Annotated in this window: 112 protein-coding genes, 4 tRNA genes and 1 pseudogene (1 of these 117 running past the window's edge); 93 read left to right on the top strand and 24 right to left on the bottom strand. The window is 69.6% G+C overall.

Annotation, left to right across the window (positions count from 1 at the left end; genetic code table 11):
* Positions 1–637: the 5' portion of a sensor domain-containing protein gene (locus tag ABZ707_RS23785; RefSeq protein ID WP_360178458.1), read on the bottom strand. It extends 542 nt beyond the left edge of the window; only the first 637 of its 1179 coding nucleotides appear in the window; the start codon lies at positions 635–637; the stop codon falls past the left edge of the window.
* A gap of 174 nt (positions 638–811) precedes the next feature.
* On the opposite strand from ABZ707_RS23785, the gene ABZ707_RS23790 reads away from it, so the two are divergent.
* The 13 genes from ABZ707_RS23790 to ABZ707_RS23850 all read left to right on the top strand — a co-directional run bounded on the left by ABZ707_RS23790 (position 812) and on the right by ABZ707_RS23850 (position 12637).
* On the top strand, positions 812–1204 hold the full coding sequence (locus ABZ707_RS23790) for an NADH-quinone oxidoreductase subunit A (RefSeq protein ID WP_360178461.1): 393 nt from the start codon (positions 812–814) through the stop codon (positions 1202–1204).
* Positions 1195–1806 carry an NADH-quinone oxidoreductase subunit B family protein gene (locus tag ABZ707_RS23795; protein ID WP_360178464.1) on the top strand — a complete coding sequence of 204 codons (612 nt, stop codon included), beginning with the start codon at positions 1195–1197 and terminating at the stop codon, positions 1804–1806. Before ABZ707_RS23790 ends, ABZ707_RS23795 begins: the two co-directional genes overlap by 10 nt.
* Positions 1803–2990 carry an NADH-quinone oxidoreductase subunit C gene (locus ABZ707_RS23800; RefSeq protein WP_360178467.1) on the top strand — a complete coding sequence of 396 codons (1188 nt, stop codon included), beginning with the start codon at positions 1803–1805 and terminating at the stop codon, positions 2988–2990. Before ABZ707_RS23795 ends, ABZ707_RS23800 begins: the two co-directional genes overlap by 4 nt.
* On the top strand, positions 2987–3955 hold the full coding sequence (locus ABZ707_RS23805) for a complex I subunit 1 family protein (protein ID WP_360178470.1): 969 nt from the start codon (positions 2987–2989) through the stop codon (positions 3953–3955). The genes ABZ707_RS23800 and ABZ707_RS23805 overlap by 4 nt, the downstream gene beginning before the upstream one ends.
* Positions 3955–4518, top strand: a complete 564-nt coding sequence (locus ABZ707_RS23810; protein ID WP_360178473.1) for an NADH-quinone oxidoreductase subunit I — start codon at positions 3955–3957, stop codon at positions 4516–4518. Before ABZ707_RS23805 ends, ABZ707_RS23810 begins: the two co-directional genes overlap by 1 nt.
* A complete protein-coding gene (locus ABZ707_RS23815) occupies positions 4515–5141 on the top strand; it encodes an NADH-quinone oxidoreductase subunit J (protein WP_360178476.1) in 627 nt (208 codons plus the stop codon). The genes ABZ707_RS23810 and ABZ707_RS23815 overlap by 4 nt, the downstream gene beginning before the upstream one ends.
* Positions 5141–5548, top strand: coding sequence for an NADH-quinone oxidoreductase subunit NuoK (nuoK, locus tag ABZ707_RS23820; RefSeq protein ID WP_360178479.1), 408 nt, complete (start codon positions 5141–5143; stop codon positions 5546–5548). The genes ABZ707_RS23815 and nuoK overlap by 1 nt, the downstream gene beginning before the upstream one ends.
* Positions 5545–7551 (top strand): NADH-quinone oxidoreductase subunit L, encoded by a 2007-nt coding sequence (locus tag ABZ707_RS23825; RefSeq protein ID WP_360178482.1) that lies wholly within the window; start codon positions 5545–5547, stop codon positions 7549–7551. The genes nuoK and ABZ707_RS23825 overlap by 4 nt, the downstream gene beginning before the upstream one ends.
* Before the next feature lie 3 nt (positions 7552–7554).
* Positions 7555–9159 carry an NADH-quinone oxidoreductase subunit M gene (locus ABZ707_RS23830; RefSeq protein ID WP_360178485.1) on the top strand — a complete coding sequence of 535 codons (1605 nt, stop codon included), beginning with the start codon at positions 7555–7557 and terminating at the stop codon, positions 9157–9159.
* A complete protein-coding gene (locus ABZ707_RS23835; protein WP_360178488.1) occupies positions 9156–10700 on the top strand; it encodes an NADH-quinone oxidoreductase subunit N in 1545 nt (514 codons plus the stop codon). Before ABZ707_RS23830 ends, ABZ707_RS23835 begins: the two co-directional genes overlap by 4 nt.
* A gap of 242 nt (positions 10701–10942) precedes the next feature.
* A complete protein-coding gene (gene htpX / locus ABZ707_RS23840; RefSeq protein ID WP_360178491.1) occupies positions 10943–11806 on the top strand; it encodes a zinc metalloprotease HtpX in 864 nt (287 codons plus the stop codon).
* Positions 11803–12195, top strand: a complete 393-nt coding sequence (locus ABZ707_RS23845; RefSeq protein WP_360178494.1) for a YccF domain-containing protein — start codon at positions 11803–11805, stop codon at positions 12193–12195. Before htpX ends, ABZ707_RS23845 begins: the two co-directional genes overlap by 4 nt.
* 166 nt (positions 12196–12361) lie before the next feature.
* Complete coding sequence (locus tag ABZ707_RS23850; protein WP_360178496.1) at positions 12362–12637, top strand: GlsB/YeaQ/YmgE family stress response membrane protein; 276 nt, start codon at positions 12362–12364, stop codon at positions 12635–12637.
* 38 nt (positions 12638–12675) lie between these two features.
* On the opposite strand, the gene ABZ707_RS23855 is transcribed toward ABZ707_RS23850, so the two are convergent.
* Both ABZ707_RS23855 and ABZ707_RS23860 read right to left on the bottom strand, forming a co-directional pair.
* Positions 12676–13335 (bottom strand): alpha-ketoglutarate-dependent dioxygenase AlkB, encoded by a 660-nt coding sequence (locus tag ABZ707_RS23855; RefSeq protein ID WP_360178499.1) that lies wholly within the window; start codon positions 13333–13335, stop codon positions 12676–12678.
* Positions 13336–13599: 264 nt separating this feature from the next.
* Entirely contained in the window at positions 13600–14088 is a 489-nt protein-coding gene (locus ABZ707_RS23860; RefSeq protein ID WP_360178502.1) for a YajQ family cyclic di-GMP-binding protein, read from the bottom strand.
* Between the two features lie 219 nt (positions 14089–14307).
* Between ABZ707_RS23860 and ABZ707_RS23865 the strand changes: the two genes are divergently transcribed.
* Positions 14308–14389: transfer RNA gene (locus ABZ707_RS23865), tRNA-Tyr, on the top strand.
* Positions 14390–14597: 208 nt separating this feature from the next.
* Here ABZ707_RS23865 and ABZ707_RS23870 read toward each other — a convergent pair.
* The gene (locus ABZ707_RS23870; protein ID WP_360178505.1) at positions 14598–15254 is read right to left on the bottom strand and encodes an SDR family oxidoreductase; all 657 of its coding nucleotides are present in this window, start codon (positions 15252–15254) and stop codon (positions 14598–14600) included.
* Between the two features lie 34 nt (positions 15255–15288).
* Positions 15289–16551: an amidohydrolase family protein gene (locus ABZ707_RS23875; protein WP_360178508.1), complete on the bottom strand. Its 1263-nt coding sequence runs from the start codon at positions 16549–16551 to the stop codon at positions 15289–15291.
* 385 nt (positions 16552–16936) lie between these two features.
* Here ABZ707_RS23875 and ABZ707_RS23880 point away from each other — a divergent pair.
* From ABZ707_RS23880 to ABZ707_RS23905, 6 genes are all read left to right on the top strand, one after another.
* Positions 16937–17009: transfer RNA gene (locus tag ABZ707_RS23880), tRNA-Thr, on the top strand.
* 47 nt (positions 17010–17056) lie between these two features.
* Positions 17057–17129, top strand: a tRNA-Met gene (locus ABZ707_RS23885).
* 92 nt (positions 17130–17221) lie between these two features.
* Entirely contained in the window at positions 17222–17386 is a 165-nt protein-coding gene (rpmG, locus tag ABZ707_RS23890) for a 50S ribosomal protein L33 (RefSeq protein ID WP_003956487.1), read from the top strand.
* A gap of 85 nt (positions 17387–17471) precedes the next feature.
* Positions 17472–17924 carry a MaoC family dehydratase N-terminal domain-containing protein gene (locus ABZ707_RS23895; protein ID WP_360178511.1) on the top strand — a complete coding sequence of 151 codons (453 nt, stop codon included), beginning with the start codon at positions 17472–17474 and terminating at the stop codon, positions 17922–17924.
* A 5-nt stretch (positions 17925–17929) separates the two neighbouring features.
* Positions 17930–18358 (top strand): MaoC family dehydratase, encoded by a 429-nt coding sequence (locus ABZ707_RS23900; protein WP_360178514.1) that lies wholly within the window; start codon positions 17930–17932, stop codon positions 18356–18358.
* 96 nt (positions 18359–18454) lie between these two features.
* On the top strand, positions 18455–19522 hold the full coding sequence (locus ABZ707_RS23905) for a UDP-N-acetylmuramate dehydrogenase (protein WP_360178517.1): 1068 nt from the start codon (positions 18455–18457) through the stop codon (positions 19520–19522).
* Here the strand turns inward: ABZ707_RS23905 and ABZ707_RS23910 are convergent.
* Both ABZ707_RS23910 and ABZ707_RS23915 read right to left on the bottom strand, forming a co-directional pair.
* Positions 19500–20543, bottom strand: coding sequence for an adenosine deaminase (locus ABZ707_RS23910; protein WP_360178520.1), 1044 nt, complete (start codon positions 20541–20543; stop codon positions 19500–19502). The genes ABZ707_RS23905 and ABZ707_RS23910 overlap by 23 nt on opposite strands.
* A 133-nt stretch (positions 20544–20676) precedes the next feature.
* Entirely contained in the window at positions 20677–21903 is a 1227-nt protein-coding gene (locus ABZ707_RS23915) for a pyridoxal phosphate-dependent aminotransferase (protein ID WP_360178523.1), read from the bottom strand.
* Positions 21904–22161: 258 nt separating this feature from the next.
* Between ABZ707_RS23915 and ABZ707_RS23920 the strand changes: the two genes are divergently transcribed.
* The 45 genes from ABZ707_RS23920 (at position 22162) to truA (ending at position 58186) form a co-directional block, all read left to right on the top strand.
* Positions 22162–22234: transfer RNA gene (locus ABZ707_RS23920), tRNA-Trp, on the top strand.
* A gap of 108 nt (positions 22235–22342) precedes the next feature.
* Positions 22343–22627: a preprotein translocase subunit SecE gene (secE, locus tag ABZ707_RS23925; protein WP_319680003.1), complete on the top strand. Its 285-nt coding sequence runs from the start codon at positions 22343–22345 to the stop codon at positions 22625–22627.
* 71 nt (positions 22628–22698) lie between these two features.
* Positions 22699–23604, top strand: a complete 906-nt coding sequence (nusG, locus tag ABZ707_RS23930; RefSeq protein ID WP_360178526.1) for a transcription termination/antitermination protein NusG — start codon at positions 22699–22701, stop codon at positions 23602–23604.
* Between the two features lie 175 nt (positions 23605–23779).
* A complete protein-coding gene (rplK, locus tag ABZ707_RS23935) occupies positions 23780–24214 on the top strand; it encodes a 50S ribosomal protein L11 (protein WP_360178529.1) in 435 nt (144 codons plus the stop codon).
* A gap of 85 nt (positions 24215–24299) precedes the next feature.
* Positions 24300–25022, top strand: a complete 723-nt coding sequence (gene rplA, locus ABZ707_RS23940) for a 50S ribosomal protein L1 (RefSeq protein ID WP_360178532.1) — start codon at positions 24300–24302, stop codon at positions 25020–25022.
* A gap of 157 nt (positions 25023–25179) precedes the next feature.
* Entirely contained in the window at positions 25180–26046 is an 867-nt protein-coding gene (locus ABZ707_RS23945; RefSeq protein WP_360178535.1) for a DUF1396 domain-containing protein, read from the top strand.
* A gap of 260 nt (positions 26047–26306) precedes the next feature.
* A complete protein-coding gene (gene rplJ / locus ABZ707_RS23950) occupies positions 26307–26867 on the top strand; it encodes a 50S ribosomal protein L10 (RefSeq protein WP_360178538.1) in 561 nt (186 codons plus the stop codon).
* Positions 26868–26975: 108 nt separating this feature from the next.
* Positions 26976–27359: a 50S ribosomal protein L7/L12 gene (gene rplL, locus ABZ707_RS23955; protein WP_319680008.1), complete on the top strand. Its 384-nt coding sequence runs from the start codon at positions 26976–26978 to the stop codon at positions 27357–27359.
* A gap of 577 nt (positions 27360–27936) precedes the next feature.
* On the top strand, positions 27937–31419 hold the full coding sequence (gene rpoB, locus ABZ707_RS23960) for a DNA-directed RNA polymerase subunit beta (RefSeq protein ID WP_360178542.1): 3483 nt from the start codon (positions 27937–27939) through the stop codon (positions 31417–31419).
* A gap of 127 nt (positions 31420–31546) precedes the next feature.
* On the top strand, positions 31547–35461 hold the full coding sequence (locus ABZ707_RS23965) for a DNA-directed RNA polymerase subunit beta' (protein ID WP_360178545.1): 3915 nt from the start codon (positions 31547–31549) through the stop codon (positions 35459–35461).
* Positions 35462–35934: 473 nt separating this feature from the next.
* A complete protein-coding gene (gene rpsL, locus ABZ707_RS23970; RefSeq protein ID WP_003948652.1) occupies positions 35935–36306 on the top strand; it encodes a 30S ribosomal protein S12 in 372 nt (123 codons plus the stop codon).
* A 2-nt stretch (positions 36307–36308) separates the two neighbouring features.
* The gene (rpsG, locus tag ABZ707_RS23975; protein ID WP_030742163.1) at positions 36309–36779 is read left to right on the top strand and encodes a 30S ribosomal protein S7; all 471 of its coding nucleotides are present in this window, start codon (positions 36309–36311) and stop codon (positions 36777–36779) included.
* A 38-nt stretch (positions 36780–36817) separates the two neighbouring features.
* Positions 36818–38944, top strand: coding sequence for an elongation factor G (gene fusA, locus ABZ707_RS23980; RefSeq protein WP_360178550.1), 2127 nt, complete (start codon positions 36818–36820; stop codon positions 38942–38944).
* Between the two features lie 153 nt (positions 38945–39097).
* On the top strand, positions 39098–40291 hold the full coding sequence (tuf, locus tag ABZ707_RS23985) for an elongation factor Tu (RefSeq protein WP_319680012.1): 1194 nt from the start codon (positions 39098–39100) through the stop codon (positions 40289–40291).
* 615 nt (positions 40292–40906) lie between these two features.
* The gene (gene rpsJ, locus ABZ707_RS23990) at positions 40907–41215 is read left to right on the top strand and encodes a 30S ribosomal protein S10 (protein ID WP_003948644.1); all 309 of its coding nucleotides are present in this window, start codon (positions 40907–40909) and stop codon (positions 41213–41215) included.
* A gap of 14 nt (positions 41216–41229) precedes the next feature.
* On the top strand, positions 41230–41874 hold the full coding sequence (gene rplC / locus ABZ707_RS23995; protein WP_319680013.1) for a 50S ribosomal protein L3: 645 nt from the start codon (positions 41230–41232) through the stop codon (positions 41872–41874).
* Positions 41875–41881: 7 nt separating this feature from the next.
* Positions 41882–42538: a 50S ribosomal protein L4 gene (gene rplD, locus ABZ707_RS24000; protein WP_360178554.1), complete on the top strand. Its 657-nt coding sequence runs from the start codon at positions 41882–41884 to the stop codon at positions 42536–42538.
* Complete coding sequence (rplW, locus tag ABZ707_RS24005) at positions 42538–42855, top strand: 50S ribosomal protein L23 (RefSeq protein WP_161308664.1); 318 nt, start codon at positions 42538–42540, stop codon at positions 42853–42855. Before rplD ends, rplW begins: the two co-directional genes overlap by 1 nt.
* A gap of 47 nt (positions 42856–42902) precedes the next feature.
* Positions 42903–43739 (top strand): 50S ribosomal protein L2, encoded by an 837-nt coding sequence (gene rplB / locus ABZ707_RS24010; protein WP_114659660.1) that lies wholly within the window; start codon positions 42903–42905, stop codon positions 43737–43739.
* 12 nt (positions 43740–43751) lie between these two features.
* Positions 43752–44033, top strand: coding sequence for a 30S ribosomal protein S19 (gene rpsS / locus ABZ707_RS24015; protein ID WP_030351437.1), 282 nt, complete (start codon positions 43752–43754; stop codon positions 44031–44033).
* Positions 44034–44075: 42 nt separating this feature from the next.
* Positions 44076–44423, top strand: coding sequence for a 50S ribosomal protein L22 (rplV, locus tag ABZ707_RS24020; protein WP_026249422.1), 348 nt, complete (start codon positions 44076–44078; stop codon positions 44421–44423).
* Entirely contained in the window at positions 44423–45274 is an 852-nt protein-coding gene (rpsC, locus tag ABZ707_RS24025) for a 30S ribosomal protein S3 (RefSeq protein ID WP_360178559.1), read from the top strand. Before rplV ends, rpsC begins: the two co-directional genes overlap by 1 nt.
* A 5-nt stretch (positions 45275–45279) precedes the next feature.
* The gene (rplP, locus tag ABZ707_RS24030) at positions 45280–45699 is read left to right on the top strand and encodes a 50S ribosomal protein L16 (RefSeq protein ID WP_014047785.1); all 420 of its coding nucleotides are present in this window, start codon (positions 45280–45282) and stop codon (positions 45697–45699) included.
* Entirely contained in the window at positions 45699–45923 is a 225-nt protein-coding gene (gene rpmC / locus ABZ707_RS24035; protein WP_319680016.1) for a 50S ribosomal protein L29, read from the top strand. Before rplP ends, rpmC begins: the two co-directional genes overlap by 1 nt.
* Positions 45923–46231 (top strand): 30S ribosomal protein S17, encoded by a 309-nt coding sequence (gene rpsQ / locus ABZ707_RS24040; RefSeq protein ID WP_360178564.1) that lies wholly within the window; start codon positions 45923–45925, stop codon positions 46229–46231. Before rpmC ends, rpsQ begins: the two co-directional genes overlap by 1 nt.
* Before the next feature lie 106 nt (positions 46232–46337).
* Complete coding sequence (gene rplN / locus ABZ707_RS24045) at positions 46338–46706, top strand: 50S ribosomal protein L14 (protein WP_023539336.1); 369 nt, start codon at positions 46338–46340, stop codon at positions 46704–46706.
* Positions 46707–46708: 2 nt separating this feature from the next.
* Positions 46709–47032 (top strand): 50S ribosomal protein L24, encoded by a 324-nt coding sequence (gene rplX / locus ABZ707_RS24050; RefSeq protein WP_030351442.1) that lies wholly within the window; start codon positions 46709–46711, stop codon positions 47030–47032.
* Complete coding sequence (gene rplE / locus ABZ707_RS24055; protein WP_319680018.1) at positions 47032–47589, top strand: 50S ribosomal protein L5; 558 nt, start codon at positions 47032–47034, stop codon at positions 47587–47589. Before rplX ends, rplE begins: the two co-directional genes overlap by 1 nt.
* 2 nt (positions 47590–47591) lie before the next feature.
* Complete coding sequence (locus tag ABZ707_RS24060; protein ID WP_003948630.1) at positions 47592–47777, top strand: type Z 30S ribosomal protein S14; 186 nt, start codon at positions 47592–47594, stop codon at positions 47775–47777.
* A 237-nt stretch (positions 47778–48014) separates the two neighbouring features.
* Positions 48015–48413 (top strand): 30S ribosomal protein S8, encoded by a 399-nt coding sequence (gene rpsH, locus ABZ707_RS24065; protein WP_319680019.1) that lies wholly within the window; start codon positions 48015–48017, stop codon positions 48411–48413.
* 21 nt (positions 48414–48434) lie between these two features.
* Positions 48435–48974, top strand: a complete 540-nt coding sequence (gene rplF, locus ABZ707_RS24070) for a 50S ribosomal protein L6 (RefSeq protein WP_360178570.1) — start codon at positions 48435–48437, stop codon at positions 48972–48974.
* 3 nt (positions 48975–48977) lie between these two features.
* The gene (gene rplR, locus ABZ707_RS24075; protein WP_360178573.1) at positions 48978–49361 is read left to right on the top strand and encodes a 50S ribosomal protein L18; all 384 of its coding nucleotides are present in this window, start codon (positions 48978–48980) and stop codon (positions 49359–49361) included.
* Between the two features lie 46 nt (positions 49362–49407).
* Positions 49408–50013 (top strand): 30S ribosomal protein S5, encoded by a 606-nt coding sequence (rpsE, locus tag ABZ707_RS24080; protein WP_128554712.1) that lies wholly within the window; start codon positions 49408–49410, stop codon positions 50011–50013.
* Positions 50013–50195 (top strand): 50S ribosomal protein L30, encoded by a 183-nt coding sequence (gene rpmD / locus ABZ707_RS24085; protein WP_319680022.1) that lies wholly within the window; start codon positions 50013–50015, stop codon positions 50193–50195. The genes rpsE and rpmD overlap by 1 nt, the downstream gene beginning before the upstream one ends.
* A 1-nt stretch (position 50196) precedes the next feature.
* Positions 50197–50652 (top strand): 50S ribosomal protein L15, encoded by a 456-nt coding sequence (gene rplO, locus ABZ707_RS24090; protein ID WP_319680023.1) that lies wholly within the window; start codon positions 50197–50199, stop codon positions 50650–50652.
* 255 nt (positions 50653–50907) lie between these two features.
* Positions 50908–52227, top strand: a complete 1320-nt coding sequence (secY, locus tag ABZ707_RS24095; protein WP_360178578.1) for a preprotein translocase subunit SecY — start codon at positions 50908–50910, stop codon at positions 52225–52227.
* Positions 52227–52895 (top strand): adenylate kinase, encoded by a 669-nt coding sequence (locus ABZ707_RS24100; protein ID WP_360178581.1) that lies wholly within the window; start codon positions 52227–52229, stop codon positions 52893–52895. Before secY ends, ABZ707_RS24100 begins: the two co-directional genes overlap by 1 nt.
* Positions 52896–53034: 139 nt before the next feature.
* Positions 53035–53871, top strand: a complete 837-nt coding sequence (gene map / locus ABZ707_RS24105; RefSeq protein ID WP_360178584.1) for a type I methionyl aminopeptidase — start codon at positions 53035–53037, stop codon at positions 53869–53871.
* A gap of 158 nt (positions 53872–54029) precedes the next feature.
* Positions 54030–54251 (top strand): translation initiation factor IF-1, encoded by a 222-nt coding sequence (infA, locus tag ABZ707_RS24110; protein ID WP_003956442.1) that lies wholly within the window; start codon positions 54030–54032, stop codon positions 54249–54251.
* Between the two features lie 54 nt (positions 54252–54305).
* Entirely contained in the window at positions 54306–54419 is a 114-nt protein-coding gene (gene rpmJ, locus ABZ707_RS24115; RefSeq protein WP_003956441.1) for a 50S ribosomal protein L36, read from the top strand.
* Positions 54420–54614: 195 nt separating this feature from the next.
* On the top strand, positions 54615–54995 hold the full coding sequence (gene rpsM / locus ABZ707_RS24120; protein WP_319680027.1) for a 30S ribosomal protein S13: 381 nt from the start codon (positions 54615–54617) through the stop codon (positions 54993–54995).
* A gap of 66 nt (positions 54996–55061) precedes the next feature.
* Positions 55062–55466, top strand: a complete 405-nt coding sequence (gene rpsK, locus ABZ707_RS24125; RefSeq protein ID WP_003956432.1) for a 30S ribosomal protein S11 — start codon at positions 55062–55064, stop codon at positions 55464–55466.
* Positions 55467–55594: 128 nt separating this feature from the next.
* Positions 55595–56617, top strand: a complete 1023-nt coding sequence (locus tag ABZ707_RS24130) for a DNA-directed RNA polymerase subunit alpha (protein ID WP_319680028.1) — start codon at positions 55595–55597, stop codon at positions 56615–56617.
* Positions 56618–56751: 134 nt separating this feature from the next.
* Entirely contained in the window at positions 56752–57249 is a 498-nt protein-coding gene (rplQ, locus tag ABZ707_RS24135) for a 50S ribosomal protein L17 (protein ID WP_319680029.1), read from the top strand.
* Between the two features lie 73 nt (positions 57250–57322).
* A complete protein-coding gene (gene truA, locus ABZ707_RS24140) occupies positions 57323–58186 on the top strand; it encodes a tRNA pseudouridine(38-40) synthase TruA (protein ID WP_360178589.1) in 864 nt (287 codons plus the stop codon).
* 53 nt (positions 58187–58239) lie between these two features.
* Here truA and ABZ707_RS24145 read toward each other — a convergent pair whose 3' ends face one another.
* Positions 58240–59208 carry a hypothetical protein gene (locus ABZ707_RS24145; protein WP_360178592.1) on the bottom strand — a complete coding sequence of 323 codons (969 nt, stop codon included), beginning with the start codon at positions 59206–59208 and terminating at the stop codon, positions 58240–58242.
* Positions 59209–59305: 97 nt separating this feature from the next.
* Here ABZ707_RS24145 and ABZ707_RS24150 point away from each other — a divergent pair, with 97 nt between their 5' ends.
* The 4 genes from ABZ707_RS24150 to glmM all read left to right on the top strand — a co-directional run bounded on the left by ABZ707_RS24150 (position 59306) and on the right by glmM (position 63799).
* Complete coding sequence (locus ABZ707_RS24150; RefSeq protein WP_360178595.1) at positions 59306–60934, top strand: ATP-binding cassette domain-containing protein; 1629 nt, start codon at positions 59306–59308, stop codon at positions 60932–60934.
* 287 nt (positions 60935–61221) lie between these two features.
* Positions 61222–61665, top strand: coding sequence for a 50S ribosomal protein L13 (gene rplM / locus ABZ707_RS24155; protein ID WP_319680034.1), 444 nt, complete (start codon positions 61222–61224; stop codon positions 61663–61665).
* Between the two features lie 42 nt (positions 61666–61707).
* A complete protein-coding gene (gene rpsI / locus ABZ707_RS24160) occupies positions 61708–62226 on the top strand; it encodes a 30S ribosomal protein S9 (protein ID WP_360178598.1) in 519 nt (172 codons plus the stop codon).
* Between the two features lie 193 nt (positions 62227–62419).
* Positions 62420–63799 (top strand): phosphoglucosamine mutase, encoded by a 1380-nt coding sequence (gene glmM, locus ABZ707_RS24165; RefSeq protein ID WP_360178601.1) that lies wholly within the window; start codon positions 62420–62422, stop codon positions 63797–63799.
* 48 nt (positions 63800–63847) lie between these two features.
* On the opposite strand, the gene coaA is transcribed toward glmM, so the two are convergent.
* On the bottom strand, positions 63848–64843 hold the full coding sequence (coaA, locus tag ABZ707_RS24170) for a type I pantothenate kinase (protein ID WP_360178604.1): 996 nt from the start codon (positions 64841–64843) through the stop codon (positions 63848–63850).
* Between the two features lie 86 nt (positions 64844–64929).
* Positions 64930–66849, bottom strand: a complete 1920-nt coding sequence (locus ABZ707_RS24175) for a hypothetical protein (protein ID WP_360178607.1) — start codon at positions 66847–66849, stop codon at positions 64930–64932.
* 147 nt (positions 66850–66996) lie between these two features.
* On the opposite strand from ABZ707_RS24175, the gene glmS reads away from it, so the two are divergent.
* The 7 genes from glmS to ABZ707_RS24210 all read left to right on the top strand — a co-directional run bounded on the left by glmS (position 66997) and on the right by ABZ707_RS24210 (position 74185).
* Positions 66997–68844 (top strand): glutamine--fructose-6-phosphate transaminase (isomerizing), encoded by a 1848-nt coding sequence (gene glmS, locus ABZ707_RS24180; protein ID WP_360178610.1) that lies wholly within the window; start codon positions 66997–66999, stop codon positions 68842–68844.
* A gap of 13 nt (positions 68845–68857) precedes the next feature.
* On the top strand, positions 68858–69226 hold the full coding sequence (locus ABZ707_RS24185; protein WP_360178613.1) for a holo-ACP synthase: 369 nt from the start codon (positions 68858–68860) through the stop codon (positions 69224–69226).
* 4 nt (positions 69227–69230) lie between these two features.
* Positions 69231–70661, top strand: a complete 1431-nt coding sequence (locus tag ABZ707_RS24190) for an NAD(P)H-hydrate dehydratase (RefSeq protein WP_360178616.1) — start codon at positions 69231–69233, stop codon at positions 70659–70661.
* Positions 70662–70737: 76 nt separating this feature from the next.
* Complete coding sequence (gene alr, locus ABZ707_RS24195; RefSeq protein WP_360178729.1) at positions 70738–71922, top strand: alanine racemase; 1185 nt, start codon at positions 70738–70740, stop codon at positions 71920–71922.
* A 160-nt stretch (positions 71923–72082) separates the two neighbouring features.
* Positions 72083–73306 carry an alpha/beta hydrolase gene (locus ABZ707_RS24200; RefSeq protein ID WP_360178732.1) on the top strand — a complete coding sequence of 408 codons (1224 nt, stop codon included), beginning with the start codon at positions 72083–72085 and terminating at the stop codon, positions 73304–73306.
* Positions 73278–73838 carry a tRNA (adenosine(37)-N6)-threonylcarbamoyltransferase complex ATPase subunit type 1 TsaE gene (tsaE, locus tag ABZ707_RS24205; protein WP_360178619.1) on the top strand — a complete coding sequence of 187 codons (561 nt, stop codon included), beginning with the start codon at positions 73278–73280 and terminating at the stop codon, positions 73836–73838. The genes ABZ707_RS24200 and tsaE overlap by 29 nt, the downstream gene beginning before the upstream one ends.
* Before the next feature lie 137 nt (positions 73839–73975).
* Complete coding sequence (locus ABZ707_RS24210) at positions 73976–74185, top strand: hypothetical protein (RefSeq protein WP_360178622.1); 210 nt, start codon at positions 73976–73978, stop codon at positions 74183–74185.
* 41 nt (positions 74186–74226) lie between these two features.
* Here ABZ707_RS24210 and ABZ707_RS24215 read toward each other — a convergent pair whose 3' ends face one another.
* Positions 74227–74778, bottom strand: a complete 552-nt coding sequence (locus tag ABZ707_RS24215; protein WP_360178625.1) for a L,D-transpeptidase — start codon at positions 74776–74778, stop codon at positions 74227–74229.
* Positions 74779–74881: 103 nt separating this feature from the next.
* Between ABZ707_RS24215 and tsaB the strand changes: the two genes are divergently transcribed.
* Genes tsaB through ABZ707_RS24235 form a run of 4 tightly spaced genes read left to right on the top strand, consistent with a single transcriptional unit; the run spans position 74882 to position 77433 of the window.
* Entirely contained in the window at positions 74882–75535 is a 654-nt protein-coding gene (gene tsaB, locus ABZ707_RS24220; RefSeq protein ID WP_360178628.1) for a tRNA (adenosine(37)-N6)-threonylcarbamoyltransferase complex dimerization subunit type 1 TsaB, read from the top strand.
* A gap of 53 nt (positions 75536–75588) precedes the next feature.
* Positions 75589–76062: a ribosomal protein S18-alanine N-acetyltransferase gene (rimI, locus tag ABZ707_RS24225; RefSeq protein WP_360178735.1), complete on the top strand. Its 474-nt coding sequence runs from the start codon at positions 75589–75591 to the stop codon at positions 76060–76062.
* Positions 76055–77182, top strand: coding sequence for a tRNA (adenosine(37)-N6)-threonylcarbamoyltransferase complex transferase subunit TsaD (gene tsaD, locus ABZ707_RS24230; protein WP_360178631.1), 1128 nt, complete (start codon positions 76055–76057; stop codon positions 77180–77182). Before rimI ends, tsaD begins: the two co-directional genes overlap by 8 nt.
* On the top strand, positions 77179–77433 hold the full coding sequence (locus ABZ707_RS24235) for a hypothetical protein (protein WP_360178634.1): 255 nt from the start codon (positions 77179–77181) through the stop codon (positions 77431–77433). Before tsaD ends, ABZ707_RS24235 begins: the two co-directional genes overlap by 4 nt.
* Positions 77434–77624: 191 nt before the next feature.
* Here ABZ707_RS24235 and ABZ707_RS24240 read toward each other — a convergent pair whose 3' ends face one another.
* The gene (locus ABZ707_RS24240) at positions 77625–79085 is read right to left on the bottom strand and encodes an aldehyde dehydrogenase family protein (protein ID WP_360178637.1); all 1461 of its coding nucleotides are present in this window, start codon (positions 79083–79085) and stop codon (positions 77625–77627) included.
* Positions 79086–79471: 386 nt separating this feature from the next.
* On the opposite strand from ABZ707_RS24240, the gene ABZ707_RS24245 reads away from it, so the two are divergent.
* Complete coding sequence (locus ABZ707_RS24245) at positions 79472–80350, top strand: hypothetical protein (RefSeq protein WP_360178640.1); 879 nt, start codon at positions 79472–79474, stop codon at positions 80348–80350.
* A 47-nt stretch (positions 80351–80397) separates the two neighbouring features.
* On the opposite strand, the gene ABZ707_RS24250 is transcribed toward ABZ707_RS24245, so the two are convergent.
* Positions 80398–80898 (bottom strand): potassium channel family protein, encoded by a 501-nt coding sequence (locus ABZ707_RS24250; protein ID WP_360178643.1) that lies wholly within the window; start codon positions 80896–80898, stop codon positions 80398–80400.
* Positions 80899–81161: 263 nt separating this feature from the next.
* Here ABZ707_RS24250 and ABZ707_RS24255 point away from each other — a divergent pair, with 263 nt between their 5' ends.
* The gene (locus tag ABZ707_RS24255; RefSeq protein WP_360178646.1) at positions 81162–81812 is read left to right on the top strand and encodes a hypothetical protein; all 651 of its coding nucleotides are present in this window, start codon (positions 81162–81164) and stop codon (positions 81810–81812) included.
* A 70-nt stretch (positions 81813–81882) separates the two neighbouring features.
* Positions 81883–82243 (top strand): annotated as a pseudogene (locus ABZ707_RS24260) (hypothetical protein).
* 40 nt (positions 82244–82283) lie between these two features.
* On the opposite strand, the gene ABZ707_RS24265 reads toward ABZ707_RS24260, so the two are convergent.
* A complete protein-coding gene (locus ABZ707_RS24265; RefSeq protein WP_360178649.1) occupies positions 82284–83501 on the bottom strand; it encodes a class I SAM-dependent methyltransferase in 1218 nt (405 codons plus the stop codon).
* 125 nt (positions 83502–83626) lie between these two features.
* Between ABZ707_RS24265 and ABZ707_RS24270 the strand changes: the two genes are divergently transcribed.
* The 4 genes from ABZ707_RS24270 to groL all read left to right on the top strand — a co-directional run bounded on the left by ABZ707_RS24270 (position 83627) and on the right by groL (position 87261).
* A complete protein-coding gene (locus ABZ707_RS24270; protein WP_360178652.1) occupies positions 83627–84580 on the top strand; it encodes a polysaccharide deacetylase family protein in 954 nt (317 codons plus the stop codon).
* Positions 84577–84897 carry a hypothetical protein gene (locus ABZ707_RS24275; RefSeq protein ID WP_360178738.1) on the top strand — a complete coding sequence of 107 codons (321 nt, stop codon included), beginning with the start codon at positions 84577–84579 and terminating at the stop codon, positions 84895–84897. Before ABZ707_RS24270 ends, ABZ707_RS24275 begins: the two co-directional genes overlap by 4 nt.
* Before the next feature lie 334 nt (positions 84898–85231).
* A complete protein-coding gene (gene groES, locus ABZ707_RS24280; RefSeq protein ID WP_023539274.1) occupies positions 85232–85540 on the top strand; it encodes a co-chaperone GroES in 309 nt (102 codons plus the stop codon).
* Positions 85541–85635: 95 nt separating this feature from the next.
* Positions 85636–87261, top strand: coding sequence for a chaperonin GroEL (groL, locus tag ABZ707_RS24285; RefSeq protein WP_360178655.1), 1626 nt, complete (start codon positions 85636–85638; stop codon positions 87259–87261).
* Between the two features lie 148 nt (positions 87262–87409).
* On the opposite strand, the gene ABZ707_RS24290 is transcribed toward groL, so the two are convergent.
* The 8 genes from ABZ707_RS24290 to ABZ707_RS24325 form a co-directional block, all read right to left on the bottom strand.
* A complete protein-coding gene (locus tag ABZ707_RS24290; RefSeq protein ID WP_360178658.1) occupies positions 87410–88471 on the bottom strand; it encodes a hydroxyacid dehydrogenase in 1062 nt (353 codons plus the stop codon).
* A 38-nt stretch (positions 88472–88509) separates the two neighbouring features.
* Positions 88510–89442: a carbohydrate ABC transporter permease gene (locus ABZ707_RS24295; RefSeq protein ID WP_360178661.1), complete on the bottom strand. Its 933-nt coding sequence runs from the start codon at positions 89440–89442 to the stop codon at positions 88510–88512.
* A complete protein-coding gene (locus ABZ707_RS24300; RefSeq protein WP_360178664.1) occupies positions 89439–90416 on the bottom strand; it encodes a sugar ABC transporter permease in 978 nt (325 codons plus the stop codon). The genes ABZ707_RS24295 and ABZ707_RS24300 overlap by 4 nt, the downstream gene beginning before the upstream one ends.
* Positions 90413–91747: a sugar ABC transporter substrate-binding protein gene (locus tag ABZ707_RS24305; RefSeq protein WP_360178667.1), complete on the bottom strand. Its 1335-nt coding sequence runs from the start codon at positions 91745–91747 to the stop codon at positions 90413–90415. The genes ABZ707_RS24300 and ABZ707_RS24305 overlap by 4 nt, the downstream gene beginning before the upstream one ends.
* 157 nt (positions 91748–91904) lie before the next feature.
* On the bottom strand, positions 91905–93014 hold the full coding sequence (locus ABZ707_RS24310; RefSeq protein ID WP_360178670.1) for a substrate-binding domain-containing protein: 1110 nt from the start codon (positions 93012–93014) through the stop codon (positions 91905–91907).
* A gap of 175 nt (positions 93015–93189) precedes the next feature.
* Complete coding sequence (locus ABZ707_RS24315) at positions 93190–94752, bottom strand: alpha-1,2-mannosidase (protein ID WP_360178673.1); 1563 nt, start codon at positions 94750–94752, stop codon at positions 93190–93192.
* 206 nt (positions 94753–94958) lie between these two features.
* Positions 94959–95729: an SDR family oxidoreductase gene (locus tag ABZ707_RS24320; RefSeq protein WP_360178676.1), complete on the bottom strand. Its 771-nt coding sequence runs from the start codon at positions 95727–95729 to the stop codon at positions 94959–94961.
* Positions 95730–95966: 237 nt separating this feature from the next.
* Entirely contained in the window at positions 95967–96659 is a 693-nt protein-coding gene (locus tag ABZ707_RS24325; protein ID WP_360178679.1) for an MOSC domain-containing protein, read from the bottom strand.
* 79 nt (positions 96660–96738) lie between these two features.
* On the opposite strand from ABZ707_RS24325, the gene ABZ707_RS24330 reads away from it, so the two are divergent.
* Positions 96739–97629: a LysR family transcriptional regulator gene (locus tag ABZ707_RS24330; RefSeq protein WP_360178682.1), complete on the top strand. Its 891-nt coding sequence runs from the start codon at positions 96739–96741 to the stop codon at positions 97627–97629.
* A 106-nt stretch (positions 97630–97735) separates the two neighbouring features.
* Here ABZ707_RS24330 and ABZ707_RS24335 read toward each other — a convergent pair whose 3' ends face one another.
* Positions 97736–98077, bottom strand: a complete 342-nt coding sequence (locus ABZ707_RS24335) for a WhiB family transcriptional regulator (protein WP_360178685.1) — start codon at positions 98075–98077, stop codon at positions 97736–97738.
* 425 nt (positions 98078–98502) lie between these two features.
* Here ABZ707_RS24335 and ABZ707_RS24340 point away from each other — a divergent pair, with 425 nt between their 5' ends.
* From ABZ707_RS24340 to ABZ707_RS24355, 4 genes are all read left to right on the top strand, one after another.
* Positions 98503–99114 carry a response regulator transcription factor gene (locus tag ABZ707_RS24340; RefSeq protein ID WP_003948568.1) on the top strand — a complete coding sequence of 204 codons (612 nt, stop codon included), beginning with the start codon at positions 98503–98505 and terminating at the stop codon, positions 99112–99114.
* Positions 99115–99348: 234 nt separating this feature from the next.
* The gene (locus ABZ707_RS24345; RefSeq protein WP_030351487.1) at positions 99349–99924 is read left to right on the top strand and encodes a sigma-70 family RNA polymerase sigma factor; all 576 of its coding nucleotides are present in this window, start codon (positions 99349–99351) and stop codon (positions 99922–99924) included.
* A gap of 172 nt (positions 99925–100096) precedes the next feature.
* Positions 100097–101599 carry an IMP dehydrogenase gene (guaB, locus tag ABZ707_RS24350; protein ID WP_360178689.1) on the top strand — a complete coding sequence of 501 codons (1503 nt, stop codon included), beginning with the start codon at positions 100097–100099 and terminating at the stop codon, positions 101597–101599.
* Between the two features lie 159 nt (positions 101600–101758).
* Positions 101759–102883 (top strand): GuaB3 family IMP dehydrogenase-related protein, encoded by a 1125-nt coding sequence (locus tag ABZ707_RS24355; RefSeq protein WP_360178692.1) that lies wholly within the window; start codon positions 101759–101761, stop codon positions 102881–102883.
* 77 nt (positions 102884–102960) lie between these two features.
* On the opposite strand, the gene ABZ707_RS24360 is transcribed toward ABZ707_RS24355, so the two are convergent.
* Positions 102961–104223, bottom strand: coding sequence for a nucleotide sugar dehydrogenase (locus ABZ707_RS24360; protein ID WP_360178695.1), 1263 nt, complete (start codon positions 104221–104223; stop codon positions 102961–102963).
* Between the two features lie 278 nt (positions 104224–104501).
* Here ABZ707_RS24360 and ABZ707_RS24365 point away from each other — a divergent pair, with 278 nt between their 5' ends.
* A complete protein-coding gene (locus ABZ707_RS24365; protein WP_360178698.1) occupies positions 104502–106208 on the top strand; it encodes a glycerol-3-phosphate dehydrogenase/oxidase in 1707 nt (568 codons plus the stop codon).
* Positions 106209–106304 lie beyond the last annotated feature (96 nt).

The raw sequence follows: 106304 nt of genomic DNA on the forward strand, positions 1-106304 counted from the left end.
GGGCCTGTGCGCCGTCGTGGAGGTCGCGCTCGATCCGGCGCAGGTCGGCCGCCGCCGTGTCCACGACCACACCCCGGTCCGACTCCAGCTCGGCGATCCGCCGCTCCAGCTCGTCCGACGGGGAGAGCAGCCCCCGCACCATCGCCCGGTCGGCATTGGTCAGAGCGCGTGCCACAAACGGCAGGACCGGCCAGAGAACGAACAGTCCCACCAGGGTGACACTGAACGTCACCACGGCCCAGGGCAGCCGGATGAATTCGTACAGCACCGTCCGCCAGGCCACCGGATCCTTCAGCCCCGCCCACACCCAGCCCAGGACGCCCTCGGGACGGCGCCCGCGCGCGTGCAGCGGACTCGGTTCGTCGATTCGCACGCCCAGCAGCGCGCGCGCCCGCGCGCGCTCCGCCCGGCCGAGCAGCCGTGCGCCCGTGAGCCCGCCGACGAGCCAGGGCAGCCCGATCACCGTCACCGACAGCCCGACACCGGTGGAGATCGTGAACACCACATAGACAAAACCGATCAGTGCGACCGGCAGATTCGCGAGGAGATGGGCGATCTCCTTCCAGGTGTGCCGGTCGTAGGCGAAGCGCACGGGTGGCGGCCGGTCATGGTCGGGAAGGCTGCTGATCGCGGTCATAGCCACCAAGCCTGCCGGGCCCGGACGCCGGACGCCATGGGGTTGCTGGGGGGCCTGGAGTAGGGGTAACCCCCCTGTGCGAGACGCACCTGCTTACCGTCTCTTTAACAGGGCCTAGACTCCCGTCCGTACAGATCGTCGAAGACGCTACGGGTCAGGGAGCGAGGGACGGACGTGCCGGAACCGACCGTTCTCGCGTCGGACTACTTCCAGAGCTATTCGGTGGTCGGACTGCTCGCGGTCGTCGGCGCGCTGTTCGTCGCCGTGGCCTTCGGAGCGGGCCGGCTGCTGCGGCCGGTGGTGCCGACGCCGGAGAAGCTGCTCACCTACGAATGCGGTGTCGACCCCGTCGGCGAGGGCTGGGCGCACACCCAGGTCCGCTACTACGTCTACGCGTTCCTGTATGTGATCTTCGCGGTCGACTCGATCTTTCTGTTCCCGTGGGCGACCGTCTTCGCCGCTCCCGGCTACGGCGCCACGACACTGGTCGAGATGTTCATCTTCCTCGGCTTCCTGGCCGTGGGACTGCTCTACGCATGGAAGAAGGGCGTCCTCGAATGGACGTGACCCCGCAGTCGCTGCCGGTGCTGCCCGAGAGCGGCCCCGCGGTGAAACGTCTCGGCGTGCTCTCCCGCCTGGCCCCCGAGCCGATGAAGGTGGTCCTCAACTGGGGCCGCCGCTACAGCCTCTGGGTCTTCAACTTCGGGCTGGCCTGCTGCGCGATCGAGTTCATCGCCGCCTCCATGGCCCGGCACGACTTCATCCGGCTCGGTGTGATCCCCTTCGCACCGGGACCGCGCCAGGCCGACCTGATGGTGGTGTCCGGCACGGTCACGGACAAGATGGCGCCCGCGGTGAAGCGGCTGTACGAGCAGATGCCCGAGCCCAAGTACGTGATCTCCTTCGGCGCCTGCTCCAACTGCGGCGGCCCGTACTGGGACTCCTACTCCGTGACCAAGGGCGTCGACCAGATCATCCCCGTCGACGTCTATGTACCGGGCTGCCCGCCGCGCCCCGAGGCGCTGCTCCAGGGCATTCTGAAGCTCCAGGAGAAGATCGCCAGGGAGTCGCTCGGCGAGCGCTACGGCTCGGGAGGCCGGCCCTCGGCCGCCGCGCTGCGCAGCGGCCTGGTCCAAGCCCCGCCCACGCCCGGGGAGAGCACCACGTGAACGCCCACGACCGGAACGCGCACGCGCCGAACGACCACGACCGGCTGCCGGACGCCGTCACCGAGATCTTCGGCGCGGACGCCACGGCCGAGCGCGCCTATGACCTCCTGACCGTCGACGTCCCGCCCGAGGCGTGGATCGACGCTCTCGAAACCGCCCGTGACCGGCTGCGCTGCACCTACTTCGACTGGCTGAGCGCGGTCGACGAACCGGGCACGGGCTTCCGGGTCTGCGCCCATGTGGCCGCGCTGGAGGGCGGTACGGTCCGCCGGCTGCTGGTCCGTACGACCGTCCCGCATGCGGCCGCCGTGCTGCCCACGGCCGTCGGGGTCTACGCGGGAGCCGGCTGGCACGAGCGGGAGACGCACGAGATGTTCGGCGTCTCCTTCACCGGCCATCCGAACCTGGCCCCGCTTCTTCTTCCCGAGACCTTCGAGGGCCATCCGCTGCGCAAGGACTTCGTCCTCGCCGCGCGTGTCGCCAAGGCGTGGCCGGGCGCCAAGGAGCCGGGGGAGCCCGCTGCGGGCGCGGAACACGGCGGGCCCCGGCGCCGCCAGATGCTCCCGCCCGGTGTCCCCGACCCGAACGAATGGGGTCCGCTCAAGGGCCAGCTCCCCCCGGCGCCCAGCCGCCCCGCCCGGACGGCCCGCGCCGCCGGCGACCGGCCGGCCCGTGGGGCCCGGGGTGTCCCGGAGGGCCCGGCGGGCGAACAGCCGGAGGGCACGGCGCCGCCGCGCCGGACACGCGGCGCGTCCGAGGGCTCGGCGAGCCGGCCCGCGCGGCCACGGACCGGCGGTGCCGGAGTGACGCCGGGGGAGACCGGGCCCGCGCCGTCGGCGGCACCGGAACCGGCACGCGAGGAAGGCACCGGCGCGGCGGACACCACCGGAGAGGCCGCGCCCGGTACGCCGGGCGCCGCACCGGGCCGCCGGACGCGGAGCGCGTCGGGGGGCTCGGCGTCCCAGCGGCGCGAGCCGTCCGCACCGGACGCCCCGTGGCACCACCCCCGCCCGGCCTTCGAGAACGGCGGCGACGGCGACGGCGACGCCGAGGCGGAGGACCGGCCCGGCCGCCGGGCCCAGCAGGACCGGCCCGGCAGGGCCGTGCCCGACGAGCCCGACGGACCCGAGCGGGCCGCCCCCACCGACGCCCCCGAGAGCGACCGCCCAGAAGGAGACGCGTGAACGACGTACTCGACGTCGCCCTCCGGCTGGTCGTCGTCTTCGCCGTGTTCCTGGTCCTCCCGCTTGTCGTCGGGCAGACCGAACACAAGGTGATGGCCCATATGCAGGGCCGCCTCGGTCCCATGTACGCCGGCGGCTTCCACGGCTGGGCCCAGCTCGTCGCCGACGGCGTGAAGTTCGCGCAGAAGGAGGACGTGGTCCCGGCGGACGCCGACCGCCGTGTCTTCCAGCTCGCTCCGGCCGTCGCCCTCCTGCCGTATCTGCTCGTCCTGGTGGCCATTCCGATCGGCCCGGGCTCCGGCGCGGTCGGCCAGGTCGTCGACGCCGGCATCTTCTTCGTGCTCGCCGTGATGGGTGTGGGAGTGCTCGGCTCGCTCATGGCGGGCTGGGCCTCGGCCAACAAGTTCTCGCTGCTCGGCGGTCTGCGTACCGCCGCGCAGCTCCTCGCGTACGAGCTGCCGATGCTGCTCGCCGCCGCCTCCGTCGCGATGGCGGCGGGCACGGTCTCCCTGCCCGGCATCCTCGACGCCTTCCAGTGGTGGTGGCTGCCGTGGCAGATCATCGGCGCCCTGGTCTTCTTCACCGCCGGCCTCGCCGAACTCCAGCGCCCGCCCTTCGACATGCCGGTGGCCGACTCCGAGATCATCTTCGGCGCCTACACCGAGTACACCGGGCTGCGCTTCGCGCTGTTCCTGCTCGCGGAGTACGCGGGCATCGTCGTCCTCTGCGGGCTGACCACCGTCCTTTTCCTCGGCGGCTGGCACGGACCGCTCGGAGCCGACGGGCTCGGCTGGGTCTGGACCCTCCTCAAGACGGCCGTCCTCGCTTTTGTCGTCATCTGGCTGCGGGTGAGCTATCCGCGGCTGCGGGAGGACCAGCTCCAGAAGCTCGCCTGGACCGGACTCATCCCCCTCGCTCTCGCGCAGATCGCGCTCACCGGCATCGTGAAGGTGGCGATCAACTGATGCCCCCGATCCCCGGCTCCGGCCTGGCCAAGGGCCTGGCGGTCACCCTGCGGACCATGACGAAGAAGTCCGTCACCGCGCAGTATCCGGAAGCCCAGCCCGAACTACCGCCCCGCAGCCGCGGGGTGATCGGGCTGTTCGAGGAGAACTGCACGGTCTGCATGCTCTGTGCCCGTGAGTGCCCCGACTGGTGCATCTACATCGACTCCCACAAGGAGACGGTCCCGGCGGCCGTCCCCGGCGGCCGGGAGCGGAGCCGTAACGTCCTCGACCGGTTCGCCATCGACTTCGCGCTCTGCATGTACTGCGGTATCTGCATCGAGGTCTGTCCTTTCGACGCGCTTTTCTGGTCGCCGGAGTTCGAGTACGCGGAGACGGACATCCGTGAACTCACCCACGAGCGGGACAAGCTCCGCGAGTGGATGTGGACGGTGCCGGCGCCGCCCGCGCTCGACCCGGGGGCGGAAGAGCCGAAGGAGATCGCCGCCGCCCGCAAGACGGCCGAGAAGCAGGCCGCCGCGCGACAGCAGGAGCACACACGGGAACAGGAGGAGGGCGAGTGAGCCTCGCGGCAACCGCCTCGGCCGTGTCCGCCGCGTCCGGACACGGTTTCCTCTCACCGAGCGGCGTCGAAATAGCCTTTGTCCTCGTCGGTCTCGTCACCCTCGGCGCGGCCCTGGTCTCCGTGACGACCAGGCAACTCGTCCATGCCGCGCTCTGGCTGGTCGTGGCACTGGGCGGGCTGGCCGTCGAATACCTGCTGCTGACGGCGGAGTTCATCGCCTGGGTGCAGGTCCTGATCTATGTCGGTTCCGTGGTGGTCCTCCTGCTGTTCGGTCTGATGCTCACCAAGGCGCCCATCGGCCGTTCCCCGGACGCCGATTCGGAGAACCGGCCCGTCGCGCTGGCCGTGGCCGTCGCCGCGGCGGCCGCCCTGGTCTGGGTGGTCGTGGACGCGTTCCGTACGACCTGGATCGACCTGGAGGGACCGGCCCAGGGCTCCACCGAGGTGTCGGGCCGGATCCTGTTCCGGTACTGGGTACTGCCCTTCGAAGCGCTCTCCGTCCTTCTGCTGGCCGCGCTGGTCGGCGCGATCGTCCTGTCCCGCAAGGACAGCGGAGCGGCCGACGACAACGGCGCACCCGGCAGCGCCGCCGCCGACCGCAGCGGCAAGGAGCAGCGCTGATGCATCTCGCCTATCCCGCCGTACTCGCGGCCCTGCTGTTCTGCACCGGGGTGTACGGAGTACTCGCGCGCCGGAACGCGATCCTCGTCCTGATGTCCGTCGAGCTGATGCTCAACGCCGTGAACCTCAACCTGGTCGCCTTCGACGTCTGGCTGCGCGACACCCTCCACACCGGCCAGGCGCTCACCCTCTTCGTCATCGCCGTCGCCGCCGCGGAGATCGGCATCGGACTGGCGATTGTCCTGATGGTCTACCGCAACCGCGGCACCCCGGACGTGGACAAGCTCAGGGACACCGCCGAGCACCCGGACGACGGCACGGACGACACCGACGGCACAGAAGGCACCGAGGGCGCCGAGCCGGAGGAAACCACCGCCCCGGCACAGAAGACTGAGGCCACCGCGTGACCACCACGACCCTCGCCGTCCTCGTCCCCCTCCTTCCGTTCCTCGGAGCCGTCGCCGGACTGCTGCTCGGCCGTACCTCACCCGGTTTCGTCCGCCCGCTGGCCGTCCTGCCGCCCCTGGCGTCGGCCGCCCTCGCCGTGGTCGTGGCCGTACGCCTGGGCGGTGGCGCCGGTGACGGAACGCCGCCGCTGGACGCCGCGACCCGGCTCACCCCCACCGGCTCCGTCCCCGTCGACCTGGCCCTGCACATCGACGGCTTCGCGGCCCTGGTCGCCGTCCTCGTCGCCGTGGTCGCGTCCTGTGTGCAGCTCTACTCGACGGGCTATCTGCGCGACGACGCGCGCTACCCCTCGTACGCGGCTCTTGTCTCCCTCTTCACCTCCGCGATGCTGCTCGTCGTCTACTCCGGCGACCTGATGGTGCTGCTGGTCGGCTGGGAGATCATGGGCATCTGCTCCTACTTCCTCGTCGGCCACTACTGGGAGACGCCCGAGGCGCGTGCCGCCTCGCTGAAGGCGTTCCTGGTCACCAAGCTGGGCGACGTCCCCTTCCTGTTCGGGCTGTTCGCGCTCGCGGCCGACGCCGGCACCTTCCGTATCACCGGTGTGCTGGAGACGGTCGCCGACGGCGGGCTCGACCACCCCACCCTGATCGCGCTGCTGCTGCTCGCCGGAGTGGCGGGCAAGTCCGCGCAGTTCCCGCTGCACACCTGGCTGCCCGACGCGATGGCGGGCCCCACGCCCGTCTCCGCACTCATCCACGCCGCGACGATGGTCGCCGCCGGTATCTACTTCGTGGCCAGGCTGCTGCCCGTCTTCGCCGCGTCGCGGGCCGCCCTGCTCGTCCTGGCCGTGATGGCGGCCGTCACGATGGTCGGCTCGGCCCTCGCGGCCCTCGCCCAGGACGACATCAAACGCGTGCTCGCCTACTCGACCATCGGCCAACTCGGCTACATGTCGGGGGCCCTGGCCGTCGGCGACCGGGGCGCGGCCGTCTTCCATCTCCTCTCGCACGGCGCCTTCAAGGCTCTTCTCTTCCTCGGCGCCGGCGTGATCATCCATGCCGCCGGCACCAACTCGCTCGCCACCATGTCCCGGATGCGCGGTCTGCCCAAGCGCATCCCGGACGCCTACTGGACGATGACGATCGGGCTGCTCGCGCTCGCCGCGATCCCTCCGTTCGCGGGCTTCTTCTCCAAGGAATCGGTCCTGGTCGCCGCCGAGCACACCGCCCTCGGCGAGTCCGGCGTCGCCCCGGGCGCCGCGGGCTGGACCGTGCTGATCGCCGGACTGGCCACCGCGCTCCTCACCGCCGCGTACGCCACCCGCCTCTGGCTGCTGGCCTTCCGCGGCCATGGCGTGGACGCCCCCGACCACGGCGGCGGACCCGTCGTGATGAACGCCGTCCTCTGGGTGCTGGCCATCCCCTCCCTCGCCCTCGGGCTGACCGTCGGACTGCTTCCGCGCTGGTTCGACGGACACAGCCTCGCCCCGAACCTCACCACCTCCATCCTGGGCACCGGGGTCGCGCTCGTCGGCGGTCTGGTCACCTACGGGAGCTGGCGCCACACCACAGCCCTGGCCGCCCGGACACCGATCGGTGCCGTCACCGCCCATCCCGGCGGCGAACCCGCCCTCTCCGAGGCGGAAGCCATCGAGACGCACGTACCCGTCTACGGCGACATCGCGGCGGCCTCCGACCCGGCCGACCCCGCCCGTCTGCTGCTGGGCCCGCTCCACCGTCACGCGGCGTCCGGCTTCCATCTCGACGCCGTCCACCACACCCTCTTCGTACGTCCCGTCCTGGCAGCGGCCCAGCTCGTCCGCTTCCTCGACCGGGAGGTCATCGACGCGTACGTACGCGCCGCGGGGGCCGGCAGCCGCCGGCTCGGCGACGCCGTACGGCGCGCGCAGACCGGCAATGTGCAGACCTATCTCAGCGCCCTGCTCGCCGGCTCCGTCCTCCTGGCGATCGCCGCCGTACTCGTCGCCGCCGGAGCGTGAGCCGTGATCGATATCAGTGAATCCGTGATGCAGGCCCTTCTCGCGTTGATCGTCGCGGGGCCGCTCGTCGGCGCCGTGGGCGCGCTTCTCCCGGCCCCTCCCGGGCTGCGCGGCAAAAGCCCCGACCAGGCCGTGCTCCGCCACGGCGTGACCGTGACCGGCGCCATCCTGGTCGCCGCGATCGTGCTGGCCCTCGGCTTCGACCACGACCACCCGTCAAGAATGCAGGCCACGACGGACATCAGCTGGATCGCGGCGCTGGACGTCCGGATCCACCTCGGCATCGACGGCATTTCGCTCCCCCTTCTGGTCCTCACCGCGCTGCTGACCTTCCTCTGCGCGCTCCACAGCTACGCCAAGCAGCAGCGGGCGCCCGGCGCCGCCGGCCCCTCGCCCAAGGCGTTCGTCGCCCTGCTGCTTCTCCTCGAATCCGGCACCCTCGCCACCTTCGCCGTCCTCGACCTGGTGCTCTTCTTCCTCGCCTTCGAGATGGTGCTGATCCCGATGTACTTCCTGATCGCCCGCTGGGGCGGTTCGGAAGGCGTCACCGGCGGCAGGCAGGCCGCCGCCTCGAAATTCATCCTCTACACGCTGCTCGGTTCCGTGATCATGCTGCTGGGCCTGCTCCTCATCGGGCTCAAGGCGGGCACCTTCGACATGGTGGCACTGGCCACTGACAACGGCCGGGGTCTCAGCACATCCGTGCAGGTCATCGCCGTTCTCGCGATCGGTCTCGGCCTCGCGGTGAAGACGCCGATGTGGCCTCTGCACAGCTGGCTGCCGGACGCCCACACCGCCGCCCCGACCGTGGGCTCCGTCCTGCTCGCCGGTGTGCTGCTCAAGATGGGTACGTATGGCTTCGTCCGTATCGTGCTCCCGATCGCGCCGGACGGGATGCGGTCCTTCGCGCCCTGGCTCGGTGCCCTGGCCGTCGTCGGCATCGTCTACGGCTCCCTCGCCTGTCTCGCGCTCGCCCGGCAGGGCGCCGGCGGCGACCTCAAACGGCTGATCGCCTACTCCTCCGTCGGCCACATGGGCTTCGTCCTGCTCGGCATCGCGACCATGACCCCCACCGGTGTCAACGGCGCGCTCTTCGCCAACATCGCCCACGGCCTCGTCACCGGCCTGCTGTTCTTCGTGGTCGGAGGGGTCAAGGACCGCTACGGCACCGCCGACCTCGACACCCTCTCCGGGGCCGCCGGAGCCGCGCTCTACGGCCGCGCCCCGCGCCTCGGCGGCCTGCTCGCCTTCGCGGCCGTCGCCTCCCTCGGCCTGCCCGGCCTCGCGGGATTCTGGGGCGAGATGCTCACCATGTTCGGCGCCTTCGCCCCGGCGGACGGGCTGAACCGCCCCGCCTTCCTCACCTTCATGGCCGTCGCCGGCTTCGGCACCCTGCTCACCGCGGCGTACCTCCTGATCGTCGTGCGCCGCGTCTGCATGGGCGCGAAGGCCCCGGCGGCGCCGCCCCTCGCCGATGTCCAGCCGTATGAATACGCCGCCTGGACCCCGCTCGTCGCCCTGACCGTCCTCGCCGGACTCTGGCCCGCGGTCCTCCTCGGCCTCACCGACCCGGCCGTGCAGAAGCTCCTCTCAGGAGGCAAGTCGTGACCGTGGCCGCCGAGAGCGCCGCCAGCCTCGTCCAGTCCGTCGACTGGCTCGCGATCGCGCCTCCCACCCTCACCGCCGCGGTCGCGCTGATCGTCCTGGTCGCGGACCTCTTCGTACCGGAGCACCGCAAGCCGCTCCTCGGCGGTGTCGCGATCGCCGGCCTGATCGCCGCGCTCATCACTCTGGTCCCGCTGCGCGGCGGGGGCCGTTCGACGTTCTGCCTCACCACGGACGCGGCCGCCTGCAGTTACACCGTCGACCGCTTCGCGCTGGCCATCCAGCTCCTGGTGCTCGGCGGGGCGCTGCTCACGGCGCTGCTGTCGCTCACCGGGAACCGGAAGCTCCCCATGGGTGAGTTCTGGTTCCTGCTGCTCGCCTCGGCGGCCGGCGCGGCCCTGCTGCCCGCCGCCCGCGATCTCGCGACCCTGGTGGTGGCCCTCGAAGTCGCCTCCCTCCCCGCCTTCGCCCTGGTCGGACTCCGGCGCGGCGACCGGCTCTCCGCCGAGGCCGCGCTGAAGTTCTTCCTCTCCTCCGTCACCGCGACCGCCGTGATGCTGCTCGGCGTCAGCTTTGTCTACGCCGCGACCGGCACCCTGTACCTCAGCCGGATCGCCGAACGGCTCGATCAGGTCCCGGGCCAACTGGACACCCTCGCCAAGGCGGGCATCGCCCTCACGCTCGTCGGCTTCGCCTTCAAGACGGCCGCGGCCCCCTTCCACTTCTGGGTCCCCGACACCTATGTCGGCGCGCCCCTGCCCGTCGCCGCGTATCTCTCCGTCGTCGGCAAGGCGGTCGGCTTCTCGGGCCTCATCCTGGTGACCGTCGTCGCCTTCCCCGCGTACGGGGACGTGTGGGGGCCGGTCGTCGCGGTCATCGCCGCGCTCACCATGACCGTCGGCAATGTCGCCGCGCTGCGGCAGCCGGCCGGCCGCGCCCGGAGCGCGGTACGGCTGCTCGCCTGGTCGTCGGTGGCCCAGGCGGGCTACTTCCTGGTGCCGGTCGCCGCCGCGGCGTACGCGGGCGACAAACAGATCGGCTCCACCGTCGCGTACGCCCTGATGTACGCCGTGGTGAACCTCGGCGCCTTCGCCGTCGCCGCGCTCGTGGCCCGTACGAACCCGCTGAACCGTGTCTCGGACTACCGTGGCCTCTACGCGCGGCGGCCCCTCGTCGCCCTCGCGATGGCTTTCTTCCTGCTCTGCCTGGCCGGGCTGCCGCCCGGCGTCATCGGCCTGTTCGCGAAGGTCACCGTCTTCTCGGCGGCCGTCGACGCGGGCCTCGGCTGGCTCGCCGTTGTGATGGCCGTCAATGTGGTCATCGCCCTCGCCTACTACCTCCGGTGGACGGCGATCCTCTTCCGGGCCCCGGAGGGCCGGCAGGAGCCGGCGGCCCCGGGCATCCGGGCCGGGCAGGCCGGGCAGGCGGTGCTGGAGGCCCCGGCGGCGCTCACGGTGGCCATTGTCATGACCGCCGTCGTCGGCATCGTCCTGTCCGTGGCGCCGCAGCTCGTCCTGCGCTTCACGGACATCGGCCTCTTCTGAGACGGCCCCGCGACAGCCCTCCGCTGTGACCGCCGGCTTGCGAGACGGCGGCCCGGTTTCCGGACCGTCGGGCGCCCTCCCCGACACGGCACCCGTTCGGCGTACGCCCTGCCCCGACGGCACAAGGGAACCCGCGCCGCCCGCCTGGCGTTCACCTGTACGCAAGGGTCCACTGAAGAGTGGAGCGCAACAGGCAGCATCAGGAAAAGGGTTCCCCTGCCGCACCACTTGGAGGGCGTACCGTGCACCGCCGGCACAACGGACTCAGGACTGCCCTACTCCTCGGGGGCCTGTCCGCCCTCATCATCGCGATCGGCAGTTTCTTCGGCCGGACGGGGCTGATCGTCGCCGTTCTGGTGGCGGTCGGTACCAACGCGTACGCCTACTGGAACAGCGACAAGCTCGCACTGCGCGCCATGCGTGCCCGGCCCGTCAGCGAATTCGAGGCGCCCGAGCTCTACCGCATGGTCCGCGAGCTCTCGACCGCCGCCCGCCAGCCCATGCCGCGGCTGTACATCTCGCCCACCCAGGCCCCCAACGCGTTCGCCACCGGGCGTAACCCGCGCAACGCCGCCGTCTGCTGCACGGAGGGGATCCTGCAGATCCTCGACCAGCGTGAGCTGCGCGGTGTCCTCGGGCACGAACTGAGCCATGTCTACAACCGGGACATCCTGATCTCCTCGGTCGCCGGGGCCCTCGCGTCGGTCGTGATGTTCCTGGTGAACTTCGCCTGGCTCATCCCCGTCGGCCGCTCCGACGACGACGAGGGGCCCGGCATCTTCGGCCTGCTGCTGATCATGATCCTGGGCCCGCTCGCGGCCTCCGTCATCCAGCTCGCGGTGAGCCGCTCGCGGGAGTACGCGGCGGACGCCTCCGGCGCGCAGATCACCGGTGACCCGCTCGCTCTGGCCAGCGCGCTGCGCAAGCTCGATGCCGGGACGAAGCAGCTTCCGCTGCCGCCCGAGCCGCGCATCGAGACCGCCAGTCACATGATGATTGTGAATCCCTTCAGGCCCGGGCAGGGGTTCGCGAAGCTGTTCTCCACGCATCCGCCGACCGCGGAGCGGGTCGCCCGGCTGGAGCAGATGGCAGGTCCTCGACCATGAAGACAGTCCTCAATGTCATATGGCTCGTCCTGTGCGGACTCTGGATGTGCCTCGGCTACCTGCTGGCGGGCGCGCTGCTGTGCCTCACGATCATCGGAATACCCTTCGGCGTGGCCGCCTTCCGCATTGGGATCTACGCCTTGTGGCCCTTCGGGTACGCGGCCGTCGAGCGCCCGGACGCCGGCGCGCCCTCCTGTGTCGGCAATGTCCTGTGGCTGGTTCTCGCCGGCTGGTGGCTCGCTCTCGGCCATGTCCTGACCGGTATCGCGCTCTGCGTCACGATCATCGGCATCCCGCTCGGCTTCGCCAACTTCAAGCTGATCCCGGTCTCGCTGATGCCGCTCGGCAAGGAGATCGTGCCCACGGACCGTCCCTTCGCGGCCCGCTGACCCCGCCCGGCCGCCACCGGCCCGGTACGACGCCCGCTGACCCCGCCGGAGCCCGAGGGCCAGGTCAGGCCATGCGCCGTGGGCCGCGCCCCCTCGATGCCCGCAACCGTTCCCCGCTCTCGCGGCGTCCTACGGGGCAACACGGCACGAAAGGCAGGTTGATGGCATGGGCATCATCAGTTGGATCATTCTCGGACTGCTCGCCGGAGCCGTCGCCAAGATCCTGCTCCCGGGCCGGGACCCCGGCGGGCTGATCGGCACCACGCTCATCGGTGTGGCGGGAGCCTTCATCGGCGGCTGGATATCGGCCCGCTGGCTCGACCACCCCATCAACAAGCAGTTCTACGACGGTGCCACCTGGGTCGCGGCCATCGGCGGGGCGCTCGTCCTGCTGATCGTCTACCGGATCCTCTTCGGCCACTCCAGGTCGCGGGAGCGCTGACGCCCCGGCCACCGGCCCAGGTGCCGTCCCGGCACGTCCTAGCCGAGGCCGGTCTCCCGCAGGGTGATGTTCAGCCGTCCGCCGCTGAGGCCCGTCGCGGGGTCGGCGGTCCCGGGACGGATCCGGGGCACCCCGTGATACGCGAGGCGGGCCGGCCCGCCGAAGACGAAGAGATCGCCCGAGAAGAGGGCGACATCCGTGTACGGCCGCCCCCGGTGCTCCGTGTTGCCGAAGCGGAAGACGCAGTCGTCGCCGATGCTCAGGGACACCACCGGGGCACTGGACTTCTCGTCCTTGTCCTGATGCATCCCCATCCTGGCGCCGCTGTCATAGAAGTTGATCAGCGCGGTGTCCGGGGTGTAAGCGGCACCGGCCGCCGCGTCGCCGTACGCCTCGGTCACCGCCGCGCGGCCCAGCCGCACGAGCCAGTCGGGAAACGCCGCGACGGGGGCGCCGTTCACATCCCCGGCGGTCCGGGTGTAGCGGTAGGGCTGCCAGTGCCAGCCGACGCAGACCGTCTGTACGGACATGACACCGCCGCCCGGCAGCACGGTGTGCCGGATCGGCACCGGGCCGCGCGCCCAGCCCCGGCACGCCTCGACCAGCTCCCGCTGCCGCTCCTCGGACAGCCAGGCCGGCACATGCACGGCCCCGGGCGTGACGACCGTCCGTGGCCGGGGGAAGAGCTCTCCGGTCATGACACCGGCGCACCCCCCGGCCCGGGAAGCCGTTCACCACGCTCGGGCCCGGTCGCCGGCGGTCCTTCGATCGTCGTGTACACGGTCATCGCTTGTTCCTCTCCGCACGGCGCCTTCCGCCGTCGACGAGTGAGGAGGCCGGGGGCGAGGAGATCCGGGGGTGACGGATCCGACCGCCGGGCCCGCCACGGCTCCGGCGTCACGTCCCCGGGGAGGGCACGGAGGCGGCGGCGATTCGTCCGCGCCGCCTCCGTACCGCCCTCGTCACCGGTAGTTCACGAACTGCAGCGCGAAGTCGAAGTCATGCCCCTTCAGCAGGGCGATCACGGCCTGCAGATCATCACGGCTCTTCGAGCTGACCCGCAGCTCGTCGCCCTGCACCTGCGCCTTGATGCCCTTGGGGCCCTCATCGCGGATGATCTTCGCCACCTTCTTCGCGTTGTCCTGGGAGATGCCCTCCTCGATCGTCGCGAAGATCTTGTACTCCTTGCCGGAGAGCTGCGGCTCGCCGGCGTCCAGCGCCTTCAGCGAGATGCCGCGCTTGATCAGCTTGGACTGGAAGACGTCGAGGATGGCATTGACCCGCTCCTCGGAGTTCGCCTGCATCAAGATCTTCTCGCCGGACCAGTCGATCGAAGCTCCGACGTTCTTGAAGTCGTAACGCTGGGAGATTTCCTTGGCGGCCTGGTTGAGGGCGTTGTCGACCTCCTGCCGCTCGACCTTCGAGACGATGTCGAAACTGGAGTCGGCCATGTCCTGTGGCTCCTTGTATCGGTGCTTGTCGGGTGCTTGGTCGGGTCCCGCCGCGCGGTGGGAAACCACCGACCGCTGCCGTAAAGCCTAGTCACCCGCACCCGCCCCGAGCGCTGATCAATCCGGTGGCGGAGCACCCCTGGGCATCGGGTATCGTTTACGTCGTTGCCAAGGAGCACCGCCTGAAAGCGGCCCCTCCGACTGGCAGCGATATCCCATGGCGGTGTGCCCGAGTGGCCAATGGGAGCGGACTGTAAATCCGTCGGCTTAGCCTACCCAGGTTCGAATCCTGGCGCCGCCACGCGATAACGATGGCCCTTGATCCCCGAAAGCGGATCAAGGGCCATCTGTGCAAGTGGGACAAGGACCGTCCGCCGCTTCCGGGGAGGGACCGGCCGGCGGCCGTGCGCGGCCAACTCCGTGTGGATCCGGGCCGGTTGCTCCCTGCCGCTCCGGACGGTCCTGTCCCCGGACGGTCGCCGCCGCCCGCCCCGTACGCGACCGGAAGCTCAGCCGGCCGCGACCGCCCGGACCGCGTCCGCCACCGGAACACTCCCGCTGATCAGATCCAGCGTCAGCCCCGCCGTCCCCGGGGTGTTCAGCAGCTCCAGCAGCACCGCCGCCACATCGTCGCGCGGCACCGGACCGCGCCCCGTCGACTCCGCCAGCAGGACAAGACCGGTCCCGGGGTCGTTCGTCAGCATCCCGGGCCGCAGGATCGTCCAGTCGAGCGCCGTTTTGGACCGTACGTGCACCTCCGCCTGGCCCTTGGCGCGCAGATACACGTCGAAGACGTCGTCGCCCGGGTGGTCCGGATCGGCGGCCGTCGAGGAGACGAGGAGATGGCGCCGTACGCCCGCGCGCTCGGCGGCGTCCGCGAAGAGCACCGCGGCGCCGCGGTCCACGGTGTCCTTGCGCGCCGTACCGCTGCCCGGGCCCGCGCCCGCCGCGAACACCGCCGCGTCCGCGCCCTCCAGCACGGCCGCGACATCCGCGACCGAGGCCGACTCCAAGTCCAGGACGACCGGTTCGGCACCGATGGCCCTCAAGTCCTCCGCCTGCTCGGGTTTGCGGATGATGCCCGCGACCCCGTGTCCGCGCGTGGCGAGCAACCGCTCCAGCCGCAGCGCGATCTGACCATGTCCTCCGGCGATCACAATTCGCATGCTCACGACCGTACGTCCATGGCGCCGTTCGCGCTCAGGGGCCGGGGTGACCGAAGTCGGACCGGCCCTGCCGCGGCAGTTCCAGCGCGGCGGCGGCGGCCGAATCGCAGTACTCCCGCACCGCGCTCGTACGCGCCACCACCCGCCCCCGGTGGATGACGATCCTGCTGTACGCGAGGGACAGCGCGCCCTCGATCCGGTCCCCGCGCACCGCCAGCAGTTCGGCGGGAAAGCCCGCCTCCACGCGTACCTCCGGCAGCCCCATCGCGGCCCGCGCCGCCGTGCTCACCGTGGCGTACGCGTCCGCCGCCCGCAGTCCGCTCTGCGAGGCCAGCAGATACGCGGCCTCCAGCGGATCACCGCGCCCCACCGGATTCGAGACGTCGCGCAGCGCCCCGCTGCCCGCCGCCACCCGGACGCCGGCGGCCCGCAGCAGGCGCACGGGAGCGACGGAACGCTGGGCAGGGCCTTCGCGTTCCATCCCGCCGCAGCCGCCCTGCGGCAGGCAGACCACCGTCACACCCGCCGCGGCGAGCTGGTCCGCGGCGCGTGCCGCGACACCGGCCGGCAGCCAGGCCAGCCCCGCGCACGGCCCGAGCGTCACGCCCGGCCGCATACCGCCCGCCATCGCGGCGAGGCGTCCGAGCCGGGCCGGATCGTCACCATCCGTGTGCAGATCGACCGGACAGCCGTGCTCGGCGGCGACCTCCAGCACGGCCTCCACATATCCGGCCGGGTCCGGGTCGAGGTCGGGGCAGCCGCCCACCACTCCCGCGCCCATCTTCACCGCGTCGCGCAGCATCGCGAGCCCGTCGGCGCCCGCGACCCCGGTGAGCAGTCGCGGCACGGCGACGGCGGTGAGATCGGTCAGTCCGCGCAGCGAACGCCGTGCGCGGAGCACCGCCGCCATCCGCCCCAGCTCCTGCGCGTCCCCGATCCGTACATGGGAGCGCACGGCGGTCGCGCCGTGTCCGAGCTGTAGCAGCGCGGCCTCGGTGGCCCGGCGCTGCACGTCCTCGGGGGCGTAGGAGACGGGCTCGTCCAGGGTGAGCGCGGTGAGCGCGGTGTCGTTGTGGGCGTGCGGCTCGGCCGGTGCGGTCAGCAGCAGATAGCCGGCGAGGTCCAGGCGGGTGCCGGGCGACGTGAGGCTGCCCGCCGTGCCCACGGCCTCGATCCGGCCCGCGCCGAGTCGGACGTCGACGGTGCGGCCGTCGCTGAGAAGGGCGCCGCAGAGGACGAGCGCGGTGGTGTCGGCCGTGGTGCCCTCGTCGGGCGGCTGCGGCTGGCTGTCGGACATCACGCTCCTGATGGGGCTTCCTGGTCGGGCTCCGGGGCCGCGCGGACTCCGGAGCTCTGGCGGACAAGATCACGCAGCGCGCAGTCGAGACTAGTGCCCCTTTCTGTGAGTTTTGTCCCGTCGTGACGCCTCGTCGCGTTGTTGGATCGGTCGAGTACGTCCAGGAGGAGAACGATTCCCCGGCGGGTGATGTACCGCAGTGGAGGCCATGGGTTCTGCCGCGAAGAGGACCGGCGGCGCCCGGATATCGCGGTCGCGGGGGTCCGAAGAGGAGTCGGACAGTCGTACCGGAGCGACCGCCGGTGGCGCGTGTGGCAGGTGGGGTGAGCGGCCAAGAAACGGATTTGGGCGATCGGCGAAAGACCGTGTAATGTCTTCATCGCTCGCCCCAATAGCTCAGTCGGTAGAGCGTCTCCATGGTAAGGAGAAGGTCTACGGTTCGATTCCGTATTGGGGCTCAGATGTTCGGTGATCCTCGCCTTCGGGCGAGGAGATCCAGCATCGAAGCGGTGTAGCTCAGTCGGTAGAGCAAGCGGCTCATAATCGCTGTGTCACCGGTTCAAGTCCGGTCACCGCTACACACGGTAGCCGATTGTGGGGTCGGTCCTTCGATCGGCTACTCTTTTATGCGTTCATCTGTTCATCCGTTGTCCGTCCAAGGAGCACTCACGTGGCTGCCACCGACGTCCGCCCGAAGATCACGCTGGCCTGCGTGGAGTGCAAGGAGCGGAACTACATCACCAAGAAGAACCGGCGTAACAACCCGGACCGTCTTGAGATGAAGAAGCACTGCCCGCGCTGCAACTCGCACACCGCGCACCGCGAAACGCGCTGAATCAGGCTCGTATGCGAGGCCGTCCCCCTCTGGGGACGGCCTCGTGTCGTTTGTAGTGGTCACATCCAGGAGAGGGAGCGAGTTCATGGCGCTCGATCAGTCCTTCGTGGGGCGGACCTATCCGCCCACCGAGCCGTACGAGGTCGGCCGGGAGAAGATCCGTGAGTTCGCCGAGGCGGTGGGCGACACCAATCCGGCGTACACCGACCCGGAGGCCGCCAAGGCGCTCGGGCACTACGACCTGATCGCCCCGCCGACGTTTGTGTTCGCGATCACGTTCAAGGCCGCCGGCGAGGTCGTCGCCGATCCGCAGCTCGGGCTGGACTACAGCCGGGTGGTGCACGGCGACCAGAAGTTCGCGTACTCCCGTCCGGTGCGGGCCGGTGACCGGCTGTCCGTCACCTCGACCATCGAGGCCATCAAGTCCCTCGCGGGGAACGACATCATCGACGTCCGCGGCGAGGTGCACGACGAGGCCGGCGAACATGTCGTGACCGCCTGGACCAAGCTGGTGGCGCGCGCCGCCGAGAGGGCGTGAGGGTGATGACCGCGAAGATCGGTTACGACGAGGTCGAGGTCGGTACGGAGCTGCCGGCGCGCAGCTTCCCGGTCACCCGCGCGACGCTGGTGCGGTACGCGGGCGCCTCCGGTGACTTCAACCCGATCCACTGGAACGAGAAGTTCGCCAAGGAGGTCGGGCTGCCGGACGTGATCGCGCACGGCATGTTCACCATGGCCGAGGCGATCCGTGTGGTGACCGACTGGGCGGGCGACCCGGGATCCGTCGTCGAGTACGGCGTCCGCTTCACCAAGCCGGTCGTGGTGCCCAATGACGAGCGGGGCGCCGTGATCGAGGTCAGCGCCAAGGTCGCGGCCAAGCTGGACGACAAGCGGGTGCGCGTGGATCTGACGGCCACCAGCGCGGGACAGAAGGTGCTGGGGATGTCCCGCGCCGTCGTCCGTCTGGCCTGAGCCGCACCTCGTACCCGTGACCGTCTGACCGCGGCGGACACGTACGGTCCGCGGCCCCTCCCGGGCGGAGGCGCCACGGACCGTACTCTTGTCCCCGTGCAGGAACTCCACGACGCGCCCCTCGCTCCTCTGACCACCTTCCGGCTCGGCGGTCCGGCGGCCCGTCTGGTCACGGCCACCACCGACGACGAGGTGATCGCCGCCGTCCGCGAGGCGGACGCCACCGGCACGCCGCTCCTGATCATCGGAGGCGGCAGCAACCTGGTGATCGGGGACAAGGGCTTCGACGGCACCGCGCTGCGCATCGCGACCCGCGGCTTCGCGCTCGACGGCACCACGCTGGAGCTGGCCGCCGGCGAGATCTGGAGCGACGCCGTCGCCCGTACCGTCGAGGCGGGCCTCGCGGGCATCGAATGCCTCGCCGGTATCCCCGGCTCGGCCGGCGCCACCCCGATCCAGAACGTCGGCGCGTACGGCCAGGAGGTGTCCAGCACCATCACCGAGGTCGTCGCCCACGACCGTGCCACCGGCGAGACCGTCACCCTCGCCAACGCCGACTGCGCCTTCTCCTACCGCCACAGCCGTTTCAAGGAACACCCCGGACGCTATGTCGTCCTGCGGGTCCGCTTCGCGCTGGAGGACGCCGGCGGGCTCTCCGCCCCCGTCAAGTACGCCGAGACGGCCCGTGCCCTCGGCGTCGAGCCGGGCGACCGCGTGCCCGCCGCGACCGCCCGCGACACCGTCCTCCGGCTGCGGGCCGGCAAAGGCATGGTGCTGGACCCCGAGGACCACGACACCTGGTCGGCCGGCTCCTTCTTCACCAACCCGGTCCTGACCGACGAGGAGTACGCGGACTTCCTCGTCCGCGCCCGGGCCCGCCTCGGCGACGACGTGAGCCCGCCCGCGTTCCCGGCGGGGGAGGGGCGCACCAAGACGTCCGCGGCCTGGCTGATCGACAAGGCGGGGTTCGCCAAGGGATACGGCACGGGCCCGGCCCGTATCTCCACCAAGCACACCCTCGCCCTCACCAACCGGGGCGACGCGACCACCGAGGATCTGCTCGCCCTCGCGCGCGAAGTGGTGGCCGGTGTGCACGCGGCCTTCGGCATCACGCTGGTCAACGAGCCCGTGACGGTGGGCGTCAGCCTCCGGGCGGCGGGCTGACCAGCCAGCTGTCGATACCCGCGAGCAGCTTCTCCCGCATCGGGGGCTCCGCGGCGGACCCGCGCACGGACTGCCTGGCCAGCTCGGCCAGCTCGCTGTCGCTGAAGCCGTGGTGGCGGCGCGCCAGCTCGTACTGCGCCACCAGGCGCGAGCCGAACAGCAGCGGGTCGTCCGCGCCCAGCGCCATCGGCACCCCGGCGTCGAACAGGGTCCGCAGCGGCACGTCCTCCGGCTTCTCGTAGACGCCCAGCGCGACATTCGAGGACGGACAGACCTCGCAGGTCACCTCGCGCTCCGCGAGCCTGCGCAGCAGCTTCGGGTCCTCGGCCGCCCGCACGCCGTGCCCGATCCTGGCGGCGCGCAGATCGTCCAGGCAGTCCCGTACGGACGCGGGTCCCGTCAGCTCTCCGCCGTGCGGCGCGGCCAGCAGCCCGCCGTCCCTGGCGATGGCGAACGCCCGGTCGAAGTCCCTGGCCATGCCGCGGCGTTCGTCGTTCGACAGCCCGAAGCCGACGACTCCCCGGTCCGCGTACCGCACCGCGAGCCTGGCCAGGGTCCTGGCCTCCAGCGGATGCTTCATGCGGTTCGCCGCGACCAGCACCCGCATGCCGAGACCCGTGTCGCGCGACGCGCTGTCCACGGCGTCCAGAATTATCTCCAGGGCCGGGATCAGTCCGCCGAGATGGGGAGCGTACGAGGTCGGGTCGACCTGGATCTCCAGCCAGCCCGAGCCGTCCCGCACATCCTCCTCGGCCGCCTCGCGCACCAGCCGCTGGATGTCCTCCGGCGTACGCAGACAGGACCGGGCGATGTCGTACAGCCGCTGGAAGCGGAACCAGCCGCGCTCGTCGGTGGCGCGCAGTCTGGGCGGTTCGCCGCCGGTCAGCGCCTCGGGGAGATGAACGCCGTACTTGTCGGCGAGTTCGATCAGGGTCGTGGGCCGCATGGATCCGGTGAAGTGCAGATGCAGATGGGCCTTGGGCAGCTGACTCAGATCGCGAGGTCGGGTGGTGCTCTCCATTTGAAGATCCTGCCGCACGGGAACCTGCCCTGCCAGCCCCTTTCCCCCAATGAGTTCGGCCCGAACGAAGAAACGGGCCCCCGGCCGAGGCCGGGAGCCCGCTGTGGCTCGTGCGATCCGGGGCGCCTTCGCGTCAGTCCCGGGCCTCCGCGAGCAGCTTCTGGATCCGGGCGACGCCCTCGGCCAGGTCCTCGTCGCCGAGGGCGTACGACAGCCGCAGATAGCCCGGAGTGCCGAACGCCTCACCGGGGACGACCGCGACCTCGGCCTCGTCGAGGATCAGCGCGGCCAGTTCGACGGACGACCGCGGCCGCTTGCCGCGGATCTCCTTGCCGAGCAGCCCCTTGACCGACGGGTACACATAGAAGGCGCCTTCCGGCAGCGGGCAGAACACGCCTTCGATCTCGTTCAGCATCCGCACGATCGTCTGGCGGCGGCGGTCGAAGGCCGTCCGCATCTCGGCGACCGCGGTCAGGTCGCCGGAGACGGCGGCGATCGCCGCGGCCTGCGAGACGTTGGAGACATTGGACGTGGCGTGCGACTGGAGGTTGGTCGCGGCCTTCACGATGTCCTTGGGGCCGACGACCCACCCCACGCGCCAGCCGGTCATCGCGTACGTCTTGGCCACGCCGTTCACCACGACGCACTTGTCGCGCAGCTCCGGCACGACGGCCGGCAGCGAGGTGAACGCGGCGTCGCCGTAGACGAGGTGCTCGTAGATCTCGTCCGTCATCACCCAGAGGCCGTGCTCGACGGCCCAGCGGCCGATCGCCTCGGTGTCGGCCGCGCTGTAGACCGCGCCCGTGGGGTTGGACGGCGATACGAAGAGCACCATCTTCGTGCGCTCGGTGCGGGCCGCCTCAAGCTGTTCGACGGAGACCCGGTAGCCGGTGGTCTCGTCGGCCACGACCTCTACCGGGACACCGCCGGCCAGCCGGATCGACTCGGGGTACGTCGTCCAGTACGGAGCCGGGACGATGACCTCGTCGCCCGGATCGAGGACGGCCGCGAACGCCTCGTAGATCGCCTGCTTGCCGCCGTTGGTCACCAGGACCTGGGAGGGCTCGATCTCGTAACCGGAATCACGCAGCGTCTTCGCGACGATGGCGGCCTTCAGCTCGGGGAGCCCGCCGGCCGGCGTGTAGCGGTGGTACTTGGGGTTGCGGCACGCCTCGACCGCGGCGTCGACGACATAGCCGGGGGTCGGGAAGTCGGGCTCGCCCGCGCCGAAACCGATCACCGGACGCCCGGCGGCCTTCAGGGCCTTGGCCTTGGCGTCCACGGCGAGGGTGGCGGACTCGGAGATCGCGCCGATGCGGGCGGAGACCCGGCGCTCGGTGGGAGGGATTGCAGCGCTCATAAGGGCCATGGTCCCAGACCTGAAACCTCCCCGGCACACAGGTTTCACGGAGCGGACGGAAGCGGGCGGGCGGCGCCGGCGCGCAAGAGGACGGGAGTGCGCGCGGTCCCGGCGGGGATCGTTGGGGATCGCTCCGGGTGAAGCTGTTCGACGCGGGGGCCGCGACCACGTACACTCACTCGTCGTTGGCCCTCAGCAGCCAAGTCCGTACCGGGCACTCCGTGCATCCGGTCGGATGCGGTAGGTTGGGGATCGCAAAGGGTCGTAGCTCAATTGGTAGAGCACTGGTCTCCAAAACCAGCGGTTGGGGGTTCAAGTCCCTCCGGCCCTGCTACACACTCCTCCGCCAGGATGTGTGCGCATGTACGTACATTCAATGCTTCGCCGTGCGGCTCCCCCGGGCGCGGCACGGCCACGACCCGGAATCAGGTGAGAGAGCGTGACGGACGCCGTGGGCTCCATCGACAAGCCTGATGCCGACGATGAGGCCGCTGAGTCGAAGAAGCCCCGTAAGGGTGGCAAGCGCGGAAAGAAGGGCCCACTGGGCCGTCTCGCGCTCTTCTACCGTCAGATCGTCGCCGAGCTGCGCAAGGTCGTCTGGCCGACTCGCAACCAGCTGACGACGTACACCACAGTGGTGATTGTCTTCGTTGTCATCATGATCGGTCTGGTGACCGTGATTGACTATGGATTCAACCAAGCGATCAAGTACGTCTTCGGCTGATCCCGCGAGGGCGCCCCGCGCGGCGCCCCTTTCGCGTGTTCCACCCATTGAGCCAGGAAGAAGCAGCCACCGTGTCTGACCCGAAACTGAACGACGCCAGCGAGTCGGTGGAGTCCGTGGAGGACGAAACCGACATCGTCGAGGCGGCGGACGCTGTCGAGCCAGACCAGGCCGAAGCCGCTGACGTCGCCGCGGGCGAGCCGGCCGAAGAGGCCGCTCTCACCGTCGAGGACGACGAGAGCGAAGCCGAGGACGCCGAAGGCGCTGACGAGGCCGACGACGAATTCGCGGACGAGGCGGACGAGACCGAAGCAGCGGGCGACGCCGAGGACGAGGCCGCCCCGGTGGCCGCCGCCCCCGTCGACGCGGTGGCCGCTCTGCGTGACGAGCTCCGTGGTCTGCCCGGCGAGTGGTATGTGATCCACACCTACGCGGGCTACGAGAAGCGCGTGAAGGCGAACCTGGAGCAGCGTGCCGTCTCGCTGAACGTCGAGGACTTCATCTATCAGGCCGAGGTCCCCGAGGAAGAGATCGTCCAGATCAAGAACGGCGAGCGGAAGAACGTCCGCCAGAACAAGCTCCCGGGCTATGTCCTGGTGCGCATGGATCTGACGAACGAGTCCTGGGGCGTCGTCCGTAACACCCCCGGCGTCACCGGCTTCGTGGGCAACGCCTACGACCCGTACCCGCTGACCCTGGACGAGATCGTCAAGATGCTCGCGCCGGAGGCCGAGGAGAAGGCGGCCCGTGAGGCCGCCGAGGCCGAGGGCAAGCCGGCCCCGTCCCGCAAGGTCGAGGTCCAGGTGCTGGACTTCGAGGTCGGTGACTCGGTCACCGTCACCGACGGCCCGTTCGCCACGCTCCAGGCGACCATCAACGAGATCAACGCCGACTCGAAGAAGGTCAAGGGCCTTGTCGAGATCTTCGGCCGAGAGACCCCGGTCGAGCTGAGCTTCGACCAGATCCAGAAGAACTGAGCCGTCCGGGCCACTTCTGGAACAGCAGCTTCCGACCAGGTCAGACAGGCTTCCGTAGCTGTCTGACCTGTCGGTTTTTGGCCGCGCGACTATACCCGTTATCGTTGTGCGGTATGCCTCCGTCCGGATGACCGGACGGTCGGCTGAAAACTCTCACTAGGACCCGGAGAGAGCAATGCCTCCCAAGAAGAAGAAGGTCACGGGGCTTATCAAGCTCCAGATCAGTGCCGGTGCGGCCAACCCGGCTCCGCCGGTCGGCCCCGCACTCGGTCAGCACGGCGTCAACATCATGGAGTTCTGCAAGGCCTACAACGCCGCGACCGAGTCGCAGCGTGGCATGGTCGTGCCGGTGGAGATCACGGTCTACGAGGACCGTTCCTTCACCTTCATCACCAAGACTCCGCCGGCCGCCAAGCTGATCCTCAAGGCCGCTGGTGTGGACAAGGGCTCCGGCGAGCCGCACGTCAAGAAGGTCGCGAAGCTGACGCGCGACCAGGTGCGTGACATCGCCACGACCAAGATGCCCGACCTGAACGCCAACGACCTCGAAGCCGCCGAGAAGATCATCGCCGGCACCGCCCGTTCCATGGGCATCACGGTCGAGGGCTGATTCACCGGCTCTGGCAGTCCCAGTGGCAGGGCCATGCGCGGCCCGGACCACGAACTCCACACCTGATGAACCACCAGGAGAAGAAGTGAAGCGCAGCAAGGCTCTCCGTGGCGCGGACGCCAAGATCGACCGGGAGCGCAACTACGCCCCGCTCGAGGCGGTCCGTCTCGCCAAGGACACCACCAGCACCAAGTTCGACGGCACCGTCGAGGTGGCCATGCGTCTGGGTGTCGACCCGCGCAAGGCCGACCAGATGGTCCGTGGCACCGTGAACCTTCCGCACGGCACCGGCAAGACCGCCCGGGTCCTGGTCTTCGCGACCGGTGACCGTGCCGAGGCCGCGCGTGCCGCGGGCGCCGACATCGTCGGCGCCGACGAGCTCATCGACGAGGTCTCGAAGGGCCGTCTGGACTTCGACGCCGTCGTCGCCACCCCGGACCTCATGGGCAAGGTCGGCCGCCTCGGCCGTGTCCTCGGCCCGCGTGGTCTGATGCCGAACCCGAAGACCGGCACGGTCACCCCGGATGTCACCAAGGCTGTCACCGACATCAAGGGCGGCAAGATCGAGTTCCGCGTGGACAAGCACTCGAACCTGCACTTCATCATCGGCAAGGTCTCCTTCGACGAGACGAAGCTGGTCGAGAACTACGCCGCGGCGCTGGAGGAGATCCTCCGTCTGAAGCCGTCCGCCGCGAAGGGCCGCTACATCAAGAAGGCGACCCTGACGACGACGATGGGCCCCGGCATCCCGCTGGACTCCAACCGCACCCGTAACCTCCTCGTCGAGGAGGACCCGGCCGCCGTCTGACACTGACGGCGACCGCGGATCACGCGTACGCGGGGCCGGTCTCCCCACCTCTCCGGAGGTGGGGAGACCGGCCCTTTTCGTCTGGTGTGGACCTGTCAGTGGGGCACGGTATTCTTCCGGAACTGGAAAGATCTTGTGTTTACCCGTGGGGGGAATCATGAACAAGTTCCGTGACATCGCCGGCGCCGTGCTCGTCGGCGCGCTGCTGTGCGCCTCGGCGGCCTGTACGGCGGACAGCGGCAAGCCCGCCGCCGACAGCAAGGCGGCGGCGGAGAAGCCGGTCGCGGTGACGCCTGCCACCGCCGTCCGGCGGGCCGTGGACAGCGGTCAGAAGCTGACCTCGCTGAGCTACACGATGAGCGGCAAGGTCCCGGGCAGCGGCCCCGTCAAGGGCAACTCGTCGGTCAGCCTGAAGCCGCTGGGCATCCAGACGAAGATGACCGCCGAGCTGGACGGAAAGACGGAGGAGCTGGAGATCCGGGTCGTCGGCGACGGCATGTACATCGGCGGCGGCGCGGCGGCTGCCGCCGAGCTGGACGGCAAGTCCTGGCTGAAGTTCCCGATGGACGTGCTGGGCAAGGGCAGCCCGTTCGACCAGCTTCCCAGCCAGGTCGGCCAGAACCCGGCCGACGAATCCGCCTCCCTGACCGAGGCGAAGGACCTCAAGAAGGTCGGTGAGGAGACCGTCGACGGGGTCAGCACCACGCATTACACCGGCACGGTGACGCTCGCCGCCATGCGCGCGAGCGCGAAGGGCGAGGACGCGGCGGCCGAGAAGCGCCGGGAGAGGACCATCAAGTCCTACGCGGACATGGGCCTCGACAAGCTGACCATGGACATCTGGGTCGACAAGGACGACCGCACCAAGCAGTTCCGCACCCAGGGCGCCTCGAAGAAGGGTCCGCTCGACCTCACGGTCAAGTTCTTCGACTTCAACAAGCCCGTGACCATCACGGCCCCGCCGGCCTCGGAGACCGAGGACCTGGCCGAGTTGATGCAGGGCGCCGGGGCCGACGCGAGCTGACGCGTACACCCGATTTGCCTGCCGCGGATCCGTTCGCGTACTCTCCACAGGAAGCCAAAGACCGCTGGTCGTTGTCGTGTGCTCGTAAGAGCGTGCGATGGCCGAAGGATCCGCTAGCTGCGGACGACCTGCGCAGGTGACTGTGGACAGCTCCCGGATCCCATTCGGTCGAGCTACGCCCCGTGCGCCTGCGCCGGGGCGTTTCGTTTTGCCCAGCCCCTTCTGAGCGGTCCTCATCACCCGGAAGGAGGCCGACGCTCATGGCAAGGCCCGACAAGGCTGCCGCGGTGGCCGAGCTGACGGACAAGTTCCGCAGCTCGAACGCCGCCGTGCTGACCGAGTACCGGGGTCTCACCGTGGCGCAGCTCAAGGAGCTGCGCCGTTCTCTCGGTGAGAACGCCCAGTACGCCGTGGTGAAGAACACGCTGACCAAGATTGCGGCCAACGAGGCCGGGATCAACACGCTGGACGACCTGTTCGCGGGTCCGACAGCGGTTGCCTTCGTCACCGGTGACCCGGTGGAGTCGGCGAAGGGTCTTCGTGACTTCGCCAAGGACAACCCCAATCTCATCATCAAGGGCGGTGTCCTTGACGGTAAGGCGCTGAGCGCCGATGAGATCAAGAAGCTTGCGGACCTCGAGTCCCGCGAGGTTCTGCTTTCCAAGCTGGCCGGTGCCATGAAGGGCAAGCAGTCTCAGGCTGCCGCGCTCTTCCAGGCGCTTCCGTCGAAGTTCGTCCGCACCGCGGAAGCGCTTCGTGCCAAGAAGGAAGAGCAGGACGGTGCCGGTACGCCGGCTCCCGTCGAGGCCGAGTCCGAGTAATCACGCTCGCTCGGTCGCAGCGGGCCGGTCTACGCAGTAATGCCGTTAGGCACACGCCCGCGGAACTGTACATACGGCACCAGCCGAATTAGTGGAAGGACCGCCATCATGGCGAAGCTCAGCCAGGACGACCTGCTCGCGCAGTTCGAAGAGATGACCCTCATCGAGCTCTCCGAGTTCGTGAAGGCGTTCGAGGAGAAGTTCGACGTCACGGCCGCCGCCCCGGTCGCCGCCGCCGTCGCGGGCCCGGGTGCCCCGGCCGCCGAGGCCGAGGCCGAGCAGGACGAGTTCGACGTCATCCTCACGGGTGCCGGCGAGAAGAAGATCCAGGTCATCAAGGTCGTGCGTGAGCTGACCTCCCTGGGCCTCAAGGAGGCCAAGGACCTCGTGGACGGCGCCCCGAAGCCCGTTCTCGAGAAGGTCGCCAAGGAGCAGGCCGAGAAGGCCGCCGAGTCCCTCAAGGGCGCCGGCGCCTCCGTCGAGGTCAAGTGACCTCACGCGAGTCCGCCGCCGGGTGCCGCTAGGCGCCCTGCGGCAGTCTCGGCGCCGCGAGGCGCGGTGTTGACGCGAAGGGCGATCACCCAGTCGGGTGGTCGCCTCTTTGCGTTCGCGTGGGGGGTGCCTCGGCGCCGGGCCGCCGCCGGGTATCGTGATCATCGCCGTGCCCTCCGTACGCCCAGTGACCTTTCGCATGGGGTGGGGGGCCTTGACGAACCGCACGCAGCGCGCAATTCTCAGGACGCGTCGTCACAATCGATCCGGATCCGAGGCATGGATCGAAGGCGAAGAGGGCAGTATCGATGTGCGCCTACGGCGCGAGGTTTTGCAGCAGTTGAGACAAGGGTGTTGAGAACAACGAGGGTGTCGGAAAACCCGCTCTGGACATCAGTGTGCCAAGTGGCTACACTGACCCTTTGCGCTGCCTGTTAGCTGCTCCCTGCCCGTCACCAGGGGCACCCCCTCGCACGAGCATCGGTGGTTGAACGGCCCTGATCTGGGCTTTCGACTCCGTGCCCCGCTTGGGACCGGTACGCGCGTAGTGAGTCCGAGCCCTCGGAAGGACCCCCTCTTGGCCGCCTCGCGCAACGCCTCGACCGCGAATACGAACAACGGCGCCAGCACCGCCCCGCTGCGCATCTCCTTTGCAAAGATCAAGGAGCCCCTCGAGGTTCCGAACCTCCTTGCGCTGCAGACCGAGAGCTTTGACTGGCTGCTCGGCAACGCCGCTTGGAAGGCTCGTGTCGAGGCGGCTCTCGAGAACGGGCAGGACGTCCCCAGGAAGTCCGGTCTGGAGGAGATCTTCGAGGAGATCTCTCCGATCGAGGACTTCTCCGGGTCGATGTCGCTGACCTTCCGCGACCACCGCTTCGAGCCCTCCAAGAACTCCATCGACGAGTGCAAGGAGCGCGACTTCACGTTCGCCGCCCCGCTCTTCGTCACCGCCGAGTTCACCAACAACGAGACCGGCGAGATCAAGTCCCAGACGGTCTTCATGGGCGACTTCCCGCTCATGACCAACAAGGGCACCTTCGTCATCAACGGCACCGAGCGTGTCGTGGTGTCCCAGCTCGTCCGCTCGCCGGGTGTCTACTTCGACTCCTCGATCGACAAGACGTCCGACAAGGACATCTTCTCCGCCAAGATCATCCCGTCCCGGGGTGCCTGGCTGGAGATGGAGATCGACAAGCGCGACATGGTCGGTGTCCGCATCGACCGCAAGCGCAAGCAGTCCGTGACCGTCCTCCTCAAGGCTCTCGGCTGGACGACCGAGCAGATCCTGGAGGAGTTCGGCGAGTACGAGTCGATGCGCGCCACCCTGGAGAAGGACCACACCCAGGGCCAGGACGACGCACTGCTCGACATCTACCGCAAGCTGCGTCCGGGTGAGCCCCCGACGCGCGAGGCGGCCCAGACGCTGCTCGAGAACCTCTACTTCAACCCGAAGCGCTACGACCTCGCCAAGGTCGGCCGCTACAAGGTGAACAAGAAGCTCGGCGCGGACGAGCCGCTGGACGCCGGCGTGCTCACCACCGACGATGTCATCGCGACCATCAAGTACCTGGTCAAGCTGCACGCCGGGGAGACCGAGACGGTCGGCGAGAACGGCACCCAGATCGTCGTCGAGACCGACGACATCGACCACTTCGGCAACCGCCGTCTGCGCAACGTGGGCGAGCTCATCCAGAACCAGGTCCGTACGGGTCTGGCGAGGATGGAGCGCGTCGTGCGTGAGCGCATGACGACTCAGGACGTCGAGGCGATCACGCCGCAGACACTGATCAACATCCGGCCGGTCGTCGCCTCCATCAAGGAGTTCTTCGGCACCAGCCAGCTCTCCCAGTTCATGGACCAGAACAACCCGCTGTCGGGCCTGACCCACAAGCGCCGTCTGTCGGCGCTGGGCCCCGGTGGTCTGTCCCGTGAGCGGGCCGGCTTCGAAGTCCGTGACGTGCACCCGTCGCACTACGGCCGCATGTGTCCGATCGAGACCCCCGAAGGCCCGAACATCGGCCTGATCGGCTCGCTCGCCTCGTACGGCCGGGTCAACGCGTTCGGTTTCGTCGAGACTCCGTACCGCAAGGTCACCGACGGCCAGGTCACCGACGAGGTCGACTACCTGACCGCCGACGAGGAGGACAGGTTCGTCATCGCCCAGGCGAACGCGCTCCTCTCCGACGACCTGCGCTTCACCGAGCCCCGCGTCCTGGTCCGCCGCCGTGGCGGAGAGGTCGACTACGTGCCCGGCACGGACGTCGACTACATGGACGTCTCGCCGCGCCAGATGGTGTCGGTCGCGACCGCCATGATCCCGTTCCTGGAGCACGACGACGCCAACCGCGCCCTGATGGGCGCGAACATGATGCGTCAGGCCGTGCCGCTGATCACGTCCGAGGCGCCGCTCGTCGGCACCGGCATGGAGTACCGCTGCGCGGTCGACGCCGGTGACGTCATCAAGGCGGAGAAGGAGGGTGTGGTCCAGGAGGTCTCCGCGGACTACATCACCGTCGCCAATGACGACGGCACGTACACCACGTACCGCATCGCCAAGTTCTCCCGCTCGAACCAGGGCACCTCGGTCAACCAGAAGGTTGTCGTGGACGAGGGCGACCGGGTCGTCGAGAACCAGGTTCTCGCCGACGGTCCGGCCACCCAGCAGGGTGAGATGGCGCTCGGCAAGAACCTCCTCGTGGCGTTCATGCCGTGGGAGGGCCACAACTACGAAGACGCGATCATCCTCAGCCAGCGTCTGGTGCAGGACGACGTCCTCTCCTCGATCCACATCGAGGAGCACGAGGTCGACGCCCGTGACACCAAGCTCGGCCCCGAGGAGATCACCCGGGACATCCCGAACGTCTCCGAAGAGGTCCTCGCGGACCTCGACGAGCGCGGCATCATCCGTATCGGTGCCGAGGTCGTCGCCGGGGACATCCTCGTCGGCAAGGTCACGCCCAAGGGTGAGACCGAGCTGACGCCGGAGGAGCGCCTGCTCCGCGCGATCTTCGGGGAGAAGGCCCGTGAGGTCCGTGACACCTCGCTGAAGGTGCCGCACGGCGAGACCGGCAAGGTCATCGGTGTGCGCGTCTTCGACCGCGAGGAGGGCGACGAGCTGCCCCCGGGCGTGAACCAGCTCGTTCGTGTGTACGTCGCGCAGAAGCGCAAGATCACCGATGGTGACAAGCTCGCCGGCCGTCACGGCAACAAGGGCGTCATCTCGAAGATCCTGCCGATCGAGGACATGCCGTTCCTGGAGGACGGCACCCCGGTCGACATCATCCTCAACCCGCTGGGTGTGCCGTCCCGCATGAACCCGGGACAGGTCCTCGAAATCCACCTCGGCTGGCTCGCCAGCCAGGGCTGGAAGGTCGAGGGCAGCGAGGAGTGGATGGAGCGGCTGAAGGCCATCGGCGCCGACGAGGTCGCCGCCGGTACCAATGTCGCGACCCCGGTCTTCGACGGCGCCCGCGAGGACGAGATCTCCGGTCTCTTCGAGGCCACGATCCCGAACCGCGACGGCAACCGGATGGTCCAGCCGTCCGGCAAGGCACACCTGTTCGACGGCCGCTCCGGTGAGCCGTTCCCGGACCCGATCTCGATCGGGTACATGTACATCCTCAAGCTCCACCACCTGGTCGACGACAAGCTGCACGCCCGCTCGACCGGTCCGTACTCGATGATCACCCAGCAGCCGCTGGGTGGTAAGGCCCAGTTCGGCGGTCAGCGCTTCGGTGAGATGGAGGTGTGGGCGCTGGAGGCTTATGGCGCCGCGTACGCCCTCCAGGAGCTGCTGACGATCAAGTCCGACGACGTGACCGGCCGCGTGAAGGTCTACGAGGCCATCGTCAAGGGCGAAAACATCCCCGAGCCCGGCATTCCCGAGTCCTTCAAGGTGCTCATCAAGGAAATGCAGTCGCTCTGCCTCAACGTGGAGGTGCTGTCCTCGGACGGCATGTCCATCGAGATGCGCGACACGGACGAGGATGTCTTCCGCGCGGCGGAGGAGCTCGGTATCGACCTGTCCCGGCGAGAGCCGAGCAGCGTCGAAGAGGTCTGACGGGTTGGCCGGCCGGGTCCCGTATCCGGCCGGCTCTCCCCGGACCCGTTCAGACCATTGCTGAAGTGCCCCATTTTCTCGCTTGACGGCGAGGGGCTCGAACCCCCGAAAGAGGGATTGACGACAAGTGCTCGACGTCAACTTCTTCGACGAGCTGCGGATCGGCCTTGCCACCGCGGACGACATCCGGACCTGGTCCCACGGCGAAGTGAAGAAGCCGGAGACCATCAACTACCGCACGCTCAAGCCCGAAAAGGACGGACTCTTCTGCGAGAAGATCTTCGGTCCGACCCGGGACTGGGAGTGCTACTGCGGCAAGTACAAGCGTGTCCGCTTCAAGGGCATCATCTGTGAGCGCTGTGGCGTGGAGGTCACGCGCGCCAAGGTGCGCCGTGAGCGCATGGGACACATCGAGCTTGCCGCTCCCGTCACCCACATCTGGTACTTCAAGGGCGTCCCGTCACGCCTGGGATACCTGCTCGACCTCGCGCCGAAGGACCTTGAGAAGGTCATCTACTTCGCCGCGTACATGATCACGTTTGTGGACGAGGAGCGCCGTACGCGCGATCTGCCGTCGCTGGAGGCCCATGTCTCCGTCGAGCGCCAGCAGGTCGAGAACCGCCGCGACGCGGACCTCGAAGCCCGCGCCAAGAAGCTCGAGACCGACCTGGCCGAGCTGGAGGCCGAGGGCGCCAAGGCCGACGTGCGCCGCAAGGTGCGCGAAGGTGCCGAGCGTGAGATGAAGCAGCTCCGCGACCGCGCGCAGCGCGAGATCGACCGCCTCGACGAGGTGTGGAACCGCTTCAAGAACCTCAAGGTCCAGGACCTGGAGGGCGACGAGCTCCTCTACCGCGAGCTGCGTGACCGCTTCGGCACGTACTTCGACGGTTCGATGGGTGCCGCGGCGCTGCAGAAGCGCCTGGAGTCCTTCGACCTGGACGAGGAGGCCGAGCGCCTCCGCGAGATCATCCGTACCGGCAAGGGCCAGAAGAAGACCCGTGCGCTCAAGCGCCTCAAGGTCGTCTCCGCGTTCCTGCAGACGAGCAACAGCCCCAAGGGCATGGTGCTGGACTGCGTGCCGGTGATCCCGCCGGACCTGCGTCCGATGGTGCAGCTCGACGGTGGCCGTTTCGCGACGTCCGACCTGAACGACCTGTACCGCCGTGTGATCAACCGCAACAACCGCCTCAAGCGTCTCCTTGACCTCGGTGCCCCCGAGATCATCGTGAACAACGAGAAGCGGATGCTGCAGGAGGCCGTCGACGCGCTGTTCGACAACGGCCGCCGCGGTCGCCCGGTGACCGGTCCCGGTAACCGCCCGCTGAAGTCCCTGAGCGACATGCTCAAGGGCAAGCAGGGTCGTTTCCGTCAGAACCTGCTCGGCAAGCGAGTCGACTACTCGGCCCGTTCCGTGATCGTCGTCGGCCCGCAGCTCAAGCTGCACCAGTGCGGTCTGCCGAAGGCCATGGCGCTGGAGCTCTTCAAGCCGTTCGTGATGAAGCGCCTGGTCGACCTGAACCACGCGCAGAACATCAAGTCGGCGAAGCGCATGGTCGAGCGTGGCCGTACGGTCGTGTACGACGTGCTGGAAGAGGTCATCGCCGAGCACCCGGTGCTGCTGAACCGTGCGCCGACCCTGCACCGCCTCGGCATCCAGGCCTTCGAGCCGCAGCTCGTCGAGGGCAAGGCCATCCAGATCCACCCGCTCGTCTGCACCGCGTTCAACGCGGACTTCGACGGTGACCAGATGGCCGTCCACCTGCCGCTCTCCGCGGAGGCGCAGGCCGAGGCCCGCATCCTGATGCTGTCCTCGAACAACATCCTGAAGCCGGCTGACGGCCGTCCGGTCACCATGCCGACCCAGGACATGGTGCTCGGTCTCTTCTTCCTCACCACGGACGAGGAGGAGCGCAAGGTCATCGGCGCGGGCCGGTCCTTCGGCTCGACCGCCGAGGCCACCATGGCGTTCGACAACCGTGAGCTCTCGCTCCAGGCCAAGGTCGACATCCGCTTCCCGGTGGGCACCATCCCGCCGCGCGGCTGGACCCCGCCGGCCGGCGACGAGGACACCGACGGTCTCAGCGGCTCCGAGTGGCAGCAGGGCGACCCGTTCCGGCTGCGTACCACCCTGGGCCGCGCGCTCTTCAACGAGCTGCTGCCCGAGGACTACCCGTTCGTCGACTACTCGGTGGGCAAGAAGCAGCTCTCCGAGATCGTCAACGACCTGGCCGAGCGCTACCCCAAGGTCATCGTGGCGGCGACGCTCGACAACCTGAAGGCGGCGGGCTTCTTCTGGGCGACCCGTTCCGGTGTCACCGTGGCCATTTCCGACGTGGTCGTGCCCGAGGCGAAGAAGGCGATCGTCCAGGGTTACGAGGCGCAGGACGAGAAGGTCCAGAAGCAGTACGAGCGTGGTCTGATCACCAAGGACGAGCGCACCCAGGAGCTCATCGCGATCTGGACCAAGGCGACCAACGAGGTCGCCGAGGCGATGAACGCGAACTTCCCGAAGACCAACCCCATCTTCATGATGGTGAACTCGGGTGCTCGTGGAAACATGATGCAGATGCGTCAGATCGCCGGTATGCGTGGTCTGGTGTCCAACGCCAAGAACGAGACGATTCCGCGTCCCATCAAGGCGTCCTTCCGTGAAGGTCTGTCCGTGCTGGAGTACTTCATCTCCACGCACGGTGCCCGTAAGGGTCTGGCCGACACCGCCCTGCGTACCGCCGACTCGGGTTACCTGACCCGTCGTCTGGTGGACGTCTCGCAGGACGTGATCATCCGCGAGGAGGACTGCGGCACCGACCGCGGTCTGAAGCTGCGGATCGCCGAGCGCGGCGCCGACGGTGTGCTGCGCAAGGCGGAGGACGTCGAGACGTCCGTGTACGCGCGGATGCTCGCCGAGGACGTCGTCGTCGACGGCAAGGTCATCGCGCCGGCAAATGTCGACCTGGGCGATGTCCTGATCGACGCCGTCGTGAAGGCCGGGGTCGAGGAGGTCAAGACCCGCTCGGTCCTGACCTGCGAGTCCGCGGTCGGCACCTGTGCCTTCTGCTACGGCCGCTCGCTGGCCACCGGCAAGCTGGTCGACATCGGTGAGGCGGTCGGCATCATCGCCGCCCAGTCCATCGGTGAGCCCGGTACCCAGCTCACGATGCGTACCTTCCACACCGGTGGTGTGGCCGGTGACGACATCACCCAGGGTCTGCCCCGTGTCGTCGAGCTCTTCGAGGCCCGTACGCCCAAGGGTGTCGCCCCGATCTCGGAGGCGGCCGGCCGCATCCGCATCGAGGAGACCGAGAAGACCAAGAAGATCGTCGTCACTCCGGACGACGGCAGCGAAGAGACGCCGTTCCCGATCTCGAAGCGTGCCCGTCTGCTGGTGGGCGAGGGCGACCACGTCGAGGTGGGCCAGAAGCTCACCGTGGGTGCCACCAACCCGCACGACGTGCTGCGGATCCTCGGTCAGCGCGCGGTCCAGGTCCACCTGGTCGGCGAGGTCCAGAAGGTCTACAACTCGCAGGGTGTGTCGATCCACGACAAGCACATCGAGATCATCATCCGGCAGATGCTGCGCCGCGTGACGATCATCGAGTCCGGCGACGCGGAGCTGCTGCCCGGCGAGCTGGTGGAGCGCTCGAAGTTCGAGACCGAGAACCGCCGTGTGGTCACGGAAGGCGGCCACCCGGCCTCCGGCCGTCCGCAGCTCATGGGTATCACCAAGGCGTCGCTGGCCACCGAGTCGTGGCTGTCGGCGGCGTCCTTCCAGGAGACGACCAGGGTCCTCACCGACGCGGCGATCAACGCCAAGTCGGACTCCCTGATCGGCCTCAAGGAGAACGTCATCATCGGTAAGCTCATCCCGGCCGGTACGGGTCTGTCCCGTTACCGCAACATCCGGGTCGAGCCGACCGAGGAGGCCAAGGCCGCGATGTACTCGGCCGTCGGCTACGACGACATCGACTACTCGCCGTTCGGCACCGGCTCCGGCCAGGCCGTCCCGCTGGAGGACTACGACTACGGTCCGTACAACCAGTAAGGCGTGAGCGAACCGGAGGGCGGCCACCCCGCGAGGGGTGGCCGCCCTTTGGCGTGCCGGGCCCGCGGCCGGGGGGTGGGACCGGGGGACAGGAGTCATGAAACCGGTATCTTCCGTATTTTGCTTCCATAAGCCTCTGGTCGGGGCATAGCGCTTCTGGCACCCTTGGTTTCGACGGCCGCCGGGGCGGCTGTCGTGAGGTTCTGTGCGGGCGAGCGCGTACGGCGTGTCTGGTCCACGGCATTTGTTTTGACCGGAGTCGATGAGGTAGGTACGCTCAGACCTTGTGCCTGGGGTGTGCCTGGGCTCCTGTGCGTGTCTTCCGTCCGCATGAGGGGCTCGAGTATCGGCCACCGTGATCTGCGCCTTATCCGCTTCCGAGCGGGGTCGTGCAGCATTCGACACACCCGACCGCGTGGGTCGGTGACGTTCCAGGTTAGTTTTACGAACGGCACACAGAAACCGGAGAAGTAGTGCCTACGATCCAGCAGCTGGTCCGGAAGGGCCGGCAGGACAAGGTCGAGAAGAACAAGACGCCCGCGCTCGAGGGTTCCCCCCAGCGTCGCGGCGTCTGCACGCGTGTGTTCACGACCACCCCGAAGAAGCCGAACTCGGCCCTGCGGAAGGTCGCGCGTGTGCGTCTGACCTCCGGCATCGAGGTCACGGCCTACATCCCGGGTGAGGGACACAACCTGCAGGAGCACTCCATCGTGCTCGTGCGTGGTGGCCGTGTGAAGGACCTGCCGGGTGTTCGTTACAAGATCATCCGCGGCTCCCTTGACACCCAGGGTGTCAAGAACCGCAAGCAGGCCCGCAGCCGCTACGGCGCCAAGAAGGAGAAGTAAGAATGCCTCGTAAGGGCCCTGCCCCGAAGCGCCCGGTCATCATCGACCCGGTCTACGGTTCTCCTCTTGTCACGTCGCTGATCAACAAGATCCTGCTCAACGGCAAGCGTTCCACCGCCGAGCGGATCGTGTACGGCGCCATGGAAGGCCTCCGCGAGAAGACCGGCAACGACCCGGTCATCACGCTGAAGCGCGCGCTTGAGAACGTCAAGCCCACGCTCGAGGTCAAGTCCCGCCGTGTCGGTGGTGCCACCTACCAGGTGCCGATCGAGGTCAAGCCCGGTCGCGCCGCCACCCTCGCGCTGCGCTGGGTCGTGGGTTACTCCCGCGCCCGTCGCGAGAAGACCATGACCGAACGCCTCATGAACGAGCTGCTCGACGCTTCCAACGGTCTCGGCGCCTCGGTCAAGAAGCGTGAGGACACGCACAAGATGGCCGAGTCCAACAAGGCCTTCGCGCACTACCGCTGGTAGTCGCTACCCCCATCGAGACCGAGAGAAGACTGAGCCAAATGGCCACCACTTCGCTTGACCTGGCCAGGGTCCGCAACATCGGGATCATGGCCCACATCGACGCGGGCAAGACGACGACCACCGAGCGCATCCTGTTTTACACCGGTGTGAGCTACAAGATCGGTGAGGTCCACGACGGCGCTGCCACGATGGACTGGATGGAGCAGGAGCAGGAGCGCGGCATCACGATCACGTCCGCCGCGACGACCTGTCACTGGCCGCTCGAGGACGTCGACCACACCATCAACATCATCGACACCCCGGGTCACGTGGACTTCACGGTCGAGGTGGAGCGTTCGCTCCGCGTACTCGACGGTGCCGTCACCGTGTTCGACGGTGTCGCCGGTGTGGAGCCGCAGTCCGAGACGGTGTGGCGTCAGGCCGACCGTTACGGCGTGCCCCGCATCTGTTTCGTCAACAAGCTCGACCGGACCGGCGCGGAGTTCCACCGCTGCGTCGACATGATCTCGGACCGCCTCGGCGCGACCCCGATCGTCATGCAGCTTCCGATCGGTGCCGAGATGGACTTCAAGGGCGTCGTCGACCTCGTGACGATGAAGGCCTTTGTCTGGTCCGCCGAGGCCGCCAAGGGCGAGATGTACGACGTCGTCGACATCCCCGCGACGCACACCGAGGCGGCCGAGGAGTGGCGCGGCAAGCTCCTGGAGACCGTGGCCGAGAACGACGACCAGCTCATGGAGCTGTACCTGGAGGGCCAGGAGCCTTCCGTGGAGCAGCTCTACGCGGCGATCCGTCGTATCACCATCGCCTCCGGCAAGTCCGAGGGCGTCACCGTCACCCCGGTGTTCTGTGGCACCGCGTTCAAGAACAAGGGCGTCCAGCCCCTGCTCGACGCGGTCGTGCGCTACCTGCCTTCTCCCCTGGACGTCGAGGCCATCGAGGGCCACGACGTGAAGGACCCGGAGCTGGTCGTCAAGCGCAAGCCCTCCGACGACGAGCCGCTGTCGGCGCTGGCGTTCAAGATCATGAGCGACCCGCACCTCGGCAAGCTCACCTTCGTCCGGGTGTACTCCGGCCGTCTGGAGTCCGGCACCGCGGTGCTGAACTCCGTGAAGGGCCGCAAGGAGCGCATCGGCAAGATCTACCGCATGCACGCGAACAAGCGTGAGGAGATCGAGGCCGTGGGCGCCGGCGACATCGTCGCCGTGATGGGCCTGAAGCAGACCACCACCGGTGAGACGCTGAGCGACGAGAAGAACCCGGTGATCCTGGAGTCCATGGACTTCCCGGCGCCGGTCATCGAGGTCGCGATCGAGCCCAAGTCCAAGGGCGACCAGGAGAAGCTGGGTGTCGCCATCCAGCGTCTCGCGGAGGAGGACCCCTCCTTCCAGGTGCACACCAACGAGGAGACCGGCCAGACCGTCATCGGCGGTATGGGCGAGCTTCACCTTGAGGTGCTGGTCGACCGCATGAGGCGCGAGTTCCGCGTCGAGGCGAACGTCGGCAAGCCGCAGGTCGCTTACCGTGAGACGATCCGTAAGGCCGTCGAGCGGGTGGACTACACCCACAAGAAGCAGACCGGTGGTACGGGCCAGTTCGCCAAGGTCCAGATCGCGATCGAGCCCATCGAGGGTGGCGACACCTCGTACGAGTTCGTGAACAAGGTCACCGGTGGCCGTATCCCGAAGGAGTACATCCCTTCGGTGGACGCCGGTGCGCAGGAGGCCATGCAGTTCGGCATCCTGGCCGGTTACGAGATGACCGGTGTCCGCCTGACGCTGCTCGACGGTGCGTACCACGAGGTCGACTCCTCCGAACTCGCGTTCAAGATCGCCGGATCGCAGGCCTTCAAGGAGGCCGCGCGCAAGGCGTCCCCCGTGCTCCTTGAGCCCATGATGGCCGTCGAGGTCACCACGCCCGAGGACTACATGGGCGATGTCATCGGCGACATCAACTCCCGCCGTGGCCAGATCCAGGCCATGGAGGAGCGGGCCGGCGCCCGGGTCGTCAAGGGCCTGGTGCCGCTTTCGGAGATGTTCGGCTACGTCGGAGACCTCCGAAGCAAGACCTCGGGTCGCGCAAGCTACTCGATGCAGTTCGACTCCTACGCCGAGGTTCCCCGGAACGTCGCCGAGGAGATCATCGCGAAGGCCAAGGGCGAGTAACTCTTCGGAGCACACGCTTTAGGCTTGTCACCGGCAAGCCCTGGGGCATTCCGGCCGAATCACGGCCGGGACGCCCCGGGCCCCGGCATCCCAGCAAAGATCACCTGGCGCCGATGAGTAAGGCGTACAGAACCACTCCACAGGAGGACCCCAGTGGCGAAGGCGAAGTTCGAGCGGACTAAGCCGCACGTCAACATCGGCACCATCGGTCACATCGACCACGGTAAGACGACCCTCACGGCCGCCATTACCAAGGTGCTGCATGACGCGTTTCCGGACCTGAACGAGGCCTCGGCCTTCGACCAGATCGACAAGGCTCCTGAGGAGCGCCAGCGCGGTATCACCATCTCCATCGCGCACGTCGAGTACCAGACGGAGTCGCGTCACTACGCGCACGTCGACTGCCCCGGTCACGCGGACTACATCAAGAACATGATCACGGGTGCGGCGCAGATGGACGGCGCCATCCTCGTGGTCGCCGCCACCGACGGCCCGATGCCGCAGACCAAGGAGCACGTGCTCCTGGCCCGCCAGGTCGGCGTGCCGTACATCGTTGTCGCGCTGAACAAGGCCGACATGGTGGACGACGAGGAGATCATGGAGCTCGTCGAGCTCGAGGTACGTGAGCTCCTCTCCGAGTACGAGTTCCCGGGCGACGACCTTCCGGTCGTGCGCGTCTCGGCGCTCAAGGCGCTCGAGGGCGACAAGGAGTGGGGCCAGTCGGTCCTGAACCTGATGGCCGCCGTCGACGAGGCGATCCCGCAGCCCGAGCGCGACGTCGACAAGCCGTTCCTGATGCCGATCGAGGACGTCTTCACGATCACCGGTCGTGGCACCGTCGTCACCGGTCGTATCGAGCGTGGTGTGCTCAAGGTCAACGAGACCGTCGACATCGTCGGTATCAAGCAGGACAAGACCACCACCACGGTCACCGGCATCGAGATGTTCCGCAAGCTGCTCGACGAGGGCCAGGCCGGTGAGAACGTCGGTCTGCTCCTCCGTGGCATCAAGCGCGAGGACGTCGAGCGCGGTCAGGTCATCATCAAGCCGGGTTCGGTCACGCCGCACACCAGCTTCGAGGCCCAGGCCTACATCCTGTCGAAGGACGAGGGTGGCCGTCACACCCCCTTCTTCAACAACTACCGCCCGCAGTTCTACTTCCGTACCACGGACGTGACCGGCGTCGTGACCCTCCCCGAGGGCACCGAGATGGTCATGCCGGGCGACAACACCGTCATGACGGTCGAGCTGATCCAGCCCGTCGCCATGGAAGAGGGCCTGAAGTTCGCCATCCGTGAGGGTGGCCGGACCGTGGGCGCCGGCCAGGTCACCAAGATCAACAAGTAGTTCTGTCGATCTGACCTGGCAGCTCCTTCACGAGCAGCAGGCAGGGGCCCCGCACCGCAGTCCGTGAGGACGGTGGCGCGGGGCCCCTGTGCTGTGTCCGGGAGCGGGGAGCCGGGAGCTCCGGGGCGCCGTGTCCGGCGGCCGGCGCGGGGGCACCCGGACGGCGGGGCCGGTTCATCCTGCCGAGCGGGCCCGCGTTTGATGGCCCGAGTTGACGGGGTACTCTTTCGGGCCGCGATTGGCCAGGGCTACGGCGCCTATGGCACACTGTTCAGGTTGCTCGGTTGAGTGCCGATGCTGCGCGCCTCCCGCCGGGAGGACCGGAAGCGAGTCCCACAGTACTCGTCGTCCCAACTGCCTTACGGGCAGCGCTGGGACGGACGTACGGGAATCTTCCGGGAAGTGTCAGCGGGGCTCCGGCCAGGCGCCCGGTGGGTGTTCTGCCCCCGGCTCGCGGACTTGGGCCGCACCCCTTGGCAGGGAAGATCCTTCGGGAGATTTCGTGGAGGGGATGCGACACGCCCGACCGCGTGGGTCGGAGCAGGACCGTGCTTTCGATTGTGTACGGCCCAGCGGGTTCCAGAGCGTTACGAGAGACAGGACTACGAAGCAGCCATGGCGGGACAGAAGATCCGCATCCGGCTCAAGGCCTACGACCACGAGGTCATCGATTCCTCGGCGAAGAAGATCGTCGAGACGGTGACGCGTACTGGTGCGTCGGTCGCGGGCCCGGTGCCGCTGCCCACTGAGAAGAACGTGTACTGCGTCATCAAGTCGCCGCACAAGTACAAGGACTCGCGCGAGCACTTCGAGATGCGCACGCACAAGCGCCTGATCGACATTCTCGACCCGACGCCCAAGACCGTTGACTCGTTGATGCGCCTGGACCTTCCGGCCGGCGTCGACATCGAGATCAAGCTCTGAGAGGCGCGGAAGAGATGGCAAAGCAGATCAAGGGTGTCCTGGGCGAGAAGCTCGGCATGACCCAGGTCTGGGACGAGAACAACCGTGTCGTCCCGGTGACCGTCGTCAAGGCCGGGCCCTGCGTTGTTACCCAGGTCCGTACGAATGACTCCGACGGCTACGAGTCGGTCCAGATCGCCTTCGGCGAGATCGACCCGCGCAAGGTGAACAAGCCCCTCAAGGGCCACTTCGCCAAGGCCGACGTGACCCCCCGCCGCCACCTGGTGGAGCTGCGCACCTCCGACGCGAGCGAGTACACGCTCGGCCAGGAGGTCACCGCCGATGTGTTCGAGTCCGGCGTCAAGGTCGACGTCACGGGCAAGAGCAAGGGCAAGGGCTTCGCCGGTGTCATGAAGCGTCACAACTTCAAGGGCCTCGGCGCCGGTCACGGTACCCAGCGCAAGCACCGCTCTCCCGGCTCCATCGGTGGCTGCGCCACCCCGGGCCGTGTGTTCAAGGGCATGCGGATGGCCGGCCGTATGGGCAACGAGCGCGTGACCACCCAGAACCTGACCGTTCATGCCGTTGACGCGGAAAAGGGCCTGATCCTGATCAAGGGTGCGGTTCCTGGTCCGAACGGCGGCCTCGTCCTGGTCCGTACCGCGGCCAAGGGGGCCTGAGGTAACGATGAGCACTGTTGACATCCTTTCGCCGGCAGGCGACAAGGCCGGGACCGTCGAACTCCCCGCGGAGATCTTCGACGCCAAGGTCAGCATTCCGCTGATCCACCAGGTCGTTGTCGCCCAGCTGGCCGCTGCCCGCCAGGGCACGCACAAGACCAAGACCCGCGGCGAAGTCCGTGGTGGTGGCAAGAAGCCGTACCGCCAGAAGGGCACCGGCCGCGCCCGTCAGGGTTCGACCCGTGCGCCGCAGTTCGCCGGCGGTGGCGTCGTTCACGGCCCCCAGCCGCGTGACTACTCGCAGCGGACGCCGAAGAAGATGAAGGCCGCCGCCCTGCGCGGTGCCCTCACCGACCGGGCCCGCCACTCCCGTATCCACGTCGTCTCCGGCGTGGTCGAGGACGCGGTGTCCACCAAGGCCGCCAAGGCACTGCTGGGCAAGATCAGCGAGCGCAAGAACGTGCTCCTGGTCGCCGAGCGGGCCGACGAGGCCGCGTGGCTGTCCGCCCGCAACCTGCCCCAGGTGCACATCCTGGCGCCGGGCCAGCTCAACACGTACGACGTGCTCGTCTCCGACGACGTGGTCTTCACCAAGGCCGCCTTCGAGTCCTTCGTGTCTGGTCCTTCCAAGGCCGCTGAAGACAACGAGGGGAGTGAAGCCTGATGGCCGAGATCACCAGCAAGACCTTCCACGACCACCGCGACATCCTCGTGAAGCCCGTGGTGTCCGAGAAGAGCTACGCGCTGCTCGACGAGAACAAGTACACGTTCATCGTGGCGCCCACCGCCAACAAGACCCAGATCAAGCAGGCCGTGGAAGCGGTCTTCTCGGTCAAGGTCGCAGGGGTCAACACGATCAACCGCCAGGGCAAGCGCAAGCGCACCCGCACCGGTTTCGGCAAGCGCGCCAACACCAAGCGCGCCATCGTGACCCTTGCTGAGGGCGACCGTATCGACATCTTCGGCGGCCCGGCCTCCTGACGGAGGCTGGATCGTTCAGAAGTCCGGAATCTTCCGAGGACTGAGAAATGGGTATCCGCAAGTACAAGCCGACGACCCCGGGCCGTCGTGGCTCCAGCGTCGCCGACTTTGTCGAGATCACGCGGTCCACGCCGGAGAAGTCGCTGGTCCGCCCGCTGCACAGCAAGGGCGGCCGTAACAACGCCGGTCGTGTGACCGTTCGCCACCAGGGTGGTGGCCACAAGCGCGCCTACCGCGTGATCGACTTCCGTCGTCACGACAAGGACGGCGTGCCTGCGAAGGTCGCGCACATCGAGTACGACCCGAACCGCACCGCGCGCATCGCGCTGCTGCACTACGCAGACGGCGAGAAGCGCTACATCATCGCCCCGGCGAAGCTCAGCCAGGGTGACCGGGTTGAGAACGGCCCCGGGGCCGACATCAAGCCGGGCAACAACCTGCCGCTGCGCAACATCCCGGTGGGTACGACGATCCACGCCATCGAGATGCGTCCCGGCGGCGGCGCGAAGATCTCCCGCTCCGCGGGCGCTTCGGTGCAGCTGCTGGCGAAGGAGGGCTCCATGGCCACCCTTCGTATGCCGTCCGGCGAGGTCCGGATGGTCGACGTACGCTGCCGCGCCACGATCGGCGAGGTCGGCAACGCCGAGCAGTCGAACATCAACTGGGGCAAGGCCGGCCGTATGCGCTGGAAGGGCGTTCGCCCGACCGTCCGCGGTGTCGCGATGAACCCGGTCGACCACCCGCACGGTGGTGGTGAGGGCAAGACCTCCGGTGGACGTCACCCGGTCAGCCCGTGGGGTCAGAAGGAAGGTCGTACTCGCTCGCCGAAGAAGGCAAGCAGCAAGTACATCGTCCGCCGCCGCAAGACGAACAAGAAGCGCTAGGAGCGGGTTTAGATGCCGCGCAGTCTCAAGAAGGGGCCCTTCGTCGACGACCACCTGATCAAGAAGGTGGATGTCCAGAACGAAGCAGGCACCAAGAACGTCATCAAGACCTGGTCCCGTCGCTCGATGATCGTCCCGGCCATGCTGGGCCACACGATCGCGGTGCACAACGGCAAGATCCACGTCCCGGTGTTCGTCACCGAGTCGATGGTCGGCCACAAGCTCGGCGAGTTCTCGCCGACTCGCACCTTCCGCGGCCACGTCAAGGACGACCGGAAGTCGAAGCGCCGCTAACGCGGGGTGGAACCGACTATGACTAACACCGAAGGGACAACCATGGAAGCCAGGGCCCAGGCGCGGTACATCCGCGTCACGCCCATGAAGGCCCGCCGCGTGGTGGACCTCATCCGTGGCATGGACGCCACGGAGGCTCAGGCGGTCCTGCGTTTCGCCCCGCAGGCCGCGAGCGTGCCGGTCGGCAAGGTGCTTGACAGCGCCATTGCCAACGCCGCGCACAACTACGACCACACCGACGCCAACTCGCTGGTCATCAGCGAGGCGTACGTGGACGAAGGTCCGACCCTGAAGCGGTTCCGTCCGCGTGCCCAGGGCCGTGCCTACCGGATCCGTAAGCGGACCAGCCACATCACCGTGGTCGTCAGCAGCAAGGAAGGAACCCGGTAATGGGCCAGAAGGTTAACCCGCATGGGTTCCGGCTCGGTATCACCACGGACTTCAAGTCCCGCTGGTACGCCGACAAGCTGTACAAGGACTACGTCAAGGAAGACGTCGCCATTCGTCGCATGATGACGAAGGGCATGGAGCGGGCCGGCATCTCGAAGGTCGAGATCGAGCGCACCCGCGACCGCGTCCGCGTTGACATCCACACCGCGCGTCCGGGCATCGTCATCGGCCGCCGCGGCGCCGAGGCCGACCGTATCCGCGGCGAGCTGGAGAAGCTGACCGGCAAGCAGGTGCAGCTCAACATCCTCGAGGTCAAGAACCCCGAGGTGGACGCTCAGCTGGTGGCCCAGGCCGTCGCCGAGCAGCTCTCCTCGCGTGTCTCCTTCCGTCGCGCCATGCGTAAGAGCATGCAGTCGACGATGAAGGCCGGCGCCAAGGGCATCAAGATCCAGTGCGGTGGCCGCCTCGGCGGCGCCGAGATGTCCCGCTCGGAGTTCTACCGCGAGGGCCGTGTGCCCCTGCACACGCTCCGCGCGAACGTGGACTACGGCTTCTTCGAGGCCAAGACGACCTTCGGCCGTATCGGTGTGAAGGTCTGGATCTACAAGGGCGACGTCAAGAACATCGCCGAGGTGCGTGCCGAGAACGCCGCGGCCCGCGCCGGCAACCGTCCGGCCCGTGGTGGCGGCAACGACCGTCCCGCCGGCCGTGGTGGCCGTGGTGGCGAGCGTGGCGGCCGTGGCCGCAAGCCGCAGCAGAGCCCGGCAGCCGAGGCCCCCAAGGCCGACGCCGCCGTTGCCGCACCGGCCGCTGAGGCGACGTCCTCTTCTACCGGCGGAACGGAGGCCTGACCGAAATGCTGATCCCCCGTAGGGTCAAGCACCGCAAGCAGCACCACCCGAAGCGCAGCGGTATGTCCAAGGGTGGCACGCAGGTTGCGTTCGGCGAGTACGGCATCCAGGCGCTGACCCCGGCATACGTGACGAACCGTCAGATCGAGGCCGCTCGTATCGCGATGACCCGTCACATCAAGCGTGGCGGCAAGGTCTGGATCAACATCTACCCGGACCGTCCGCTCACCAAGAAGCCTGCCGAGACCCGCATGGGTTCCGGTAAGGGTTCCCCCGAGTGGTGGATCGCGAACGTCAAGCCCGGTCGGGTGATGTTCGAGCTGTCCTACCCGAACGAGAAGATTGCGCGTGAGGCGCTTACCCGCGCTGCTCACAAGCTTCCGATGAAGTGCCGGATCGTTCGGCGCGAGGCAGGTGAGTCGTGATGGCGGCCGTTACCAAGGCGTCCGAACTGCGCGAGCTGGGCGACGAGGAGCTTCTCGGCAAGCTTCGCGAGGCCAAGGAAGAGCTGTTCAACCTCCGCTTCCAGGCGGCGACCGGTCAGCTCGAGAACCACGGTCGGCTGAAGGCCGTCCGGAAGGACATCGCGCGGATCTACACCCTGATGCGTGAGCGCGAGCTGGGCATCGAGACGGTGGAGAGCGCCTGATGAGCGAGAGCAACGTGACTGAGAACACTGCGAACACCAGCGGCAACGCCGCGGGCGACCGCGGCTTCCGCAAGACCCGCGAGGGCCTTGTCGTCAGCGACAAGATGGACAAGACCGTCGTCGTCGCCGTCGAGGACCGTGTGAAGCACGCGCTGTACGGCAAGGTCATCCGCCGTACGAACAAGCTCAAGGCGCACGACGAGCAGAACGCCGCCGGCATCGGCGACCGCGTCCTCCTGATGGAGACCCGGCCGCTGTCCGCCACGAAGCGGTGGCGCATCGTCGAGATCCTCGAGAAGGCCAAGTAAACCCCTCCGAGGGGGCTTCCCCTCGGAATAGTTCCGCCAGGCTCGGTGGGGTCCGCGAGTCACTCACGGACCCCGCCGGGAACCGGCAGACGATCAGGAGATAGACGTGATCCAGCAGGAGTCGCGACTGCGTGTCGCCGACAACACTGGTGCCAAGGAGATCCTTTGCATCCGTGTTCTCGGTGGCTCGGGTCGCCGCTACGCGGGCATCGGTGACGTCATCGTCGCCACCGTCAAGGACGCGATCCCCGGTGGCAACGTGAAGAAGGGTGACGTCATCAAGGCGGTCATCGTTCGCACCGTCAAGGAGCGCCGCCGCCAGGACGGCTCGTACATCCGCTTCGACGAGAACGCCGCCGTCATTCTGAAGAACGACGGCGACCCTCGTGGCACCCGTATCTTCGGCCCGGTGGGCCGTGAGCTGCGCGAGAAGAAGTTCATGAAGATCATCTCGCTCGCGCCGGAGGTGCTGTAAGCATGAAGATCAAGAAGGGCGACCTGGTTCAGGTCATCACCGGTAAGGACAAGGGCAAGCAGGGCAAGGTCATTGTGGCCTACCCCACGCAGGACCGTGTTCTCGTCGAGGGTGTCAACCGGGTCAAGAAGCACACCAAGGCCGGTCAGACGGCTCGCGGTTCGCAGACCGGCGGCATTGTGACCACCGAGGCCCCCATTCACATCAGCAATGTTCAGCTGGTCGTGGAGAAGGACGGCAAGAAGGTTGTCACCCGCGTCGGCTACCGCTTTGACGACGAGGGCAACAAGATCCGCGTTGCCAAGCGGACCGGTGAGGACATCTGATGACGACCACCACTGCACCGCGTCTGAAGCTGCGCTACCGCGAGGAGATCGCGGGCAAGCTGCGTGAGCAGTTCTCCTACGAGAACGTCATGCAGATCCCCGGCCTTGTGAAGATCGTGGTCAACATGGGTGTGGGCGACGCCGCCCGCGACTCCAAGCTGATCGAGGGCGCCATCCGCGACCTCACCACGATCACCGGCCAGAAGCCGTCCGTCACCAAGGCCCGGAAGTCCATCGCGCAGTTCAAGCTGCGTGAGGGTCAGCCGATCGGCTGCCACGTCACCCTCCGCGGTGACCGCATGTGGGAGTTCCTGGACCGTACGCTGTCGCTCGCGCTGCCGCGTATCCGTGACTTCCGCGGCCTGTCGCCGAAGCAGTTCGACGGCCGTGGCAACTACACCTTCGGTCTCACGGAGCAGGTCATGTTCCACGAGATCGACCAGGACAAGATCGACCGGGTCCGGGGCATGGACATCACCGTGGTCACCACGGCGACCAACGACGACGAGGGTCGTGCCCTCCTTCGTCACCTCGGCTTCCCGTTCAAGGAGAACTGACCGTGGCGAAGAAGGCTCTGATCGCTAAGGCCGCCCGCAAGCCGAAGTTCGGCGTGCGCGGTTACACCCGCTGCCAGCGCTGCGGCCGTCCCCACTCCGTTTACCGCAAGTTCGGCCTGTGCCGCGTATGCCTCCGTGAGATGGCACACCGCGGCGAGCTGCCGGGCGTCACCAAGAGCTCCTGGTAATTCCCTTTTTGGGAATTACCCGAAGCTCTCGGTAAGCAACTGGTTGGCGGGAGCCCTTCCTCATATGCCGTAGGCTTGTGGGGTTGGGCGCCCGCTGATCCGGACCGCCCGCGGGCCACAGCCCGCTGACAACGCTTACTACGCCGTAGGTCCCCGCACCGCACCCGTCCCGGCTCTGATCGGGGAGAGGGATGGCGCATACAGGAAACCCCGGCGAGAGAGGCCGAAGGCCAATTCATGACCATGACTGATCCCATCGCAGACATGCTCACGCGTCTGCGTAACGCGAACTCGGCATACCACGACGATGTCGTGATGCCGCACAGCAAGATCAAGTCGCACATCGCGGAAATCCTCCAGCAGGAGGGCTTCATCACCGGCTGGAAGGTCGAGGACGCCGAGGTCGGCAAGAACCTCGTCCTGGAGCTGAAGTTCGGCCCGAACCGCGAGCGTTCGATCGCCGGCATCAAGCGCATCTCCAAGCCGGGTCTGCGCGTGTACGCGAAGTCCACCAATCTGCCGAAGGTCCTGGGCGGCCTGGGCGTGGCGATCATCTCCACGTCCCACGGTCTTCTGACCGGCCAGCAGGCAGGCAAGAAGGGCGTAGGTGGGGAAGTCCTCGCCTACGTCTGGTAGTCGGGAACGGAGGAAAAGCTCATGTCGCGAATCGGCAAGCTCCCCATCCAGGTTCCCGCCGGTGTGGACGTCACCATCGAAGGCCGCACGGTCGCGGTGAAGGGCCCCAAGGGGTCCCTCTCGCACACCGTCGCCGCGCCGATCGAGGTCACCAAGGGCGAGGACGGCACGCTTCTCGTGCTGCGCCCCAACGACGAGCGTCAGAACAAGGCCCTGCACGGCCTGTCCCGCACGCTGGTGGCGAACATGATCACCGGCGTGACCCAGGGTTACGTCAAGGCGCTCGAGATCAGCGGTGTCGGTTACCGCGTCCAGGCGAAGGGCTCCAACCTGGAGTTCGCCCTGGGCTACAGCCACCCGATCCTCATCGAGGCCCCCGAAGGCATCACCTTCAAGGTGGAGAACCCCACCCGGTTCTCCGTCGAGGGCATTGACAAGCAGAGGGTCGGCGAGGTCGCCGCCAAGATCCGCAAGCTGCGGAAGCCCGACCCGTACAAGGCCAAGGGCGTCAAGTACGCGGGCGAGGTCATCCGCCGCAAGGTCGGAAAGGCTGGTAAGTAAGCCATGGCATACGGTGTCAAGATCGCCAAGGGCAAGGCCTACAAGGCCGCTGCCATCAAGCGCCGGCACATCCGCGTCCGCAAGAAGGTGTCGGGTACGCAGGAGCGCCCCCGCCTCGTCGTGACGCGTTCCAACCGCCACATGGTGGCTCAGGTCATCGACGACATCGCGGGCCACACGCTCGCGTCGGCGTCGACCCTGGACACCTCGATCCGCGGTGTGGAAGGTGACAAGAGCGCCCAGGCCAAGCAGGTCGGGTCGCTGGTCGCCGAGCGCGCCAGGGCGGCCGGTGTCGAGGCCGTCGTGTTCGATCGTGGTGGCAACCAGTACGCCGGGCGGATTGCCGCTCTGGCTGACGCCGCCCGCGAGGCCGGGCTGAAGTTCTGAGCCCCGGTTCCGGAGCTAGCGGACGTAACAGAGAGAGGTAGATCCAATGGCTGGACCCCAGCGCCGCGGAAGCGGTGCCGGTGGCGGCGAGCGGCGGGACCGGAAGGGCCGTGACGGCGGTGCGGCCGCGGCCGAGAAGACCGCGTACGTCGAGCGCGTCGTCGCGATCAACCGCGTCGCCAAGGTTGTGAAGGGTGGTCGTCGCTTCAGCTTCACCGCGCTGGTCGTGGTGGGCGACGGTGACGGCACCGTGGGTGTCGGTTACGGCAAGGCCAAGGAGGTGCCGGCCGCCATCGCCAAGGGTGTTGAGGAGGCCAAGAAGCACTTCTTCAAGGTCCCCCGTATCCAGGGCACCATCCCTCACCCGATCCAGGGCGAGAAGGCCGCGGGCGTTGTCCTGCTCAAGCCGGCTTCCCCCGGTACCGGCGTCATCGCCGGTGGCCCGGTGCGTGCCGTGCTGGAGTGCGCGGGCGTGCACGACATCCTGTCGAAGTCGCTCGGGTCGGACAACGCGATCAACATCGTGCACGCGACCGTGGCGGCCCTTCAGGGCCTGCAGCGTCCCGAGGAGATCGCGGCCCGCCGCGGTCTGCCCCTTGAGGACGTCGCCCCCGCGGCTCTGCTGCGTGCGCGAGCGGGAGCGGGTGCGTAATGGCTCGCATCAAGATCACGCAGACGAAGTCGTACATCGGCAGCAAGCAGAACCACCGCGACACCCTGCGTTCGCTCGGGCTCAAGCGCCTGCACGACGTGGTTGTCAAGGAGGACCGCCCCGAGTTCCGCGGCATGGTGCACACCGTCCGCCACCTCGTGACGGTTGAGGAGGTCGACTGACATGGCGGAGAACAACCCGCTGAAGGTCCACAACCTCCGTCCTGCCCCGGGCGCCAAGACCGCCAAGACCCGTGTGGGTCGTGGTGAGGCGTCCAAGGGTAAGACCGCAGGTCGTGGCACCAAGGGCACCAAGGCCCGTTACCAGGTTCCGGAGCGCTTCGAGGGTGGCCAGATGCCCCTCCACATGCGTCTCCCGAAGCTCAAGGGCTTCAAGAACCCGTTCCGCACCGAGTACCAGGTCGTGAACCTGGACAAGCTCGCCGACCTCTACCCCGAGGGCGGCGAGGTCACGGTGGCCGACCTGGTCACCAAGGGCGCGGTACGCAAGAACAGCCTCGTCAAGGTCCTGGGCCAGGGCGAGATCTCCGTGGCGCTGCAGGTTTCGGTGAACGCCGTCTCCGGCTCCGCCAAGGAGAAGATTGCCGCCGCCGGCGGCACCGTCACCGAGCTCGTCTGAGACCACTCGATGGCTTGAACACCCAACCGGGGATGCCTCTCATAAGGGGCATCCCCGGTTGGTCGTTCCAAGGTGGGCACTGTCGCCGGTATGGTGGCGTGCATTATTGCTGTATTGAAGCCGGGAGCTCGCTCCCGGACCCCCGCCGCGCGGTGTGTCCGCAGGGGTTCCTCGCGCGGTACCGCTTGTTCCGTATCCGTCGATCCTCAATACCGTCACCTCTGACGCAGTAGCGCGGGGGTCGCAGGAGGCACCGTGCTCACCGCGTTCGCCCGGGCGTTCAAGACGCCCGACCTGCGCAAGAAGCTGCTCTTCACACTCGCCATCATCGTGCTGTACCGGCTCGGGGCACACGTTCCCGTACCCGGTGTCAGTTACGAGAATGTCCAGACTTGTGTCGACGCGGCCCAGAAGGGCAACAACGGCCTGTTCGGGCTCGTGAACATGTTCAGTGGCGGGGCGCTGCTGCAGATCACGATCTTCGCGCTCGGCATCATGCCGTACATCACAGCGAGCATCATCCTGCAGCTTCTGACCGTGGTCATCCCCAGGCTGGAGGCCCTCAAGAAGGAGGGCAGTTCCGGCCAGACCAAGATCACGCAGTACACGCGTTATCTGACGGTCGCCCTGGCCGTGCTGCAGGGCACGGGCCTGGTCGCCACCGCGCGCAGCGGTGCGCTCTTCAGCGGCTGCCCGGTCGCTTCGGAGATCGTCCCCGACCGCTCGATCTTTGTCACCGTCACCATGGTGATCACCATGACCGCGGGCACCGCGGCGGTCATGTGGCTCGGCGAGCTGATCACCGACCGCGGCATCGGCAACGGCATGTCCATCCTCATGTTCATCTCGATCGCCGCCGGCTTCCCCGGCGCGCTGTGGGCCATCAAGCAGAGCGGCACGCTCGCCAAGGGCTGGATCGAGTTCGGCACGGTCATTCTGATCGGCTTCGTGATGGTCGGCCTGGTCGTCTTCGTCGAACAGGCGCAGCGCCGGATCCCCGTGCAGTACGCGAAGCGCATGATCGGCCGCAGGTCCTACGGCGGTACGTCCACGTACATCCCGCTGAAGGTCAACCAGGCGGGTGTGATCCCGGTCATCTTCGCCTCGTCGCTGCTGTACATCCCGGCGCTGATCGCGCAGTTCTCCAACTCGAACGCGGGCTGGAAGACGTGGATCGAGGCGCACTTCGTCAAGGGTGACCACCCCTACTACATCGCCACGTACTTCCTGCTGATCGTGTTCTTCGCCTTCTTCTATGTGGCCATTTCGTTCAACCCCGAAGAAGTAGCGGACAACATGAAGAAGTATGGTGGCTTCATCCCGGGTATCCGGGCAGGTCGACCTACTGCCGAGTATCTGAGCTATGTGCTCAACAGGATCACTTGGCCGGGCTCGCTGTACCTGGGTCTGATTGCTCTTGTCCCGACGATGGCGTTGGCGGGCTTCGGCGGTGCGAACCAGAACTTCCCGTTCGGCGGGACAAGCATCCTGATCATCGTGGGTGTGGGTCTGGAGACCGTGAAGCAGATCGAGAGCCAGCTTCAGCAGCGCAATTACGAAGGGTTCCTCCGCTGATGCGAATCGTCCTCGTCGGGCCGCCCGGTGCCGGCAAGGGAACGCAGGCCGCGTACCTCGCCAAGAACCTGTCGGTCCCGCACATCTCCACGGGCGACTTGTTCCGCGCCAACATCAGCCAGGGCACGGAGCTCGGCAAGAAGGCGAAGGCGTACATGGACGCCGGCGAGCTGGTGCCCGACGAGGTGACGATCGCGATGGCGAGGGACCGGATGTCCCGTCCGGACGCCGGCAACGGCTTCCTGCTGGACGGTTTCCCGCGCAATCTCTCGCAGGCCAAGGCGCTGGACGAGGCGCTCAAGGAGGACGGTGTCCGGCTGGACGCCGTACTGGACCTGGAGGTCCCCGAGGAGGAGGTCGTGAAGCGGATCGCCGGCCGGCGTGTCTGCCGCAACGACAGCTCGCATGTCTTCCATGTGACGTACAGCCCGCCGGAGCAGGAAGGTGTCTGCGACACCTGCGGCGGCGAGCTGTACCAGCGGGACGACGACTCCGAGGAAACGGTGCGGACGCGGCTGGAGGTCTACCACACGCAGACCGAGCCGATCATCGATCACTACAAGGCCCAGGGCCTGGTCGTGACGATCTCCGCGCTCGGCAAGGTCACCGAGGTGACCGAGCGCGCGATGGAGGCGCTCCAGCAGGCCCGGGCCGCCCGGGCCTCCTGAGCAGAGCGGTACCCGTAAGGCCGTGGCGTCCCCCGGGACACCACGGCCTTACTGTTGAACAGGCTGTCAGTGGCCACACGGCCGGCCACCCAGCCGGTCGCACAGTCCCCGTCACAAGAGTCAGGTGGAAGGCACGGTCATGGTGGAGATCAAGACTCCCGAGCAGATCGCGAAGATGCGCGAGGCGGGGCTGGTCGTCGCCGCCGTGCACGCGGCCACGGCCGAGGCCGCGGTGCCGGGTGCCACCACGAAGGATCTCGACGAGGTCGCCCGCAAGGTGCTGGCCGAGCACGGCGCGAAGTCGAACTTCCTCGGATACGGCGGGTTCCCCGCGACGATCTGCACCTCGGTGAACAATGTCGTCGTCCATGGCATCCCGGACGAGAAGACCGTCCTCAAGGACGGCGACATCATCTCCGTCGACGCCGGGGCGATCGTCGACGGCTGGCACGGCGACGCCGCCTTCACGGCGTTCGTCGGCTCCGGTCACGCCTCGGAGCTGATCGAGCTCTCCCGGGTGACGGAGGAGTCGATGTGGGCCGGTATCGCGGCGATGCGGAACGGCAGCCGGCTGGTGGACGTGTCCCGGGCCATCGAGACCTACATCCGCCGCCAGCCCCGGCCGGGCGGCGGCAAGTACGGGATCATCGAGGACTACGGCGGCCATGGCATCGGCACCGAGATGCACATGGACCCGCATCTGCTGAACTACGTCTCGCGCAAGCGCGGCAAGGGGCCCAGGCTGGTCCCCGGCTTCTGTCTGGCGATCGAGCCGATGGTGTCGCTCGGTACGGCCCGGACGGAGGTGCTGGAGGACGACTGGACCGTCATCACCACCGACGGCACCTGGTCCTCGCACTGGGAGCACTCCGTGGCGCTCACGGACGCGGGCCCGCTGGTCCTGACGTCGCCCGACGGCGGCCGGGCGAAGCTGGCGGAGCTGGGTGTGACCGCCGCTCCCGATCCGCTGGCGTAGCGCCCGGGATTCGCTTAGAAATCTCCGCCGGTGGGCAGACTCAACGGATTCGTCTTTTCGAGTGTGCTGCCGTAGACTGACGCGTCGGCTCTGGTGTACCCGTGTGTCCGCATACGGCGGCGAGAGTCGATCAAGGTAGCCGATTCGAAGGGCGAAGCGTGGCCAAGAAGCAAGGTGCCATCGAAATTGAGGGCACCGTGATCGAGTCCCTCCCGAACGCCATGTTCAAGGTGGAACTCCAGAACGGTCACAAGGTCCTCGCGCACATCAGCGGCAAGATGCGGATGCACTACATCCGAATCCTTCCCGATGACCGGGTTGTGGTGGAGCTGTCTCCCTACGACCTGACGCGTGGCCGGATCGTCTACCGATACAAGTAGATCTTGCAGGCGCCCCGTGCCGGGGTGTCCGCACTGACCCGGAGAACCTTAATCATGAAGGTCAAGCCGAGCGTCAAGAAGATCTGCGACAAGTGCAAGGTGATCCGCCGTCACGGCCGGGTCATGGTCATCTGCGACAACCTGCGCCACAAGCAGCGCCAGGGCTGACGCAAGACCGCCTGCCTCTCGCAGTACTTCGCGCGACGCGAGCAACTCGTACATACGCAGTGTCCGACGCCCAGGTGATGGGCGGCGACACCTCCGGCGGAGGCCGGAGACCCGGAAGCGTCCCCTGTGTAGATGAGGACACCGCTGTCCGGGAGAGACACTGCGGAAGACCTCCGACATCAACAGGAGCCATGCATGGCACGCCTCGCAGGCGTTGACCTCCCGCGCGAAAAGCGCGTCGAGGTCGCCCTCACCTACGTCTTCGGTATCGGGCGCACCCGGTCCAAGGAGACGCTCGCCGCCACCGGTATCGACCCCAACGTGCGCGTCCGCGATCTCGCCGAGGAAGACCTCGTCAAGATCCGCGAGTACGTCGACGGCAACCTCAAGACCGAGGGTGACCTCCGTCGCGAGATCGCCGCCGACATCCGCCGCAAGGTCGAGATCGGCTGCTACCAGGGTCTGCGTCACCGCCGCGGCCTGCCGGTGCACGGTCAGCGCACCAGCACGAACGCTCGTACCCGCAAGGGCCCGCGTCGCGCGATCGCCGGCAAGAAGAAGCCGGGCAAGAAGTAGTCCTCAGCGGACGCTCATCAGCGGTCTTCGCTGTAGGACCGACCACCTCCACGCAGGAGTAAAGACATGCCTCCTAAGGGCCGTCAGGGCGCAGCCAAGAAGGTGCGCCGCAAGGAAAAGAAGAACGTCGCTCACGGGCACGCCCACATCAAGAGCACGTTCAACAACACGATCGTCTCGATCACCGACCCTTCGGGCAATGTGATCTCCTGGGCCTCCGCCGGCCACGTCGGCTTCAAGGGCTCGCGCAAGTCCACCCCCTTCGCCGCGCAGATGGCCGCCGAGTCGGCCGCCCGCCGCGCGCAGGAGCACGGCATGCGCAAGGTCGACGTCTTCGTCAAGGGTCCCGGCTCCGGCCGTGAGACCGCGATCCGCTCGCTCCAGGCCACCGGCCTGGAGGTGGGTTCGATCCAGGACGTCACGCCCACCCCGCACAACGGCTGCCGCCCGCCGAAGCGCCGCCGCGTCTGACCCTGTCCCCCTTCGCGGGGGGTCACAGGTGCTGGACTTCGCGGGCGGTACGGCATTCGGTGCCGTACCGCCCGTACGCTTGTTCCGTTGGCATCAAATAGTGGGTGCCAAGACTGGAGGATCCCACCATGCTTATCGCTCAGCGTCCTTCGTTGACCGAAGAGGTCGTCGACGAATACCGCTCCCGGTTCGTCATCGAGCCGCTGGAGCCGGGCTTCGGCTACACGCTCGGCAACTCCCTTCGCCGTACGCTCCTCTCCTCGATCCCCGGTGCCGCCGTCACCAGCATCCGGATCGACGGTGTCCTGCACGAGTTCACCACCGTGCCGGGTGTCAAGGAGGACGTCACCGACCTCATCCTGAACATCAAGCAGCTCGTCGTCTCCTCGGAGCACGACGAGCCGGTCGTGATGTACCTGCGCAAGCAGGGTCCCGGCCTGGTCACCGCCGCTGACATCGCCCCGCCGGCCGGTGTCGAGGTGCACAACCCGGATCTCGTTCTGGCGACGCTGAACGGCAAGGGCAAGCTGGAGATGGAGCTGACCGTCGAGCGCGGTCGCGGCTATGTCTCCGCCGTGCAGAACAAGCAGGTGGGCCAGGAGATCGGCCGTATCCCGGTCGACTCCATCTACTCGCCGGTGCTCAAGGTCACGTACAAGGTCGAGGCGACCCGTGTCGAGCAGCGCACCGACTTCGACAAGCTGATCGTCGACGTCGAGACCAAGCAGGCCATGCGGCCGCGCGACGCCATGGCGTCCGCGGGCAAGACCCTGGTCGAGCTGTTCGGTCTGGCGCGCGAGCTCAACATCGACGCCGAGGGCATCGACATGGGCCCGTCGCCCACGGACGCCGCGCTCGCCGCCGATCTCGCCCTGCCGATCGAGGAGCTGGAGCTCACCGTTCGGTCGTACAACTGCCTCAAGCGCGAGGGCATCCACTCCGTGGGTGAGCTGGTCGCGCGTTCCGAAGCCGACCTGCTCGACATCCGTAACTTCGGTGCGAAGTCGATCGACGAGGTCAAGGCCAAGCTGAACGGCATGGGCCTGGCGCTCAAGGACAGCCCGCCCGGATTCGACCCGACCGCCGCGGCCGACGCCTTCGGCGCGGACGACGACGCGGACGCCGGTTTCGTCGAGACCGAGCAGTACTGATCGCCTCCGGCGGGGGCGTCCGGATCAGCCGGGCGCCTCTGGCCGGAGCGAGCGGATCTTCCGGCGGGCGGCCGCCCGCCGGGAACTGACACCGGTACCTGACACGGCCGGTGCAGATATGAAGGAGTAACACCATGCCGAAGCCCGCCAAGGGTGCCCGTCTGGGCGGCAGCGCCGCGCACGAGAAGCTGCTTCTCGCGAACCTCGCGAAGTCGCTCTTCGAGCACGGCCGCATCACCACGACCGAGGCCAAGGCCCGCCGCCTGCGTCCGGTCGCGGAGCGTCTGATCACCAAGGCGAAGCGGGGCGACATCCACAACCGTCGCCTGGTGCTGCAGTCGATCACGGACAAGGGCGTCGTCCACACGCTCTTCACCGAGATCGCTCCGCGGTACGAGAACCGCCCCGGTGGTTACACGCGTATCACCAAGATCGGCAACCGTCGTGGCGACAACGCCCCGATGGCGGTCATCGAGCTGGTTGAGGCCCTGACCGTGGCGCAGGAGGCCACCGGTGAGGCCGAGGCGGCGACGAAGCGCGCGGTCAAGGAAGACGCCCTCAAGAAGGACGAGGCTCCGGCCGAGACCGTCGAGGACGCCAAGCCGGCCGAGTCGGAGTCCAAGGACGCCTGAGCGTTCCAACGGCTGACGGACGGGCCCGCTCCCTCACGGGGGCGGGCCCGTTCCGCTTTGAGAGGATCATCGGGTGAGCGAGGACAACGAGGGCGCGGCGCCCGGACATGTACGGGTGCGGCTGGATCTCTCGTACGACGGCAAGGACTTCTCCGGCTGGGCGAAGCAGGCCACCCGGCGCACCGTCCAGGGGGAGATCGAGGACGCGCTGCGTACGGTGACGCGCTCCTCGCGCACCTATGAGCTGACGGTCGCCGGGCGCACGGACGCGGGGGTGCACGCGCGCGGACAGGTCGCGCACGTCGATCTGCCGGAGGACGTGTGGGCCGAGCACCGGGAGCGGCTGCTGAGGCGGCTCGCGGGGCGGCTCGGGCACGATGTGCGGGTCTGGCGGGTGGCCGAGGCGCCGCCGGGCTTCAACGCGCGTTTCTCGGCGGTCTGGCGGCGCTACGCGTACCGGGTGGTGGACCATCCCGGCGGTGTCGATCCGCTGTTGCGCGGTCATGTGCTGTGGCACGACTGGCCGTTGGACGTGGCGGCGATGAACGCGGCGTCGGCCGGGCTGCTGGGCGAGCACGACTTCGCGGCGTACTGCAAGCGACGTGAGGGCGCGACCACCATCCGTACGCTCCAGCGGCTGGAGTGGGAGCGGGACGCGCACGGGATCGTCACCGCGACCGTGCGGGCCGACGCCTTCTGCCACAACATGGTGCGCTCGCTGGTGGGCGCGCTGCTGTTCGTCGGGGACGGGCACCGGGGCGTGGAGTGGCCGGCGAAGGTGCTGGCCGCCGGTGTCCGGGACTCGGCGGTGCATGTGGTGCGGCCGCACGGGCTGACGCTGGAGGAAGTGGGCTATCCGGCCGACGAGCTGCTGGCCGCGCGCAGCCGGGTGGCCAGGAACAAGCGGACCCTGGGCGGCGCGGCCGGCTGCTGCTGAGCCGGGGGCGCGGTCGCCGGACCGGCGGGCCCGGCGACCGCGCCGGCGGGACCCTACTGACCGGCGGGCACGGTGGCCGCCGCCGAGGCCTGGAGCACGCCGCGCCGGTGGATCTGGCGGAAGGTGAATTCCGCGATGTCGTCCCCCGTGCTGTAGACGTCCTTGTCGGCCGTGGTGACGTCCTTGCCGCTGGTGAACCCGCCGACCGTGAAGTAGACGTACCGGCCGTACGAGTTGACGGTCCTGCGGCAGACGGAGGGGGCCCGGCAGAAGGTCGTGACACCGGCCCCGGAGAGCGACGCGACACCGCTCTTCTTCTGGTCCACCTCGTTCTTGGCCTTGAGCGCCTGCCGCTCCTCGCCGAAGACGGCGACGCCTATGGTCACGGCGACGCCGTCCCTGGCGTAGGTGGCGCGGATGACCCGGTCGCAGCTGTTGGAGGCGAGGACGGAACCGAGGGAGCCCTGGGTCGCCGCGGCGCAGTTGGTGGTGCTGCTCGTGGCGCCCTTCTCGTAGACCCGGTCGCCCATGGTCAGCTTCCGGCCGGGGAAGAGGGTGTCGGCGCTCAGCGGCGCCCTGTCCCGGTCCGCGCTGGAGATGAAGTCCTTGGGGCTCGGCACGGGCAGCGGCGCGACGGAGGAGAAGGACGGCTCGGGCTCGGCGCTCCCGCTCGGCGCCCCGGTGACCGCGGTCGGCTCACTCGGGTTCTTGTCGGCGGCGCGGTCCGCGCCGCCGCCGCTCATGGAGACGACCGCCGTCGCCACGATCGCGGTGACCACGGCGGTCGCGAGCACCCCGCCGCCGATCAGCAGCCAGCGCCGGCGGCGGGTGCGCGCGGCGGAGGCGTCGGCCAGCGCGGCCCAGTCCGGTGTGTCGGGTGCGTACGGGTCCCGTGACGAGTTCTGTGCGCCGTACGGGTCCTGTGCGCCGTACGGGTCCTGAGATCCGCGCTGGGATCCGTACGGGTCCTGTCCCGGAGAACCGGGGCCACCCCATGGGGGTCCCCCTTGCCCAAAGCTCATGGCGCGCAGTTTAGACCGGACGGCGCAAGGGAGTTGTGCGCGGGAGACGGAGAGCGGGGGGTAAAAGGATTGGGCTCCCGGGCCGCCTGCACCGACAATGCGGGGCATGGGACATCTAGAGGCCGCGCACCTGGAGTACTACCTCCCCGACGGACGGGTGCTGCTCGGCGACGCCTCCTTCCGGGTGGGAGAGGGCGCGGTCGTCGCGCTGGTTGGGGCCAACGGCGCGGGCAAGACCACTCTGCTGCGGCTGATCGCCGGGGAGCTCCAGCCGCACGGCGGCACGGTGACGGTCAGCGGCGGGCTCGGTGTGATGGCGCAGTTCGTGGGGTCGGTGCGTGACGAGCGTACGGTCCGTGACCTGCTGGTCTCGGTCGCGCAGCCGCGTATCCGGCAGGCCGCGGCCGCCGTCGACGACGCCGAGCACGGGATCATGACCGTCGACGACGAGGCCGCGCAGATGCGGTACGCGCAGGCGCTGAGCGACTGGGCGGAGGCGCGCGGTTACGAGGCGGAGACGGTCTGGGACATGTGCACCACGGCGGCGCTCGGGGTGCCGTACGAGAAGGCGCAGTGGCGTGAGCTGCGCACGCTCAGTGGCGGCGAGCAGAAGCGGCTGGTGCTGGAGGCGCTGCTGCGCGGGCCCGACGAGGTGCTGCTGCTCGACGAGCCGGACAACTATCTGGACGTGCCGGGCAAGCGGTGGCTGGAGGAACGGCTGAAGGAGACCCGTAAGACGGTCCTCTTCGTCTCGCACGACCGGGAACTGCTGGCCAGGGCGGCCGAGAAGATCGTCAGTGTGGAGCCGAGCCCGGCCGGTTCCGACGTCTGGGTGCACGGCGGCGGATTCGGTACCTACCACGCGGCGCGCAAGGAGCGCTTCGCGCGCTTCGAGGAGCTGAAGCGGCGCTGGGACGAGGAGCACGCCCGGCTGAAGGCGCTGGTCCACCGGCTGCGGCAGCAGGCGGCGATCAGCCCCGACATGGCCTCGCGCTACCGGGCGATGCAGACGCGCTTCAAGAAGTTCGAGGACGCGGGGCCGCCGCCGGAGCCGCCGCGTGAGCAGGAGATCACCATGCGGCTGCGCGGCGGGCGTACCGGTGTGCGGGCCGTGACCTGCGAGAATCTGGAGCTGACCGGCCTGATGAAGCCGTTCTCGCTGGAGATCTACTACGGCGAGCGGGTGGCGGTCCTCGGGTCGAACGGCTCCGGCAAGTCGCACTTCCTGCGGCTGCTGGCCGGGGAGGACGTCCGCCACGAGGGCGCGTGGAAGCTGGGCGCGCGGGTCGTGCCGGGCCACTTCGCGCAGACGCACGCCCATCCCGAGCTGCTCGGACGGTCCCTCGTCGACATCCTGTGGACGGAGCACGCCAAGGACCGGGGCGGGGCGATGAGCGTGCTGCGCCGCTACGAGCTGGAGCGCCAGGGCGACCAGCCCTTCGAGAAGCTGTCGGGCGGCCAGCAGGCGCGTTTCCAGATCCTGCTGCTGGAGCTGCGCGGCACCACCGCGCTGCTGCTGGACGAGCCGACGGACAACCTGGACCTGGAGTCGGCGGAGGCGCTCCAGGAGGGGCTGGAGGCGTACGAGGGCACGGTGCTGGCGGTCACCCACGACCGCTGGTTCGCCCGCTCCTTCGACCGGTATCTGGTGTTCGGCTCGGACGGGGTCGTCCGGGAGACGCCGGAGCCGGTGTGGGACGAGCGGCGCGTGGTGCGCGCGCGTTAGAATCGCTCGTTCGCGGCGGGACGGTTCCCCGGGCCGGAGGCGTTTTGACCCAGGTGGGGGAGCCCGGGTATTCTGCTGGTTCGTTATGCGTATTGGCTTGTTCATTCTCACGTGATGGGCCCTTACGCCGGTCCACCGGGCCGATGACCAGCGGCAGACAGCGGGTTGCGTCCCCGTATGTCAGCCAGGGCTGTCGTGATCGTCCGGGTGGCCTTGTCAGGACCCGTCCTCCAGGCCCCTCGCGGGCCGGAGGAGACCCCATTACTGAAGAAGCGAAGGCTACGACCGTGCGTACGTACAGCCCCAAGCCCGGCGATGTGACGCGTCAGTGGCACGTCATCGACGCGCAGGACATCGTCCTGGGCCGTCTCGCGACCACCGCCGCCAACCTTCTGCGCGGTAAGCACAAGCCGATCTACGCGCCCCACGTCGACACTGGTGACTTCGTCATCATCATCAACGCGGACAAGGTGCACCTGTCCGGCAACAAGCGCACGCAGAAGATGGCGTACCGCCACTCCGGCTACCCGGGTGGTCTGCGTTCCGTCCGCTATGACGAGCTGCTGGCCAAGAACCCCGAGAAGGCCGTCGAGAAGGCCATCAAGGGCATGATCCCCAAGAACACCCTGGGCCGCCAGATGCTCTCGAAGCTGAAGATCTACGCGGGCGACCAGCACCCGCACGCTGCTCAGCAGCCGGTCCCGTTCGAGATCACCCAGGTCGCGCAGTAATTCCGGCCACCCCCTAAGACGAAAAGAAATCTGAGGAGCATCGTGGCCGAGACCACTGTTGAGACCCCCGTCGAGGGCGAAGAGACCTTCGCCGAGGTGACGACTTTCGAGTCCGAGACCCCTGTCGAGGGCGAGTACACCTCCGAGTCCCTGGCGTCCCGCTTCGGCGACCCGCAGCCGGCCGCCGGCCTGGGCCGCCGCAAGAACGCCATCGCCCGCGTCCGGATCGTTCCGGGCACCGGCAAGTGGAAGATCAACGGTCGCACCCTTGAGGACTACTTCCCCAACAAGGTGCACCAGCAGGAAGTCAACGAGCCCTTCAAGGTGCTCGAACTTGACAACCGCTACGACGTCATCGCCCGTATCGCGGGTGGCGGCGTCTCCGGCCAGGCCGGCGCGCTGCGTCTCGGTGTGGCCCGTGCGCTGAACGAGGCGGACGTGGACAACAACCGCGCCCCGCTGAAGAAGGCCGGCTTCCTGAGCCGCGACGACCGCGCCGTCGAGCGTAAGAAGGCCGGTCTGAAGAAGGCCCGTAAGGCCCCGCAGTACAGCAAGCGCTAATCGCTCGCTGGCCGGTATGGGCTTTACGCCTCTACTGCAAACGAACGCCCCGGCGGCACTCCGTGCTGCCGGGGCGTTCGTTTTATGGTCCCGATTAGGCGTATAACAGCATCAGACGCTCAAGGGTTTGGATTTTCGGCACATTTTTTCGTTCGGGGCGGATTGAGCCCCGGGCGTTTTCGGAGGGAGAGCTGTGGGACGACTCTTCGGCACGGACGGCGTGCGCGGTGTCGCCAACGCTGATCTGACGGCGGAGCTGGCGCTCGGTCTGTCGGTCGCGGCGGCGCACGTGCTCGCCGAGGTGGGGACGTTCGAGGGGCATCGGCCCACGGCTGTGGTCGGACGCGATCCCCGTGCGTCCGGCGAGTTCCTGGAAGCCGCGGTGGTCGCGGGCCTGGCGAGCGCGGGTGTGGACGTCCTGCGCGTCGGGGTGCTGCCCACCCCGGCCGTGGCCTATCTGACCGGCGCGCTCGGCGCCGACCTCGGCGTGATGCTCTCCGCGAGCCACAACGCCATGCCCGACAACGGCATCAAGTTCTTCGCGCGCGGTGGTCACAAGCTCGCCGACGAGCTGGAGGACCGGATCGAGGCCGCGTATCTGGAGACCGCCTTCCCGGAGAGCGCGGCGCACCGCGGGACCCCCTGGGAGCGGCCGACCGGCGCGGGCGTCGGCCGGGTCCGGGTGTACGACGAGGGGTTCGACCAGTACGTGGCGCATCTCATCGGAGTGCTGCCGAACCGGCTCGACGGGCTCAAGGTCGTTCTCGACGAGGCGCACGGCGCGGCGGCCCGGGTCTCGCCCGAGGCGTTCGCGCGGGCCGGCGCCGAGGTGATCACGATCGGCGCGGAGCCGGACGGCCTCAACATCAACGACGGCTGCGGCTCCACCCACCTGGATCTGCTGATGGCCGCGGTCGTCGAGCACGGCGCCGACCTGGGCATCGCGCACGACGGCGACGCGGACCGCTGCCTCGCCGTGGACGCGGCGGGCAACGAGGTCGACGGCGACCAGATCCTCGCGGTGCTGGCCCTGGCGATGCGCGAGGCGGGCACGCTGCGCGGCAACGCGGTGGTCGGGACGGTCATGTCCAATCTCGGCTTCAAGATCGCGATGGAGCGCGAGGGCATCCACCTCGTGGAGACCGCGGTCGGAGACCGTTATGTCCTGGAGTCGATGAAGGAGCACGGCTACGCCCTCGGCGGCGAGCAGTCGGGCCATGTCATCGTCCTCGACCACGCGACGACCGGCGACGGCACACTGACGGGACTGATGCTGGCGGCCCGGGTCGCGGCCACCGGCCGTACCCTGGCGGATCTCGCGGGGGTCATGGAACGGCTGCCCCAGGTGCTGGTCAATGTGCCCGACGTCGACCGGTCGCGGGTGAACACCTCGGCGGAACTGGCCGCGGCGGTCGCCGAGTCCGAGCGCGACCTGGGCGCCACGGGCCGGGTCCTGCTCCGGCCGTCCGGCACGGAGCCGGTGGTACGGGTCATGGTCGAGGCGGCCGACATCGAACAGGCGAGGGCGGTCGCGGGCCGGCTGGCCGACGCCGTGAAATCGGCGCTGGGCTGACGGACGGAGTCCTGAGCTCGCCCGGAGCGGATTCCGGGCGAGCGGGTCTCAGAGTTTGCGCAGCGAGAGCCGCTGGACCGTGTGGTCGGGGCCCTTGCGCAGGACCAGGGTGGCGCGGCCCCGGGTCGGCGCCACATTCTCCAGCAGATTCGGCTTGTTGATGGTCCGCCACATGGTCGCGGCGTAATCCAGGGCCTCCTCCTCGGAAACCCGCGTGTACTTCGTGAAGTACGAGGACGGATTCTGGAAGGCCGTTTCGCGCAGTGTGCGGAACCGGTTGAGATACCAGCTCTCGATGTCCTCGGCGCGCGCGTCGACATACACGCTGAAGTCGAAGTAGTCGGCGAGCGCGACCCGCGTCCTGCCGTCCTTCCCGGGCAGCGCGGGCTGGAGGACATTGAGCCCCTCGACGATCAGGATGTCCGGCCGCCGTACGGTGAGCAGTTCGCCGGGCACGATGTCGTAGATGAGATGCGAGTAGACGGGTGCGGTCACCTCGTCCCTGCCCGCCTTGATGTCGGCGACGAACCGGGTCAGGGCCCGCCGGTCGTACGACTCGGGGAAGCCCTTGCGCGACGTCAGCCCACGGGCCGTCAGCTCTCTCATCGGCAGCAGGAAGCCGTCGGTGGTGACGAGTTCCACCCGGGGATGCTCGGGCCAGCGCGCCAGCAGCGCCTGCAACAGCCGGGCGACGGTGGACTTTCCCACGGCGACGCTGCCGGCGACCCCTATGACGAAGGGCGTACCGCGCTGCGCTCCATGGCCGTTGCCCGCGTCGCCGAGGAAGGTGTTCAGCGCGCCGCGCAGCCCGGCGGTGGCCTGCACATAGAGGTTGAGCAGCCGGGACAGCGGCAGATAGACGTCCCGTACCTCGTCGAGGTCGATGACATCGCCGAGCCCGCGCAGCCGCTCGACCTCCTCGGCGGTCAGCGGCAGCGGCGTCTTGTCGCGCAGCGCGCTCCACTCGGCCCTGCTGAGATCGACGTACGGGGTCGGGCCGTGCTCGCCCCGGCGCGGGGGACTCTGTGGCGGCGAAGTGATCACGCAGCCATTGTGGTGGGTGCGGGAGGGGTGTGGGTGGTGTGGTCGGTCACGTGCCGTCCGTCCCCCTGGGCCGCCGGAAGGGGCCGTCAGGACGGTGTCCGGCGGCGCTGGCGCCAGGCGCGGGTCAGCCGGGTGGTCAGCCAGAGCGTGGCGACGGTGGTGAGGACGGCGCGCAGCCGCCCGACCTCCGGGGACCACCAGGCGTAGGCCGTCACGGGGACGAAGACCAGCAGGGCCAGCAGGCGCGGGGCCCACCAGCGGCGGGGGCGGGGGAGGACCGGTGGGGGAGCCGGCGGGCCGACCGGGCCGGCGGAGAGGGGGTCCCTGATGCCGGCGAAACCGGCGAACAGGCCCCGGCGGGCGAGCACCTGCGCGCCGGGCAGCGCGCTGAGGATCTCGTCGTGTTCGCCGAAGCCCGGCGGGATCGGCGGCAGGCCGAGGGCCGCGGCCAGCGCAGTCTGGCGGCGGCCCGGGGCGTCCGAGCCGCGCAGCAGGCTGGTCAGCGGCCGGGCGTCGGCGATGCCGTAGACCGCGGCGAGCACACCGGCGGTGGCGGCGGCGGTCGCGTGGTCGGGCACCGGGGCCGCCGGGTCCCATTCGTGGTCGGCGAGCTTCCTGCCCCTGTGCAGCAGGGTGAAGCCGTGCCGGTCCGCGGTCCTGCGCAGGACGAGCGCGGGCCAGCGCTCGCCGGTGGTGAAGTGGTCGGCCGCGGCGGTGAGCCGCTCCTCGCCGAGCAGGGTGGCGCGCCGGCCGGGGGAGGCGTCGGCGGCCAGTTCGACATATGAGGCGCTGCCGGGCGCCGGGGCGATCCGCAGCGGGACCCCGCACAGCAGGGCGGCGTCCGCGACCTTGTGGGGCGGCGCCTTGACCAGGGCCAGCGAGCGGGGCGTGTGCTGTGCGGGGAAGGCCGCCCGGTGCCCGTCCCGGGCCCGTACGGCGGTGGCCCCGGCGTCGGCGGGCCGGGTGTCCGGCGGTCCTGGCGCCGAGAAGAACGGGATCCGCGAGGCCACCCGCATCCGGACGCCCGTACGGAATTCCAGGAACTCCTGTCGCGCGTCACCGAAATACGTCCACGGGTACTCGGTCGCCCCCGCGCCCAGGGCGCGGAACTGCTCCAGCGCCTCGTCGTACCGGCCCGCGAGGATCAGCATCAGCGCGAGATGGTTGCGCACCTGCGCCAGCTCCGGATCGCCGGGGGCGTAGCCGGCGGACAGCTCCAGGGCCCGCCCGACCGCCGCGTCGATCCTGCTCCTGGCGATCGGACCGGCCGCCGAGGCGTCCGCCACCACGTCGTACTCGACGGCCGCGAGCAGCGGCAGGGCGTGCAGTTTCGAACCGGGCAGCGCGCCGCGCGCCGCCCGTTCCGCGAGGTCGAACATCTCCTCGTGCGAGCCGTACCACTTGTGGCACAGATACTGGAGGGCCGCCGCGTGACAGCCGTAGTGGTGCGGGGCGCGGGCGGTGGCCTCCGCCCAGTACGCGTCGAAGACCTCGCGCGGCGCCTGGCTGCCCTTCGCGTGCCCCAGCGCCACCTGCCACGGCACCGGATCGGCCGGATTCAGCTCGGCCGCCGCCCCGATCACCGGCACCGCGTCGTCCAGCAGCGCGAAGAACGCCTGGAACTGATCCTTCGGTACGTCCTCCGCGCGCGCCCCGGTCCGTATCTCCCAGGCCTGACGCACACACAGATCCGCCTTGACCAGCATCGCGTCAGGACTGTCCGGGTCCCGCGCCAGCCAGCCGTCCAGCCAGCCGGGGCTGTGCAGCGCGCTCTCGGCGAGGCGGGGCACCCAGCTCCCGCGGCGCTCCCACTCGGCGCCCAGCCGGGTCGCGGCGAGCAGTTCCCTGGCCGGACCGTGATCGCCCGCGGCCGCCGCGGTGAGAGCCGCGCGCAGCTCCGGAGCGGGCGGATCGAGGACCACGGCCGCGTCGGGCGGCAGGTCGGCGCCCACGGCCGCGCCGTGGCGCAGCATCCGGGGCAGCGTGATCAACATACGGAAGGTCACGGGCCCATTGAATGCGGTCGGCGGTGGCCGCCACCAGAGGCTTTGGGCGATGAATTCGACACTCCGTACGACGGGCGGCGTGCTGCGCGATCCGATCGGGCGCTCTGGTTACGGGGAGTGCGGGCTCGTGCGCCGTAGGCTGCCGTTATGTGTGGAATTGTGGGTTACATCGGCGGACAGTCGGCACTGGATGTCGTCATCGCGGGTCTCAAGCGGCTTGAGTACCGGGGCTACGACTCGGCCGGAGTGGCGGTGCTCGCCGACGGCGGGCTGGCCGCGGCGAAGAAGGCGGGCAAGCTCGTCAATCTGGAGAAAGCACTGGTGGAGCGGCCGCTGCCGAGCGGCACCACCGGTATCGGGCACACCAGGTGGGCCACGCACGGCGGTCCGACCGACGCCAACGCCCATCCCCATCTCGACAACGCGGGCCGGGTCGCCGTCGTGCACAACGGCATCATCGAGAACTTCGCGGTGCTGCGGGCCGAACTGGCCGGCCGGGGGCACGACCTGGAGTCGGAGACCGACACGGAGGTCGTGGCGCATCTGCTCGCCGAGGCGTTCTCCGCGTCCGGCGATCTCGCGGAGGCGATGCGGCAGGTGTGCCGGCGGCTGGCGGGCGCCTTCACGCTGGTCGCCGTGCACGCGGACGAGCCGGACGTGGTGGTCGGCGCGCGCCGCAACTCGCCGCTCGTCGTCGGTGTCGGCGAGGGCGAGTCCTTCCTCGCCTCGGACGTCTCCGCGTTCATCGCCCATACGCGCTCCGCGCTCGAACTGGGCCAGGACCAGGTGGTCGAGCTGCGCCGGGACGGGGTGACCGTCACCGGCTTCGACGGCGCCCCGGCCGTGGTGCGCTCGTACCACGTGGACTGGGACGCGTCGGCCGCCGAGAAGGGCGGCTACGACTACTTCATGCTCAAGGAGATCGCCGAGCAGCCGAAGGCGGTCGCGGACACCCTGCTCGGACGGATCGACGCGGAGGGCTCGCTGACCCTCGACGAGGTGCGCATCCCCGCGTCGGTGCTGCGCGAGGTCGGCAAGGTCACCATCGTGGCCTGCGGAACGGCGTTCCACGCCGGGCTGATCGCGAAGTACGCCATCGAGCACTGGACCCGGATGCCGTGCGAGGTGGAGCTGGCGAGCGAATTCCGCTACCGGGACCCGATCCTGGACTCGCGCACCCTGGTGATCGCGATCTCGCAGTCCGGCGAGACCATGGACACGCTGATGGCGCTGCGGCACGCGCGCGAGCAGGGCGCGAAGGTGCTGGCCATCTGCAATACGAACGGCTCGACCATTCCCCGCGAGTCGGACGCCGTCCTCTACACGCACGCCGGTCCCGAGGTGGCCGTCGCCTCGACCAAGGCGTTTCTCACCCAGTTGGTCGCCTGTTATCTGGTCGCGCTCTATCTGGGACAACTGCGCGGCACCACCTGGGGCGACGAGATCCGGGAGGTCGTCAGGGACCTGTCGCGGATCGCGGGCGAGGTGGACCGGGTGCTGGCGACGATGACGCCGGTGCGGGAGCTGGCGCGCTCGCTGGTGGACAAGAGGACCGTGCTGTTCCTGGGACGGCATGTCGGGTATCCGGTGGCCCTGGAGGGCGCGCTCAAGCTCAAGGAACTGGCGTACATGCACGCCGAGGGGTTCGCCGCGGGCGAGCTGAAGCACGGTCCCATCGCGCTGATCGAGGAGGATCTGCCGGTGGTGGTGGTCGTGCCGTCGCCGCGCGGACGCTCGGTGCTGCACGACAAGATCGTGTCGAACATCCAGGAGATCCGGGCCAGGGGAGCCCGGACGATCGTGATCGCGGAGGAGGGGGATGATGCGGTGGTGCCGTACGCGGACCATCTCATCCGTGTCCCGGCGACACCGACGCTCCTTCAGCCGCTCGTCGCGACGGTGCCGTTGCAGGTGTTCGCGTGCGAGCTGGCGACGGCGCGGGGCAACGAGGTGGACCAGCCGAGGAACTTGGCGAAGTCCGTGACTGTGGAGTGAGGGTGGAGTAAGGGTGATCATCGGGGTGGGGATCGACGTCGCGGAGATCGACCGGTTCGGGGAGGCGCTGAAGCGGACCCCGCATCTGGCCGAACGGCTCTTCCTGGAGCGGGAGTTGCTGCTGCCGAGCGGGGAGAGGCGCGGGGTGGCCTCCCTGGCGGCGAGATTCGCGGCCAAGGAGGCCGTGGCGAAGGCACTGGGCGCGCCCGGCGGGCTGCACTGGACCGACGCCGAGGTGTACGTGGAGAAGACCGGGCAGCCGCGGTTGCGGGTGCGCGGGACGGTGGCGGCGCGCGCGGCGGAACTGGGCGTACGGAGCTGGCATGTCTCGCTCAGCCACGACGCGGGGGTGGCGTCCGCCGTAGTGATCGCGGAGGGTTGAGCGTATGCGTACTGCGTACAGCGTGGAGACGGTGAGGAACGCCGAGCGCGAGCTGATGGCGCGGGTGCCGGAGGGCGCGCTCATGCAGCGCGCGGCCGCCGGTCTCGCGGCGGTCTGCGCGGATCTGCTCCGGCGGGTGTCCGGGGCGCGGATCGTGGTGCTCGCCGGGAGCGGGGACAACGGCGGCGACGCCCTCTACGCCGGGGCCCGGCTCGCGCGCAGGGGCGCCCGGGTCTCCGCCGTGCTGCTCGCGCCCGAACGCACCCATGAGGGTGGTCTCAGGGCACTGCTGGCGGCGGGCGGGCGGGCCGCCGACGACCCGTTCGCCGTACTGGCCACCGCCGATCTGGTGCTGGACGGGATCACCGGCATCGGCGGACGCGGCGGGCTGCGGCCGGACGCGGTCCCGGTGGCGCGGGCGGCCCGGGGGTCGGACGCGGTGATCGTGGCCGTCGATCTCCCGAGCGGTGTGGAGGCCGGCAGCGGAGAGGTGAAGGGGGAGGCGCTGCGCGCGGACGTGACGGTGACGTTCGGCACGTACAAACCCTGTCTGCTGATCGATCCGGCCCGGGAGTACGCGGGCGCGGTACGGCTCGTGGACATCGGCCTGGGACCGCATCTGCCGGCCGTGCCCGAGCTGGAGGCGCTTCAGCACGAGGATGTGGCCCGGCTGCTGCCGGTCCCCTCGGCGGAGAGCGACAAGTACCGGCGGGGCGTGATCGGCGTCGTGGCCGGATCGGCCCGCTATCCGGGCGCGGCGGTGCTCGCCGTGGCGGGCGCGCTGCGCGGTGGCGCGGGGGCGGTGCGGTACGTGGGGCCCGGCACCGGCGCGGTGATCGCCCGCTTCCCGGAGACGCTGGTGCACGAGGGCCCGCCGTCGAAGGCGGGCCGGGTCCAGGCGTGGGCCGTCGGGCCCGGTCTGGGCGACGGACCGGGGGTGGCCGACGTCCTGGCCTCGGAGGTGCCCGTCCTGGTGGACGCGGACGGCCTGCGGATGCTGGACGCGGCGACGGTCCGGGGCCGTACGGCGCCGACGCTGCTCACCCCGCACGCGGGAGAGGCGGCGGCGCTGCTCGGTGTCCCCCGTGAGCAGGTGGAGTCCGGGCGGCTGGCGGCGGTGCGCCAGCTCGCGGCCCGGTACGGCGCGACCGCGCTGCTGAAGGGGTCGACGACGCTGATCGCCGACCCGGATCCCGCTGTCCCGGTCCGGGTGAACCCCACGGGCACGCCCTGGCTCGCCACAGCGGGCAGCGGCGATGTCCTCTCGGGCCTGTCGGGCTCGCTGCTGGCCACCGGACTGGCGCCGCGCGACGCGGCGTCGGTGGCGGCCTACCTCCACGGTCTGGCGGCCCGGCTGGCGTCGGGGGGCGCGCCGGTGGCGGCCCACGACGTGGCGCTGGCGCTGCCGGACGCCTGGCGGAACGTGCTCGGCTGACCGGCCCGCGGAGCCCCGCCCGGTGCGGGAGACGGGCCCCGGGCGCCGCTCTGAGAGACTGGGCGCGATGACCGGAATGACTCAGACCTCGGCGGCCCTCCGGGCGCGCGCCGAAGTCGATCTCGCCGCCCTGCGGGGCAATGTGCGCGCGCTGCGCTCACGGGTCGGGCCCGGCACCGCGCTGATGGGTGTCGTGAAGTCCGACGCGTACGGGCACGGCATGGTGCCCGTCGCCCGTGCCGCCCTCGACGCCGGGGCCACCTGGCTGGGCACCGCCACGCCCCAGGAGGCGCTCGCGCTGCGGGCCGCGGGCATCACCAGCAGGGTGATGTGCTGGCTGTGGACGCCGGGCGACCCGTGGCGGGAGGGCATCGAGGCCGATCTCGACATGTCCGTCAGCGGGATGTGGGCGCTGCGCGAGGTGGTCGCCGCCGCCCGCGAGGCACGCCGTCCGGCCCGTATCCAGCTCAAGGCCGACACCGGCCTCGGCAGAAACGGCTGCCAGCCCGCCGACTGGCCCGCGCTCGTCGCGGCGGCCCTCGCCGCGCAGGACGCCGGCGAGGTCACCGTCACCGGGCTCTGGTCGCACTTCGCCTGCGCCGACGAGCCCGGTCATCCCTCCATCGCCGCCCAGCTCGACGTCTTCCACGAGATGCTGGCGTACGCCGAGAAGCAGGGCGTCGAGCCCGAGGTCCGGCACATCGCCAACTCACCGGCCACGCTCACCGTCGCCGAGTCGCACTTCGATCTCGTCCGGACCGGCATCGCCATGTACGGCATCTCGCCCAGCCCCGCGCTGGGCACCCCCCAGGACTTCGGCCTGCGGCCCGTGATGACGCTCTCGGCCTCCGTCGCCCTGGTCAAGCAGGTCCCCGGCGGCCACGGCGTCAGCTACGGCCATCACTACCTCACGCCCCGGGAGACGACCCTCGGGCTCATCCCGCTCGGCTATGCCGACGGCATCCCGCGCCATGCCTCGGGCCGGGGGCCCGTCCTGGTCGGCGGCGCCCGGCGGCGGGTGGCCGGCAGGGTGGCGATGGACCAGTTCGTCGTCGACCTCGCCGGCGACACCGTCGAACCGGGCTCCACCGCCGTGCTCTTCGGCCCCGGCGATCACGGCGAGCCGACCGTCGAGGACTGGGCCGAGGCCGCCGACACCATCGCCTACGAGATCGTCACCCGCATCGGCGCCCGTGTTCCCCGCGTCCATCTCGGTGAACGGCCCGGAACCGGCCCGGCCGAAGATCACCAGTCCGGCTGAATAGGCTGACTGATCCGTCCGGGTGACGTCTCCCGGTGTGGCCCGGCCGGATGAAGCCCGCCACGACGGGGAAGAAGAGGCAAGCCAGGACGACGAGGAGCGCACGGTGAGCGAGAGCAGCGCGGCGGGGGACGTGGCGGCCTACACGGCGGTCGCCACCATGGCGGCGGCCACGGACACCGCGGGCAACTGGCGCCGGGCGGGCATCGCCGGTGCCGCGATCGGCGTGATCGCGGCCGGTGCGGCGGCCGGTGTGGCGATCGAGCGGCTGACCGTCGGCCGTGGCATACGCAGGAAGGCCCGCCTCGCGCTCGACGCGTCGGGCCCGTACGGCGCGCTGCGCGGCACCCCCGGCACGGCTCTCGCCGACGACGGCACGGAGCTGTACTACGAGACGGACGAGACCGAGCAGGCAGGCGTGCCCGGCGAACCGGCCGCCGCCAAGGCCGCGGGCCCGCGCCGCCGTCGTCTCTTCGGCCGCAGGACTCCGGCCCCCGTCACCGTCGTCTTCAGCCACGGCTACTGCCTCAGCCAGGATTCGTGGCACTTCCAGCGGGCCGCGCTGAAGGGGCTCGTCCGTACCGTCCACTGGGACCAGCGCAGCCACGGCCGCTCCAGCCGGGGGGTCGCCCAGCGCGGTCCCGGCGCCGTCCCCGTCACGATCGACCAGCTCGGCCGTGACCTGAAGGCCGTCATCGACGCCGCCGCGCCCGAGGGCCCGCTCGTCCTGGTCGGTCACTCCATGGGCGGGATGACGATGATGGCCCTCGCCGACCAGTATCCGGAGCTGATACGGGACCGGGTCGTCGGCGTCGCCTTCGTCGGCACATCGAGCGGCAGACTCGGCGAGGTCAACTACGGGCTCCCGGTCGCGGGCGTGAACGCCGTGCGCCGGGTGCTCCCCGGGGTCCTCAAGGCGCTCGGCTCGCAGGCCGATCTGGTCGAGCGCGGGCGGCGGGCCACCGCCGATCTGTTCGCGGGTCTGATCAAGCGGTACTCCTTCAGCTCGAAGGAGGTGGACCCGGCCGTCGTACGGTTCGCCGAGCGGCTGATCGAGAGCACTCCGATCGATGTCGTCGCGGAGTTCTATCCGGCCTTCACCGATCACGACAAGGCGCAGGCGCTCACGGTCTTCCTGGATGTCCCGTCGCTGGTGCTGGCCGGCGAGCGCGACCTGGTGACACCCAGCTCGCACAGCGAGGCCATCGCCGATCTGCTGCCGGACGCGGAGCTGGTGCTCGTACCGGACGCCGGGCACCTGGTGATGCTGGAGCATCCCGAGGCCGTCACGGACCGGCTCGCCGACCTGCTCGTACGCGTCGGCGCGGTGCCCGAAGCGGCTAACGTTGGCACGTATGGAAGCACCGCACAGCCCGGCGGCTGACACCGCAGAACCGGCCGGCCCGATGATCACAGTCGACTCTCCCGAGCGGATGCGGGAGCTGGGCCGCGCCCTCGCCGCGCTGCTCCGCCCCGGTGACCTGGTGATGCTCAGCGGCGAACTCGGCGCGGGCAAGACGACCCTGACGCGCGGTCTCGGCGAGGGCCTCGGGGTCCGTGGCGCCGTCACCTCACCCACGTTTGTGATCGCACGCGTCCATCCGTCCCTGGTCGGCGGTCCCGCACTGGTCCATGTCGACGCGTACCGGCTGGGCGGAGGACTGGACGAGATGGAGGATCTGGACCTCGATGTCTCGCTGCCGGACTCCGTGGTGGTCGTGGAATGGGGCGACGGCAAGGTCGAGGAGCTGTCGGAGGACCGGCTGCGTGTCGTGATCCACCGGGCGGTGGGCGCCCCGGCCGCCGGTCCGGCCGCCGATCCGGCCGTGTACACGGAGCACGGGCGCCGCACCGTCTCGCTGACCGGGCTCGGCAGCCGGTGGGCCGGCGTGGATCTGGGCTCGCTGATCCGCTGATCCGGCACGTCGTTCCGGGTATTCCGACAAGACGTCGGCAAAATGTTGCGCGTGCCGTGCCGCGCATGGTCACATGGTAGTGAGAGCTGGTTAGGTCTACCTAACCACGCCTGCCCCCGGAGCCCCAGGAGGCATCCATGTCGGCGTCAGAGCGCGAGAAGCGCACAGAGTCGTCCGCGTCGTCCCGGCCGCCGTCGCCGTCCGCTCTGTCCATGAGAGATCTGCTGGCGTCCTGCGCCGCCGCCGCGGCCGTGTCCACCCCGCCGCGGACACCCTCGGCGGTGGCGCTCGCCGAGGCCGCAGGGCGTGCGGGGGAGCGCGCGGAGCAGCGGCCCGACGCCGCCTGACAAGGCGTCCTGCTGGGAAGGCGTCCCGCCGAGAAGGCGCTTTACGGGACGACCACGACCCGGGTGCCGACGGTCGCGAACTTCCACATCGCCTTCCCGTCGACCCGCTTCATCCTGACCCCGCCCGTCTTCAGGGTCCTGTCGGGCTTCGCCATCGTGTCGTCCAGCGCCGCGCTGAATCCGATCGCGACGTTCTCGATGGTCGTGAACCGGACCACATGCTCGACGCTCACCCCGTCCGAGCCCGTGACGGCTCCGGTCCGTGAGGTCACCGCGTACGCACCGGGCATCGGACTGAGCGTGCTCGGCATGACCGGGAAGGTGCGGATCACCTTCTCCTGCTGCTTCGGCTTCTGCTCGACCAGCCATACGCGCCGGTCGGCCGGGGCGTAGACGACCCGCTCACCGGTGCCCGACTTCTCGGGCAGGGCCAGCGGATTCTGCCTCTGCTTGTGCGCGGGGGCGCCGGCGTTCGGTTTTTTGGGCTTCAGGGTGTCCGGAATGTTCGCCGCCGCCTGGTACCCGAGGAAGCCGACCCCGGCGAGCGACGCCGCAGTGAGCCCGGCCACGATTCCCGAGGAGCTCCAGGACACCTTGATCCACCTCTCGTACGTGTGACTCAGTGGTGACGTTAACATCCGGAGAGTGACGGAACCGGGAGCCATGGCCGGTGCGCGGGAGCCGTAGGCTGTTTGCGTGCTTCTGCTCGCCGTTGATACCGCCACGCCCGCCGTCACCGTCGCTCTCCACGACGGCACCTCCGTCCTGGCCGCGGAGAGCGAGGTCGACGCGCGCCGCCACGGGGAGCTGCTGCTTCCCGCCGTCGACCGTGTCCTCGCCGGGGCCGGGCTCGCACTGGACGCCGTGACGGACGTGGTCGTCGGAGTCGGGCCGGGACCGTACACGGGCCTGCGGGTCGGCCTGGTCACGGCCCTGACCTTCGGCTCCGCGCTGGGAGTCCCGGTGCGCGGGCTCTGCACCCTGGACGGTCTGGCCTATGGCGCCGAGACCGAGGGGCCGTTCGTCGTCGCGACGGACGCGCGCCGCAAGGAGGTCTACTGGGCGCGGTACGCGGACGCCCGCACCCGCCTGACCGAACCGGCCGTCGACCGTCCCGCCGACATCGCCGAGCAGGTCGCGGGCCTGCCCGCGGTCGGCGCCGGGGCGCTGCTCTATCCCGGTGTCTTCGCGGACGCCCGGGGCCCGGAGCACCAGTCGGCCGCCGCGCTGGCCTCGCTCGCCGCCGAGAGACTCGCTTCCGGCGGGGAGTTCCTGCCGCCGCTGCCCCTCTATCTGCGCCGCCCCGACGCGCAGGTGCCCAAGAACTACAAGGTGGTCACGCCGAAGTGACCGATGTGACCGACGCGACCGATGTGACGGCCTCCGGCGCTGTGCTGCGGGAGATGCGCTGGTGGGACATCGATCCCGTCCTCGCCCTTGAGCAGCACCTCTTCCCCGAGGACGCCTGGTCACCGGGGATGTTCTGGTCCGAGCTGGCGCACGCGCGCGGCCCGAGGGCCACCCGCCGCTATGCGGTGGCCGAGATCGACGGCCGGATCGTCGGCTACGCCGGACTCGCCGCCGCCGGCGGCCTCGGCGACGTGCAGACCATCGCCGTCGCCCGCGACCAGTGGGGCACCGGCCTCGGCTCCCGGCTGCTCACGGATCTGCTCCAGCACGCCACCGCCTTCGAGTGCGAGGAGGTGCTGCTCGAAGTGCGGGTCGACAACACCCGGGCGCAGAAGCTGTACGAGCGTTTCGGCTTCGAGCCCATCGGCTTCCGCCGCGGCTACTACCAGCCGGGCAATGTCGACGCGCTCGTCATGCGCCTGCGCGTACAAGGACTCCACGTACAAGGAACTGGGACCCATGGCTGACGAACCTCTCGTCCTCGGTATCGAGACCTCCTGCGACGAGACGGGTGTCGGCGTCGTCCGCGGCACGACGCTGCTCGCCGACGCCGTCGCGTCGAGCGTGGACGAGCACGCGCGCTTCGGAGGTGTTGTGCCTGAGGTCGCCTCGCGCGCCCACCTTGAGGCGATGGTGCCGACGATCGAGCGCGCGCTGAAGGAGGCGGGGGTGTCCGCCCGCGATCTGGACGGGATCTCGGTGACCGCCGGTCCCGGTCTCGCGGGCGCGCTGCTGGTGGGCGTCTCGGCGGCGAAGGCGTACGCGTACGCGCTCGGCAAGCCGCTCTACGGCGTGAACCATCTGGCCTCCCACATCTGCGTCGACCAGCTCGAACACGGCCCGCTGCCGGAGCCGACCATGGCGCTGCTGGTGAGCGGCGGGCACTCCTCGCTGCTCCTGGCGCCGGACATCACCAGCGATGTGCGGCCCATGGGGGCGACGATCGACGACGCGGCGGGCGAGGCGTTCGACAAGATCGCCCGGGTGCTTCAGCTCGGTTTCCCCGGCGGCCCGGTGATCGACCGGCTGGCGAGAGAGGGCGACCCGGCCGCCATCGCCTTCCCGCGCGGGCTGACGGGTCCGCGTGACGCGGCCTACGACTTCTCCTTCTCCGGTCTGAAGACCTCGGTGGCCCGCTGGATCGAGGCGAAGCGGAACGCGGGCGAGGAGGTGCCCGTCCGGGATGTCGCGGCCTCCTTCCAGGAAGCGGTCGTCGACGTACTGACCAGGAAGGCGGTCCGCGCCTGCAAGGACGAGGGTGTCGACCATCTGATGATCGGCGGCGGGGTCGCGGCGAACTCCCGGCTGCGCGCGCTCGCGGCCGAACGCTGCGAACGGGCCGGCATCCGGCTGCGTGTCCCGCGCCCGGGGCTGTGCACGGACAATGGCGCGATGGTCGCCGCGCTGGGCGCGGAGATGGTGGCGCGCGGTCGTCCCGCGTCGGACTGGGACCTGTCCGCGGACTCGTCGCTGCCGGTGACCGAGCCGCATGTGCCGGGGCATGATCGGATTCACGCGCATGAGCACGGGCATGTTCACGAGCACGATCATCTGCACGAACTGCGGAAGGACAATCTCTACTCATGACCGTGGCGCTGATGTGGGAGGCGAAGGCGGTTCTGGGGCGCGGCGCGGAACTGCTGGAATGGGCGCGCGCGCAGGAACTGCCCCGCGCTCCGGTGCGCCGCGAGCTTCTCCGGGCGCCACAGGACCGTGTTCTGGTCATCACCTGGTGGGACGGTCCCTATGACGCCGATGTCCCCGAACTCCCGGACCCGGCAAAGGACTTGATCGCCCGGCCGGTGCACCGCTGGCGCTTCGAGGCGCTGGGGTCCTGAGCGGGTCCCGCACGTACACCGGGACGCCCGCGGCGGCGTAGCCACGGGGTGCCCCAGCAGGGATGCTCGGGCAACGGCGGACGTTCTGGTGGCACGATGCCGGGGATTCCTCCGAAAGACCGGGCGCCACGATGCGGTCCCCCGTGCCGACCGGGCTCGTCGGACGGCCCGGAGGGCCCGCCGGGCGCGCCTCAGTAGGACGGGATCGCCGAATGGACGGTGATCCAGCGGGTGTCCGTGTACGCCTCGATATTGGCGGCCGGTCCGCCGAAGCGCGACGCGTTTCCCGACTCGCCCAGTCCGCCGAACGGCGCGTGCGCGTCGTCGGCGATTGTCTGGTCGTTGATGTGCGCGAGACCGGTGGGGATGGCGGCGGCCATCTCCAGTCCGGCGGTGACATCGGCCGTGAGGATGGAAAGGGCAAGACCGTAGGGGCTGTCGGAGGCGAGTTCGACGGCCTCGTCGGCGGTGCTGAAGCGGGTGACGGAGGCGACGGGACCGAAGACCTCGGCGTCGTAGGCGGGCGCTCCCGGGCCCGTGTCGGCGAGGACGGTGGGCCGGTAGAAGAGGCCCTGGTAGGTGCCGCCGGTGAGCGGTTTCGCTCCCGCCTCCACACTTCCCGTGACCAGCGCGTCGACGCTGTCGCGCTGGTGGGCGTCGATGAGCGGGCCGAGGGCCACGTCCTGCTCCGCCGGGTTGCCCACGGTGAGGCCCGCGGCCTTCTCCGCCAGCATCTGCGCGTAGGTGTCGTACACCGAGTCGTGCACAAGGTGCCGGCCGACCACGATGCAGCCCTGCCCCTGGTGGTAGAACGCGCCGTAGGAGGCCGCGGCGACGGCCCGGTCGAGGTCGGCGTCCGGCATGACGATCAGCGCGGAGTTGCCGCCCAGTTCGAGATGGACGCGGGTGGAGTGGCGCGCGCACAGCTCGGCCACGGCATGCCCGGCCCGCGACGAACCGGTGAAGGAGACGGCCCGTACGGCGGGCTGGGCGACCAGCGCCGCGCCGACGTCCGCGCCGCCGGGAAGGACATGCAGCACGCCGGGCGGCAGCCCGGCCTCCTCGAAGACCCGGGCGAGCGCCACGCCACCGGAGACCGGGGTACGGGGATCCGGTTTGAGGACGACGGCGTTGCCGAGCGCCAGCGCCGGGGCCACCGAACGGAACGCCAGCTTGAGCGGCAGATTGAACGGGGCGATCACGCCGACGACGCCCACCGGAGTCCGGCGGGTCATGCTCAGCGTCGCCCGCTCGCTGGGCAGCACCTCGCCCAGGGGGTGCGACGGCAGCGCGGCGGCCTCCCAACACTCCGCCACCGTGCCGCCCAGCTCTCTCATCGCCTTGCGGCGGACGCTCCCGGCCTCACGCACAAGCCACGTGCGGACCTCGGCACTGTGCTCCGTCCACAGCTCCGCGGCCCGTCGCAGTACGCCCGCGCGCTCGCTGAACGGCGCGGCGGCCCAGGCGGCCTGGGCCTCGTCCGCCCGGGCGACGGAGCGCGCCACATCGTCCGGCGCGGCCTTCCCGGCCACACCCAGCTCCGCACCGGTGGCGGGCTCAATGACGGGCAGCACACCGCCGCCGCCGTCCCGCCACTCACCGGTGAAGATCTTTTCCTGCCAGCGTCGGTCCCCGACAAGTCCGGTATCCACCCCTTCGAAGCTACTCCTCGCGGGCGGATGGTGCCCGGGTCGGCGGGATCGGCGGACGGGGGCGCGGCGACGGCTGTCCGCCCGAAGCTCAAGCCGGGTCCGAGCCGTATCCGCGCGCCTCCGCATGAACGATTCCGCTCGGGGTGTCCACGTCGCTTGAGCCTCGGGCGTCGGAGTTCGAGCCCCTTTTCCAAGGAAGGGGTGGGAGGGCAAACCCGCCCACCCACCCCTGAAGTGCCCGGGCCGCCGGGCGAGATGACTTTTTGTGACCGACTCGCCACGGAATGGCACGGGCGTGTAGCGTGCGGCACAAAGAACGACCCCCGCGGGTGCTACCAACACGTCGCAGGGGTCTGACCAACGAGATCGAAAGCACCCACGATCTGATGGCTGTTCAGCAGCTTAATCCCGCCCCGCGCCCGCACGCCCATCCCCACGCCAATCCGGGGTACGGAAAGCGGCTCGCTCCCTGCCAAAGCCCGCGCCGCGCCGACGACTTCGCACATCTGCCCAAGCGTGAGGCGGCGGTCGCCGGTTATGTCGACCGGCTGCCCGAGGGCTCCGACATCTCGGTGAAGACCCTCGCGAAACATCTCGCGGACTACGGCCAGTGCGCGGTGCGGACCGTGCTCAACAATCTCTCCCGGGCGGGACATCTGCGCCGCCACCGGGAGGCGGTCACCGGCCACGAGGGGACGGTGCGCTGGGTCTGGCGCACGTACTGGTCGCGGGCGGCCAGGGACAACGAGTGGTGGGACGCGTTCACCTCGGGCGCGGACGTCCCGCGGGAGTCGCCGTCCCGGCCGGAGCCTTCGGCGCGGGCCCGGACCGAGGCGTACGACATCCTCGCGGCGCTCGGCCGGACCGACGCGCGGCTCACGCTCTCCGAGCCCGAGTGCGGGGCACTGGAGGAGTTGGCCGCGCGGTGGTTCGAGCGCGGCGCGGGCCGGGCCCAGCTCGTCCAGGCGCTGACGGCGGGCCTTCCGGCGGAGGTGGCCGCGCCGTACGGCTTCGTACGCGCCCGGCTCCTCGCCAAGCTCCCGCCGGAGCCTCCGCGTCCCCGGCGCGTGATGGAGTGCACGGACTGCGGTGTCCCGGGTGATCCGGCGCAACTCCCCGACGGGCTCTGCCGGTTGTGCCGGGAGGTGCCGCCGCCCGCCCGGCCGGAGGACGCGGGGGCGTCGACGAGGGTCCGCGCCCGGGTGGAACAGCTCCGTACGGCTCTGCGGGTGACCGGCGGGACGGATCAGGAGGACCGGACATGAGCGTTCGGCACGCGCCGCCGGAAACCCGGGGCCCGATCCGGTCGGCGTCACGCTGAGCCGGGCGGCCGCCGCGTGTCCTTGACGATCTTCTCCAGGCGGTCGAAGCGCGTGTGGAGCGCGCGCAGCTCGTCCGAGGCGCCCGCCGTCCCCTCCCGGCCGAACCGCTCGAAGGCCACCGCCAGCTCGTGCACGCGGTGCGCGGCGCCGCTGACGAACCAGGTGGCGAGGGACGCGGTGACGATGCTGAACATGGAGATCCCGGCGAGCATCACCACGGTGGCGATGACGCGCCCCCATGCCGTGACGGGATAGAGGTCTCCGTATCCGACGGTGGTGGCGGTCTCGACGGACCACCACAGCGCGAGGGGGAAGGACGTGATGGTCGCCTTCGGCGCCGGGGTCTCCACCACCACGATCAGCCATGAGCCGCCCAGCAGGACCAGCACCGTGATCAGCGCGGCCCACAGGGAGGCGCGGACATGGAGCCGCCGCCAGTGCTCACTTCGCAGCAGCCTCTTCAGCAGATACGGCAGGGACAGTGGCGGCATGGGCGAACCTCGGTCGGCGGGGCGGTGGACGCGGGGGAGAAGGTACGCGGCGGAAGCCGGGCTTTCGCATGAAACTACTGGTGAGCGGTGGAGCGGCGGCGTCCGACACACATCCCCGTGCCTCCGGGAAACGGGCCGTGCGGCCACCGCCGCGCCTGCGCCGCACCGGCCCGCGCGTGCCCCTGTCCGTCCCTGTCGGGCCGCGCCGTACCGCCGGGCACCCTGGCCGCTCAACACCGCCACGTACCGCTAATCTCTGCTCAATGATCAGCCGAGCCGCGCTGCCGCCGCTTCCGCCGCCCGAGGAGTCCTGTCCCTGGCCCGATCGTGAGGCGCGGCTCGCCGACCGGGCCGCGGCCATGGCGGCGCTGACCCGGCGGGGCCTCGCGATCGGACGGCTGGTGCTGCTCTGGCTGCTGGCGGCGGTCGCCGTGGTCGGCTGGGCGGCCGTGGGGCTGGCGATCGAGAGCTTCGAGCGGGGCGGTCTGGGCGAGATCACCGGACTGGTGGCACTAGTCCTCGCGGCGGTGTTCCTGGTGCCGGCGGCGGTCGCGCTGGGTCTCTGGCTGGGCAGGGGCCGGGACATACGGCAGCGCCTGGACGCCTGGGCGGCACTCGGCCCGGACCGTGCGACGGATGTGCGCCTGCGGGCGCACCGGCGGTCCGTCCTCTGGCTGCTGCCGTCGGTGGTGCTGTGCCTGCTGGGAGCGTGGGAGACCGTCCGCGTCGTCCGTGCGGCCGGGGCCGGCGCGGCATCGGCGACCGTGGGGGAGACGGTGTACGCCCTGGGCCTGGGGATCACGGTGCTGGTGACCGGTCTGCTGGGAGTGACCCAGTCGCTGCGGCATCAGAGCTGGTCGGAGCGGCTGCTCACGCCCGTCCCGGTGCGCGGGGGCGGGGGAGCGCACCGCTGAGGCGGACTTCCTCACGTCCGTCATATCCTGAAGGGGGTATACATGCGCCATTCAGGCTAAGGGGCGGCGGATGGACTGGCTCTGGTGGATCTTCATCTTCTTCCTGGTGGGCGGTTTCGGCTGGATAGCCGACACGGGCCGGACGGCGCTGCAGACCCGGCACGAGCGGAAGGTCGAACGCTTCAAGCTGGTGGAAAAGGAGCGGCGCGCCCTGGAGGAGGCCCACAAGCCGCCGGAGCCCGTCTGCGGCTGCACGCACCATCTGGCGAAGCACGACCGGCGGCAAGTGCCACGAGGACGTGGAGGTGCCGACGGAGTGGGACGAGGACAGAAAGCCCCTGCGGTACGAGCTACGGCAGTGCAACTGCCAGCAGTACGTCGGCCCGCAGCCGCTGTCGCAGATCTACGCGGATGAGCTGACCGACCTGTAGGCAGGGCACCGGGCCCGCCGGGTCGGGGTGAGCGCGGTGGTCATGCCCGCGCCGGATGCCCGATCAGCATGGTGGGAGCGCCCGCCACCCGGGTGAGGAAGACCGTCGCGGTGCCCGCGCCCCTGAGCTTCACGCGGCGCCGCAGTTCCTCCGGTTCGACCGCCGAGCCGCGCTTCTTGACCGTCAGGATCCCCACCTCGCGCTCCCGGAGCAGGGCCTTCAGCTTCTTGAGGTTGAAGGGCAGTTCGTCGGTGATCTCATAGCCGGTGGCGTACGGCGTGGGGCGCGCTTCGTCGGCCGTGATGTACGCGATGGTCTCGTCGATCAGCCCGCCGTCCAGCTCGTCGGCCACCTCCGCGACCAGATGCGCGCGGATGACGGCGCCGTCCGGTTCGTACAGGTAACGGCCGGTCTTGCGGACGGGCGGGTCGGGCAGGCCGCGCCCGGCGAGGGCGGCTCCGGAGGGCAGGAGAGTGGCCCGGCGGCCACCGGGGACGACGGCGTCAGGGCGCTCTGAGCCGTACCAGAGCACGGCTTCCTTGACATCGCCGCCGTCCGAGATCCACTCGGCCTCGAAGTCGTCCGGGATCAGTTCGTGCGGAATGCCGGGCGCGATCTTGACGGCGCCGACGCCCACCCTTCGTACCGCGTCGACAGCCCAGGACAGCGGCGGTGAGTACGCCTCCGGGTCGAAGATCCTGCCCCGGCCGCCGCGCCGCGCCGGATCGATGAAGAGGGCGCGGGTCCCGGTCAGGTCGTACTCCAGGACATCGGCGCGGATCACCGTCGGCGCCGGGCCGCCAGGCGCCAGGGTCCGCACATTGGTCCGGGCGATCTCGCAGGTCAGCGGGTCCAGATCGACGGCGGTCACGGCGAAGCCGGCGCGGGTCAGCTCGATCGCGTCGCCGCCGACGCCGCAGCAGAGGTCGGTGACGGCCGCCGAGGGGGCGAGGTCGCGGAACCGGGCGGCCCGGTGCGCGGCGACGCCGGAGCGCGTGGCCTGTTCGACGCCGTTGGGCGTGAAGTACATGCGGTGGGCGTCCTCCGCGCCGAACTTCGCCACCGCGCGCTGGCGCAGCCGCGCCTGCGTCAGGGCCGCCGAGACCAGCTCGGCCGGGTGCTCACGGCGCAGCCGGGTGGCGAGGGCGAGTTCCCGCGCGGGGTCGTGGTCACGCAGCTCGGAGAGGAGGGCCTGGCCCTCGGCGGAGAGCAGGTCGGCGAGGGGGGAGGAGGGAACGCGGTCGGTCACCCGGCCCATTGTGGGCCAGCCGGGCGATGGTGCGTGCCGGGCGGTGAGTGTCGGCCGGGCGGGGGCGCCGCGCGCTGACAGGATGCGACGCCATGCAGCTAGTACGACAAAACGAAAAAATGGTGAGAAGAGTGATGGCGAAGAGACGCAGGCGGAGCCGTGCGCTTCTGGCGGCGCTTCTGGTCGCCGCTGTCGGCTCGGCATGCGGTGTGGAGTCCGGTGGACCGGCCACGTCGTCGCCCTCCAAGGGTGCGGCGGGGCACCAGAGCCCTTCGGCGGTCGAGGGCAGGCCGGGTCAGCAGGCGGCCGGGAAGCACCCGCCCGGCTCGGCCGGCGCCCGCGCCGAGTACGCCGAGAATGTGCGCCGTATCCAGGCGGCGCGCGCCGTCGCGGCCAAGAAGTGGGGGCTCGCGGCGACCCCGCTGCCGGCGCCGCCCCCGCCCGCGGTCAAGCCGCGCATCACCACCCGCCAGGGCTTCGAGGTCGAGGGCGGCGACGAGCTGCCGCCGATCTTCACCACCGTTCCGGTCAAGGACAAGGTCGTCTTCCTGACCATGGACGACGGGGCGGAGAAGGACCCGGAACTGCTGCGGATGATGAGTGAGCTGAAGATCCCGTACAGCGCCTTCCTGAGCGACTACGTCACCAAGGACAACTACGGCTACTTCAAGCAGATGCAGGACCGCGGAGTGTCCCTGCACAACCACACCATCAACCACCGTTACATGCCCGGCCTGTCGTACGAGGAGCAGAAGCGGGAGATCTGCGAACAGCAGGACAACATCGAGCAGCGGTTCGGCAAGCGGCCTCCGCTTTTCCGCCCGCCGTACGGCAACTACAACGTGGACACGCTGAGAGCCGCCAAGGAGTGCGGGGTGAAGGCCGCGCCGCTGTGGGCGTCCGAGGCGTTCCCCGACCACATGGAGTGGCGCGAGTGGGACGAGGACCTGCACCCCGGCGACATCGTCCTCACGCACTTCCGCGGGCCAGGGGACTGGAACGGCACCATGCCCGACATGATCCGCCAGGTGATGAAGACGATCACCGGCCGGGGCTACGCGGTGGCCAAGCTGGAGGACTACGTATGAGACCGGCGCACCGGCTACTGGCCGGCCTGCTGGCAGCCGGTGCGCTCCTCGCCGGCTGCGGCGCCCTGCTGACGGGGTGCGCGCCGTCCGTGGACCCGATCGAACGGCTGGGGCGCAAGGCGGCGCAGAAGGTGAGCCCGGACGCGTCGGTCCGGGTGCAGGGCCACCCGGGTCCGGCGGGAGTGAAGCCGCACCTGGTCAGGGCGCGGCTGCCGCACGGGGAGCAGCCGCGGGAGGTCTGCGGCCGGCAGGAACGGCTGCTGCGGGGCATCTGGGAACAGGACGCCGGGACGGGTGGCCCGGAAGACTCCCCGTAAGCGGCCCCGGGCCCGGACACGGCGCGCGCCCGGGGCGGGGCGCGCGCTCTCGGACGTCTCGCCAGTGCGTACGTTCATACAACGCATCTTCATACGGTCGTACGAAACCAGGGCCCCGACGGCGTCGTTTCCCTGGGGAGACTGATCCGCCACGCCGCGCCCATTGGCACTCCGCTTGACCGAGTGCTAATCGCGGTCATAGTCTCAGGTCTGGCACTCCCCACTGGAGAGTGCCAAAGCGCGACTGGCAGGTCCGGCACCCGCGACGACGGGCCCACCTGGTCGCCACTCAGACAGTTAACCCCGTGAGATCTCCGAAGGGGGAGGTCGGATCGTGACGACCGCCAGCACCAAGGTTGCCATCAAGCCGCTCGAGGACCGCATTGTGGTCCAGCCGCTCGACGCCGAGCAGACCACGGCCTCTGGCCTGGTTATCCCGGACACCGCCAAGGAGAAGCCCCAGGAGGGCGTCGTCCTGGCTGTGGGCCCGGGCCGTTTCGAGAACGGCGAGCGGCTCCCGCTCGACGTTTCCGTCGGCGATGTCGTTCTGTACAGCAAGTACGGCGGCACCGAGGTGAAGTACAGCGGCGAGGAGTACCTCGTCCTCTCGGCTCGCGACGTGCTCGCGATCATCGAGAAGTAATTCACCCAAGATCGCTTTTGAGATGCGCCCCTGGCCCCCCTGCGAACGCCGGGCGGACAGGGGCGCATCTCATTTGAGAGGACACAGAAGCTCCCATGGCGAAGATCCTGAAGTTCGACGAGGACGCCCGTCGCGCCCTTGAGCGCGGCGTCAACAAGCTTGCCGACACGGTGAAGGTGACGATCGGCCCCAAGGGCCGCAACGTCGTCATCGACAAGAAGTTCGGCGCCCCCACCATCACCAACGACGGTGTCACGATCGCCCGTGAGGTCGAGATCGAGGACCCGTACGAGAACCTGGGCGCGCAGCTCGTGAAGGAGGTGGCGACCAAGACCAACGACATCGCGGGTGACGGCACCACCACCGCTACCGTGCTGGCCCAGGCGCTGGTCCGCGAGGGCCTGCGCAATGTCGCCGCCGGCGCCTCCCCGGCCGCCCTGAAGAAGGGCATCGACGCGGCGGTCAAGGCCGTGTCCGAGGAACTCCTCGCGACCGCCCGCCCGATCGACGACAAGTCCGACATCGCCGCCGTGGCCGCGCTCTCCGCGCAGGACCAGCAGGTCGGCGAGCTGATCGCCGAGGCGATGGACAAGGTCGGCAAGGACGGCGTCATCACCGTCGAGGAGTCCAACACCTTCGGTCTGGAGCTGGACTTCACCGAGGGCATGGCCTTCGACAAGGGCTACCTGTCCCCGTACATGGTGACCGACCAGGAGCGTATGGAGGCCGTCCTCGACGACCCGTACATCCTGATCCACCAGGGCAAGATCGCCTCCATCCAGGACCTGCTCCCGCTGCTGGAGAAGGTCATCCAGGCGGGTGGCTCCAAGCCGCTGCTGATCATCGCCGAGGACGTCGAGGGCGAGGCGCTCTCCACCCTCGTCGTCAACAAGATCCGCGGCACCTTCAACGCGGTCGCGGTGAAGGCCCCCGGCTTCGGTGACCGCCGCAAGGCCATGCTCGGCGACATCGCCACCCTCACCGGTGCGACCGTCATCGCCGAGGAGGTCGGCCTCAAGCTCGACCAGGCCGGCCTGGACGTGCTGGGCTCCGCCCGCCGCGTCACCATCACCAAGGACGACACGACCATCGTGGACGGCGGCGGCAACGCCGGCGACGTGGCCGGCCGTATCAACCAGATCAAGGCCGAGATCGAGTCCACGGACTCCGACTGGGACCGCGAGAAGCTCCAGGAGCGCCTCGCGAAGCTGGCCGGCGGCGTGTGCGTGATCAAGGTCGGCGCCGCCACCGAGGTGGAGCTGAAGGAGAAGAAGCACCGTCTGGAGGACGCCATCTCCGCGACCCGCGCCGCGGTCGAGGAGGGCATCGTCTCCGGTGGTGGCTCCGCCCTGGTGCACGCCGCCAAGGTGCTTGAGGGCAACCTCGGCAAGGAGGGCGACGAGGCCACCGGTGTCGCGGTCGTCCGCCGCGCCGTCGTCGAGCCGCTCCGCTGGATCGCCGAGAACGCCGGTCTTGAGGGCTACGTCATCACCTCCAAGGTGTCGGAGCTGGACAAGGGCCACGGCTTCAACGCCGCGACCGGCGAGTACGTCGACCTGGTGAAGGCCGGCGTCATCGACCCGGTCAAGGTCACGCGCTCCGCGCTGGAGAACGCCGCGTCCATCGCCTCCCTGCTGCTCACGACCGAGACCCTGGTCGTCGAGAAGCCGGCCGAGGAGGAGGCCGACGCCGGTCACGGCGGCCACGGCCACAGCCACTGACGCGTACGGCTGAACGCACCGAGGCCCGGTGCCCCTTCACGGGGGCACCGGGCCTCGGTGCGTTCGCGGTGCTTTCGTGTGTCGGTGCTGTCGGGCTGTGTCGGGCTGTCGGGCGTCTGTGTGTCTGTGCGCTCGGGAGCGCGGCGCGCTACGCGGAGTGGTCCAGGGCCGCCGGGTGCACGGGGTCGGCGAAGGGCAGTCCGCGCGTGTAGCGCTCCACCTCGTCGAGCGCCTGATCGGCCATACGGTGGATCTCGCCGCCCAGGGAGCCCGCGACATGCGGCGTCAGCAGGACATTCGGCAGGTCGTACAACGGGGAGTCGGCGGGCGGCAGCTCGGGCTCCGTGACATCCAGCACGGCGCGCAGCCGGCCCGAGACCAGCTCGGGCAGGAGCGCGCTCTCGTCGATGAGCGAGCCGCGCGAGGTGTTGATCAGGGTCGAGCCGTCCGGCATCGCGGAGAGCTGCGCGGCGCCGATCATATGGCGGGTGGCCGGGATCTCCGGCGCGTGGACGGAGACGACATGCGCGCGGGCGCAGAGCTCGCCGAGCGGTACGGACTCCACGCCGAGCGCCGCCGCGCCGGCCGCGTCCACATACGGGTCGTACAGCAGGACGTCGAGATCGAAGGGGCGCAGCAGCTCGATGACGCGGCGGCCGATACGGGAGGCTCCGACGACGCCGACCGTACGGCGGTAGTTGCCCGCGCGGTCCAGCTCCTCCCGCCAGTCGTGGTGGGTCCGGAGATTCCGGTAGCGCTGGGCGGAGCCCAGGATGTTCTTTCCCGCGAAGAGGATCGCGGCGAGGGTGTACTCGGCGACCGGGCGGGCGTTGGCGGCGGCGGCCGAGGTGACCGCGATGCCGCGTTCCCAGCAGGCGTCCGTGATGTGGTGCTTGACGGTGCCTGCGGCATGGACGACGGCCCGCAGCCGGGGCGCCGCGTCGAGGACACCGGCGGTGAGCGGCGGCGCTCCCCAGCAGGTGAGGAGCAGTTCGGCCTCGGCGAGGGCGGCGGCGACCGCGGGCGGCGGGTCGGAGAGCTGGTGCGCGATCAGTGTGGGGTCGGTACGGACGAGGCCGGTGAGCCGGGCCCGGTGGTCCTCGGTGAGCAGCCGTTCGGCGATGCCGGGGCCCATGGCGAGCAGGGTGGAAGGCGGGCCGCTCGGCGTCCGGGTGCCGGGGGAGGGCCCGTTGTCAGTGGTGTGGTGCATGGTGGAACTCAAGCTCCTCGTGGGTCACTGGGCGCTGGTCACTTGACGCTGCCGGCGGTGAGTCCGGCCTTCCAGTGTCGTTGCAGGGAGACGAAAGCGATGATCAGAGGGGTGACGGCGAGAAGGGAGCCGGTGACGACCATCGGATAGAAGGTGGGATCGCTGTTCGCGTTGCTGTGCCAGTTGTAGAGACCGAGGCTCAGCGGGTAGAGCTTCCGGTCGGAGAGCATCACCAGGGGGAGGAAGAAGTTGTTCCAGATCGCGGTGAACTGGAAGAGGAAGACGGTCACAAAGCCCGGCATGATCATGCGCAGGCCGATCGACCAGAAGGCGCGCAGCTCGCCCGCGCCGTCGATGCGGGCCGCCTCCAGTGCCTCGTCCGGGACATAGCCGGCGCTGAAGATCCGGGACAGATACACGCCGAACGGGTTGACCAGCGCGGGGATCAGCACCGACCAGTAGGTGTTGATGGTGCCTGTCCTGACCGCCAGCAGATAGAGCGGGAGCGACAGTGCCGTGGAGGGCAGCAGGACGCCCAGCAGGACGACGGCGAACAGCTTCTCCTTGCCGGGGAACCGGTATTTGTCGAAGGCGTAGCCCGCCGCGACGCTCACCAGGGAGCAGCCGAGGGCGCCGACGCCCGCGTAGAGCAGGGAGTTGCCGTACCACCGGAAGTAGATGCCGTCCTGGTAGGACGACAGGGTGGAGAGGTTCTGGCCGAGGCTGAAGCCCTCGAAGGAGAACACATCGCCGCCGAGCAGATTGCCGGCGTCCTTGGTGGCGGCGGTGACAAGCCAGACCAGAGGGAAGAGCGTGTACACGGCGGCGAGGAGCAGCGCCCCGTTGACGGCGGACCTGGACAGCCAGCGGCCGGTGCCGGGACGGGCCGCCCGGACGGGGGCGCGGCCGGTGGTGCCGGGGCGCGGGGACTGGAGCCGGGTGGCCGGGTCGGCCACGAGGGGGGACGTCATGCCCGTGCCTCCTTCCGGTTGGAGAAGCGGGTGACGCCGAAGGAGAGCGCGGCGGCGACGAGGGCGATGAGGACGGACGCGGCGGCCGCGAGACCGTAGTCGTTGCGTTCGAAGGCGGCGCTGTAGGCGTACATATTGGGCGTCCAGGTGCTGGTGACCGCGGATCCCGAGCCGCGGCTGAGGATCAGCGGCTCGGTGAAGAGCTGGAGCGAACCGATGACGGTGAAGAGCAGTACGAGCCCCAACGAGGCGCGGATCAGGGGGAATTTGATGCTGAGAGCGAGCCGCCACTGGCCGGCGCCGTCGACGGTCGCGGCTTCCAGCAGTGAGCGGTCGATGGCCTGGAGGGAGGCGTAGAAGATCACCACGTTGTAGCCGAGCCATTCCCACAGCGCGATGTTCACCACCGAGGGCAGGGTGCCTTCGGAGGAGAAGAAGTCGAAGCCGAGGCCGCCGGCCTCCATGGCCTGGACGACGGGGCTGAGCTGCGGTGTGTAGAGATAGATCCAGATCAGCGCGGCGATCAGCCCCGGGATGGCGTGCGGCAGGAAGAGCGCGAGCTGGAAGAAGCGGCGGGCGCGGGCCAGGGCCGTGTCCAGCAGCAGGGAGAGGATCAGCGCGCCGCCGACCATCAGGGGGATGTAGAAGGCGCAGTAGCCGAGAAGGACCCAGAAGCCGTCGCGGAATGCCTGGTCCCCCAGCGCGTCCGCGTAGTTGCCGAGGCCGTGGAAGACGGTCCTGGGCCCGTCGAATCCCAGCCCGGACTGCTTCTCGGTGAACAGGCTCAGCCAGAGGGCGTAGCCGACGGGGATCACCATCGCCACACCGAACAGGACGAAGAACGGGGCGAGGAGCACACCGGCGGCCAGACCGGTACGGGTCTTGGCGCTGACGCCGGAGGCGCGGCCACGACGTGTCGGGCGGCTGCCGGTGCCGCGGACGCCGGTCGTCTGGGTGCCGGTCTCGGTGGTCATGAGGGGTCCTCGACCTTCAGGCCGCGCTTCCGCAGATCGGTGACGGTCGCGTCGTGCGCCGTGGTGAGAGCGTGGCGGAGAGTGGAGGCGCCGCCGACGACGGCGCCGAGTTCGTCGCCCAGCGCGGCGTTGGTGGCGCCGGTGCTCGGGCCCCAGACCCAGCCGGGGCTGATCGACGCTCCGGCTTTCGCGTACAGGCCGTAGAGGTCCTGGCCGCCGTAGAAGCTGGTGTCAAAAGCCTTGCGGGCGACCGGCACCATGGCGGGCGAGGCGGGCAGGGCGCTCGACGTGCTCGCGCCGATCCGTGCCGTGATGCCCGCCTCGCTGGTGGACATCCACAGGGCGAACTCGACGGCGGCGGCGGTCTTCTCGCTGGTCCTGCTCACGGCGAAGGTGGAACCGCCGATCATGCCGCTGGCCGGTTCGTCCGCGTTCCAGCTCGGCACCGGCACGGCGGCCCATTTGCCCCTCTCCTCCGGCACGATGCCCGCGAGCACGCCCGCGCTCCAGGACGCGCCGAGATAGCCGACGGTGGTGCCCTGCTTCAGGGAGCTGGTCCACTCCGGGCTGAACGACGAGGCGGTGCTGACCAGTTCGTCGTCGATCAGGTCCTGCCAGTACGCCGCGGTCTTCAGGGACGCGGGATCCGTGGTGTCGATGCCCCAGGCGTCCTTCCCGGTCCTGAACCAGCGGGCGCCGGCCTGCCAGACCATCGCCTGGAAGAACGTCGGATCGTCGGGGAAGAAGGTGGCGATCCTGGTTGTCGGCGATGCCCGCTTGACCCGCTGGGCCGCCGTACGGAACTCGGCCCAGGTGCGCGGCGGCGTGATGTGGTGCCGCTGGAAGAAGTCCTTGCGGTAGTAGAAGACCTGCGGTGAGGCGTCGAAGGGGATGGCCCAGTTGCGCCCGCCCAGAGTGGTCAGCTGGATGGCGCCCGGCAGGAACTTCTTCTCGATGTCGTCGGTCACATAGCTGCTGAGGTCCTGGAGCGAGCCCTGGCTGACGAACTGCGAGAGCTGTGGGTACTCGATGGAGAGCACATCGGGAGCGATGCCCGCCTTCACCGCGTTGGCGATCTTGGGATATCCGCCGAGGCCCCCGGAGGGGATCTCCTCGAACTTCACCTTGATCGTGTCGTGGGAGGCGTTGAACGCGTCCACGACCTCCTTCGACCCCTTGGTCCAGGCCCAGAAGGTGAGGGTCACCGGAGCGTCGGCGGATCCGGCGGGGGCGTCGGCACCGCCGCCGCACGCCGTGAGGGCGGCGAGCGCGGCGAGCGCCGTGGCGGCGCCGGCCAGGGCGTGGAAGGGACGGGACCAACTTCGGCTCACGGCGCGGCTCCTGTGCGTGCGGGGGACAGGCGGTGGCCGTGATACTTCGATCCGCCGTGAGCGGAGTCAAGACCGAAAGATTGATTGATCGAAAAATGATCGAATCCAACGGTGGGATCGCATCGGAATCACCTCCGGCGATCGCGGAGGAATCGCCTCAGGCGTGCGGGACGGACGCACCGGCCGCGCCGCAGGAGGCCCGCACACGCAGCCGGGGCAGCAGCTCCACATGCCGGCGCGGCGCGTCCTCCGCCGCTCCCGCGGGCGCGGTCAGCCGCTGGACCAGCAGCTCGGCCGCGCACCTGCCCACCTCACGCTTGGGCGGGGCGACCGCCGTCAGCGGAGTGTCGGCGAGGGCCGCGACCTCGTCGTCATAGGTGATCAGGGCCAGGTCCCCGGGGACCCGTACCCCCAGCTCCGCGAGGCGCCGCACCATCCGGATGGCGTCCTCGTCGTTGTGCATCAGCGCGGCGGTCGCCTCCCCGGCCCGTACCGCCGCGCACAGCGCCCGCGCCGCTGCCTCGAAACGCTCCGGATCCCGCTCGGCCGAGGTCGAATCGATCACCGGCAGCGGCGCGTCGAGCCCCAGCGAGGCCAGCGCCTCGCGGTACCCCGCCCGTACGGCCAGCGCGGTCGGGCTGTCCGACCGTGCCACCAGCAGGGGTGCCCGGTGCCCCAGCCGTACGAGATGGCGTACGGCGATCAGCACCCCGTGCGCGTGGTCGGAGCAGACCCGGTCCAGGCCGGCCAGCGGCCCGCCCGGCACCTCCCGGCGCTCCACCAGCACGGTGTCCACCGGGAGGCGCGCGATCCAGTCGCTGTACTCGGCCTGATGGCCCGGCTCCGTCCAGCTCGGCGCGAGAAGCAGTCCTTCGGCGCCGGCCGCCAGCAGCCCGGCCGCGTGCGCCGCGTCGTCCTCCGGCCGGTAGTCCGAGACCCGCAGGATCAGCCGGGCACCCAGGCGCGCGGCGGCCTCGTGCGCGCCGCGGATCACCTCGGCGAAGTAGTAGGCGGCGGCGGGCGCCAGCATGCCGAGGACCGGACCGCCGCCGCCCGGCGCGATCCCCGCCGGCCCCTGCCGCTCGGGCCAGGACACCGAGCCGTGCACCCGGTCGAGCAGGCCGCGGACGGCCAGCGCCTCCACGTCCCGCCGCGCCGTGACGGGCGAGACACCGAGCCGGGCGGCGAGGTCCGACACCCGTACGGTGCCGCGCTCGCGCACCAGGTTCAGCAGACGGTCATGACGTTCAGCGGCACCTTCGCGCACGGTGACGGCCCCCTCGGTCGTGAGGTCCGGGACCGGCGGCGCCCCGGATGACACGACCCTAGTGCGCTCGATCGAATGCCGGAAGATTCGATCATTCGATCAGGCCGATCCCGTGGCGCCGGGACGCACGGGCCCGGCCCGATCCGGACGAGGGACACCGCTGCGGCGGGCCGGGTCAGGGGGTCCGGAGGTACTCCGCCAGCTTTCCGAGGAGGCGGGCGGCGCTTTCCAGGTCCCCCGCGGTGTCCGTCAGATCCCCCGCGAGCAGCTTCTCCCGGGGCCCTTCCGCCGGCTCCCCCGGGGCGTCGGCTCCGGGCACGGTCGTGCCCCGGTACCCGGTGGGGGCCTCTCCGGCCGGCCCGTAGTAGCCGATGAAGTCGGACGCGGTGGCCGCGGGAGCCCGGCCGGCACCGGCGTGGAGCCGGACCTGGCTGAGCTGGGTCTCGTGGCCGCCGGCGTTGTCGGTGATGCGCAGCCGGTAGCGGCGGTAGGGCGCGGTGTTGGCGAAGGGGAAGTCCCTCGTCTCGAAGCGGCGTGTGAAGTGCTCGCCGGAACGGGTGTCGAGCGTCGTCCATGTGCTGCCGTCGTGCGAGCCCTGGAACTGCCAGTCCCGGGGATCGCGGCCCGGGGCGTCATTGGCGGAGGTCAGCGAGTACGACGCGACGGCGGCCGGGCGCTGGAGGGTGAAGTCCAGCTCGGCGGTGTCCTCGTGCACCAGCCACTTGCTCCGGGACTTGCGGAGTACGTTGCGCGCGACCTCCCCTCCGGCCTCGAACTCGTCGCTCGCCTCGACATCGACGACCGCGTCGGTGATGTCACGCAGCTCGCCGGGCACGGCATCACCGTCCGCCGTCGCGACGGCGGCGGTCAGGGTGACCGAGGCCGTGTTCCCGCGCCGGTCGCTCCAGGACACCCGCTCCACGGGCGTGGCCCGGCCGTCGTCGAGCAGGATTCGCAGTTCACCGGAGGGACGCCAGCCGCCGTCCTGGCCCTCCTCGGTGGAGAACCGGTGCAGCGGGACGTCCGCCGTGCCGTCGGGATAGGCCCAGCGGTCGGCCAGCGTGCCGCGGAACTCGCCGAGCGCGCCGTCGGCGGCCCGGTAGTGGCCGTGGAAGCCGGACATGTCCGCCCGGAGCGCTATCGCTGTTTCCGCGCCGTCCGTCCCGCGCCAGGAGAGCTGCGCGGGAACCGCCCGGTCGCCCCGGTCGATGTGGAAGAGCAGCCGTGGAGCGGGCTGCCACACGGCGGAGTTGACCGGGCGCTGCTCGGTACCGAACGCGAAGACCGACCGGGTGCTCGCCCTGGCCGCCATGGCGCGCCGGGCCCGGCCGCTGTCCTGGGCGGGGTCCACGGTGATGGCGGTCAGCCGGAGCAGCCCCTCCTCGCCGGCGGGGCCGTGTATCTCCAGGAGGTTGTCGCCCGGCGTCAGCAGTTCTTCCGGGAGGGACAGGACCCGGTCCTGGGGAATGTTGTCTCCGCCGGCCTCGGGAAATGTGAGCCCCTCCGCCACGGCCTTTCCGTTGAGCAGGACGTCCATGGGAACGCTCGCGCCGAGGGTCGTCACGGTGAGGACGGCCCCGGCGATCTCCTCGCGTCCGGCCGTCGTGAAGTCGAGCTTGACGTATCCGTCGGAGTCCAGCGCGAGATGCGAGGGTGCGACCCCGCACCGGTGATGTCCCACGACGGCGTTCGACAGCCGGGCCGGAGTGGTGGAGAAATCCGCGAAGACCGGTTCCATGAGCGTCCCTCAGTGATCGGGCAGTCGTCCTGCGATGGCGATCCGCGGACACCCGCTGTCCTCGGATGCCACGAAGCTATCGGCACCCACTGACATCGCGGGGACGCGAGGACTTGCCGGTCCGGCCCACCCGCCGGCAGCGGCGGAACGCCCTCGCGGCCCGGGGTCCACCGACACCGACCGCACGGGGGCCCGCGGGACGCCCCTCAGCGGGGGCCGAACCTGCGCGTCTTCGAGGAGATCCCGCCGAGCACCCCGCGCGGAGTCAGCTTCGCCGCCGCCACCAGCGCCTTGTACCGGGGATCGGGCACGGACACGGCCTTTCCGCGTGCCAGGTCCGCCAGCGCGACCGGCACCACTTTGTCCGCGTCCAGCCACATCCAGCCGGGGATGGCGTCCGTGTTCATTCCGGCCCGCTCATGGAACTCGGTCCTGACGAAGCCGGGGCACAGCGCCATCAGCCGCACCCCGCTGCCCGCCAGATCCAGCGCCACGCCCTGGGTGAACTGCACGACCCATGCCTTGGAGGCGCCGTAGGTGCCACGGGGCACGAACGCCGCCGTCGACGCCACATTGATGATCCCGCCCCGCCCGCGCGCCTTCATGCCCACGACCGCCGCCGAGGTCAGCCGCAGTACCGCTTCGCAGTGCACCTTCAGCATCGTCAGCTCGTCGGACATCGGGACTTCGAGAAAGCGCCCCTTGTTCCCGAACCCGGCGTTGTTGACCAGCAGATCGACCGGCTGCCTGCGGTCCGAGAGCCGGGTCTCCACCGCCGCGATCCCCTCGTCGGTGGAAAGGTCGGCGGTCAGCACCTCGGCCTCGATGCCGTGCCGGTCGTGCAGCTCGGTGGCCTGGTCCTGCAAGCGCTCGGTGTCGCGGGCGACAAGCACGAGATTGTGCCCGTCCGGCGCCAGCCGCCGCGCGAAGGCGGCGCCGATTCCCGCTGTCGCACCCGTAATCAAAGCAGTCGTCATACGCGGCACGTTAGCGCCTGTGCCAGTGCCCCCGAGGTACCTGGCGCGCGGCGGGAGGGCCCGCCTTCCGCCCGTCCCCGCCACCACGAACCGGCCCGTCGCTCCCCGGCCCTCGTGGTGGAGCGGTCACGGGGGAGGCCGCGCGGCACCGGGCCCCACCCGTACCGTCCCGATGCCACCGTCCGTCACCCTCGGGGGCACCCCGCACGCCGGGCGTTCCGCCCAACACGCCCCGCGTCAGGGCAGTTTCACCGCGCCGGCGCCCGCGCCGAGCCCGGCGGCGTACTCGCGCGCCGTCCTCAGCTCCTCGGGATGCAGTGCCTCACCGGCGGCGAGGAGGCGCGGCAGCAGCTCCCGCTCCAGGGTGACGGCCCGGAAGGACATGGCCACCGTCACGTCGTGCGCGGGCCGGTGGACGATCTCGATCGCGTCGCCCGCGCGGATCTCGCCCGGCGTGATGACCCGCAGATAGGCGCCGGTCACGGCCTGCCGGGTGAAGCGCCGGACCCAGCCCCGCTCGCCCAGCCAGCCCTGGAAGGTACGGCACGGAATCCGCCCGCTCGTCGTCTCCAGCACCACGTCCTGACCGATCCGCCAGCGCTCACCGATCTTCGCGCCGGTGATGTCGAGTCCGGAGGTGGTGAGATTCTCGCCGAAGGCGCCATTGGCCAGCGGCCGTCCCAGCTCCCGCTCCCAGAAGTCCAGGTCCTCCCGCGCGAAGGCGTACACGGCCTGGTCGCTGCCGCCGTGGTGGCGCAGATCGCAGACCGTGTCCCCGGCGACACCGCTCGCGCCCTCCCCCTTGGGGCCGGGATCCGCCACCCGGACGGGACCGTCGGCCGGCCGCTTGTCGATTCCGGTGGCGCCACCCGGGGCATCGCTGTACTCCACGGTCCTGGGCCGGCCCACATTCACGGTCAGAAGCTTCATGAGCGGCACGATAGCGCCCGCCCCCAAAGGAAGGACCGCTGATTGGCGGCCCGTCCCAAGACACACTTATGGTGAGTCGGTGATCGAAGCACGCCATCTCCGTGTTCTGCGCGCCGTGGCCGGCACCGGTTCCTTCTCGGCGGCCGCGCGCGAGCTGGGCTGCACACAGCCCGCCGTCAGCCAGCAGATGAAGGCGCTCGAATCGTCCGCGGGCACCCCGCTGATCGTCCGTACCGGCCGTGAGATGCGGCTGACGCAGGCCGGCGAGGTGCTCGTACGGCACGCGACGGGCATCCTCGCCGGACTCGTCGCGGCGGAGGAGGAGATCGCGGCCATCGCCGGGCTGCGGGCCGGCCGGGTGCGCCTGGTGTCGTTTCCGAGCGGCAGCTCCACCCTGGTTCCCACCGCGCTGGCCGCCCTGCGCGCGGCCCATCCGGGCACCCGGGTCTCCCTCGTCGAGGCCGAACCGCCCGCGTCCGCCGAGCTGCTGCGCGGCGGCGACTGCGATGTGGCTCTCGCGTTCCGGTACGGCGGCTCCGCCGCGGAGTGGGACGACCTCGTCGTACGTCCGCTGCTCGTGGACCGCCTCGTCGGCCTGGTCCCGGAGGGGCACCGGCTCGCGGACGCGGGGAAGACCGCCCTGGAGGAGCTGGCCGAGGAGTCGTGGATCGCGGGCTGTCCGCGCTGCCGTACGCAGCTTGTCGACGCCTGCGAGACGTCGGGGTTCACGCCGCGGATCGACTTCGCGACGGACGACTATCCGGCCGTGATCGGCCTGGTGGCGGCGGGGCTCGGGGTGGCGATGCTGCCGGAGCTGGCGCTGGAGTCGGTACGGCCCAAGGGCGTCAGGACGCTCACGGTCGAGCCGCCGGTCCACCGGGAGATCGTCGCGCTGACCCTGCCGGACCTGGCGAGGGTCCCGGCCGTGGCGGCCACGCTGGACCACCTGGTCCTGGCCGCCGCGCGCTGACGGCGCACGCGGCCCCGAGGCCGGTGTTCGCCGACGCCTGTCTTCTCACCGCTCGGCACTCAGCTACCTTCGGGCGAGAAGCATGAACGTTTCTTCTCTTCTGGCGTCAGTCGTTCGTATGGTCGTCGGGGCCGGTGCCCGGGCCGGTTGTCGACGCCGTGATCAGCCGGGTCCGCGCCCGCCCCATCAACTCTTCGCGTTCGTCCTCCGTCAGTCCGCCCCACACGCCGTACGGCTCCCGCACCGCCAGGGCGTGCGCCGCGCATTCCGCGCGGACCGGGCATCGCATACACACCTCTTTCGCCGAGTTCTCACGCGCGCTTCGTGCCGCGCCCCTTTCCCCCTCCGGGTGGAAGAAGAGCGAACTGTCCACACCGCGACAAGCCGCCAGGAGCTGCCAGTCCCACAGATCTGCGTTCGGTCCGGGAAGGCGGGAGAAATCTGCCATTGCTCATGTCCCCTTGAAACCGTGCTGAGGCGGATACGGGCCGCTTGGACGCCGGGCACGAGCCCGACGCGCTACCGCACCGGTGCTCACGACGGTACATCTACTGTGTAAGTAGATGTAAATATGACTCATTGCGAATCTAGCCACAGACACCAGCAAAAGGGAAGAAAAGCCGCTAAATGGGGCATAGCTCTGAGTGAACCCCGGGCGACCCGCGTCGCTCTTCTCTGTGCGCGACCCCTCACAGCGAGTGGCGAACTCGCTCGCGCGACCCGTAACTCTTTCGAGTGACCGTCGTTGAGTGTGCGAGGCGGTTGAGAGAACGAGGCACTCGGGCACACGTCCGAGGGCGTCAATCGCCCAGGTGACGATATGTACCCAGCCTGGAGGCTCAAGGTGACGCGCATTAGCTGCGGAGGACGGTCATGACATCCGTCCTCGTCTGCGACGACTCCCCGCTTGCCCGAGAGGCGCTCCGCCGCGCGGTCGCGACCGTGCCCGGTGTCGAGCGCGTGACCACCGCGGCCAACGGCGAGGAAGTCCTCCGCCGCTGGGGCGCCGATCGTTCCGACCTGATTCTGATGGACGTACGCATGCCGGGGCTGGGCGGAGTCGAGACGGTCCGCCGGCTGCTCTCCGCCGACCCCGGCGCCCGGATCATCATGCTCACGGTCGCGGAAGACCTGGACGGCGTCGCGCTCGCGGTCGCCGCGGGTGCTCGTGGCTATCTGCACAAGGACGCCTCGCGCGCCGAGCTGCGGGCCACCGTCACCCAGGCGCTCGCCGACCCGACCTGGCGGCTCGCGCCGCGCAGACTGCGTTCGGCGGAGATGGGCGCTGCTCCCACGCTCACCGCGCGGGAGATCCAGGTGCTCGAAGGCATGAGCCACGGCCGCTCCAACGCGGAGATCGGCCGTGAGCTCTTCCTCTCCGAGGACACGGTCAAGACGCACGCCCGGCGGCTCTTCAAGAAGCTCGGCGCCTCCGACCGCGCGCACGCCGTGGCGCTCGGTTTCCGCTGGGGCCTGGTCCGCTGACACGACGGCCCGTACCCCCGCCCGCCGCGAGGCGGGCGGGGCAACGTACGCCCGTACGCAACCGTTTCCCGGCCGATGCCGCATCCTTGAGTTGTGGAGTTCCTCGGGGACGAGTCGGACGAGCGCGAGGGGAGGGCGCAGGGGATGAGTTCTGCCGCACCCGCTCATAACGCTTCGGTGCACAACTACGGACGCGGTACCGCCAATCAGCAGCCGCCAAGGCACCATGGACCGATGCGCGACGACGAGACCACGGTGATCGGTGCGCTCGTTCACCGTGCCGTCGATGGCGATGAACAGGCCACGCACGATCTCCTGGCCCGTGTTCATCCACTCGCGTTGCGCTATTGCCGCACGCGGCTGAACCGGCTGCCCGGTGACGCGCGGCACTTCGTGGAGGACCTCGCGCAGGAAGTCTGTGTCGCGGTCCTGATGGCCCTGCCGCGCTATCGCGACACCGGCCGGCCCTTCGAGGCGTTCGTCTTCGCCATCGCCGGACACAAGGTCGCGGATCTCCAGCGGGCCGCCATGCGGCACCCGGGATCCACGGCCGTGCCGTCCGACGAGATGCCGGAGCGGCCGGACGACTCGCTGGGCCCGGAGGAGCGCGCCCTGCTCAGCAGTGACGCCGAGTGGGCCAAGAAGCTGCTCGCCAATCTGCCGGAGAACCAGCGCGAACTGCTGGTGCTGCGGGTCGCGGTCGGCCTGACCGCGGAGGAGACGGGCCAGATGCTGGGGATGTCCCCGGGAGCGGTCCGGGTCGCGCAGCACCGCGCGCTCAGCAGACTGCGGGCGCTGGCCGAGCAGTGATCCGGCCGGGGCCGGCACCGCTCGGTCACCGGCACCGGCCGGTGACCCGGGCGGCCGCCGCCGACGTACGAACGTACAAAGCCAATCGGTGATCTTCATCGTGGAATGAGAGGACCGTGGAGCCCGTTAGCATGGACATCCGCACCGATCAAGGCCATTTGGGAAGGGTGTCATGACTGCAAACGTCGACGGAGTGCCCGAGAAATTCGCGACGCTCGGGCTGACATACGACGACGTGCTGCTGCTCCCGGGCGCCTCGGAAGTGCTGCCGAACCAGGTGGACACCTCCTCCCTGGTGTCCCGGAACGTCAAGGTGAACATCCCGCTGCTCTCCGCCGCGATGGACAAGGTCACCGAGGCGCGCATGGCGATCGCCATGGCACGGCAGGGCGGCGTCGGTGTTCTGCACCGCAATCTCTCCATCGCCGACCAGGCCAACCAGGTCGACCTGGTGAAGCGCTCCGAGTCCGGCATGGTCACCGACCCGATCACGGTCCACCCGGACGCCACGCTCGCCGAGGCCGACCAGCTCTGCGCGAAGTTCCGGATCAGCGGTGTCCCCGTCACCGACCGCGCGGGCAAGCTCCTGGGCATCGTCACCAACCGGGACATGGCCTTCGAGGCGGACCGTACGCGCCAGGTGCGCGAGGTCATGACCCCGATGCCGCTCGTCACCGGCAAGGTGGGCATCTCCGGCGTGGACGCCATGGAACTGCTGCGCCGCCACAAGATCGAGAAGCTGCCGCTCGTCGACGACGCGGGCATCCTCAAGGGCCTCATCACCGTCAAGGACTTCGTCAAGGCGGAGAAGTACCCGAACGCGGCCAAGGACGCGGAGGGCAGGCTGCTGGTCGGCGCCGCCGTGGGGGCCAGCCCCGAGGCGCTGGAGCGGGCCCAGGCGCTGGTCGCGGCCGGTGTCGACTTCCTGGTCGTGGACACCTCCCACGGACACAACAGCAACGCGCTCAACTGGATGTCGAAGATCAAGTCGAGTGTCCCCGTGGACATCATCGGCGGCAATGTGGCCACCCGTGACGGCGCGCAGGCGCTGATCGACGCGGGTGTGGACGGCGTCAAGGTCGGTGTCGGGCCCGGTTCGATCTGTACCACCCGGGTGGTCGCCGGTATCGGCGTTCCGCAGGTCACGGCGATCTACGAGGCCGCGGTGGTCTGCCAGGCGGCGGGCATCCCGGTCATCGGCGACGGCGGCCTCCAGTACTCCGGCGACATCGGCAAGGCGCTCGCGGCCGGGGCCAGCACCGTGATGCTCGGCAGTCTGCTGGCGGGCTGCGAGGAGTCCCCGGGCGAGCTGCAGTTCATCAACGGCAAGCAGTTCAAGTCGTACCGGGGCATGGGCTCGCTCGGTGCCATGCAGTCCCGTGGCCAGGGCCGTTCGTACTCGAAGGACCGTTACTTCCAGGCCGATGTGTCCTCGGACGACAAGCTGGTCCCCGAGGGCATCGAGGGCCAGGTGCCCTACCGCGGCCCGCTGGCGGCCGTGCTGCACCAGCTCATCGGCGGCCTGCGCCAGACCATGGGGTATGTGGGCGCGGCCTCCATCGACGAGATGGAGCGCAAGGGCCGGTTCGTCCGGATCACCGCGGCCGGCCTCAAGGAGAGCCACCCGCACGACATCCAGATGACGGTCGAGGCGCCGAACTACAACCAGCACTGAGTGTGAGCGTCCGTGAGGGGCGGTCCCGGGCTTCCGGGACCGCCCCTCACCGCTGTGCGCGACACCTCCCGGCCCGGGATACGGGCGCCGGGGACGCACCCCGGGACGCGGGCGTCGGGGATACTGGGACCGCAGACGTAGAGGGAAAGGCCACACATCGTGACTGAGATCGAGATCGGGCGCGGCAAGCGCGGCCGCAGGGCGTACGCCTTCGACGACATCGCCGTCGTCCCGAGCCGGCGCACCCGGGACCCGAAGGAGGTCTCGATCGCCTGGCAGATCGACGCCTACCGGTTCGAGCTGCCGTTCCTGGCCGCTCCGATGGACTCCATCGTCTCTCCGAAGACCGCGATCAGGATCGGTGAGATGGGCGGTCTGGGGGTGCTCAACCTGGAGGGCCTGTGGACCCGTTACGAGGACCCGCAGCCGCTGCTCGACGAGATCCGCGGACTGGACGAGGCGAGCGCCAACCGCCGGCTCCAGGAGATCTACGCCGAACCGATCAAGGAAGAGCTGATCGGGCAGCGCATCAAGGAGGTGCGGGACTCGGGCGTGGTCACGGCGGCCGCGCTCTCACCGCAGCGCACCGCGCAGTTCTCCAAGGCCGTGGTGGACGCCGGGGTCGACATCTTCGTCATCCGCGGCACGACGGTCTCCGCGGAGCATGTCTCCGGGGCCGCGGAGCCGCTGAACCTCAAGCAGTTCATCTATGAGCTGGACGTGCCGGTCATCGTCGGTGGCTGCGCCACGTACACCGCCGCTCTGCACCTGATGCGTACGGGCGCCGCGGGCGTGCTGGTGGGCTTCGGCGGCGGCGCCGCGCACACCACCCGCAATGTGCTGGGCATCCAGGTCCCGATGGCGACCGCCGTCGCGGATGTGGCGGCGGCCCGGCGGGACTACATGGACGAGTCCGGCGGCCGGTATGTGCATGTCATCGCGGACGGCGGGGTCGGCTGGTCCGGGGATCTGCCCAAGGCGATCGCGTGCGGCGCGGACTCGGTGATGATCGGCTCTCCGCTGGCGCGGGCGACGGACGCGCCGGGCAAGGGACACCACTGGGGCATGGAGGCGGTCCACGAGGACGTCCCGCGCGGCAAGCTGGTGGACCTGGGCATCGTCGGGACGACCGAGGAGGTCCTGACGGGCCCCTCGCACAGCCCCGACGGATCGATGAACTTCTTCGGCGCGCTGAAGCGGGCCATGGCGACGACGGGCTACAGCGAGCTCAAGGAGTTCCAGCGCGTCGAGGTGACGGTGGCGGACTCGCAGCACCGCCGCTGACCCCCGCGTGCCCGAGGTGCCCGGACCGGATGTGCCGGTCCGGGCACCTCGCGCGTATCACCCGTGATCAAGGCCGGTCAGAGCCGGTACGCGGCTCCCGCCGGACTCGCGCCCCGGGTGTCCAGCAGGAGTTGCGCCTTCACCGCGAGGCCCTGGAGGTCATACGTGCGGTGGGCCTGGAGCAGGACCGTCAGATCGGCGTTGGCGGCGGCCTCGTACAGCGAGTCCGCGCGCGGCACGGGCAGGTCGCGGACGCGCCAGTCGGAGACATACGGATCGTGGTAGCTGACGGCCGCGCCGAGATCCATCAGCCGGGAGGCGATCTCGGTGGCCGGTGAGCTCTCCTGGTCGGCGAGGTCCTGCTTGTAGGTGACGCCGAGGAGCAGCACCCGGGCGCCCCGCGCGGATTTCCCGTGCTCGTTGAGGAGGGTCGCGCAGCGCTGGATGACGTACTGCGGCATCCGCGTGTTGATCTCCTGGGCGAGGCCGACCATCCGCAGCGGATGACCGGGAGTGCGGCCCGCCTGCGGCAGATAGCTGGGGTCCATCGGTACGCCGTGGCCGCCGACGCCGGGGCCGGGGCGGAACGCCTGGAAGCCGAAGGGCTTGGTCTCCGCGCAGCGGATGACGTCCCACAGGTCGACGCCGAGGTCGTGGCAGAGCACGGCCATCTCGTTGACGAGCGCGATGTTCACATGCCGGAAGTTGGTTTCGAGGAGCTTGACGGTCTCGGCCTCGCGCGGGCCGCGCGCCCTGACCACCTTGTCGGTGAGGCGGCCGTAGAAGGCGGCGGCCGACTCGGTGCAGGCCGGTGTGAGACCGCCGATCACCTTGGGGGTGTTGGCGAAGCCATGGGTGCGGTTGCCGGGGTCGAAGCGGCCGGGGGAGTAGGCGAGATGGAAGTCGCGTCCGGCGCGCAGGCCCGAGCCCTCCTCCAGGAGGGGGCGGAGGAAGTCCTCGGTGGTGCCGGGCGCCGCCGGTGATTCCAGCAGCACGGTGGTGTGCGGGCGCAGCCGGGCGGCCAGCGCGCGGGCCGCGTCGCCGATCGCGGTCAGATCCGGGGTGCGGTCGGCGCCCAGCGGGGTCGGCGCGCAGATGACGGCGGTGCGGACGCGGCCCAGCTCGGTCGGGTTGGTGGTGGGCCGGAAGCCGCCCGAGAGCATCCTGCGGATGTCGGAGGCGCTGAGCGGTCCGTCGACCGGGGTGTGGCCGGCGGCCAGCCCCGCGACGGCGCGGTGGTCGGTGTCGTAGCCGATGGTGTCGATGCCGGCGGCCACGGCGGCCTGGGCGAGGGGCAGGCCGAGGTGGCCGAGTCCGATGACGGCGAGATCTGCGGGCACGGCGGTGGCCGTCCTTCCCGTAGCCGGAGTGGACAGTGAGCGCAACCCGGGTGGACAGAACGGGCGATGCGCAATGTCAGACTAGGAGTAAATATGACCGTTCTGTGGTATTGCGCGGCCGATGAAGGGCTGTTTATCGGGGAATCGGCCCAATCCTTGTCGTCTCCTGTCGTCCCCCGTTGCCGGCCGGTGTTATCCACAGGCAGTGGCTGAAGTCGTGGAGTACGGACAGAATCGATCTGTGAGCCCGACCACACGGGGGATGACGGGAGGCAGCGGTGAGGACAGCGACACTGGGACCCGCGGAGCGCGGCCAGGCGCTCGCGGCGATGGCCGAGGGTGAACTGGACGTGCTGGTCGTGGGCGCGGGCGTGGTCGGAGCGGGGACCGCTCTCGACGCCGCGACCCGCGGCCTGGCCACCGGACTCGTGGAGGCGCGCGACTGGGCCTCCGGCACATCGAGCCGGTCGAGCAAGCTGGTCCATGGCGGTCTGCGGTATCTGGAGATGCTGGACTTCGCGCTGGTGCGGGAGGCGCTCAAGGAGCGGGGCCTGCTGCTGGAGAAGCTGGCGCCCCATCTGGTGAAGCCGGTGCCCTTTCTGTATCCGCTGCGGCACAAGGGCTGGGAGCGGCTCTACGCCGGCGCGGGGGTCGCGCTGTACGACGCGATGTCCGTGTCGTCGGGGCATGGGCGCGGGCTGCCGGTGCACCGCCATCTCACGCGCCGGCAGGCGCTGCGGGTGTCGCCGTGTCTGAAGAAGGAGTCGCTGGTCGGCGCGTTGCAGTACTACGACGCGCAGATGGACGACGCGCGCTATGTGGCGACCCTGGTCCGTACGGCGGCGACCTATGGCGCGCGGGTGGCCAACCGGGCGCGGGTCGTCGGCTTCCTGCGGGAGGGTGAGCGGGTCGTCGGCGCGCGTGTGCAGGACGTGGAGGCGGGCGGGGAGTACGAGATCCGCGCCAAGCAGGTCGTCAACGCCACCGGCGTGTGGACGGACGACACCCAGGCGCTGATCGCTGAGCGCGGGCAGTTCCATGTCCGGGCCTCGAAGGGCATCCATCTGGTCGTGCCGAAGGACCGGATCCACTCCACGACGGGGCTGATCCTGCGGACCGAGAAGTCGGTGCTCTTTGTCATCCCCTGGGGCCGGCACTGGATCGTGGGCACCACCGACACCGACTGGGATCTGGACAAGGCCCATCCGGCCGCCTCCAGCGCGGACATCGACTATCTGCTGGAGCATGTGAACTCCGTGCTGTCCGTGCCGCTGACCCGGGACGACGTGCAGGGGGTGTACGCGGGGCTCCGGCCGCTGCTGGCCGGGGAGTCCGACGCGACCAGCAAGCTGTCGCGGGAGCACACGGTCGCCCATCCGGTGCCCGGCCTGGTGGTCGTCGCTGGAGGCAAGTACACGACCTACCGGGTGATGGCCAAGGACGCGGTGGACGAGGCGGTGCACGGCCTCGACCAGCGGGTGGCCGACAGCGTCACGGACGAGGTGCCGCTGCTCGGCGCCGAGGGCTATCCCGCCCTGTGGAACGCGCGGGCCGGGATGGCGGCGCGCACCGGCATCCATGTGGTCCGGGTGGAGCACCTCCTGAACCGCTACGGCACGCTCGTCGGGGAGCTGCTGGAAATGATCGAGGCGGACCCGGGCCTCGGCGAACCGCTCGCGGCGGCCGACGACTACCTGCGCGCCGAGGTCGTGTACGCCGCCTCGCACGAGGGGGCCCGCCATCTCGACGATGTGCTGACCCGGCGGACCCGGATCTCCATAGAGACGTTCGACCGGGGGACCCGCAGCGCGCGGGAGGCCGCCGAGTTGATGGCTCCGGTGCTGGGCTGGGACCAGGACCGGATCGACAGGGAGGTCGAGCACTACCAGAAGCGGGTGGAGGCGGAGCGGGAGTCGCAGCGGCAGCCGGACGACCAGACGGCGGACGCGGCGAGGCTCGGAGCGCCGGACATCGTGCCGATCTGAGCACCCGGGCGCGGGGGGGGGGGCCGGGGGGGGCCCCCCGGGGGGGGGGGCGGGGGGGCGCGCGGCGGGGGGGGCGGGGCCCAGGCAGGGGGGGGT

It is taken from the genome of Streptomyces sp. NPDC006923, assembly GCF_040635655.1.
Taxonomy (GTDB): domain Bacteria; phylum Actinomycetota; class Actinomycetes; order Streptomycetales; family Streptomycetaceae; genus Streptomyces.

What these genes read in the sequence shown, in the direction of transcription:
- ABZ707_RS24345 (WP_030351487.1), top strand. Translation starts at nt 99,349, where the DNA reads ATGCGCGACGACGAGACCACGGTGATCGGTGCGCTCGTTCACCGTGCC.
- rpmC (WP_319680016.1), top strand. Translation starts at nt 45,699, where the DNA reads ATGGCGGCCGTTACCAAGGCGTCCGAACTGCGCGAGCTGGGCGACGAG.
- rplX (WP_030351442.1), top strand. Translation starts at nt 46,709, where the DNA reads ATGAAGATCAAGAAGGGCGACCTGGTTCAGGTCATCACCGGTAAGGAC.
- fusA (WP_360178550.1), top strand. Translation starts at nt 36,818, where the DNA reads ATGGCCACCACTTCGCTTGACCTGGCCAGGGTCCGCAACATCGGGATC.
- ABZ707_RS24150 (WP_360178595.1), top strand. Translation starts at nt 59,306, where the DNA reads ATGCGGGGCATGGGACATCTAGAGGCCGCGCACCTGGAGTACTACCTC.
- ABZ707_RS24290 (WP_360178658.1), bottom strand. Translation starts at nt 88,471, where the DNA reads ATGCACCACACCACTGACAACGGGCCCTCCCCCGGCACCCGGACGCCG.
- rplF (WP_360178570.1), top strand. Translation starts at nt 48,435, where the DNA reads ATGTCGCGAATCGGCAAGCTCCCCATCCAGGTTCCCGCCGGTGTGGAC.
- ABZ707_RS24275 (WP_360178738.1), top strand. Translation starts at nt 84,577, where the DNA reads ATGAGACCGGCGCACCGGCTACTGGCCGGCCTGCTGGCAGCCGGTGCG.
- ABZ707_RS24100 (WP_360178581.1), top strand. Translation starts at nt 52,227, where the DNA reads ATGCGAATCGTCCTCGTCGGGCCGCCCGGTGCCGGCAAGGGAACGCAG.
- ABZ707_RS24270 (WP_360178652.1), top strand. Translation starts at nt 83,627, where the DNA reads ATGGCGAAGAGACGCAGGCGGAGCCGTGCGCTTCTGGCGGCGCTTCTG.
- ABZ707_RS24200 (WP_360178732.1), top strand. Translation starts at nt 72,083, where the DNA reads ATGGCGGCGGCCACGGACACCGCGGGCAACTGGCGCCGGGCGGGCATC.
- rpsK (WP_003956432.1), top strand. Translation starts at nt 55,062, where the DNA reads ATGCCTCCTAAGGGCCGTCAGGGCGCAGCCAAGAAGGTGCGCCGCAAG.
- ABZ707_RS23900 (WP_360178514.1), top strand. Translation starts at nt 17,930, where the DNA reads ATGACCGCGAAGATCGGTTACGACGAGGTCGAGGTCGGTACGGAGCTG.
- ABZ707_RS24245 (WP_360178640.1), top strand. Translation starts at nt 79,472, where the DNA reads ATGGCTGTTCAGCAGCTTAATCCCGCCCCGCGCCCGCACGCCCATCCC.
- ABZ707_RS24325 (WP_360178679.1), bottom strand. Translation starts at nt 96,659, where the DNA reads ATGAAGCTTCTGACCGTGAATGTGGGCCGGCCCAGGACCGTGGAGTAC.
- rpsH (WP_319680019.1), top strand. Translation starts at nt 48,015, where the DNA reads ATGACCATGACTGATCCCATCGCAGACATGCTCACGCGTCTGCGTAAC.
- ABZ707_RS23850 (WP_360178496.1), top strand. Translation starts at nt 12,362, where the DNA reads ATGGGCATCATCAGTTGGATCATTCTCGGACTGCTCGCCGGAGCCGTC.
- ABZ707_RS23910 (WP_360178520.1), bottom strand. Translation starts at nt 20,543, where the DNA reads ATGGAGAGCACCACCCGACCTCGCGATCTGAGTCAGCTGCCCAAGGCC.
- rpmD (WP_319680022.1), top strand. Translation starts at nt 50,013, where the DNA reads ATGGCTCGCATCAAGATCACGCAGACGAAGTCGTACATCGGCAGCAAG.
- ABZ707_RS24320 (WP_360178676.1), bottom strand. Translation starts at nt 95,729, where the DNA reads ATGACGACTGCTTTGATTACGGGTGCGACAGCGGGAATCGGCGCCGCC.
- rpmJ (WP_003956441.1), top strand. Translation starts at nt 54,306, where the DNA reads ATGAAGGTCAAGCCGAGCGTCAAGAAGATCTGCGACAAGTGCAAGGTG.
- ABZ707_RS24210 (WP_360178622.1), top strand. Translation starts at nt 73,976, where the DNA reads ATGTCGGCGTCAGAGCGCGAGAAGCGCACAGAGTCGTCCGCGTCGTCC.
- glmS (WP_360178610.1), top strand. Translation starts at nt 66,997, where the DNA reads ATGTGTGGAATTGTGGGTTACATCGGCGGACAGTCGGCACTGGATGTC.
- rplW (WP_161308664.1), top strand. Translation starts at nt 42,538, where the DNA reads ATGGCCGAGATCACCAGCAAGACCTTCCACGACCACCGCGACATCCTC.
- rplD (WP_360178554.1), top strand. Translation starts at nt 41,882, where the DNA reads ATGAGCACTGTTGACATCCTTTCGCCGGCAGGCGACAAGGCCGGGACC.
- ABZ707_RS24315 (WP_360178673.1), bottom strand. Translation starts at nt 94,752, where the DNA reads ATGGAACCGGTCTTCGCGGATTTCTCCACCACTCCGGCCCGGCTGTCG.
- rplO (WP_319680023.1), top strand. Translation starts at nt 50,197, where the DNA reads ATGGCGGAGAACAACCCGCTGAAGGTCCACAACCTCCGTCCTGCCCCG.
- ABZ707_RS24265 (WP_360178649.1), bottom strand. Translation starts at nt 83,501, where the DNA reads ATGGGCCGGGTGACCGACCGCGTTCCCTCCTCCCCCCTCGCCGACCTG.
- ABZ707_RS23875 (WP_360178508.1), bottom strand. Translation starts at nt 16,551, where the DNA reads ATGTCCGACAGCCAGCCGCAGCCGCCCGACGAGGGCACCACGGCCGAC.
- ABZ707_RS23795 (WP_360178464.1), top strand. Translation starts at nt 1,195, where the DNA reads ATGGACGTGACCCCGCAGTCGCTGCCGGTGCTGCCCGAGAGCGGCCCC.
- ABZ707_RS24340 (WP_003948568.1), top strand. Translation starts at nt 98,503, where the DNA reads ATGACATCCGTCCTCGTCTGCGACGACTCCCCGCTTGCCCGAGAGGCG.
- rimI (WP_360178735.1), top strand. Translation starts at nt 75,589, where the DNA reads ATGCGCTGGTGGGACATCGATCCCGTCCTCGCCCTTGAGCAGCACCTC.
- rplR (WP_360178573.1), top strand. Translation starts at nt 48,978, where the DNA reads ATGGCATACGGTGTCAAGATCGCCAAGGGCAAGGCCTACAAGGCCGCT.
- map (WP_360178584.1), top strand. Translation starts at nt 53,035, where the DNA reads ATGGTGGAGATCAAGACTCCCGAGCAGATCGCGAAGATGCGCGAGGCG.
- rplQ (WP_319680029.1), top strand. Translation starts at nt 56,752, where the DNA reads ATGCCGAAGCCCGCCAAGGGTGCCCGTCTGGGCGGCAGCGCCGCGCAC.
- ABZ707_RS24130 (WP_319680028.1), top strand. Translation starts at nt 55,595, where the DNA reads ATGCTTATCGCTCAGCGTCCTTCGTTGACCGAAGAGGTCGTCGACGAA.
- groL (WP_360178655.1), top strand. Translation starts at nt 85,636, where the DNA reads ATGGCGAAGATCCTGAAGTTCGACGAGGACGCCCGTCGCGCCCTTGAG.
- ABZ707_RS24145 (WP_360178592.1), bottom strand. Translation starts at nt 59,208, where the DNA reads ATGAGCTTTGGGCAAGGGGGACCCCCATGGGGTGGCCCCGGTTCTCCG.
- alr (WP_360178729.1), top strand. Translation starts at nt 70,738, where the DNA reads ATGACTCAGACCTCGGCGGCCCTCCGGGCGCGCGCCGAAGTCGATCTC.
- rplC (WP_319680013.1), top strand. Translation starts at nt 41,230, where the DNA reads ATGGCAAAGCAGATCAAGGGTGTCCTGGGCGAGAAGCTCGGCATGACC.
- ABZ707_RS23855 (WP_360178499.1), bottom strand. Translation starts at nt 13,335, where the DNA reads ATGACCGGAGAGCTCTTCCCCCGGCCACGGACGGTCGTCACGCCCGGG.
- rplE (WP_319680018.1), top strand. Translation starts at nt 47,032, where the DNA reads ATGACGACCACCACTGCACCGCGTCTGAAGCTGCGCTACCGCGAGGAG.
- rpsE (WP_128554712.1), top strand. Translation starts at nt 49,408, where the DNA reads ATGGCTGGACCCCAGCGCCGCGGAAGCGGTGCCGGTGGCGGCGAGCGG.
- rplP (WP_014047785.1), top strand. Translation starts at nt 45,280, where the DNA reads ATGCTGATCCCCCGTAGGGTCAAGCACCGCAAGCAGCACCACCCGAAG.
- tsaD (WP_360178631.1), top strand. Translation starts at nt 76,055, where the DNA reads ATGGCTGACGAACCTCTCGTCCTCGGTATCGAGACCTCCTGCGACGAG.
- ABZ707_RS23845 (WP_360178494.1), top strand. Translation starts at nt 11,803, where the DNA reads ATGAAGACAGTCCTCAATGTCATATGGCTCGTCCTGTGCGGACTCTGG.
- nuoK (WP_360178479.1), top strand. Translation starts at nt 5,141, where the DNA reads ATGCATCTCGCCTATCCCGCCGTACTCGCGGCCCTGCTGTTCTGCACC.
- rpsM (WP_319680027.1), top strand. Translation starts at nt 54,615, where the DNA reads ATGGCACGCCTCGCAGGCGTTGACCTCCCGCGCGAAAAGCGCGTCGAG.
- rpsG (WP_030742163.1), top strand. Translation starts at nt 36,309, where the DNA reads ATGCCTCGTAAGGGCCCTGCCCCGAAGCGCCCGGTCATCATCGACCCG.
- ABZ707_RS24295 (WP_360178661.1), bottom strand. Translation starts at nt 89,442, where the DNA reads ATGACGTCCCCCCTCGTGGCCGACCCGGCCACCCGGCTCCAGTCCCCG.
- tsaE (WP_360178619.1), top strand. Translation starts at nt 73,278, where the DNA reads ATGGAAGCACCGCACAGCCCGGCGGCTGACACCGCAGAACCGGCCGGC.
- ABZ707_RS23870 (WP_360178505.1), bottom strand. Translation starts at nt 15,254, where the DNA reads ATGCGAATTGTGATCGCCGGAGGACATGGTCAGATCGCGCTGCGGCTG.
- ABZ707_RS23915 (WP_360178523.1), bottom strand. Translation starts at nt 21,903, where the DNA reads ATGAGCGCTGCAATCCCTCCCACCGAGCGCCGGGTCTCCGCCCGCATC.
- rplV (WP_026249422.1), top strand. Translation starts at nt 44,076, where the DNA reads ATGGAAGCCAGGGCCCAGGCGCGGTACATCCGCGTCACGCCCATGAAG.
- rplJ (WP_360178538.1), top strand. Translation starts at nt 26,307, where the DNA reads ATGGCAAGGCCCGACAAGGCTGCCGCGGTGGCCGAGCTGACGGACAAG.
- ABZ707_RS23895 (WP_360178511.1), top strand. Translation starts at nt 17,472, where the DNA reads ATGGCGCTCGATCAGTCCTTCGTGGGGCGGACCTATCCGCCCACCGAG.
- ABZ707_RS24190 (WP_360178616.1), top strand. Translation starts at nt 69,231, where the DNA reads ATGCGTACTGCGTACAGCGTGGAGACGGTGAGGAACGCCGAGCGCGAG.
- rplL (WP_319680008.1), top strand. Translation starts at nt 26,976, where the DNA reads ATGGCGAAGCTCAGCCAGGACGACCTGCTCGCGCAGTTCGAAGAGATG.
- ABZ707_RS24300 (WP_360178664.1), bottom strand. Translation starts at nt 90,416, where the DNA reads ATGACCACCGAGACCGGCACCCAGACGACCGGCGTCCGCGGCACCGGC.
- ABZ707_RS23945 (WP_360178535.1), top strand. Translation starts at nt 25,180, where the DNA reads ATGAACAAGTTCCGTGACATCGCCGGCGCCGTGCTCGTCGGCGCGCTG.
- rpsC (WP_360178559.1), top strand. Translation starts at nt 44,423, where the DNA reads ATGGGCCAGAAGGTTAACCCGCATGGGTTCCGGCTCGGTATCACCACG.
- rplB (WP_114659660.1), top strand. Translation starts at nt 42,903, where the DNA reads ATGGGTATCCGCAAGTACAAGCCGACGACCCCGGGCCGTCGTGGCTCC.
- rpsJ (WP_003948644.1), top strand. Translation starts at nt 40,907, where the DNA reads ATGGCGGGACAGAAGATCCGCATCCGGCTCAAGGCCTACGACCACGAG.
- rplK (WP_360178529.1), top strand. Translation starts at nt 23,780, where the DNA reads ATGCCTCCCAAGAAGAAGAAGGTCACGGGGCTTATCAAGCTCCAGATC.
- rpsS (WP_030351437.1), top strand. Translation starts at nt 43,752, where the DNA reads ATGCCGCGCAGTCTCAAGAAGGGGCCCTTCGTCGACGACCACCTGATC.
- ABZ707_RS24335 (WP_360178685.1), bottom strand. Translation starts at nt 98,077, where the DNA reads ATGGCAGATTTCTCCCGCCTTCCCGGACCGAACGCAGATCTGTGGGAC.
- rpsQ (WP_360178564.1), top strand. Translation starts at nt 45,923, where the DNA reads ATGAGCGAGAGCAACGTGACTGAGAACACTGCGAACACCAGCGGCAAC.
- ABZ707_RS24255 (WP_360178646.1), top strand. Translation starts at nt 81,162, where the DNA reads ATGATCAGCCGAGCCGCGCTGCCGCCGCTTCCGCCGCCCGAGGAGTCC.
- ABZ707_RS23810 (WP_360178473.1), top strand. Translation starts at nt 3,955, where the DNA reads ATGCCCCCGATCCCCGGCTCCGGCCTGGCCAAGGGCCTGGCGGTCACC.
- ABZ707_RS24235 (WP_360178634.1), top strand. Translation starts at nt 77,179, where the DNA reads ATGACCGTGGCGCTGATGTGGGAGGCGAAGGCGGTTCTGGGGCGCGGC.
- guaB (WP_360178689.1), top strand. Translation starts at nt 100,097, where the DNA reads ATGACTGCAAACGTCGACGGAGTGCCCGAGAAATTCGCGACGCTCGGG.
- ABZ707_RS24250 (WP_360178643.1), bottom strand. Translation starts at nt 80,898, where the DNA reads ATGCCGCCACTGTCCCTGCCGTATCTGCTGAAGAGGCTGCTGCGAAGT.
- ABZ707_RS23860 (WP_360178502.1), bottom strand. Translation starts at nt 14,088, where the DNA reads ATGGCCGACTCCAGTTTCGACATCGTCTCGAAGGTCGAGCGGCAGGAG.